Source organism: Methylobacterium sp. 22177, from assembly GCF_052045615.1.
Lineage (GTDB): Bacteria > Pseudomonadota > Alphaproteobacteria > Rhizobiales > Beijerinckiaceae > Methylobacterium > Methylobacterium radiotolerans.
Genome location: NZ_JBQEPK010000007.1, coordinates 1 through 110,082, shown reverse-complemented (window position 1 = coordinate 110,082; position 110,082 = coordinate 1). Strand labels below are relative to the sequence as shown.

114 protein-coding genes and 1 tRNA gene (1 of these 115 only partly in view) are annotated in these 110,082 nt (G+C 71.9%); 70 read left to right on the top strand and 45 right to left on the bottom strand.

Features of this window, described 5'->3' with window-relative positions; all coding sequences use genetic code 11:
* Together ACTJK8_RS09870 and ACTJK8_RS09865 are read left to right on the top strand one after the other, a co-directional pair.
* Positions 1-1,864 carry the 3' portion of an efflux RND transporter permease subunit gene (locus ACTJK8_RS09870; protein ID WP_012319733.1) on the top strand. It extends 1,202 nt beyond the left edge of the window, so the window shows 1,864 of its 3,066 coding nt (coding positions 1,203-3,066); the start codon falls outside the window, past its left edge; it ends in the stop codon at positions 1,862-1,864.
* 178 nt (positions 1,865-2,042) lie between these two features.
* On the top strand, positions 2,043-2,264 hold the full coding sequence (locus tag ACTJK8_RS09865; RefSeq protein ID WP_012319732.1) for a hypothetical protein: 222 nt from the start codon (positions 2,043-2,045) through the stop codon (positions 2,262-2,264).
* Positions 2,265-2,277: 13 nt separating this feature from the next.
* Here the strand turns inward: ACTJK8_RS09865 and ACTJK8_RS09860 are convergent, their stop codons facing one another.
* The gene (locus tag ACTJK8_RS09860; RefSeq protein WP_012319731.1) at positions 2,278-2,655 is read right to left on the bottom strand and encodes a 4a-hydroxytetrahydrobiopterin dehydratase; all 378 of its coding nucleotides are present in this window, start codon (positions 2,653-2,655) and stop codon (positions 2,278-2,280) included.
* Between the two features lie 185 nt (positions 2,656-2,840).
* Between ACTJK8_RS09860 and ACTJK8_RS09855 the strand changes: the two genes are divergently transcribed.
* The 5 genes from ACTJK8_RS09855 (at position 2,841) to ACTJK8_RS09835 (ending at position 7,818) form a co-directional block, all read left to right on the top strand.
* Entirely contained in the window at positions 2,841-3,821 is a 981-nt protein-coding gene (locus ACTJK8_RS09855) for an ABC transporter substrate-binding protein (protein ID WP_024829714.1), read from the top strand.
* Between the two features lie 51 nt (positions 3,822-3,872).
* A complete protein-coding gene (locus ACTJK8_RS09850; protein ID WP_024829715.1) occupies positions 3,873-4,610 on the top strand; it encodes an ABC transporter permease in 738 nt (245 codons plus the stop codon).
* The gene (locus ACTJK8_RS09845) at positions 4,591-5,325 is read left to right on the top strand and encodes an ABC transporter ATP-binding protein (RefSeq protein WP_053622146.1); all 735 of its coding nucleotides are present in this window, start codon (positions 4,591-4,593) and stop codon (positions 5,323-5,325) included. The genes ACTJK8_RS09850 and ACTJK8_RS09845 overlap by 20 nt, the downstream gene beginning before the upstream one ends.
* A gap of 177 nt (positions 5,326-5,502) precedes the next feature.
* Positions 5,503-6,333, top strand: coding sequence for an isocitrate lyase/PEP mutase family protein (locus ACTJK8_RS09840; protein ID WP_440761849.1), 831 nt, complete (start codon positions 5,503-5,505; stop codon positions 6,331-6,333).
* Between the two features lie 255 nt (positions 6,334-6,588).
* Complete coding sequence (locus ACTJK8_RS09835; RefSeq protein ID WP_440761848.1) at positions 6,589-7,818, top strand: MFS transporter; 1,230 nt, start codon at positions 6,589-6,591, stop codon at positions 7,816-7,818.
* 88 nt (positions 7,819-7,906) lie between these two features.
* On the opposite strand, the gene ACTJK8_RS09830 is transcribed toward ACTJK8_RS09835, so the two are convergent.
* The 3 genes from ACTJK8_RS09830 to ACTJK8_RS09820 form a co-directional block, all read right to left on the bottom strand.
* Positions 7,907-8,422: a DUF2165 family protein gene (locus ACTJK8_RS09830; protein ID WP_440761847.1), complete on the bottom strand. Its 516-nt coding sequence runs from the start codon at positions 8,420-8,422 to the stop codon at positions 7,907-7,909.
* A 70-nt stretch (positions 8,423-8,492) separates the two neighbouring features.
* Positions 8,493-10,409 carry a hypothetical protein gene (locus ACTJK8_RS09825; RefSeq protein ID WP_058606799.1) on the bottom strand — a complete coding sequence of 639 codons (1,917 nt, stop codon included), beginning with the start codon at positions 10,407-10,409 and terminating at the stop codon, positions 8,493-8,495.
* A gap of 145 nt (positions 10,410-10,554) precedes the next feature.
* On the bottom strand, positions 10,555-10,881 hold the full coding sequence (locus ACTJK8_RS09820; protein WP_012319723.1) for a HesB/IscA family protein: 327 nt from the start codon (positions 10,879-10,881) through the stop codon (positions 10,555-10,557).
* A 153-nt stretch (positions 10,882-11,034) separates the two neighbouring features.
* Here ACTJK8_RS09820 and ACTJK8_RS09815 point away from each other — a divergent pair, with 153 nt between their 5' ends.
* The gene (locus ACTJK8_RS09815; RefSeq protein WP_440761846.1) at positions 11,035-12,282 is read left to right on the top strand and encodes a deoxyguanosinetriphosphate triphosphohydrolase; all 1,248 of its coding nucleotides are present in this window, start codon (positions 11,035-11,037) and stop codon (positions 12,280-12,282) included.
* 24 nt (positions 12,283-12,306) lie between these two features.
* On the opposite strand, the gene ACTJK8_RS09810 is transcribed toward ACTJK8_RS09815, so the two are convergent.
* Entirely contained in the window at positions 12,307-12,735 is a 429-nt protein-coding gene (locus ACTJK8_RS09810; RefSeq protein WP_440761845.1) for a hypothetical protein, read from the bottom strand.
* A gap of 279 nt (positions 12,736-13,014) precedes the next feature.
* On the opposite strand from ACTJK8_RS09810, the gene argS reads away from it, so the two are divergent.
* The 6 genes from argS (at position 13,015) to tatC (ending at position 19,375) form a co-directional block, all read left to right on the top strand.
* On the top strand, positions 13,015-14,766 hold the full coding sequence (gene argS, locus ACTJK8_RS09805) for an arginine--tRNA ligase (RefSeq protein ID WP_440761844.1): 1,752 nt from the start codon (positions 13,015-13,017) through the stop codon (positions 14,764-14,766).
* Positions 14,767-14,814: 48 nt separating this feature from the next.
* Complete coding sequence (locus tag ACTJK8_RS09800; protein ID WP_059408883.1) at positions 14,815-16,194, top strand: SPOR domain-containing protein; 1,380 nt, start codon at positions 14,815-14,817, stop codon at positions 16,192-16,194.
* 249 nt (positions 16,195-16,443) lie between these two features.
* Positions 16,444-17,448, top strand: coding sequence for a beta-N-acetylhexosaminidase (gene nagZ, locus ACTJK8_RS09795; protein WP_440761843.1), 1,005 nt, complete (start codon positions 16,444-16,446; stop codon positions 17,446-17,448).
* 157 nt (positions 17,449-17,605) lie between these two features.
* Positions 17,606-17,878, top strand: coding sequence for a twin-arginine translocase TatA/TatE family subunit (locus ACTJK8_RS09790; protein WP_012319717.1), 273 nt, complete (start codon positions 17,606-17,608; stop codon positions 17,876-17,878).
* Between the two features lie 103 nt (positions 17,879-17,981).
* Entirely contained in the window at positions 17,982-18,578 is a 597-nt protein-coding gene (gene tatB / locus ACTJK8_RS09785; RefSeq protein ID WP_012319716.1) for a Sec-independent protein translocase protein TatB, read from the top strand.
* Positions 18,575-19,375 carry a twin-arginine translocase subunit TatC gene (tatC, locus tag ACTJK8_RS09780; RefSeq protein ID WP_012319715.1) on the top strand — a complete coding sequence of 267 codons (801 nt, stop codon included), beginning with the start codon at positions 18,575-18,577 and terminating at the stop codon, positions 19,373-19,375. Before tatB ends, tatC begins: the two co-directional genes overlap by 4 nt.
* Before the next feature lie 19 nt (positions 19,376-19,394).
* Here tatC and ACTJK8_RS09775 read toward each other — a convergent pair whose 3' ends face one another.
* A complete protein-coding gene (locus ACTJK8_RS09775) occupies positions 19,395-20,078 on the bottom strand; it encodes a response regulator (protein WP_440761842.1) in 684 nt (227 codons plus the stop codon).
* A gap of 40 nt (positions 20,079-20,118) precedes the next feature.
* Positions 20,119-21,390: a tyrosine--tRNA ligase gene (gene tyrS / locus ACTJK8_RS09770; RefSeq protein ID WP_012319713.1), complete on the bottom strand. Its 1,272-nt coding sequence runs from the start codon at positions 21,388-21,390 to the stop codon at positions 20,119-20,121.
* A gap of 123 nt (positions 21,391-21,513) precedes the next feature.
* On the opposite strand from tyrS, the gene ACTJK8_RS09765 reads away from it, so the two are divergent.
* From ACTJK8_RS09765 to ribB, 4 genes are all read left to right on the top strand, one after another.
* Positions 21,514-22,647: an anhydro-N-acetylmuramic acid kinase gene (locus tag ACTJK8_RS09765; RefSeq protein ID WP_024829728.1), complete on the top strand. Its 1,134-nt coding sequence runs from the start codon at positions 21,514-21,516 to the stop codon at positions 22,645-22,647.
* Positions 22,644-23,261 carry a DUF3578 domain-containing protein gene (locus ACTJK8_RS09760; protein WP_440761841.1) on the top strand — a complete coding sequence of 206 codons (618 nt, stop codon included), beginning with the start codon at positions 22,644-22,646 and terminating at the stop codon, positions 23,259-23,261. Before ACTJK8_RS09765 ends, ACTJK8_RS09760 begins: the two co-directional genes overlap by 4 nt.
* Before the next feature lie 115 nt (positions 23,262-23,376).
* A complete protein-coding gene (gene aroC, locus ACTJK8_RS09755) occupies positions 23,377-24,477 on the top strand; it encodes a chorismate synthase (protein WP_029357410.1) in 1,101 nt (366 codons plus the stop codon).
* Positions 24,478-24,509: 32 nt separating this feature from the next.
* Positions 24,510-25,586 (top strand): 3,4-dihydroxy-2-butanone-4-phosphate synthase, encoded by a 1,077-nt coding sequence (gene ribB, locus ACTJK8_RS09750; protein ID WP_012319708.1) that lies wholly within the window; start codon positions 24,510-24,512, stop codon positions 25,584-25,586.
* 20 nt (positions 25,587-25,606) lie between these two features.
* Here the strand turns inward: ribB and ACTJK8_RS09745 are convergent, their stop codons facing one another.
* Together ACTJK8_RS09745 and ACTJK8_RS09740 are read right to left on the bottom strand one after the other, a co-directional pair.
* Complete coding sequence (locus ACTJK8_RS09745; protein WP_024829731.1) at positions 25,607-26,224, bottom strand: LysE family translocator; 618 nt, start codon at positions 26,222-26,224, stop codon at positions 25,607-25,609.
* A gap of 132 nt (positions 26,225-26,356) precedes the next feature.
* The gene (locus ACTJK8_RS09740; RefSeq protein WP_012319706.1) at positions 26,357-27,286 is read right to left on the bottom strand and encodes a histone deacetylase family protein; all 930 of its coding nucleotides are present in this window, start codon (positions 27,284-27,286) and stop codon (positions 26,357-26,359) included.
* A 183-nt stretch (positions 27,287-27,469) separates the two neighbouring features.
* Here ACTJK8_RS09740 and ACTJK8_RS09735 point away from each other — a divergent pair, with 183 nt between their 5' ends.
* From ACTJK8_RS09735 to ACTJK8_RS09725, 3 genes are all read left to right on the top strand, one after another.
* Positions 27,470-28,048, top strand: a complete 579-nt coding sequence (locus ACTJK8_RS09735; protein ID WP_024829733.1) for a L,D-transpeptidase — start codon at positions 27,470-27,472, stop codon at positions 28,046-28,048.
* A 162-nt stretch (positions 28,049-28,210) separates the two neighbouring features.
* Entirely contained in the window at positions 28,211-28,651 is a 441-nt protein-coding gene (locus tag ACTJK8_RS09730; RefSeq protein ID WP_012319704.1) for a hypothetical protein, read from the top strand.
* A 100-nt stretch (positions 28,652-28,751) separates the two neighbouring features.
* Entirely contained in the window at positions 28,752-30,755 is a 2,004-nt protein-coding gene (locus ACTJK8_RS09725; protein WP_012319703.1) for an acetyl-CoA carboxylase biotin carboxylase subunit, read from the top strand.
* Positions 30,756-30,783: 28 nt separating this feature from the next.
* Here ACTJK8_RS09725 and ACTJK8_RS09720 read toward each other — a convergent pair whose 3' ends face one another.
* The gene (locus ACTJK8_RS09720; RefSeq protein WP_440761840.1) at positions 30,784-31,164 is read right to left on the bottom strand and encodes a hypothetical protein; all 381 of its coding nucleotides are present in this window, start codon (positions 31,162-31,164) and stop codon (positions 30,784-30,786) included.
* Here ACTJK8_RS09720 and ACTJK8_RS09715 point away from each other — a divergent pair.
* The 5 genes from ACTJK8_RS09715 to ACTJK8_RS09695 all read left to right on the top strand — a co-directional run bounded on the left by ACTJK8_RS09715 (position 31,163) and on the right by ACTJK8_RS09695 (position 34,106).
* A complete protein-coding gene (locus ACTJK8_RS09715) occupies positions 31,163-31,594 on the top strand; it encodes a gamma-glutamylcyclotransferase family protein (protein ID WP_012319701.1) in 432 nt (143 codons plus the stop codon). The genes ACTJK8_RS09720 and ACTJK8_RS09715 overlap by 2 nt on opposite strands.
* Before the next feature lie 146 nt (positions 31,595-31,740).
* A complete protein-coding gene (locus ACTJK8_RS09710) occupies positions 31,741-32,589 on the top strand; it encodes a formate/nitrite transporter family protein (RefSeq protein WP_058606795.1) in 849 nt (282 codons plus the stop codon).
* A 56-nt stretch (positions 32,590-32,645) separates the two neighbouring features.
* Positions 32,646-32,930, top strand: coding sequence for an acylphosphatase (locus tag ACTJK8_RS09705; RefSeq protein WP_012319699.1), 285 nt, complete (start codon positions 32,646-32,648; stop codon positions 32,928-32,930).
* A gap of 79 nt (positions 32,931-33,009) precedes the next feature.
* Positions 33,010-33,783 carry a DUF599 domain-containing protein gene (locus ACTJK8_RS09700; protein WP_012319698.1) on the top strand — a complete coding sequence of 258 codons (774 nt, stop codon included), beginning with the start codon at positions 33,010-33,012 and terminating at the stop codon, positions 33,781-33,783.
* The gene (locus tag ACTJK8_RS09695; protein ID WP_440761839.1) at positions 33,780-34,106 is read left to right on the top strand and encodes a DUF3253 domain-containing protein; all 327 of its coding nucleotides are present in this window, start codon (positions 33,780-33,782) and stop codon (positions 34,104-34,106) included. The genes ACTJK8_RS09700 and ACTJK8_RS09695 overlap by 4 nt, the downstream gene beginning before the upstream one ends.
* Here the strand turns inward: ACTJK8_RS09695 and ACTJK8_RS09690 are convergent.
* The 5 genes from ACTJK8_RS09690 to epmA all read right to left on the bottom strand — a co-directional run bounded on the left by ACTJK8_RS09690 (position 34,025) and on the right by epmA (position 38,349).
* On the bottom strand, positions 34,025-34,870 hold the full coding sequence (locus ACTJK8_RS09690) for a YdcF family protein (RefSeq protein WP_116655637.1): 846 nt from the start codon (positions 34,868-34,870) through the stop codon (positions 34,025-34,027). The two genes, ACTJK8_RS09695 and ACTJK8_RS09690, sit on opposite strands and share 82 nt — an antisense overlap.
* Positions 34,871-34,875: 5 nt before the next feature.
* Entirely contained in the window at positions 34,876-35,526 is a 651-nt protein-coding gene (locus ACTJK8_RS09685) for a dimethylmenaquinone methyltransferase (RefSeq protein ID WP_063111530.1), read from the bottom strand.
* A gap of 99 nt (positions 35,527-35,625) precedes the next feature.
* Positions 35,626-36,237, bottom strand: a complete 612-nt coding sequence (locus tag ACTJK8_RS09680) for a glutathione S-transferase family protein (protein ID WP_440761838.1) — start codon at positions 36,235-36,237, stop codon at positions 35,626-35,628.
* Between the two features lie 16 nt (positions 36,238-36,253).
* Complete coding sequence (locus tag ACTJK8_RS09675) at positions 36,254-37,297, bottom strand: lysine-2,3-aminomutase-like protein (protein WP_063111531.1); 1,044 nt, start codon at positions 37,295-37,297, stop codon at positions 36,254-36,256.
* Positions 37,294-38,349, bottom strand: coding sequence for an EF-P lysine aminoacylase EpmA (gene epmA, locus ACTJK8_RS09670; RefSeq protein ID WP_440761837.1), 1,056 nt, complete (start codon positions 38,347-38,349; stop codon positions 37,294-37,296). The genes ACTJK8_RS09675 and epmA overlap by 4 nt, the downstream gene beginning before the upstream one ends.
* Before the next feature lie 191 nt (positions 38,350-38,540).
* Between epmA and efp the strand changes: the two genes are divergently transcribed.
* Positions 38,541-39,164 (top strand): elongation factor P, encoded by a 624-nt coding sequence (gene efp / locus ACTJK8_RS09665; protein WP_197739341.1) that lies wholly within the window; start codon positions 38,541-38,543, stop codon positions 39,162-39,164.
* A gap of 46 nt (positions 39,165-39,210) precedes the next feature.
* Here the strand turns inward: efp and ACTJK8_RS09660 are convergent, their stop codons facing one another.
* Positions 39,211-40,230, bottom strand: a complete 1,020-nt coding sequence (locus ACTJK8_RS09660) for a heparan-alpha-glucosaminide N-acetyltransferase (RefSeq protein WP_440761836.1) — start codon at positions 40,228-40,230, stop codon at positions 39,211-39,213.
* A gap of 398 nt (positions 40,231-40,628) precedes the next feature.
* Between ACTJK8_RS09660 and ACTJK8_RS09655 the strand changes: the two genes are divergently transcribed.
* The 8 genes from ACTJK8_RS09655 (at position 40,629) to ACTJK8_RS09620 (ending at position 45,803) form a co-directional block, all read left to right on the top strand.
* Positions 40,629-41,189, top strand: coding sequence for a cold-shock protein (locus ACTJK8_RS09655; protein WP_085985313.1), 561 nt, complete (start codon positions 40,629-40,631; stop codon positions 41,187-41,189).
* Between the two features lie 149 nt (positions 41,190-41,338).
* A complete protein-coding gene (locus tag ACTJK8_RS09650) occupies positions 41,339-41,833 on the top strand; it encodes a DUF192 domain-containing protein (protein ID WP_024829741.1) in 495 nt (164 codons plus the stop codon).
* 122 nt (positions 41,834-41,955) lie between these two features.
* A complete protein-coding gene (locus ACTJK8_RS09645; RefSeq protein ID WP_012319687.1) occupies positions 41,956-42,360 on the top strand; it encodes a hypothetical protein in 405 nt (134 codons plus the stop codon).
* 80 nt (positions 42,361-42,440) lie between these two features.
* A complete protein-coding gene (locus tag ACTJK8_RS09640) occupies positions 42,441-43,313 on the top strand; it encodes a dienelactone hydrolase family protein (RefSeq protein ID WP_012319686.1) in 873 nt (290 codons plus the stop codon).
* A gap of 190 nt (positions 43,314-43,503) precedes the next feature.
* Positions 43,504-43,959, top strand: coding sequence for a response regulator (locus ACTJK8_RS09635; RefSeq protein ID WP_012319685.1), 456 nt, complete (start codon positions 43,504-43,506; stop codon positions 43,957-43,959).
* Between the two features lie 78 nt (positions 43,960-44,037).
* Entirely contained in the window at positions 44,038-44,238 is a 201-nt protein-coding gene (locus ACTJK8_RS09630) for a hypothetical protein (protein ID WP_012319684.1), read from the top strand.
* Positions 44,239-44,352: 114 nt separating this feature from the next.
* Positions 44,353-45,528, top strand: coding sequence for a poly(ethylene terephthalate) hydrolase family protein (locus tag ACTJK8_RS09625; RefSeq protein WP_012319683.1), 1,176 nt, complete (start codon positions 44,353-44,355; stop codon positions 45,526-45,528).
* Positions 45,529-45,602: 74 nt separating this feature from the next.
* Positions 45,603-45,803 carry a hypothetical protein gene (locus tag ACTJK8_RS09620; protein ID WP_024829742.1) on the top strand — a complete coding sequence of 67 codons (201 nt, stop codon included), beginning with the start codon at positions 45,603-45,605 and terminating at the stop codon, positions 45,801-45,803.
* Positions 45,804-45,806: 3 nt separating this feature from the next.
* Here the strand turns inward: ACTJK8_RS09620 and ACTJK8_RS09615 are convergent, their stop codons facing one another.
* From ACTJK8_RS09615 to ACTJK8_RS09585, 7 genes are read right to left on the bottom strand one after another with little or no spacing between them, the layout of a single operon-like run.
* Complete coding sequence (locus ACTJK8_RS09615) at positions 45,807-46,763, bottom strand: YncE family protein (protein ID WP_012319681.1); 957 nt, start codon at positions 46,761-46,763, stop codon at positions 45,807-45,809.
* Entirely contained in the window at positions 46,760-47,293 is a 534-nt protein-coding gene (locus tag ACTJK8_RS09610) for an SRPBCC family protein (protein ID WP_012319680.1), read from the bottom strand. Before ACTJK8_RS09610 ends, ACTJK8_RS09615 begins: the two co-directional genes overlap by 4 nt.
* A gap of 21 nt (positions 47,294-47,314) precedes the next feature.
* Complete coding sequence (locus ACTJK8_RS09605) at positions 47,315-47,905, bottom strand: DUF447 domain-containing protein (RefSeq protein ID WP_012319679.1); 591 nt, start codon at positions 47,903-47,905, stop codon at positions 47,315-47,317.
* 4 nt (positions 47,906-47,909) lie between these two features.
* Positions 47,910-49,472: a DUF6513 domain-containing protein gene (locus tag ACTJK8_RS09600; protein WP_012319678.1), complete on the bottom strand. Its 1,563-nt coding sequence runs from the start codon at positions 49,470-49,472 to the stop codon at positions 47,910-47,912.
* Positions 49,469-50,044 (bottom strand): amino acid kinase family protein, encoded by a 576-nt coding sequence (locus tag ACTJK8_RS09595; protein ID WP_012319677.1) that lies wholly within the window; start codon positions 50,042-50,044, stop codon positions 49,469-49,471. The genes ACTJK8_RS09600 and ACTJK8_RS09595 overlap by 4 nt, the downstream gene beginning before the upstream one ends.
* Positions 50,041-50,742 (bottom strand): (5-formylfuran-3-yl)methyl phosphate synthase, encoded by a 702-nt coding sequence (locus ACTJK8_RS09590; RefSeq protein WP_012319676.1) that lies wholly within the window; start codon positions 50,740-50,742, stop codon positions 50,041-50,043. The genes ACTJK8_RS09595 and ACTJK8_RS09590 overlap by 4 nt, the downstream gene beginning before the upstream one ends.
* A gap of 27 nt (positions 50,743-50,769) precedes the next feature.
* Complete coding sequence (locus ACTJK8_RS09585) at positions 50,770-51,297, bottom strand: DUF3280 domain-containing protein (RefSeq protein WP_029361187.1); 528 nt, start codon at positions 51,295-51,297, stop codon at positions 50,770-50,772.
* A gap of 186 nt (positions 51,298-51,483) precedes the next feature.
* Between ACTJK8_RS09585 and ACTJK8_RS09580 the strand changes: the two genes are divergently transcribed.
* The 9 genes from ACTJK8_RS09580 to ACTJK8_RS09540 all read left to right on the top strand — a co-directional run bounded on the left by ACTJK8_RS09580 (position 51,484) and on the right by ACTJK8_RS09540 (position 60,275).
* Positions 51,484-52,755 carry an ABC transporter substrate-binding protein gene (locus tag ACTJK8_RS09580; protein ID WP_024829745.1) on the top strand — a complete coding sequence of 424 codons (1,272 nt, stop codon included), beginning with the start codon at positions 51,484-51,486 and terminating at the stop codon, positions 52,753-52,755.
* A gap of 121 nt (positions 52,756-52,876) precedes the next feature.
* Positions 52,877-53,860, top strand: a complete 984-nt coding sequence (locus tag ACTJK8_RS09575; RefSeq protein WP_012319673.1) for a YVTN family beta-propeller repeat protein — start codon at positions 52,877-52,879, stop codon at positions 53,858-53,860.
* Between the two features lie 67 nt (positions 53,861-53,927).
* On the top strand, positions 53,928-54,362 hold the full coding sequence (locus ACTJK8_RS09570; protein WP_012319672.1) for a hypothetical protein: 435 nt from the start codon (positions 53,928-53,930) through the stop codon (positions 54,360-54,362).
* Positions 54,362-54,604, top strand: coding sequence for a hypothetical protein (locus ACTJK8_RS09565; RefSeq protein WP_012319671.1), 243 nt, complete (start codon positions 54,362-54,364; stop codon positions 54,602-54,604). Before ACTJK8_RS09570 ends, ACTJK8_RS09565 begins: the two co-directional genes overlap by 1 nt.
* Positions 54,601-55,350, top strand: a complete 750-nt coding sequence (locus ACTJK8_RS09560) for an ABC transporter ATP-binding protein (RefSeq protein ID WP_012319670.1) — start codon at positions 54,601-54,603, stop codon at positions 55,348-55,350. The genes ACTJK8_RS09565 and ACTJK8_RS09560 overlap by 4 nt, the downstream gene beginning before the upstream one ends.
* On the top strand, positions 55,347-56,240 hold the full coding sequence (locus ACTJK8_RS09555; protein WP_012319669.1) for an ABC transporter permease: 894 nt from the start codon (positions 55,347-55,349) through the stop codon (positions 56,238-56,240). The genes ACTJK8_RS09560 and ACTJK8_RS09555 overlap by 4 nt, the downstream gene beginning before the upstream one ends.
* Positions 56,241-56,253: 13 nt before the next feature.
* Positions 56,254-56,892, top strand: a complete 639-nt coding sequence (locus ACTJK8_RS09550) for a hypothetical protein (protein WP_029361184.1) — start codon at positions 56,254-56,256, stop codon at positions 56,890-56,892.
* A 246-nt stretch (positions 56,893-57,138) separates the two neighbouring features.
* The gene (locus ACTJK8_RS09545; RefSeq protein WP_440761835.1) at positions 57,139-59,709 is read left to right on the top strand and encodes a TonB-dependent receptor; all 2,571 of its coding nucleotides are present in this window, start codon (positions 57,139-57,141) and stop codon (positions 59,707-59,709) included.
* 212 nt (positions 59,710-59,921) lie between these two features.
* Positions 59,922-60,275 carry a hypothetical protein gene (locus tag ACTJK8_RS09540; protein ID WP_012319666.1) on the top strand — a complete coding sequence of 118 codons (354 nt, stop codon included), beginning with the start codon at positions 59,922-59,924 and terminating at the stop codon, positions 60,273-60,275.
* Positions 60,276-60,317: 42 nt separating this feature from the next.
* Here ACTJK8_RS09540 and ACTJK8_RS09535 read toward each other — a convergent pair whose 3' ends face one another.
* The 4 genes from ACTJK8_RS09535 to ACTJK8_RS09520 form a co-directional block, all read right to left on the bottom strand.
* Positions 60,318-61,835 (bottom strand): undecaprenyl-phosphate glucose phosphotransferase, encoded by a 1,518-nt coding sequence (locus ACTJK8_RS09535; RefSeq protein ID WP_043073894.1) that lies wholly within the window; start codon positions 61,833-61,835, stop codon positions 60,318-60,320.
* A gap of 143 nt (positions 61,836-61,978) precedes the next feature.
* Positions 61,979-63,178 (bottom strand): glycosyltransferase family 4 protein, encoded by a 1,200-nt coding sequence (locus tag ACTJK8_RS09530; RefSeq protein ID WP_058606789.1) that lies wholly within the window; start codon positions 63,176-63,178, stop codon positions 61,979-61,981.
* A gap of 141 nt (positions 63,179-63,319) precedes the next feature.
* The gene (gene trhA, locus ACTJK8_RS09525) at positions 63,320-64,003 is read right to left on the bottom strand and encodes a PAQR family membrane homeostasis protein TrhA (RefSeq protein WP_012319663.1); all 684 of its coding nucleotides are present in this window, start codon (positions 64,001-64,003) and stop codon (positions 63,320-63,322) included.
* Between the two features lie 150 nt (positions 64,004-64,153).
* Positions 64,154-65,281 carry a COX15/CtaA family protein gene (locus ACTJK8_RS09520; RefSeq protein WP_373866304.1) on the bottom strand — a complete coding sequence of 376 codons (1,128 nt, stop codon included), beginning with the start codon at positions 65,279-65,281 and terminating at the stop codon, positions 64,154-64,156.
* A 185-nt stretch (positions 65,282-65,466) separates the two neighbouring features.
* Here ACTJK8_RS09520 and ACTJK8_RS09515 point away from each other — a divergent pair, with 185 nt between their 5' ends.
* Both ACTJK8_RS09515 and ACTJK8_RS09510 read left to right on the top strand, forming a co-directional pair.
* Positions 65,467-65,673 (top strand): DUF2842 domain-containing protein, encoded by a 207-nt coding sequence (locus tag ACTJK8_RS09515; protein ID WP_012319661.1) that lies wholly within the window; start codon positions 65,467-65,469, stop codon positions 65,671-65,673.
* Positions 65,674-65,738: 65 nt separating this feature from the next.
* Entirely contained in the window at positions 65,739-66,104 is a 366-nt protein-coding gene (locus tag ACTJK8_RS09510; protein WP_012319660.1) for a hypothetical protein, read from the top strand.
* A gap of 24 nt (positions 66,105-66,128) precedes the next feature.
* On the opposite strand, the gene aat is transcribed toward ACTJK8_RS09510, so the two are convergent.
* The 4 genes from aat to ACTJK8_RS09490 all read right to left on the bottom strand — a co-directional run bounded on the left by aat (position 66,129) and on the right by ACTJK8_RS09490 (position 69,762).
* Positions 66,129-66,812: a leucyl/phenylalanyl-tRNA--protein transferase gene (gene aat, locus ACTJK8_RS09505; protein WP_012319659.1), complete on the bottom strand. Its 684-nt coding sequence runs from the start codon at positions 66,810-66,812 to the stop codon at positions 66,129-66,131.
* 79 nt (positions 66,813-66,891) lie between these two features.
* Complete coding sequence (gene accC / locus ACTJK8_RS09500) at positions 66,892-68,244, bottom strand: acetyl-CoA carboxylase biotin carboxylase subunit (protein WP_012319658.1); 1,353 nt, start codon at positions 68,242-68,244, stop codon at positions 66,892-66,894.
* A 104-nt stretch (positions 68,245-68,348) separates the two neighbouring features.
* A complete protein-coding gene (gene accB, locus ACTJK8_RS09495) occupies positions 68,349-68,822 on the bottom strand; it encodes an acetyl-CoA carboxylase biotin carboxyl carrier protein (RefSeq protein ID WP_012319657.1) in 474 nt (157 codons plus the stop codon).
* A gap of 157 nt (positions 68,823-68,979) precedes the next feature.
* Complete coding sequence (locus tag ACTJK8_RS09490; RefSeq protein WP_043073873.1) at positions 68,980-69,762, bottom strand: DsbA family protein; 783 nt, start codon at positions 69,760-69,762, stop codon at positions 68,980-68,982.
* Between the two features lie 286 nt (positions 69,763-70,048).
* On the opposite strand from ACTJK8_RS09490, the gene ACTJK8_RS09485 reads away from it, so the two are divergent.
* The gene (locus tag ACTJK8_RS09485) at positions 70,049-71,203 is read left to right on the top strand and encodes a pyridoxal phosphate-dependent aminotransferase (protein ID WP_012319655.1); all 1,155 of its coding nucleotides are present in this window, start codon (positions 70,049-70,051) and stop codon (positions 71,201-71,203) included.
* A 4-nt stretch (positions 71,204-71,207) separates the two neighbouring features.
* On the opposite strand, the gene ACTJK8_RS09480 is transcribed toward ACTJK8_RS09485, so the two are convergent.
* Positions 71,208-71,900 carry an HAD family hydrolase gene (locus tag ACTJK8_RS09480; RefSeq protein ID WP_440761834.1) on the bottom strand — a complete coding sequence of 231 codons (693 nt, stop codon included), beginning with the start codon at positions 71,898-71,900 and terminating at the stop codon, positions 71,208-71,210.
* Positions 71,901-72,071: 171 nt separating this feature from the next.
* Here ACTJK8_RS09480 and ACTJK8_RS09475 point away from each other — a divergent pair, with 171 nt between their 5' ends.
* The 7 genes from ACTJK8_RS09475 to ACTJK8_RS09445 all read left to right on the top strand — a co-directional run bounded on the left by ACTJK8_RS09475 (position 72,072) and on the right by ACTJK8_RS09445 (position 78,552).
* Positions 72,072-72,548 carry a hypothetical protein gene (locus tag ACTJK8_RS09475; RefSeq protein ID WP_012319653.1) on the top strand — a complete coding sequence of 159 codons (477 nt, stop codon included), beginning with the start codon at positions 72,072-72,074 and terminating at the stop codon, positions 72,546-72,548.
* Positions 72,549-72,678: 130 nt separating this feature from the next.
* A complete protein-coding gene (gene rpiA / locus ACTJK8_RS09470) occupies positions 72,679-73,392 on the top strand; it encodes a ribose-5-phosphate isomerase RpiA (RefSeq protein ID WP_059409980.1) in 714 nt (237 codons plus the stop codon).
* A gap of 44 nt (positions 73,393-73,436) precedes the next feature.
* Positions 73,437-74,027: a DUF2059 domain-containing protein gene (locus ACTJK8_RS09465; RefSeq protein WP_012319651.1), complete on the top strand. Its 591-nt coding sequence runs from the start codon at positions 73,437-73,439 to the stop codon at positions 74,025-74,027.
* A 60-nt stretch (positions 74,028-74,087) separates the two neighbouring features.
* Complete coding sequence (locus ACTJK8_RS09460; RefSeq protein WP_440761867.1) at positions 74,088-75,290, top strand: O-antigen ligase family protein; 1,203 nt, start codon at positions 74,088-74,090, stop codon at positions 75,288-75,290.
* Positions 75,287-76,669 (top strand): glutathione-disulfide reductase, encoded by a 1,383-nt coding sequence (gene gor, locus ACTJK8_RS09455; RefSeq protein WP_024829755.1) that lies wholly within the window; start codon positions 75,287-75,289, stop codon positions 76,667-76,669. Before ACTJK8_RS09460 ends, gor begins: the two co-directional genes overlap by 4 nt.
* 55 nt (positions 76,670-76,724) lie before the next feature.
* Positions 76,725-77,042: an RNA polymerase sigma factor region1.1 domain-containing protein gene (locus ACTJK8_RS09450; RefSeq protein WP_012319648.1), complete on the top strand. Its 318-nt coding sequence runs from the start codon at positions 76,725-76,727 to the stop codon at positions 77,040-77,042.
* Between the two features lie 127 nt (positions 77,043-77,169).
* Positions 77,170-78,552: a class II 3-deoxy-7-phosphoheptulonate synthase gene (locus ACTJK8_RS09445; RefSeq protein ID WP_012319647.1), complete on the top strand. Its 1,383-nt coding sequence runs from the start codon at positions 77,170-77,172 to the stop codon at positions 78,550-78,552.
* Between the two features lie 62 nt (positions 78,553-78,614).
* Here ACTJK8_RS09445 and ACTJK8_RS09440 read toward each other — a convergent pair whose 3' ends face one another.
* The 3 genes from ACTJK8_RS09440 to ACTJK8_RS09430 form a co-directional block, all read right to left on the bottom strand.
* Positions 78,615-81,497 (bottom strand): EAL domain-containing protein, encoded by a 2,883-nt coding sequence (locus ACTJK8_RS09440; RefSeq protein ID WP_440761833.1) that lies wholly within the window; start codon positions 81,495-81,497, stop codon positions 78,615-78,617.
* A 357-nt stretch (positions 81,498-81,854) separates the two neighbouring features.
* Positions 81,855-83,129, bottom strand: a complete 1,275-nt coding sequence (locus ACTJK8_RS09435; RefSeq protein ID WP_440761832.1) for an efflux RND transporter periplasmic adaptor subunit — start codon at positions 83,127-83,129, stop codon at positions 81,855-81,857.
* Positions 83,130-83,230: 101 nt separating this feature from the next.
* The gene (locus ACTJK8_RS09430; RefSeq protein ID WP_043073871.1) at positions 83,231-83,932 is read right to left on the bottom strand and encodes a sulfate transporter family protein; all 702 of its coding nucleotides are present in this window, start codon (positions 83,930-83,932) and stop codon (positions 83,231-83,233) included.
* A gap of 230 nt (positions 83,933-84,162) precedes the next feature.
* On the opposite strand from ACTJK8_RS09430, the gene ACTJK8_RS09425 reads away from it, so the two are divergent.
* Entirely contained in the window at positions 84,163-85,422 is a 1,260-nt protein-coding gene (locus ACTJK8_RS09425; protein WP_245295974.1) for a flavin monoamine oxidase family protein, read from the top strand.
* A gap of 87 nt (positions 85,423-85,509) precedes the next feature.
* Positions 85,510-86,136 (top strand): Crp/Fnr family transcriptional regulator, encoded by a 627-nt coding sequence (locus ACTJK8_RS09420; RefSeq protein WP_012319642.1) that lies wholly within the window; start codon positions 85,510-85,512, stop codon positions 86,134-86,136.
* 18 nt (positions 86,137-86,154) lie between these two features.
* Here ACTJK8_RS09420 and ACTJK8_RS09415 read toward each other — a convergent pair whose 3' ends face one another.
* Positions 86,155-87,153, bottom strand: a complete 999-nt coding sequence (locus ACTJK8_RS09415) for a 2-hydroxyacid dehydrogenase (protein ID WP_012319641.1) — start codon at positions 87,151-87,153, stop codon at positions 86,155-86,157.
* 270 nt (positions 87,154-87,423) lie between these two features.
* On the opposite strand from ACTJK8_RS09415, the gene ACTJK8_RS09410 reads away from it, so the two are divergent.
* On the top strand, positions 87,424-87,987 hold the full coding sequence (locus ACTJK8_RS09410; RefSeq protein ID WP_012319640.1) for an SH3 domain-containing protein: 564 nt from the start codon (positions 87,424-87,426) through the stop codon (positions 87,985-87,987).
* A 106-nt stretch (positions 87,988-88,093) separates the two neighbouring features.
* Here ACTJK8_RS09410 and irr read toward each other — a convergent pair whose 3' ends face one another.
* Positions 88,094-88,609 carry a Fur family transcriptional regulator Irr gene (irr, locus tag ACTJK8_RS09405; protein WP_012319639.1) on the bottom strand — a complete coding sequence of 172 codons (516 nt, stop codon included), beginning with the start codon at positions 88,607-88,609 and terminating at the stop codon, positions 88,094-88,096.
* Between the two features lie 215 nt (positions 88,610-88,824).
* Between irr and fabA the strand changes: the two genes are divergently transcribed.
* The 4 genes from fabA to fabI all read left to right on the top strand — a co-directional run bounded on the left by fabA (position 88,825) and on the right by fabI (position 91,925).
* Complete coding sequence (gene fabA / locus ACTJK8_RS09400; RefSeq protein WP_012319638.1) at positions 88,825-89,361, top strand: 3-hydroxyacyl-[acyl-carrier-protein] dehydratase FabA; 537 nt, start codon at positions 88,825-88,827, stop codon at positions 89,359-89,361.
* Between the two features lie 139 nt (positions 89,362-89,500).
* Entirely contained in the window at positions 89,501-90,727 is a 1,227-nt protein-coding gene (fabB, locus tag ACTJK8_RS09395; RefSeq protein ID WP_012319637.1) for a beta-ketoacyl-ACP synthase I, read from the top strand.
* Positions 90,728-90,786: 59 nt separating this feature from the next.
* Entirely contained in the window at positions 90,787-90,909 is a 123-nt protein-coding gene (locus tag ACTJK8_RS09390) for a hypothetical protein (protein ID WP_268821226.1), read from the top strand.
* Positions 90,910-91,094: 185 nt separating this feature from the next.
* Positions 91,095-91,925 carry an enoyl-ACP reductase FabI gene (gene fabI, locus ACTJK8_RS09385; protein ID WP_012319635.1) on the top strand — a complete coding sequence of 277 codons (831 nt, stop codon included), beginning with the start codon at positions 91,095-91,097 and terminating at the stop codon, positions 91,923-91,925.
* A gap of 6 nt (positions 91,926-91,931) precedes the next feature.
* Here fabI and ACTJK8_RS09380 read toward each other — a convergent pair whose 3' ends face one another.
* Positions 91,932-92,183 carry a hypothetical protein gene (locus ACTJK8_RS09380; protein ID WP_053622117.1) on the bottom strand — a complete coding sequence of 84 codons (252 nt, stop codon included), beginning with the start codon at positions 92,181-92,183 and terminating at the stop codon, positions 91,932-91,934.
* 138 nt (positions 92,184-92,321) lie between these two features.
* Between ACTJK8_RS09380 and ACTJK8_RS09375 the strand changes: the two genes are divergently transcribed.
* Together ACTJK8_RS09375 and ACTJK8_RS09370 are read left to right on the top strand one after the other, a co-directional pair.
* The gene (locus ACTJK8_RS09375) at positions 92,322-92,561 is read left to right on the top strand and encodes a hypothetical protein (RefSeq protein WP_012319633.1); all 240 of its coding nucleotides are present in this window, start codon (positions 92,322-92,324) and stop codon (positions 92,559-92,561) included.
* Positions 92,562-92,613: 52 nt separating this feature from the next.
* Positions 92,614-94,125 (top strand): DUF6880 family protein, encoded by a 1,512-nt coding sequence (locus ACTJK8_RS09370; RefSeq protein WP_440761831.1) that lies wholly within the window; start codon positions 92,614-92,616, stop codon positions 94,123-94,125.
* Between the two features lie 14 nt (positions 94,126-94,139).
* Here ACTJK8_RS09370 and ACTJK8_RS09365 read toward each other — a convergent pair whose 3' ends face one another.
* Positions 94,140-94,502 carry a DUF427 domain-containing protein gene (locus ACTJK8_RS09365; RefSeq protein ID WP_070999660.1) on the bottom strand — a complete coding sequence of 121 codons (363 nt, stop codon included), beginning with the start codon at positions 94,500-94,502 and terminating at the stop codon, positions 94,140-94,142.
* Positions 94,499-95,389 (bottom strand): methyltransferase domain-containing protein, encoded by an 891-nt coding sequence (locus tag ACTJK8_RS09360; protein WP_029360596.1) that lies wholly within the window; start codon positions 95,387-95,389, stop codon positions 94,499-94,501. The genes ACTJK8_RS09365 and ACTJK8_RS09360 overlap by 4 nt, the downstream gene beginning before the upstream one ends.
* A gap of 149 nt (positions 95,390-95,538) precedes the next feature.
* Between ACTJK8_RS09360 and ACTJK8_RS09355 the strand changes: the two genes are divergently transcribed.
* Both ACTJK8_RS09355 and ACTJK8_RS09350 read left to right on the top strand, forming a co-directional pair.
* Positions 95,539-95,784, top strand: a complete 246-nt coding sequence (locus ACTJK8_RS09355) for a hypothetical protein (protein WP_012319629.1) — start codon at positions 95,539-95,541, stop codon at positions 95,782-95,784.
* 28 nt (positions 95,785-95,812) lie between these two features.
* Positions 95,813-96,574, top strand: coding sequence for a ComF family protein (locus tag ACTJK8_RS09350; protein ID WP_053622116.1), 762 nt, complete (start codon positions 95,813-95,815; stop codon positions 96,572-96,574).
* Between the two features lie 64 nt (positions 96,575-96,638).
* Here the strand turns inward: ACTJK8_RS09350 and ACTJK8_RS09345 are convergent, their stop codons facing one another.
* Complete coding sequence (locus ACTJK8_RS09345; RefSeq protein ID WP_012319627.1) at positions 96,639-97,232, bottom strand: GNAT family N-acetyltransferase; 594 nt, start codon at positions 97,230-97,232, stop codon at positions 96,639-96,641.
* 321 nt (positions 97,233-97,553) lie between these two features.
* Between ACTJK8_RS09345 and zapE the strand changes: the two genes are divergently transcribed.
* Positions 97,554-98,786: a cell division protein ZapE gene (gene zapE / locus ACTJK8_RS09340; protein WP_024829764.1), complete on the top strand. Its 1,233-nt coding sequence runs from the start codon at positions 97,554-97,556 to the stop codon at positions 98,784-98,786.
* Positions 98,783-101,758: a response regulator gene (locus tag ACTJK8_RS09335; protein ID WP_024829765.1), complete on the top strand. Its 2,976-nt coding sequence runs from the start codon at positions 98,783-98,785 to the stop codon at positions 101,756-101,758. Before zapE ends, ACTJK8_RS09335 begins: the two co-directional genes overlap by 4 nt.
* Before the next feature lie 52 nt (positions 101,759-101,810).
* Here ACTJK8_RS09335 and ubiB read toward each other — a convergent pair whose 3' ends face one another.
* The 4 genes from ubiB to ACTJK8_RS09315 form a co-directional block, all read right to left on the bottom strand.
* The gene (gene ubiB / locus ACTJK8_RS09330) at positions 101,811-103,373 is read right to left on the bottom strand and encodes a 2-polyprenylphenol 6-hydroxylase (RefSeq protein ID WP_116655654.1); all 1,563 of its coding nucleotides are present in this window, start codon (positions 103,371-103,373) and stop codon (positions 101,811-101,813) included.
* Positions 103,374-103,404: 31 nt separating this feature from the next.
* Positions 103,405-104,190 carry a bifunctional demethylmenaquinone methyltransferase/2-methoxy-6-polyprenyl-1,4-benzoquinol methylase UbiE gene (gene ubiE, locus ACTJK8_RS09325; protein WP_012319623.1) on the bottom strand — a complete coding sequence of 262 codons (786 nt, stop codon included), beginning with the start codon at positions 104,188-104,190 and terminating at the stop codon, positions 103,405-103,407.
* 113 nt (positions 104,191-104,303) lie between these two features.
* The gene (gene leuB / locus ACTJK8_RS09320; protein WP_070999658.1) at positions 104,304-105,413 is read right to left on the bottom strand and encodes a 3-isopropylmalate dehydrogenase; all 1,110 of its coding nucleotides are present in this window, start codon (positions 105,411-105,413) and stop codon (positions 104,304-104,306) included.
* A gap of 142 nt (positions 105,414-105,555) precedes the next feature.
* Positions 105,556-106,293, bottom strand: coding sequence for a carbonic anhydrase (locus tag ACTJK8_RS09315; protein WP_440761830.1), 738 nt, complete (start codon positions 106,291-106,293; stop codon positions 105,556-105,558).
* Between the two features lie 173 nt (positions 106,294-106,466).
* On the opposite strand from ACTJK8_RS09315, the gene ACTJK8_RS09310 reads away from it, so the two are divergent.
* The 3 genes from ACTJK8_RS09310 (at position 106,467) to ACTJK8_RS09300 (ending at position 109,417) form a co-directional block, all read left to right on the top strand.
* Positions 106,467-107,345: a hypothetical protein gene (locus ACTJK8_RS09310; RefSeq protein WP_440761829.1), complete on the top strand. Its 879-nt coding sequence runs from the start codon at positions 106,467-106,469 to the stop codon at positions 107,343-107,345.
* A 330-nt stretch (positions 107,346-107,675) separates the two neighbouring features.
* On the top strand, positions 107,676-109,241 hold the full coding sequence (locus ACTJK8_RS09305; protein ID WP_127991010.1) for a 2-isopropylmalate synthase: 1,566 nt from the start codon (positions 107,676-107,678) through the stop codon (positions 109,239-109,241).
* Between the two features lie 100 nt (positions 109,242-109,341).
* Positions 109,342-109,417 (top strand) — tRNA-Lys (locus ACTJK8_RS09300).
* The last annotated feature ends 665 nt before the right edge of the window (positions 109,418-110,082 follow it).

The window sequence follows — 110,082 nt, the reverse complement described above, 5'->3', positions numbered from 1 at the left end:
GGTCGACGACGCCATGATCACCGTCGAGATGATGGTGGCCCGCCTGGAGCGCGGCGACACGCTCCGGAAGGCCGCCACCTTCGCCTACACGTCGACGGCATTCCCCATGCTCACCGGGACCCTCGTCACCGTGGCGGGCTTCCTGCCGATCGGCTTCAACGGCTCCGGCGCCGGCGAGTACACCTACTCGCTGTTCGTGGTGATCGCGGCCGCGCTGCTCGTCTCCTGGGTCGTGGCGGTCCTGTTCGCGCCGCTCGTCGGCGTGACGCTCCTGCCGAAGACCATGAAGCACCACACGGAGAAGCAGGGCATCTTCACCCGCCTGTTCGTCCGGGCGCTCCGGATCGCCATGCGCTGGCACTGGACGACGGTGGTGGTCTGCCTCGGGCTGATGGCGGCGGCCATCGTCGGGATGGGCCACGTGCAACAGCAGTTCTTCCCGTCCTCGGACCGGTCCGAGGTGCTGGTCGACCTGACCCTGCCGCAGAACGCCACCATCGCCGAGACCCGGGCGCAGATGGACCGGTTCGAGGCGAACCTGAAGGGCGACCCGGACGTGACGAGCTGGTCGTCCTACGTCGGTGAGGGCGCGGTGCGCTTCTACCTTCCCCTCGACCAGCAGCTCGCCAACGCGTTCTTCGGGCAGATCGTCATCGTCACGAAGTCGCTGGAGGTGCGGGACCGCGTGATGGCGCGCCTCCAGACCATCGGCCTGCGCGACTTCGTCGGCACCGACGTGCTGGTGCAGCCCCTCAGCCTCGGACCGCCCGTCGGCCGGCCGGTGCAGTACCGTCTCAGCGGCCCGAACATGGAGACGGTGCGTCGCCTCTCGCTCGACCTCGCCAACGTGGTCGCGGCCGACAAGCGCCTCGACGTGCCGACCTTCGACTGGAACGAGCCCGGCAAGGTCCTGCGGGTCGAGATCCTCCAGGACAAGGCGCGCCAGCTCGGCGTCACCAGCCAGGACGTCGCCGGCATCCTGAACGGGATCGAGGGCGGGCAGGCGATCACGCAGGTCCGCGACTCGATCTACCTGGTCAACGTCGTCGGCCGCGCCCGCGCGGCCGAGCGGTCCTCCCTGGACACGCTGCAATCGCTGCAGGTCGGTCTCGCGAACGGCACGGTGGTGCCCGTGCTCGCCTTCGCGCGGATCGGCTACGATCTCGAGCAGCCGATCGTCTGGCGCCGCGACCGCCTGCCGACCGTGACGGTGCGCGCCACGATCCACGACGCGACCCAGCCGGCCACCATCGTGGCCGCCCTGCAGCCCGGCATCGACGCCTTCATCAAGGCGCTCCCGGAGGGATACACGGTCCAGACCGGCGGCGCCGTCGAGGAATCCGCCAAGGGCCAGGGGCCGATCGCCGCCGTAGTCCCGGTCATGCTGCTCGCCATGGCGTTCCTGCTGATGATGCAGCTCCAGAGCTTCGGAAGGATGCTCCTCGTCTTCACGGTCGCGCCGCTCGGCCTGATCGGCGTCGTGCCGGCGCTGCTCCTGTTCGACAAGCCGATGGGCTTCGTCGCCATCCTGGGCATCCTGGCGCTCATCGGGATCATCATCCGCAACGCGGTGATCCTGGTGAGCCAGATCGAGGAGTTCCGGGACGAGGGGATGGCGCCCTGGGAGGCGGTGTTCGAGGCGACGCACCACCGCATGCGGCCGATCCTCCTGACCGCCGCGGCGGCGAGCCTGGGCCTGATCCCGATCGCCCGCGAGGTGTTCTGGGGGCCGATGGCCTTCGCGATGATCGGCGGGATCCTGGCGGCGACCTTCCTGACGCTGCTGTTCCTGCCGGCCCTCTACATCGGCTGCTACCGCATCCGCCCGGAGGCGAGCGGCACGCCCACGGCTCACGCCGGCTGATCCGCCGGTTCACGCGATCGCAGCGCCTGCGGGCGCTGCGAGAAACGGTCGGCCCGCCCCTCCGCCCCCTCAGGGCGGGCCGACCGTGACGATCTTTCGCGCGGGCGGGGCCGCGTCGCCGGAAACCCGACGGTGCTCCGGCGCGTAGGGTGCGACGGAAACGAGGACCGTCCCGCCCATGAACGCCTTCATCGCCGTCGTCCTGGTCTGCGCCAACGGGATCGCCCAGGATTCCTGCACGGACGCCCAGGCGCTCGAAGTGCGCAAGGTCCGGGTCGCCAACGAGCTCGGCTGCGCCACCGGCTGGCAGGAGATCATCGCCCGCACCGAGCTGCGCGAGGAGATCGGCAAGACCGCCTACCTGAAGACGGAGTGCCGCCGGGTGAAGGAGCCCCGGTGACGCCGGCGGGCCGCTACTTCTCGTACTTGATGTAGGCGAAGCGCGGATCCGTCGGGGTGCCCTCGAGCCCCTGTCCCTCCAGGCCCGGCTGCCAGGACACGACCTCCTCGATCTTCCGGGCGAGGGCGAAGTCCTTGTCGGTGATGCCCTTGGCCGCGTGGTTCATCAGCCGGACCTCGACCCAGGCGTACGATGCCGTGATGTCGGGATGGTGCCACGCCGCCTCGGCGAGGTGCCCGACCGTGTTGATCACCATCAGGGTGCTCTTCCAGCCGGACGTCTTGTAGGTGCGCCGGATCCACCCGTCCTCCAGGCGCCACGCGGGCAGCTCGGCCTTCAGCCGCGCCTCCACGGTCGCTTGGTCCAGTGCGCCTTCGCGTCGCTCGCTCATGATCCCGTCTCCGATGAAGCCGTCGCGGCCGAGGGTGCCGCCGCGGCCAGTTGCGCGCAAGCGTGTTTGCCACGGTGGACGGAAACCGGTGTGAGCCCTATGACCTTTTGCCAATGGCGTCCGGCTCGGTCGGCACTCCAGTCTGCCGCCGCTGAAGACTGCGCAATACGATGGGAGAAGGCGTGATGCTGTCACGGCGCGCGATGCTCGCCGGGGGCCTGCTCGGCGGCCTCGGCCTGCGGGCGGCGCGCGCCGACGTGCCCACGATCCGACTCGGGAGCCTGCCCTTCGGCACGTCCACCTGGGAGGCGGCGGTGATCAAGGCCCGCGGCCTCGACACGGCCAACGGCTTCGCGCTCGACGCGGTCAAGCTCGCGGGCAACGACGCGGCCCGGATCAGCTTCATCGGCGGGCAGGTCGACACGATCATCGGCGACCTGCTCTGGGCCGCGCGCCTCGGCAACGACGGCCAGGCGGTGCGCTTCATCCCGTACTCGACCTCCGAGGGCGGCGTCATGGTTCCGGGCGACAGCCCGGTGAAGAGCCTCAAGGATCTCGCGGGCAAGCGCCTCGGGGTGGCCGGCGGCCCCCTGGACAAGAACTGGCTGCTCCTCCGAGCACAGGCCAAGGACGCGGCCGGCATCGACCTCGAGCAGGCCGCCGAGATCGCCTACGGCGCGCCGCCGCTGATCACGCTGAAGCTGGAGCAGGGCGCCCTCGACGCGGCGCTGACTTACTGGACCTACTGCGCCCGGCTGAAGGCCAAGGGGTACCGGCAGCTCGTCGGCGCGGAAGACATCATGCACGCCCTCGGGGTCCCCGGAGACGTGGCGCTGATCGGCTACCTGTTCCAGGACGCCACCGTGAAGGAGAAGCCCGCGGCCGTGGCGGCCTTCGCCCGGGCCTCGCGCGCCGCCAAGGACATGCTCGCGTCCGATCCGAGCACGTGGCAGATCGTGCGCCCGCTGATGGCGGCGGAGGACGAGGCGACCTTCGAGGCCCTGAAGCACGATTTCCTGGCCGGCATCCCGCGCCGCTCCACCGCGGAGGAGCGCGCCGACGCCGAGAAGCTCTACGCGGTGATGGCGCGGCTCGGCGGCGCCCGCCTCGTCGGCAAGGGCGACGCGCTCCCGCCGGACCTCTACTACACCGGCCGCAATGGTTGAGGCCCCCGTCCGGCGGGCGCGCGCGGCGGCCGTCCCGAGCACCGGGACCGCATGGGCGCGCTGACCCGCATCGCGTCCCTGGCCGTGCTCCTCGCCGCCTGGCAGATCGCCGCGCTCGAGGCGGGCTCGCGCCTGCTGCCGGCGCCCCTGGCGGTGCTGCGCTTCATCGTTCAGGAGGCGGAGCGCGGCGATCTCGCCCACAACGTGGGCATGACGCTGCTCCGCGTGGCGATCTCCTTCACCGTGGCGATGATCCTCGGCGTCGTCCTCGGCGTGGCGCTCGGACGGTCCAAGGCCGCCGACCTCACCCTCGACACGCCGCTGCTCGTCCTCCTCAACACGCCGGCCCTGGTGATCACGGTCCTGGCCTACGTCTGGGTAGGGCTCACCGAGACCGCCGCGATCCTGGCGGTGGTGCTCAACAAGCTCCCGAACGTCGCGGTGATCGTGCGCGAGGGGGCGCGGAACCTCGATCCCGGGCTCGACGAGATGGCCCGCGCCTACCGGCTCGACCGGCGCAGCTGGGCCCTCGACATCCTGATCCCGCAGCTCCAGCCCTACATGGTGACGGCGGCGCGGTCGGGCCTGTCGCTCGCCTGGAAGATCGTGCTCGTGGTGGAGCTGCTCGGGCGCCCGGACGGGGTCGGCTTCGCGATCAACTACTACTTCGTCCAGAGCACCGACGTGGCGGCGATCATCGGCTACAGCCTCGTCTTCATGGCCGTGATGATCGGCATCGACGTCCTCCTGCTGCAGCGGCTCGAAGCCTATGTCCGTCGCTGGCGCTGAGCCCGTCCTCCAGGTCGCGATCGCGTCGAAATGGTACCGGCCCGCCCGGGCCGAGCCGGTCGAGGCCGTTCGGAACCTCACCTTCGGCGTCGCCGCCGGGGAGATCGTCTGCCTGATCGGGCCGTCGGGCGCCGGGAAGACCACCACCCTGCGGATCCTGCTCGGCCTCGACACCGCGTTCGAGGGCCGCGTCTCCGGCGCGGACCGGGCGGGCATCGTGTTCCAGGAGCCGCGGCTGCTGCCCTGGCGCAGCGTCGAGCACAATGTCCGCCTCGGCCTGCCCCGGGCGCGGCGGAACCGCGATCTCGACGAGCTGTTCGCGCGGCTCGGCCTGACGGCGTGGCGGACGCGCTACCCGAAGGCCCTGTCGCTGGGGATGCAGCGGCGCGTGGCTCTGGCGCGCGCGCTGGCCGACGGGCCGCGGGTCCTCGTGCTCGACGAGCCGTTCGTGTCCCTCGACGACGCCGCCGCCGCCGAGCTGCGCGGTCTCGTGGTGGACACGGTGGACCGGGCCGGCATGAGCGTCCTGATGGTCACGCACAACGTCGCCGAGGCGATCGGGATCGCAGACCGCCTGCTGCTGGTCTCGCGGCGCCCGGCGAGCCTCATCGCCGACGTGCGCCTCGACCGGCCGCGCCGCGACCGCGACCGCGCCTGGGCCGAGACGACCCGGGCGAACCTCGCCGCGCGGCATCCCGAGATCATCGCGCAGTGAGGCGTGCTGCGCCGGTCGTTCGGACGAACCCGCGCGTCCGGATCGCGCGCTGAGGTCCGGGCGCCACCGGAACCGAAGGACCATCCGACTTCGGCCCCGACGTCGGTCGATCCGGTGCCACACCCGCCGTTTCCCCGGGCCGCCCGAGCAGCGTAGGATCGATCCACGGGGGTGCGCATGGCCGACCTAGAGGCGAAACATCGGGTCTTCGTGGCGCTGCACGAGCGGCCGGGCGCGTTCGTCGTGGCCAACCCATGGGACGCGGGTTCGTCGCGGATCCTGACCGCCCTCGGTTACGAGGCGCTGGCGACGACGAGCGCCGGGTTCGCGTTCGCCGTCGGACGGCGGGACTCCACCGCCTCGCTGTCGCGGGACGCGATCCTGGAGAACGCCCGCGCCATCGTGGACGCGACCCACCTGCCCGTGACGGCCGATCTGGAGGACGGGTTCGGGACGGACCCGGAGGCGTGCGCGCTGACGATCGCCCGGGCCTCAGAGATCGGGCTGGTCGGCGGCTCGATCGAGGACGCCACGGGCGACGCCGCCAGTCCGATCTTCGATTTCGGTCACGCCGTCGAGCGAGTCGCCGCCGCGGCCGAGGCCGCGCGCCGGCTCCCGTTCGTGCTGACCGCGCGCGCCGAGAACCACCTGTGCGGGCGGCCCGACCTCGACGACACGATCCGCCGCCTCCAGGCCTTCGAGCAGGCGGGAGCGCACGTCCTCTACGCGCCGAACCTGCCGGACCTCGAGGCCATTCGGGCGGTCTGTGCCGCGATCAGCCGCCCGGTGAACGTCGTCGCCGGCCTGTCGCCCCGGCAGTACACGGTGGCCGAGCTGGAGGCGGCGGGCGTCAAGCGGATCAGCGTCGGCGGGTCTTTCGCGCGGGCGGCCCTCGGCGGTCTCGCGCGCGCGGCGCGGGAGGTGCTGGACCGGGGCACGTTCACCTACGCGGCGGAGGCGATGTCGGGAAGCGAGGCGAGATCGTACATGGCGGAGGCGACTCGGTAGGGGCGACCGCTCGGCATCGCGGTCCTTCATCCCGCCAACCGGCGGCGAACGAGCGCCGCCGGGCCGATCGGCCCGAACGCTCGAGCCGAAGCCGACGACCGAGAGGCACGGTTTGTCACCGCGTCGAGCTACGCACGGGCGGGCGACCGCTATACCGATGCGCCCGTCGGACCCGATCCGTCCGCGGTCGACCCCGGGCATCGCGGGTCGCCGCTCCGCCCGACCGTGGCGACCCACCGAGACCCGAGCCTCCCGATGTCCCGCACCTCCCCTTCGGCCATCGCCCTCGAACCCGTCGCCGCCGAACGGTCGGGGACCGGCAACGTGGTCCGACTGGCCGTCGCGCAGGCCCTCGCCGGGGCGAACTCGACGGTCGTGTTCGCGACGGGCGCGGTCGTCGGCAACATGCTCGCGCCCAGCAAGGTCCTCGCCACGCTGCCGATCTCGATCTTCGTCGTCGGGATGGCCGCCTGCGCCCTGCCGACCGGCAGCATCGCCAGGCGCTACGGGCGCCGCACCGTCTTCATGGTCGGCACCGGCTGCGGTGTGCTCGTCGGCCTGCTCTCGGCCTGGGCGATCGTCGCGGCCGACTTCTGGCTGTTCTGCGCGGCGATGTTCCTCGGCGGCGCCTACGCCGCCGTGGTCTTCTCGTTCCGCTTCGCCGCGGCGGACTGCGTTCCGGCCGAACGGCGGCCGCGGGCGCTGTCGGCGGTCATGGCGGGCGGCGTCTTCGGCGGCGTGATCGGGCCGCAGCTCGTCACCCACACCATGAACCTGTCGCCCCCCCACCTGTTCGCGGCCACCTTCCTGGCCCAGGCGGCCGTCGCCGGTGCGGCCGCCCTCGTCCTGGCGGGCGTTCGCCTGCCGCGACCGGCCGCAGAGACCGTCTCAGGCGGGCGACCGCTGGCCGTCATCCTGGCGCAGCCGCGCTTCGTGATCGCGGTGATCTGCGGGGCCGTGTCCTACCTGCTGATGAATTTCGTGATGACGGCCGCCCCGCTGGCCATGCGCCTGTGCGGTCACGCGCAGGAGGATGCCAATCTCAGCCTGCAATGGCACGTCATCGCCATGTACGGCCCGAGCTTCTTCACCGGGCGGCTGATCACGCGCTTCGGCGCGTCCCGCGTGGTGGCGACCGGCCTCGCCTTGACGGGCGCGGCCGCGCTCGTCGGGCTCGCCGGCGCGGATGTCGGCCATTTCTGGCTGTCCCTCGTCCTCCTCGGCGTCGGCTGGAACTTCGGCTTCGTCGGCGCCTCCGCGATGGTGCTGGACTGCCATCGCCCGGAGGAGCGGACGCGGGTGCAGTCGATCAACGACTTCATCGTGTTCGGGATGGTGGCCCTGGGCTCATTCTCGTCCGGCGGCCTTCTGACGAGCTACGGCTGGGACACGGTTCTCTGGGTCTCGTTCGCGCCCCTGGCGCTGGCCGCGACGGCGCTCGCACGCACGACGGCGCGCGGCGCGCCGCGGCCCGGCGGAGCATGAGCGCGGCGCGGCGGCCGGGCCCCGAACGGACCCCGCGGACGCGTGCCCCGACGGTCGCGGAGTCGGTCGCGGAGTCGGTCGCGCGGTCTCAGCCCCCGCGGATTCCGTCCGGATCCCCGGCCTCGGGCAGGGCGACGTAGATCAGCACGCCGAGCACCGTCATGGCGAAGCGGAAGGCGGATTCCTGGCCGTTCCAGACCTTCGACATCCACATGCCGAACCACTCGCCGCCGATGCCCAGAAATCCGCCCTGCCAGACCAGGAAGCCGAGGCTGAGGCCCGCGACCGCCCAGGTCTTGGCCCGGGCGAACGCGCCGCGCGGGGCCCGTAGCCGCGCGAGCATCAGCGCCACGCCGATCCAGAGCAGGAGCGCCGTCAGCGCCTCCGCGACGACGATCAGCGTGAAGGCGCCGCGCTGCAGCACGGGATCCGTGATGGAGCGGTCGGCGATCCCCGAATCCGGCAGGATCGTATCCATCGACAGCACGTGCTGCACGAAGGCGAGGTTCACCGCGGGCTCCACGACGTTGCCGTACACGACCAGGGTGCAGGTCAGCGCCAGGGCGCCGACGAGGGCGGCCTTCGAGAGGCGGATGGCGAGCATGAACTGGCCCTCCTGACACGCGGGCGTCGGGACCGGCCAGGGATTAGGGGCCGTCCGGTCCCGGCGTCTCTCAGTTCGCCTTCGCCTCGACCTCGAGCCGGTCGAGGACGGCGGCCGGCGAGCGCGCCGCGCCGAGGTCGATGAAGCCGATCCCCGCAGGCTCCTTCGACTTGGCGTGCACCACGAGCTTGCCGGGCTTCATCACGAACTGGCCCATGGCGGCGCCGATCCCCTTGGCCGCCGCGCTGTTGCCGAGGATGATCGGCACGCCGAGCAGGCTGGCAGTGACGTATTCCTTGCGCAGTTCGTCCGGCTTGAGGCTGAGATCCTTCGACTGCGCGGCGAGGAAGCGCTCGAACAGGCCGGCATTCTCCACCGTCAGGTCGAGGGTCTTGGCGCTCCCCGAGAACATCACCATCGTCGCCGCCGGCAGGGTGCCGGAGAACAGCTCGGGCCCGATGCCTCCCAGCGTGCCGGAGAGGCGAACCGTGCCGATGTCGCGCCCGGAGATCGTGACCTCGCGCAGGGCGAGGTCGCGGGCCTTCTCGTCGAGGCTCGCGTCGGCCACGAGGTTGAGGTCGAGGTCCCGGTAGCCGTAGGCCGGCAACAGGCCGACGAGCGGCGCACCCGCGAGCAGGTCCGCGGGCAGGCTCAGGCCGGAGAGGCTGATGCGGGTCGCGCTGGGCACGCCCTCGGTCAGGGGGCCGAAGGCCAAGGCCGCCTCGCGCAGGGCGATGCGGGGAGCCGGCCGCGGCGACACCGTGACCGCGAGGGGATCCCCGGTCTTATCGGCCGGCCTCGGCTCGGGCGTCCGCGCCGACCGGCCCGGCTCGGGCAGGGCGCCGCGGGCCGGGGGCCGGACGTCGCGGGGCGGCGCCCGCTCGGGCTCAGCCTCGGGCGGCAGATCGATCGACAGGTCGGTGAGGGTGAGCGTGCCGAGCTTCGGCGTCAGCCGGCGCATCTCGACGTCGGAGAACCCGGCCCCGCCCGTCGGCTCGGCGGCGATGCCCTGGAGGGTCGCGACGGTCGGCGCCAGGGACGTCCCCAGGGCGGCGACGCGGCCGACATGGATCCGCAGCGCGCCGCGTGTCATCGACAGGTTGTCCAAGATGGTGCCGCCCTCCGGGCCCGCCGACGTGTAGGCGGCCCGGCCGATCTCGAACAGCACCGGCCCCTTCGGGTCGGTGTCGCTGACGCTCAGGCCCTGCATCTCGAGGGTGCCGACCGAGGTGGCGTCGATGAGATCGGCGGCGGCGGCGGCCAGCGGGCGCCGGTCGCTGGATCCGTCGAAGCCGTTGGCCACGATGGCGAAGGCGCCGCCCCAGCCGTCCGGCACCTGCCGGCCGCCGAGGTCCCGGCCGTCGAGGCGGGCGATCTTCACGGTGGTGCCGCGCGCGTCGGAGTAGGTGACGTCCGAGACTTGGACGGCGCCGTAGACGCGCTGGACCGGTCCCTTGCCGTCGCCGGGCACCGTGTAGAGCCGGCTGAGCGCCGCGAGATCCAGGTCCGTGGCGCGCACCTGACCGTAGGTTCCGGACCCGCGGTTCGGGCCCGCGACGGAACTGACGGTCGCGCCGGCCGCCGTCAGCTCGCCGACGCGGCCGGCCCGGATGTCGCGGGCGACCACGTCGCGGTAGGTGACGGTCTGCCGGTTGTCGCCGGGACCCGCGTTCTCGGAGGTCAGGACCGGGACTGTCAGGCTGCCGGCGTCGAGACGGGCGAGCCGCTGCTCCCAGGGCACGTTGGAATCGGGCCGCAGGATCGCCGCGAGATCCTCCTTGGAGAGGCGCGTGCCGCTCGCCGTCAGCTTCGGCGCCTTCAGCAGCGTGCCGCCGAGCGGGATCACCACGTCGTTGACGGTCACGTCCTGGACGGCGGCGGCGCCCTCCTGCGCGGCGAGCGGCGCCGGCGCGAGGCCGAGGAGGGCCAGCATGGCGGCCGTCGCCCGGGCCGACCGGAGGCGGAGACGGGCCTTCGGGTGGTTCATGGCAGCGTCCGGACCAGGGCTCTCGCGGGAATGCCCTAGCCGTGCCGCGTTTTGCCGGGCGAGGCAATCGCGCGCGCCGGCCCGGGCGATCGAGCCGGGACCGGTGTCGTACGGACGCAACGGCGCGGCGGCGCCGCGCCGCGTGCTACAACGAGAAGGAGGTGCCGCAGCCGCAGGAAGCGGTGGCGAGCGGGTTCTCGATCTTGAAGGACTGCCCGATGAGGTCGTTCACGAAGTCGATGGTCGAGCCGCTCATGTACTCGAGCGAGACCGGATCGACGATCACGGTGGCGCCGTCGCGCTCGATCGCGACGTCCTGCGCCTCGCGGGCACGGGTGATGTCGAAGGCGTAGGAGAAGCCCGAGCAGCCGCCGCCGTTGACACTGATCCGCAGCGACGAACCGGCCGGCTCCGACACCATGATCTCGTTGATGCGCTTGGCCGCGCGGGCGGTCAGGGTGATCTCAGCCATCGGTCTCTGGCCACGCATTCGTTCGGTGGACGGCGCGCCCGGCCCGTTGCCGAGTGCGCCCTGACCCACAAGATATGAGCCGCAAGCCCGCGCCGCAACGCGCCGGGCGGGGAGCCGTCATGAGCAGGGTGCGTGAGTTCGAGAGCGGATGCCGTGCGACCGAACGGTGAGCGCTGGCGCGCGCCCTACGCCACCGACCCGGCCCGGACCCGGGGACGCCTGATCCCGGAAGCCGGATCGCCGACCCGCAGCGATTTCCAGCGCGACCGCGACCGGATCATCCACTCGACGGCGTTCCGGCGGCTGAAGCACAAGACGCAGGTCTTCGTCCATCACGAGGGCGACCATTACCGCACCCGTCTGACCCACACCCTGGAGGTGAGCCAGATCGGCCGGGCGCTCGCGCGCGCGCTCGGCCTCGACGAGGATCTCGCGGAGGCGCTGGCCCTCAGTCACGACCTCGGCCACACCTGCTTCGGTCACACCGGCGAGGACGCCCTCGACGCCTGCATGGCGCGCCACGGCGGCTTCGATCACAACGCCCAGGCGCTGCGGATCGTGACGCGGCTGGAGCGGCGCTACGCCGGGTTCGACGGGCTGAACCTCGCCTGGGAGACGCTGGAGGGCCTCGTCAAGCACAACGGCCCGCTGCTCACCGCGGACGGCCGGCCGACGCGCCGCTACGCCGCCCGCGGCATCCCGGCGGCGATCCTCGAGTACGACGCGCTGAACCCCCTCGACCTGTGGAGCCAGGCCGGCCCCGAGGCCCAGGCCGCCTCCCTGGCCGACGACATCGCCTACGCCGCCCACGACCTCGACGACGGGCTGCGCGCCGGGCTGTTCGAGATCCCGGAGCTGCGGGCGGTCCCCTTCCTGGCCGGACTGCTCGACGAGATCGACCGGCTGCATCCGGGCCTGGAGCCGTCGCGGATGATCCACGAGCTCGCCCGGCGGGTGATCACCCGCTTCGTCGAGGACGTCATCCGCGAGGGCGGCCGCCGCATCGCCGCCCTGGACCCGGGCCGCGTCGAGGACATCCGGAACGCGGACCAGCCGGTCATCGTGTTCTCGCCGGAGATCGCGGCGGCCGACGCCGACATCATGCGCTTCCTGTGGGAGCGGATGTACCGGCATCCGGGCGTGGTGGCCGTGCGGAAGAAGGCCGATGCCATCGTCAACGATCTGTTCGCCGCGTTCACCGCGACGCCCTCCCGGATGCCGGAGGAGTGGAGCGCCGGCCTCGAAGGCACCACCGAGGCGCGGGTCGCCCGCCGGGTCGCCGACTACATCGCCGGCATGACTGACACCTACGCGGTCCTGGCGCATCGCAAGCTCTACGCGACGACGCCGGACCTGCACTGGGAGCTGCCCAGCCGGGGGCTGCCCCTCGCCGAGCCCTGAGGGCCCGGCGCGGGGCGGTTCGGATCAGCAGCCGCAGCCGCAGGTGAAGCTGCCGTAGCACCCGCCGTAGCCGTAGCCACCGTAGGCGGCGGGGTAGCCGTACCCGTAGCCGTACCCGCCGTAGGCGGCCGGGTAGCCGTACCCGTAACCACCGTAGCCGTAGCCGCTCCCGGCGGCGAGTCCGAGCCCGAGGCCGATCCCCGCGCCGGCCAGCCCGTAGCCGAGGGCCCCGCCGTAGCCGCGACGGTAGCCGTACCCGTAGCCGCGCCCGTAGAAGCCGCGGGCCGCGTAGCCGCCGCGGTAGCCGTAGCCGCCCCGGAAACCGCCGCGGTAAGCGCCGCCGTGGAAGCCGCCACCGTGGAATCCGCCGCCGCGGAAGCCGCCCGCCTCGGCACTCGGCGCGGCCAGGATGAGGGCGCAGAGCGCCGTCCCCGCAATCGTCAAGGTCTTCATCAGTAACTCCGCGATCGGCACACTCACGATCGGCGGCGATGACACCGCTTCGTCTCGGTCAAGACAAGACGGACACTGCGCGATCCGTATTCGTCGCGCGGGATAACGCCGCGTCGGCGCCCACGTGGTTACCGGGGCGATGCCGCGAACGCGGACTCCGCGGGGCCGGCGCGCGGCCCGGCGCCGTGACACCCTCCCGCCCCCTTGCTAGACCGCCGGGGCGGGCGCCGGCCGGACGGGCCGGGCGACGAGACCCCCGCGCGAGCGAGATCGAGACCCATGAACATCTTCGCCCTGTTCGAGGCGCGCGTGCGCGAGGCCGTGGAGGCGCTGACCCGCGCCGGCCACCTGCCCGAGGGCCTCGACCTGGGCCGCGTGGTGGTCGAGCCGCCCCGCGACGCCTCGCACGGCGACCTCGCCACGAACGCCGCCCTGGTCCTTGCCAAGGAGGCGCGGGCCAACCCGAAGGCGCTGGGCGAGTCCCTAGCGGCCGAGCTCCGCGCGGATCCGCGGATCGTCGAGGCGAGCGTCGCCGGGCCGGGCTTCATCAATCTCCGGCTCGACCCCGCGATCTTCCACGCGGTCATACGCGACGCCCTGGAGGCCCCGGAGGCGTTCGGCCGCGCGCGGCTGCCCGGCGGCCCGATCAACGTCGAGTACGTGTCGGCGAACCCGACGGGGCCGATGCATGTCGGCCACGGCCGGGGCGCGGTGTTCGGCGACGCCCTGTGCAACCTGCTCGTCGCGGCCGGCCGGCAGGTGACGCGCGAATACTACATCAACGATGCCGGCGTTCAGGTCGATGTGCTGGCCCGCTCGGCCTTCCAGCGCTACCGCGAGGCCCTCGGCGAGCCCTTCGCCATCGCGGAGGGCCTCTATCCGGGCGACTACCTGAAGCCCGTGGGCGCCCAGCTGGCCCAGACGCACGGCCGCGCGCTCCTCGACAAGCCCGAGGCGGAGTGGCTGCCCACGGTGCGCGAGACCGCGCTCGGCATGATGATGGACATGATCCGGGCCGACCTGGCGGCGATCGGCATCCGCCACGACGTCTTCTTCTCCGAGCGCACGCTTCAGGAGAGCGGGGCCGTGAAGGCCCTGCTCGCGGAGCTGCGCGCCAAGGGCCTCGTCTACGAGGGTCGCCTTCCGCCGCCCAAGGGGCAGCTGCCGGAGGACTGGGAGGACCGCGAGCAGACGCTGTTTCGCACCAAGGAATTCGGCGACGACAGCGACCGGCCGCTGCTGAAGTCGGACGGCTCGTACACGTATTTCGCCTCCGACATCGCCTACCACCGCGCCAAGTATCTCGCCGGCGCGACCGAGCTGATCGACGTCCTCGGCGCCGATCACGGCGGCTACGTGAAGCGCATGCAGGCCGCCGTGAAGGCGGTCAGCGACGGCAAGGCCACGCTCGACGTCAAGCTCTGCCAGCTGGTGCGGCTGTTGCGCGCAGGCGAGCCGGTCAAGATGTCGAAGCGGGCCGGCGAGTTCGTGACCCTGCGCGACGTGATCGACGAGGTCGGCCGCGACGCGATCCGGTTCATGATGCTCTACCGGAAGAACGACGCGACCCTGGATTTCGACCTCGCCAAGGTGGTGGAGCAGTCGAAGGACAACCCGGTCTTCTACGTCCAGTACGCCCATGCCCGCGTCCGCTCGGTGCAGCGGCAGGCCCGCGAGGCGTTCCCGGACGCCGACCTCTCGGCCGCCGCGCTGGCCCGCGAGGCGGACCTCGCCGTGCTGAGCGACCCGGGCGAGATCGAGATGATGCGCCTCATCGCGCAGTACCCGCGGGTCCTCGAATCCGCGGCGCTGGCGCACGAGCCGCACAGGATCGCCTTCCACCTCTATGAACTGGCCTCCGCGCTGCATAGTTTCTGGAACAAGGGCAAAGACTTGCCGCAATTACGGTTTGTTAATGCAACCGACCGAAAGTCGACGTGGGCCCGGCTGGCGCTCGTCGAAGCTCTGCGGAGCACGCTGGCGGCCGGCCTTGCGATTCTCGGTGTGACCGCGCCGGACGAGATGCGATAGGCCCGAGTGCATCGGGCCGGTCTTCGGCGTTGATGTGAGGATGCTGCCATGACGAACGCTTCGCGCGCTCAGGTCGATTTGGACGCCCTCGCGCGCGATCTGCGTCAGGATAAGGGCCAGACGCCGCAGGCGTCCGGCAAGGCCGACCCGCTGGCGGAACTCGCCCGCATCGTCGGCCAGGACGATCCGTTCCGCGCGCTGCTCGCCGCCCGCGACGAGATGCGCGCCGTGGCGCCCGCCGCGCCGCAGCAGGCGGGCTGGAATGCCCGGGTCGAGCCGAGCTTCGCCCCGGAGGCCGCCAAGGCGACGCCGGCCGACGCGTTCGACCAGTATCTCGCCTCCGTGGAACAGGACACGCACCGCGAGGGCTCCGGCTACGCCGCGGAGAGCGGCCCGACCGCCACAGGCGACGACGAGACCTACGCGGACAGCCGCGCGCTCCGTCGCGCCAATCCGCGGCGGCGCCTCGTCTCCGTGGGCGCCGGCGTGGCCGTGGTGGCGATCGCCGTCACCGGGGCGCTCACCTACAAGGGCCTGAGCAACTCGGGCCACGGCGGCGTGCCGGTGGTCCAGGCCGATTCCACACCCCTCAAGGTCGCCCCGAAGGTGGCCGACGGCGTCGAGATCCCGGATCAGAACCGGCAGATCTACGACCCGAAGGGCAAGAAGGACGGCCAGATCAAGATCGTGAACCGCGAGGAGCAGCCCCTCGACGTGGCCGAGGCCGCGCGGGCGGCCCAGGGCCCGTCGCAGCCGACCGGCGCCCAGGGCGGCACGACGCCGGGCAACGGCCCGTTCGAGGCGTTCGGTGAACCGCGCCGCGTGCGCACCGTCGCGGTCAAGCCCGAGGCGCCGCCCGCGCCGCCGCCGCGGGAGCAGCAGGCCGCCGATGCCGGGCCGGCCCCGATCCCCACCATGGTCCTGCCGAGCGACGAGCCGGCGGCCCCGCCGCCCGCGAAGTCCAAGCCCGTCCGCCAGACCGCCGCCGCCATGCCGGCGGCCACCGCGACGCCCGTCGACGCGCAGCCGGAAGCCGCGGTCGAGCAGCCGGCGCCCAAGCCGGTGGCCGTGAAGCCGCCGCCGAAGGCCGCCCAGCGCATCGCCGCCGTCGCCCCGCCCGGCGCGGCCGCGCCCGACACCACCGCCAGCACCACGACCGACGACGACGCCGTGAAGTCCGGCCCGGTGAGTGGCTTCTCGGTGCAGCTCGGGGTACGCAGCTCCGCCGCCGAGGCGAAGGCCGCGTTCCGACAGATGCAGGCCAAGTACTCGCAGCTCGCCGGCAAGCCCGAGCTGATTCGGCAGGCTGAGGTCAACGGCAAGACGATCTACCGCGTCCGCGTCGGACCGCTGGAGAAGGCCCAGGCCGCGAGCCTGTGCAGCGCCCTGCAGGGCGAGGGCGGCCAGTGCTTCGTGGCCAAGAACTGAACCCCTGACGTCGCGCCGCGGACGGGACATTGCGCCCGTCCGCGGTGATCCGCGCCGCACGATCGACCGAGTCCGCACGGCAACACGGGCGGTGCGATCGCCCCGGCCGGCGCCCCCGGGCCGCGGTTTGGTCTTGCCCACTCCCCGTTCCCGCCCGACTCTGTCGCCATCGATACGAACCGCCCGGCGGTCTCCGCCGTCCACGCGCCGTCGTCGCGCCGCCACCGAGCAGTGTCCGAGCCGTTCCTGATGACCTCCCGCGCCCTGATCCTCGGCTGCTCCGGTAAGTCGCTCTTGGCGGAGGAGAGGGCCTTCTTCCGAGACGTGAAGCCCTGGGGCTTCATCCTGTTCAAGCGCAACATCGGGACGCCCGACGAGGTCCGCGCCCTCACCGGTGCGCTCCGGGACTGCGTCGGCTCCGAGCAGGCGCCGGTTTTGATCGACCAGGAAGGCGGCCGGGTCCAGCGCATGGGGCCGCCCCACTGGCCGGCCTACCCGGCCGGCGGCCGCTACGGCCGCCTGAACGGCAGCGCCGCCACGGTCGCCCGCCTCGGGGCGCGCCTCATGGCGCACGACCTCGCCGAAGTCGGGATCAACGTCGACTGCGCCCCCGTCCTCGACGTGCCGGCGCCGGGCTCGCACGACATCATCGGTGACCGCGCCTACGGGACGAGCCCGGAGCGGGTGGCCGAGATCGGGCGCGCCGTGGCCGAGGGCCTGATGGCCGGCGGCGTCCTGCCGGTGATGAAGCACATTCCCGGGCACGGGCGCGCCACCTGCGACAGCCACCACGGCCTCCCGGTGGTCGACGCGCCCAACGCGGATCTCGCGGATCAGGATTTCCGGACCTTCCGGGCGCTCGCCGACCTGCCGATGGCGATGAGCGCGCACGTCGTCTTCACCGCCATCGACCCCGACCGGCCGGCCACCCAGTCGGCGACCGTCATCCGTGACATCATCCGCGGCGCCATCGGCTTCGACGGCCTGCTGATGACCGACGACCTGTCCATGCACGCGCTGACCGGCACGTTCCGCGAGCGGACGGAGCGCGCCTTCGCGGCGGGGATCGATGTCGGGCTCCACTGCAACGGCGCGATGGACGAGATGCGGGCCGTGGCCGAGGCGGCGCCCGAACTCACCGGCGCGGCCGCCCGCCGCGCCGCCGCCGCGCTGGCGCGGCTCGACCCCGCTGGCGACGGGCTGGACGTCGCGGAGGCCCGGGACCGCTTCGCCGCGGCCCTCGCGGCCGCCTGACCTGAGACACCTTGCGGCCTTCCACCGCGGCCTTCCACCGGCCGTGGCATCGCCTCTGCTTGTGTTCGGGCGGCGCGATCCCTAGGTTCGCCCCGAAATCCTCAACCGGACGTGGCGTCACGCTCCCGCTTCTTCGGGGCGCCCGCAGGAGGTTGCCATGGGCAGCATGAGTATCTGGCACTGGGTCATCGTCGCGGTCATCGTGATGCTGCTGTTCGGACGCGGCAAGGTGTCCGACCTGATGGGCGACGTCGCGAAGGGCATCAAAGCCTTCAAGAAGGGCATGGCCGAGGACGAGACGCCGCCGGCGGTCCAGGCCGCGCCGCCCCCGGCCGAGCCGGTCCGCACCATCCCGCACGCTACCGAGACGAGCCCCGGAACCGCGATCCCGGCGAGCCATCTCCCCGGCGGCGAGCGCAAGCCGGTCTGACGGCGAGCTGGACTGTAGGACCGTCAGAGCGCGCGCGCTCGTGTAGAGCCTGACGGGGTCCGGCCGCCGTGCCGGATCTCGGGGCAGCAGGACCGTCGACGACATGCTGGACATGAGCTGGGGCGAGGTGATGCTGATCGGCGGCGTCGCCCTCATCGTCATCGGGCCGAAGGATCTGCCGAAGGCGCTGCGCACCGTCGGGCAGATCACGTCGAAGCTGCGCCGCATGGCCGGCGAGTTTCAGATGCAGTTCAACGAGGCGATCCGCGAGGCGGAACTCGACGACGTCCGCCGCGAGGTCGACGGGATCCGCAACACCGTCCGCACGGCGGGCTCGACCTTCAATCCGGTGCAGACGATCCGCGACGAGCTGAAGGGCGCCGTCGAGGGCCGGGCCAAGATGGGTCCGGAGAAGATGGGTCCGGAGAAGCCCGGCCCCGAGACCCCTTCCGTCGAGACCCGGTCCCTGGCCGATGCCACGGCGCAGCTGAAGGCCGAGCAGGAAGCCGCGGCGCCTCACGCCGCCGGGACGCATCCGGACACGTCCGCCGCTGGGGCGACCCGGCAACCGGCGACCGAAGCCGCGGAGGCGCCCCTGCCCGTACCCGGATCGGTGGACGATCCGTTCGGGCCTCCGCCCGAACCGCCCGCCGCGCACCCCGCCTCCGAAGAGTCCAAGAACGGCACGACGGCCCGATGATCAGCGAGGCGGACGAGGCCGAGATCGAGGCGTCGCGGGCGCCCCTGCTCGAGCACCTGATCGAATTGCGCGCGCGGCTGATCAAGTCACTGATCGCGTTCGTGCTGATGTTCTTCGCGTGCTTCTTCTTCTCGCGCGATATCTACAACGTGCTGGTCTACCCCTACGTGTCGATCGTGGGCGCGCAGAACGCCGAGCTGATCGCCACGCACTTCCTCGAGCAGGTGTTCACCAACATCAAGCTCAGCGTCTTCGGCGCGGCCTTCCTGGCTTTTCCCGTGATCGCCACGCAGATCTACGCCTTCGTGGCGCCGGGCCTCTACCGCAACGAGCGCAAGGCGTTCCTCCCCTACCTGGTCGCCACGCCGATCTTCTTCGTCCTCGGCGCGCTGGTGGTGTTCTTCCTGGCGATGCCGCTGCTGATCAAGTTCTCGGTGTCGCTCCAGCAGGTTGGCGTGGCCGGCGAGCCGACGATCAAGCTGCTCCCGAAGGTCGACGAGTACCTGTCGCTGATCATGACGCTGATCTTCGCGTTCGGCATCGCGTTCCAGCTGCCGGTCATCCTGACGCTGCTCGGACAGATCGGGATCATCGACGCTGCCTTCCTGCGCGAGAAGCGCCGCTACGCGATCGTGCTGGTCTTCGTCGCCGCCGCGATCCTGACGCCGCCGGACGTGATCTCGCAGCTCTCCCTCGCGATCCCGATGCTGCTCCTCTACGAGGCCTCGGTGTTCTCGGTGGCGCGGGTCGAGAAGCTGCGGGCGGCGCGGCGCGCGGCGGAAGGCCTCGAGCCGTGAGGCGGCCGGCGCGCCGGACTCAGTCCGGCGCGCGCAGGCGGTAGCCCACGCCAGTCTCGGTGAGCAGGTAGCGCGGGCGCTCCGGGTCCGGCTCGAGCTTCTGGCGCAGCTGCCGGATGTAGACGCGCAGGTACTGCGGATCCGACGAGGCCGGCGCGTGGCGCATGAGCTGCGCGTGGGTGAGCACCTTGCCGGCATGCTGCACCAGCACGCGCAGGAACTCGTACTCTCGCGGCGACAGCTTGACGTCCCGCTCGCCCACCCGGACGACGCGTCGGACGAGATCGACCGAGAGGTCGTCGACCCGGAAGACAGGCCGCTCGCCCTGCATGGCGAGGCGGTGGCGCAGGGCCGTGCGGATGCGCGCCAGCAGCTCGTTCATGCCGAACGGCTTGGTGACGTAGTCGTCGGCACCGAGATCGAGGGCCTCGACCTTGCCGCGCTCGTCGTCGCGGCTCGACAGGATCACGACCGGCAGGTCGGGCCAGCGCTCGCGGATCGCCGCCAGGAGGGCGTGGCCGGCCATGTCGGGCAGGCCGAGGTCGAGGATCGCGAGATCCACCCCGCCGGCCTCCAGGGCGGCGACCGCCGCGGCCCCGTCCGCGGCCTCGACGACCGCGTAATCCTGCGTCCCGAGGCCGGTTCGGAGCAGCCGGCGGATCGGCGGCTCGTCGTCGATCACCAGGATGCGGGCGGCACTCACTTGGGCCGCCCCTCGTGGCGGATCCGGGCGGCCGGACGGGTCATTCCGGCCGAAGCAGCACGTGCCGCTTCTTGCCGAAGGAGAGCTTGATCACGCCGTCCGCGGTCACGTCGCCGCGGCCGAGGACTGCCTTCTCGTCCGTGACCGGCACGTCGTTGACCCGCAGCCCGCCGCCCTTGATCTGCCGCCGCGCCTCGCTGGTGGAGGGCACGAGCTTGGCGACCTCCGGCCCGAAGGCCGTCAGCACCCCGAGCCCAGCCTCCAGGGTCGCGGACGGCACGGTCACGCTCGGGAGGTCGGCGGCGAGCGTGCCCTCGACGAAGGTCTTGCGGGCGGTCTCGGCTGCGGCCTCCGCGGCCTCGCGGCCGTGCATCAGCGCGGTGGCCTCGGTGGCGAGCACCGTCTTGGCCGCGTTGATCTCGGAGCCGGCGAGGGCGGCGAGACGCGCGATCTCCGCCATGGGCAGCAGGGTGAAGAGCTTGAGGAAGCGGGCCACGTCCGCGTCCTCGGTGTTCCGCCAGAACTGCCAGTAATCGTAGGGCTTCAGCATCTCCGGGTTGAGCCAGACGGCGCCGGCCGCGGTCTTGCCCATCTTGGCACCCGACGACGTGGTCAGGAGCGGGCAGGTCAGGGCGTAGAGCTGCGGCGTGCCCATGCGGCGGCCGAGATCGATGCCGTTGACGATGTTGCCCCACTGGTCCGACCCGCCCATCTGCATGACGCAGCCGTAGCGGCGGTTCAGCTCCACGAAGTCGTAGGACTGGAGGATCATGTAGTTGAACTCGAGGAACGACAGTTCCTGGTCGCGCTCCAGGCGGAGGCGCACGCTGTCCATCGACAGCATGCGGTTCACCGAGAAATGGCGGCCGACGTCGCGCAGCATCTCGATGTAGTTGAGCTTCGTCAGCCACTCGGCGTTGTCGACCATCACGGCGTCGTTCGCGCCTTCTCCGAAGCGCAGGAACCGGTCGAAGGTCTTGCGGATCTCGGCCTTGTTGGCGTCGATCTGCTCGACGGTCAGGATCTTCCGTGTCTCGTCGCGGCCGGACGGGTCGCCGACCCGGGTGGTGCCGCCGCCCATCAGGGCGATCGGCTTGCCTCCGGTGGCCTGCAGCCAGTGCAGCATCATGATCGACAGAAGGTGCCCGACATGGAGCGAGGGCGCCGTGCAGTCGTAGCCGACATAGGTCGTGAGCCGGCCCTCGAGGGCCGCCGCGTCGATGCCGGCGAGGTCCGAGGTCTGGTGAATATAGCCGCGCTCGGTCAGGATCCGCAGGAAGTCGGATTTCGGCGCGAAGCTCTCGGCGGTCATGGATGCGATCTCGGGTCGCGCGCTGGCGCGACAGGCCGAGGCCCCGCATGCTAGCTCGCGCTGGGTTCAGGATACGGCGCGCTCTTAGCAGGGCGTTGGCCGAAAGGCACGGGGCAGGACGGCATGGCGATGATGCGCGCGATCGGACTGATGAGCGGCACCTCGCTGGACGGCGTGGACATCGCGCTGATCGAGACCGACGGCGAGCGGGTCCACGTGGTCAAGGGCCACAACAACTTCCTCGAGCCGCTGGGGCCCACCGGCTACCGCGGCTACGCCGACGACGAGAAGACGCTGCTGCGCGCCGCCACCAAGGACGCCGAGTCCGTGCTCCATCCCGGCGACCGGCCCGGGCGACTGCCGGAAGCCGAGGCCTTCGTCACCCTCGCCCACGCCGAGGCCGTGGAGCGCTTCCTGGAGGAGCACGGCCTGACCGCCTCCGAGATCGACGTGATCGGCTTCCACGGGCAGACCGTGATCCACCGTCCGGACCAGCGGATCTCGATCCAGATCGGCGACGGCCAGGCACTGGCGACCCGGCTCGGCATCCCGGTCGTAGCGGACCTGCGCCGGGCCGATATCGAGGCGGGCGGGCAGGGGGCGCCGCTGGTCCCGGTGTTCCACAAGGCGCTGGCCGAGGCGTCGGGCTTCGACGGGCCCTTCGGCATCCTCAACATCGGCGGCGTGGCCAACGCGACGCTGATCGACTCGAAGGGCGGCGTCATCGCCTTCGACACCGGACCGGGCAACGCGCTGATCGACGAGTGGATGCAGGAGCGCGAGGGCAAGAACCTCGACGACGGCGGCCGCACCGCTGCCCGCGGACGGCCCGACGAGCAGCTGCTGGCCTGGCTCCTCACCCACCCGTTCTTCTTCCGCAAGCCGCCGAAGTCGCTGGACCGGAACTGGTTCTCCCACAAGCTCGCCGGCCAGCTCTCCACCGAGGACGGCGCCGCGACGCTGACGGCCTTCACGGCACGGGCCGTGGCCCGCGCCCTCGACCATGCCCCCGAGGTCCCGACCCGCTGGATCGTGGCCGGCGGCGGCGCCCGCAACGGCGAGCTGGTGCGCCTCCTGAACTACCACCTGCGCGCCGAGATCACGACCGCGGACGCGATCGGCTGGTCCTCCGCCTACCTCGAGGCGCAGGCCTTCGCGTACCTGGCGGTGCGCTCGCTCCGCGGCCTGCCGATCACCTTCCCGTCGACCACCGGGGTGCGCGAGGCCATCACCGGCGGGGTGCTGGCGCGGCCGTGAGCCTCGGCTACGCGCTGCGGCGGATCGTCGAGGAGTACCCGCTCGCCCGGCTCGATCCGCCGGCCGGCCACCCGTTGGCCACCGTCATCCGCAAGGGCGCGCCGGACGAGCTGCGCGCGGCGCTGGCGCCGATCGACGGGCCGTTCCTCGTGAAGGGCAGCCCGGGGCGCGGGAGCAAGTGGGCGGCGGTCCCCTGGATCGCCGTGTTCGATCCCGCCGTCACCACCAGCGCGACGCGGGGCTACTACCTCGTCTACCTGTTCCCCGCGCATCGCGAGGCGGTGCACCTCTCGCTGGCGCAGGGAACGGTGGCGGCGATCCGGAGCCACGGCCCGGCGGCGGCCGGCACCCATCTCCGCACCAGCGGCGCGGCGCTGCGGGCGCGGCTTTCGGACTTCGCCGGCGCGCTGCCGCACGCGACGATCACACTCGGCAGCGCGGGCGAATTGCCGGAGGGCTACGAGGCCGCCCACATCCTCGGCCTGACCTACGACCTGGCCGATCTCGGCGACGAGCGCCGGCTGCGCCGGGATCTCGCCGCGGCGGTCGCGGCGTACCGGGCGCTGAAGGCGCGGGGCGGGCTCGATCTGCCCGGTCCGCCGAGGGCACCATGAGGCCTCAGGCCGCTCCGGCCCGTCGCCGAGCGCGGCAGCCTCAGCGCGTCTGCCCGGCCGCCCTGCACGGACCAAGTTTGTGCCCCCGGCGCTCCCGCGCTAAGGCAGCCGCGCCATGTCGCACAACACCTTCGGCCACCTGTTCCGCGTCACGACCTTCGGCGAGAGCCACGGAGTCGCGCTCGGCTGCGTCGTCGACGGCTGCCCCCCGGGCCTGCCCCTGGAGGCCGAGGAGATCCAGGCCGAGCTGGATCGCCGGAAGCCCGGCCAGTCGCGCTTCACGACCCAGCGCCGCGAACCCGATCAGGTGAAGATCCTGTCCGGCGTGTTCGCGGACGACCGCACCGGCGGCCGCCAGCTCACCACCGGCACGCCGATCGCGCTGATGATCGAGAACACGGATCAGCGCTCGAAGGACTACTCGGAGATCCGCGACAGCTACCGTCCCGGCCACGCCGACTACACCTACGACGTGAAGTACGGCATCCGTGACTATCGCGGCGGCGGCCGGTCCTCGGCGCGGGAGACCGCCGCGCGGGTCGCGGCCGGCGCCGTGGCGCGCAAGGTCATTCCGGGCGTGACCATCCGGGCGGCCCTGGTGCAGATGGGCCCGCACGCCATCGACCGATCCCGCTGGGACTGGGACGCGGTCGGCAACAACCCGTTCTTCTGCCCCGATGCCGAGACGGCTTCCTTCTACGAGACCTATCTCGACGGGCTCCGGAAGGACGGCTCGTCGGTCGGCGCCGTCATCGAGGTCGTGGCCGAGGGCGTGCCGCCCGGCCTCGGCGCGCCGGTCTACGGCAAGCTGGACGCGGACCTCGCCGCCGCGATGATGTCGATCAACGCCGTGAAGGGCGTGGAGATCGGCGACGGCTTCGCCGCGGCAACCCTGCGCGGCGAGGACAACGCGGACGAGATGCGCGCCGGGAACGGCGGCCGGCCGCGCTTCCTGGCGAACCACGCGGGCGGCATCCTGGGCGGCATCTCCAACGGCGAGCCGGTCGTGGTGCGCTTCGCCGTCAAGCCGACCTCCTCGATCCTGACGCCGCGCCGCTCGGTCACGCGCGACGGCGCCGAGGTGGATCTCGTCACCAAGGGCCGGCACGATCCCTGTGTCGGCATCCGCGCCGTGCCGGTCGCGGAGGCCATGATGGCCTGCGTGCTGGCCGATCACTATCTGCGCCATCGCGGACAGGTCGGATCCCAGCCCTGATCCGGGTCCGTCCCAACGATTCGAGAATGCCCGTGCCCCACTGCTCCGTCACAGAGGCCATCGCGGCCTTCGCCCGCGGCGAGATCGTGGTCGTCACCGACGACGACGACCGCGAGAACGAGGGCGACCTCGTCGTCGCAGCCTCGCTCTGCACGCCGGAGAAGATGGCGTTCATCATCCGCAACACCTGCGGCATCGTCTGCGCGCCGCTCACGCAGAGCGAGGCGCGGCGGCTCCACCTCGCGCCCATGGTGGCGTCGAACGACGCCCCCCTGGGCACGGCCTTCACCGTCACGGTCGACGTCAAGCACGGCCTGACGACGGGGATCTCGGCGGAGCAGCGCTGCAACACGGTGCGGGCGCTCGCCAACGGCAACATGGGCGCGGGCGACTTCGTGCGGCCAGGCCACGTCTTCCCGCTCATCGCCCGCGACGGCGGCGTGCTCATGCGCTCGGGCCACACGGAGGCGGCGGTCGACCTGTGCCGCCTCGCCGAGCTGCCGCCCGTCGGCGTGATCTGCGAACTCGCCAACGACGACGGTACGGTGATGAAGGGGCCGCAGATCGAGGCCTTCGCCGAGAAGCACGGCCTCAAGCAGGTCTCGGTGGCCGACCTCATCGCCTACCGACAGGCGCGCGACCGGCTGGTGGAGCGGGTCGGCCACTTCACGGTCCGCTCGAACCACGGCGACGTGAACGCCTACGTGTTCTCGACGCCCTTCGAGTCGATCCAGCAATTCGCCTTCGTGATGGGCGAGATCGGCGACGGTCGGGACGTGCTGGTGCGCCTGCACCGCTCCAACGTCGCCGCCGACGTGATCGGCGGCGGCAAGCAGATCGACGCCGTGCTGAAGCGCTTCGCGGCCGCCGGCCGCGGCGTGCTGGTCTATCTCCGGGACGGAACCGCGGGCGTGCCGGTCAAGAACGTCACCGAGGAGGGGACGGAGGCGCTGCGGGCGCGGCAATGGCGCGAGATCGGGCTCGGCGCCCAGATTCTGCGCGATCTGGGTGTTGTCTCCATCCGCAACCTCGCGACCTCGTCGCGCTCCTATGTCGGCCTCTCGGGCTTCGGCATCGAGCTCCTGGGCGACGAGCCTCTCGAAGGCTGAGGCAGGACCGGGACGCCCGGTCAAGCGCGGCGCAGGACGGTCCAGACCGCGGCGCCGGCCATGATGGCGGCGGCACCGCGGTTCAGCCGCGCGCGGAAAGCCGGCCGTCGCAGCGACTCGCGCGCCCGCGCCGCGAGCGCCGCGTAGGGCGTCGTCACGGCGAGCAGGATCGCGGCCGTGACGATGACGAGGGTGGCGAAATCCGCCGCCGTCACGCCGCGCAGGTCGACGAGCGTGGGCAGGATCGCGAGGTAGAAGACGATCGTCTTCGGGTTGCCCAGGGTGACGGTCAGCCCGGCGACGAAGCTGGCCAGCGGCCGGTCGCGGGCCGCTGCCTCGACCCGGGCCCCCGCTCCGGCCGCGCGCCAGAGGCGGCACGCTAAGTAGGCCAGGTAGAGCGCCGCACCGTAGCGAACGACGACGAAGACCGCGCCGAACGCCTCGGCGACGAGCGACAGGCCGAAGATGGCGGCGGCCAGGTACGTCAGGTCGCCCAGGATCAGGCCGGCAGCGAAAGCCATTGCGGCGCCGAAGCCCGCGCCCAGGGCCCGGGCGACCAGGGCGACGATTCCGGGCCCGGGGATCGCGGCCGCGACGCCGAGGGCGAGCGCGTAGGTCAGGAATCCCGCCGGCGTCATCGCCCCGAACCGGCGCCAGCGCCGGGGGCGCGCCGATGCACCGGCGGCATCGTTCGGTTCCGTGGCGGCATGGCTGCGATCTCCCCCGAGCCGCCGATTATGGCTTGCCGGCGGACGGCCGCAACGGCCGCGTCAGCGCCCCATCAGGGCGTCGACATGGGCCGCCACCGACTTGCCGAGCCCTTCGAGGCTGTAGCCGCCCTCGAGGATCGAGACGATCCGGCCGCCCGCGCAGCGCTCCGCGAGGTCCATCAGGCGGCGGGTCGCCCAGCCGAAATCCTCGGCCTCGAGGCGCAGGTTGGCCAGAGGATCCAGCTTGTGCGCGTCGAAGCCGGCGGAGATCACGATGACGTCGGGCCGGAAGGCTTCCAGACGCGACAGGATTCCGGTCTCGAAGGCCTCCCGGAAGACCTCGCCGTCGTCGTTCGGCCGCAGCGGCACGTTGACGATCGTGTCCTTCTCGCCGCGCTCGGAGGGCGACCCGGTCCCGGGATAGAGCGGCATCTGGTGAGTCGAGCAGTAGAGCACCGAGGCGTCGTTCCAGAAGATGTCCTGACTGCCGTTGCCGTGGTGGACGTCCCAATCCACCAGGGCCACCCGCTCGGCGCCGTGCTTCTGCCGGGCGTGGCGGGCCGCGATGGCGGCGTGGTTGAACAGGCAGAAGCCCATCGCGCGGGTCCGCTCGGCGTGGTGGCCGGGCGGGCGCATGGCCACGAAGGCGTTGCGGCACTCGCCGCCGACGACCGCGTCGACCGCGTGCATCCCTCCGCCCACCGCGCGGAGCGTCGCCTCCAGGCTGCCCGCCGACAGGATCGTGTCGGAATCGATGCCGACCATGCCGTGCTCGGGCACCGCCGCCACCAGGGCGTCCACGTAAGCGCGCGGATGCGCGAGGGTGACGGCCTCGATCTCGCCGCGGGGCGCCGTGGCCCGCACGAGTCCGGCGAAGCGCTCGTCCTCCAGGGCCCGCTCCACGGCGCGCATCCGGGCCGGCCGCTCCGGATGCCCCTCGGGAACCTCGTGATCGAAGCTGGCGGGATGGCTCACGTAGAGGGTGGTCACGAGGGTCGCTCCCGGATGCTCGCCTGTCGCGCACCGGCAACAGGAGCCGGCAATGTGCCACGGGCCCAACGCGCGGACTACGGCGGGGTGCCGTTGCCCCCTTATGGTTGCGCGATTCGTCAACGGGACGGATCCGGATCGCCGATCCTCCGTCCGCGGCCGCGACGATCCTCGAGGCGGGACATGCGCATCATCTCGGTACTCGGCTGCGCCCTGCTCCTGGCGGGCTGCACCTTCAAGGGCGTGCCCGATCCCGCCCTCTCGGCCCGCGACGCCGAGTACATGGCCCTCGTCCCGGAGGCCGAGTTCGATCCGCACTTCGCGCGCTACGAGATCGCCGACCCGACCCGGGAGGCGCCCGGCACGATCGTGGTCGAGACCAAGGAGCGCCAGCTCTACCTCGTCCTGCCGAACGGCCGGGCGATGCGCTACGGCGTCTCGGTGGGCGACGAGGCCTATGGCTGGACCGGCACCGCCCGGATCGACCGCAAGGCGGAATGGCCGGCCTGGAATCCGCCGGCCGAGATGATCAAGCGCTGGCCGCACGTCCACGCCATGCAGGGCGGCCCGATGAATCCGCTCGGCGCCCGGGCCCTGTACCTGTCGGATCGCGGCCGCGACACGCTCTATCGGATCCACGGCACCAACGAGCCGGAGAAGATCGGTCAGGCGGTCTCCTCCGGCTGCATCCGGATGCGCAACATCGACGTGGTCGACCTCTACAACCGGGTCCCCGTCGGGGCCACGGTCATCGTCCGGTAACGCAACCGGTCAACGTCCCAATAAGCCTGCTTGCTCGGGGGGTGTTTACCTGAACTTCCGTTCAGATCTCGCCATTAACCTCTGGAAGGGGGGCGGTCCCGTAAGTTGAAGACACACAGGGACTAGAGCCGACCGCAACAAAGGTCGGGGAGGCAGGCGATCATGACCACCATTTCCGTTCAACAGTTCTGCAACCATGCTGTCTCGGCCGGCACGATCAGCGACGAGGACCTGCTCGTCCTGAAGCGCGAAGTTCTCCCGGACGGCCTGATGAGCCGCGAGGACGCCGACCTGCTGATCGCCCTCGAGCGGGCGGTGATCGGCTCCGACGCCTTCGCCGACTTCCTGGTCGCCTCGGTCGTCGACTTCGCGGTGTGGGGCTCGCGCCCGACCGGCTACATCGACCGCGACGTCGCCGCGTGGCTCGCCGCCTCCCTCAGCGGCCGCGACGGCCCGAGCGCCGTGGGTGCCCGGATCGCCATGGAAGTGGTCCGCGAGGCCGAGAGCAGCGCCGAATCGCTGGTCGCCTTCGCCCTGGAGGCCAACCGTCGCGTCCGCGACACGGCCCAGGCCCCCCGCATGACCTTCGCCCTGGCCGCCTGAGCCTCAGACCAAGGCGCAGCTTCCGTCCGCGGCGCAACTGATCTATCGGGACAGTCAAGCCGGTGCGCAATCCGGCGATCTCGAAAGCAGTGCGCCAGCGATGTTCGACAAGATCCTGATTGCCAACCGGGGCGAGATCGCCTGCCGGGTGATCAAGACGGCCCGGAGGATGGGCATCAAGACCGTAGCGGTCTACTCGGATGCCGATCGCGACGCCGTGCACGTCGCCATGGCCGACGAGGCCGTGCATATCGGGCCCGCTGCCGCGTCCGAATCGTACCTCGTGATCGAGAAGATCGTCGAGGCCTGCAAGAAGACCGGCGCCCAGGCCGTGCATCCCGGCTACGGCTTCCTCTCCGAGCGCGAAGCCTTCCCGAAGGCGCTCGAGGCCGCCGGCATCGTGTTCATCGGCCCGAACCCGGGGGCCATCGCCGCCATGGGCGACAAGATCGAGTCGAAGAAGGCGGCAGCCGCCGCCGAGGTCTCGACCGTTCCGGGATTCCTCGGCGTGATCGAATCACCCGAGCACGCCAGGAAGATCGCCGACGAGATCGGCTACCCGGTGATGATCAAGGCGTCCGCTGGCGGCGGCGGCAAGGGCATGCGCATCGCCTACTCGGGCGAGGAAGTGGCGGAGGGCTTCGCCCGCGCGAAGTCGGAGGCGGCCTCCTCCTTCGGCGACGACCGGGTCTTCATCGAGAAGTTCATCACCGACCCGCGCCACATCGAGATCCAGCTGATCGGCGACAAGCACGGCAACGTCGTCTACCTCGGCGAGCGCGAGTGCTCGATCCAGCGCCGTAACCAGAAGGTGATCGAGGAGGCGCCGTCGCCGCTCCTCGACAAGAAGACCCGCCGCAAGATGGGCGAGCAGGCGGTCGCGCTCGCCAAGGCGGTGAACTACGATTCGGCCGGGACGGTCGAGTTCGTCGCCGGGCAGGACAAGTCGTTCTACTTCCTGGAGATGAACACCCGTCTGCAGGTCGAGCACCCGGTCACCGAGATGATCACCGGCCTCGACCTCGTCGAGCTGATGATCCGGGTCGCGGCCGGCGAGAAGCTTCCGATCACCCAGGACGACGTGAAGCTGAACGGCTGGGCGGTGGAGAGCCGCGTCTACGCCGAGGACCCGACCCGCAACTTCCTGCCCTCGATCGGCCGGCTGACCACCTACCGTCCGCCGGAGGAGGGCCAGCAGGGCACGGCGATCGTGCGCAACGATACCGGCGTGGAGGAGGGCGGCGAGATCGCCATCCACTACGACCCGATGATCGCCAAGCTGGTCACCTGGGCGCCGACCCGGGCGGAGGCGGTGGCTGCCCAGGCCGAGGCCCTCGACGCCTTCGCAATCGACGGCATCCGCCACAACATCCCGTTCCTCTCGGCGCTGATGGCCCATCCGCGCTGGCAGGAGGGCCGGCTGTCCACAGGCTTCATCGCCGAGGAATTCCCCGAGGGCTTCACGGCGCCGGAGCCTGCCGGCCCGGTGGCGGTCCGCATGATGGCCGCCGCGGCGGCCATCGACCACAAGCTCAACCAGCGCAAGCGCGGCATCTCCGGGCAGATGCGCGCGCCCGGCCTCTTCGCCTTCGAGCGTGAGCGCGTCGTGATCCTGGCGGGCCAGGCCTTCCCGGTGACGGTCGAGCCGGAGGGCGAGGACATCCTCGTCACGCGCGACGACGGCGCGGCGCTCACGGTGGCGAGCGCGTGGCGCCCGGGCGAGCCGGTCTGGATCGGCACGATCGGCTCGGAGCGGGTGGCGATCCAGGTGCGCAGCCTCCTCAACGGCGTGTTCCTGCAGCATGCCGGCGCGGCCGCCGAGGCCCGGGTCTACACCCGGCGCGAAGCGGAACTCGCCGCCCTGATGCCGGTGAAGGAGCAGGCGGGCTCGGGCAAGCAGGTGCTCTGCCCGATGCCCGGTCTCGTGAAGCAGATCCTCGTCACCGAGGGCCAGGAGGTGAAGAACGGCGAGCCGATCGCGGTCGTCGAGGCGATGAAGATGGAGAACGTGCTCCGCGCCGAGCGCGACGCCACGGTGGGGAAGATCCACGCCAAGGAGGGCGACAGCCTCGCCGTCGACGCGGTGATCCTGGAATTCGCCTGATCGCCGGCGCGCGTCGCGCTCCCGGCCCTCACTGCGTTCGCGACGCGCAGACGAGAGCGTCGGCGCCGGCGCCGCGCACCATCGCCGTCGCGTCCGCGGTGATCGGCTTCGTCACGCCGATCACCGCCCTGAGCTTCGGGATCGCGGATGCGCCTGCCCTGCGGCCGGCGACCGCCTTCTTCGCGGCGATCTGGCCTTGCGCGGCGATGCCCCGGCCTCGGGCCGGGAGGCGCGTGCTTCGAAGCATCAGACCCTGTATTCGGGCGAGATCGTCGTGACATGCGTGAGTCGCGCCGTCACGCTGGTGCTCGCCGCTGCGGCCGTGCGCGCCATCGGGTGGTCCGCGCAGCGCGACGCGCGCGGGTCTGTGCAATAAGCCGGAAGCTCGGCCAACGAATCGCGGCTGCATGCCCCTCTATTTCGCCTACGGCGCCAACATGGATGCCGCCGCGATGGCGCTGCGCTGCCCGGTTTCGCGGCTGATCGGCGGCGGACATCTGCCGCGCCACCGCTTCATCATCATGCGCGAGGGCTACGCGTCCGTGGTGCCCGATCCCCGACGCACCGTCTGGGGCGTCTTGTGGGAGCTGGCTGTTGACGACGTCCCGGCGCTCGACCGCTACGAGGGCGTCGCCGGCGGCCTCTACACCAAGGCGGCGCTCCCGGTCCGCACGGGGGAGGGCGTCAAGCGCGCCCTGATCTATCGCGGGTGCTCGACCGCGCCCGGCCGCCCGCGGCCCGGATACCTGGAGGCGGTCGTCGCGGCGGGGCGCGCGGCGCAGCTGCCCCCGGCCTATCTGCGGGAGCTCGGCACCTGGGCCCGCGGCCTGCCGGCCTGAGCGCCGCGCAGTTGGTACGCGACATGCTTGCCCACGATCGAGCTGGGGGGCGAACGGCAGCACCGCGCCCGGCCAGCCATCCGTGATTGCGCGGCGCGCCCGTCGGTCAACGACGATCGGCGTGCGCCCGCGAGGGAGAGTTGTGCATGTCGTATCTGGCGCCCGCCGATTTCGTGAAGAAGGCCGTCGATGCCGGTGAGGCAAAGGTCTTCATGGCCACCAAGGACACGTTCATCCGGGCCTACATGGCCGGCGCGATCCTGGCGCTCGCCGCTGCCTTCGCGGTGACCATCAATCAGACGACCGGCCAGCCGCTGGTGGCGGCCCTGCTGTTCCCGGTCGGCTTCTCGATGCTGTACCTGCTCGGCTACGACCTGTTCACCGGCGTCTGCGTGCTCACCCCGCTCGCCCTCATCGACAAGCGCCCCGGCGTCACCGTGGCCGGCGTCGCCCGCAACTGGGTGCTGGTCTTCTTCGGCAACTTCGCGGGCGCCCTGACCACGGCGGTGATGATGTCGATCGTCTTCACCTTCGGCTTCGCCACCGAGCCGAACGCCGTCGGCAAGCTCATCGCCGGCATTGGCGAGGCCCGGACCCTCGGCTACGAGAAGTACGGCGCCTCCGGCATGCTGACGCTCTTCGTCCGCGCCATGCTGTGCAACTGGATGGTCTCGACCGGCGTCATCGGCGCCATGCTGTCGACCTCGGTGCCCGGCAAAGTCATCGCCATGTGGATGCCGATCACGGTGTTCTTCTTCATGACCTTCGAGCACTCGGTGGTGAACATGTTCCTGTTCCCGTCGGCGATCCTCATGGGCGGCCACCTGACGGTCATGGACTACCTGCTCTGGAACGAGATCCCGACGCTGATCGGTAACATCGTGGGCGGCATCGCCTTCACCGGCCTGATGCTCTACTCCACCCATGTCCGCACCGGCGCGACGCGGAGCCAGACCCTGGGTGCCGGCGTCCGTCGCCCGATCGCGGCCGAGTAAGGCCCCACCGGCCCGCGCCGCCCGGCGCGGGCCCCGTCAGACGAGACCGCGCCCGCATGAGTGAGACCCGGACGATCTCCGTCATCGTCACCGGTCGCGTCCAGGGCGTGTCCTACCGGGCCTGGACGCAGTCCGAGGCCCGCGCCCGCGGCCTCGCCGGCACGGTGCGCAACCGCGACGACGGCTCGGTCGAGGCGGTCTTCAGCGGCGCGCCGGAGGCCGTGGCGGAGATGGAGGCCCTGTGCCGGTCGGGTCCGCCGGGCGCGCGCGTGGCCGACGTGACCGCGCGGGACGGCGGCGACGTGCCGACCGGCGGCGCGTTCCGGATCCTGCGCGACTGACAACGGCGCCGCGGGTTCAGCGCGCGCCCGCGGACTGGTATGGCGGACCGCCCCTTCACGCATCCGCCATCCGGAGACCATGACCGACCTGTCCGCCGGCAGCGCCGCCTTCTCGCACCTCGATCTCGCGGCGCTGCTCTACTTCATCCTCGCCTGGATCGCCTACGGCCTGTCCGTCGGACGGTTGCGCGGCAGGATGGTCTCCCTCAGCCAGATCATGAACGGCCACCGGGCCAACTGGGCGCGCCAGGTCATCGGCCGCGACAACCGGGTGGTCGACACGCAGATCAACGCCTCGCTGCAGAACGGCACGGCGTTCTTCGCCTCGACCTCGCTCATCGCCCTGGGCTCGGTCCTGACCCTGTCGCGCTCCGGGGACGATGTCCTGAACCTGTTCGCCACGCTGCCGTTCGGGACGGCGGCCAACCGCCTGACCTGGGAGCTGAAGGTCGCCGGCCTCGCACTGATCTTCGTCTACGCTTTCTTCAAATTCGCCTGGGCCTACAGGCTGTTCAATTACACGGCGATCCTGCTCGGCGCCGTGCCGCACAAGGGATCCGGCACGAGCGAGATCGAGATGCTGCGGGCGGTGCGGCGGCTCGCGGCCATGAACGTCAGCGCCGGGCGTCACTTCGCCCGCGGGCAGCGGGCGTTCTTCTTCGCGCTCGCCTATCTCGGCTGGTTCATCAGCCCCTACGTGCTGTTCGTCTCGACGACCGCCGTCGTGATCATCATGTGGCGCCGCCAATTCGCCTCGGAGATCCGCAAGGCGCTCCTGGAAGCCGGGGAGGGACCTCACGAGGGGCCGCTCGAGGCTCCGCTCCTGTCGCCCGCCGAGGAGGCCCGCACATGACCGACCCACGACCCGACGACGCCGCGATCGAGACGACGATGCTGCGCCTCGTGGCCGAGCGCGGCGCCGACAAGACCGTCTGTCCCTCGGAAGTCGCCCGCGCCCTCGGCGGCCCGCACCCGGACGGCTGGGGTCCGCTGACGCAGCCCGTGCGACGGGTCGCGGTGCGACTGGCCCACGCGGGACAGATCGCGATCCTGCGGAAGGGGAGACCCGTCGACCCGGACGATTTCCGCGGGATCTACCGATTGTCGCTGCCGGTCTCCGGCGCGGCCTCGGAAGCCCCCTCGGCATCCGGGCCCGGCAGCCAGTCCGGCGTGTAGCCGGACAGGCGATAGGCGACGAGGCCGATCCACTCCTTGACGGCCAAATCGAACTGGAGCAGCCCGTCCGACGCGAAGCCGTGGAAGTGCGCGACGTCGCTCCAGCCGCGGGTCCGGTAATCCACCGGGAAGGCGTCCACCGTGAAGCCGGCTTGGCGGAAGCAGCCGACCGCCCGAGGCATGTGCCAGGCCGAGGTCACGAGCAGCCAGCGCTCGCCGGGCTTCGGCTTCACCAGGGCCGCCGAGAAGGCGGCGTTCTCGTGGGTGTTGCGCGAGCGGTTCTCCAGGATCAGGCGCGTCCGCGGCACGCCGATCACGTCCGCCTGCCGGCTCACGATGTCGGCTTCGGCCATGCCGCCCGCGATGAAGCCGCTGCCACCGGAGAAGATCAGCCGTGCCGCCGGGTAGCGCCGGGCGAGGTCGCCGAGGTAGATCGGCCGCTCGCCGGCATCGTTGACGACGATCTGGCGACGCGCCTCTGACAGACCCGCTTCGATGCCGCCACCCAGCACGATGATCCCGGTCGGGGCCGGGCCGTCGTCCGGATAGGCCGGGAAGCGCTGCTCGAGCGGGATCAGGGCCACGTCCGAGAGGGGCGCCAGTCCGGCGGCGCCGAGCAGGAAACTGCCCAGCAGCGCGAGGCCGAGACCGCTCCTCCGCCAGCGCGTCACCGCCGCGACGGCGATCCCGAGCAGGATCGCGAAGATGCAGAAATTCGACGGGGTGATCAGGAAGAAGATCACCTTCGAGGCGGGGAAGAACACGGGGCTCAGGCCGGCCTCGTCTCGGCCTCGAACCGGGCGAGGGCCGCGGCGTCCGGCGGGAGGAGGCTCGCGAGGTCCGCGCCGCGCTCGACCTCGCGCTGGATCCAGAGGTCGAGGCGCTGCTGCTCCACGGCCTCCAGGGCGACGCGCTCGGCGAGCGCCGCCGGCACCGCGACGAGGCCGGTCGTATCGCCGACCAGGATATCGCCGGGATGGATGGCGGCACCGCCGCAGGCGACGCGCTCCTGCGTGCCGACCAGGGCCAGGGCCCCGGTGGCCGCGGCCGTCCGGCACCAGGCGGGGAGGCCGACCTCCTCCGGCAGGGCCGCGTCGGTGATCAGACCGGCGGCGCCGCGCTGGGCAAGGCGCGCCGCCAGGATCGCCGCGAAGGGAAGGACGAGGCCGGAGGATCCCGCATCGATGACCACGACGGCCCCCTCGGGCACGGCGTCGACGGCGGCGGCGAGATCACCCGCGGCGTCGTCGCGGGCCGGGATCATCCGCATCGTGTAGGCGGCTCCGACCACGGTCGCGCTCCCCCGCGCCGAGAGACCGTGCGGGGTGCAGGCCTTCACCCCGGCCCGCGCCAGGGCGCGGGCGAGGCTCGCCGGGGTCACGGCGGAGAGCGCGTCGCGCAGGGTCGGGTCGATCGCCATCAAGGGCTCCGTGAAAGGCCGGTCCGGATCCGGGCGGCGCGGTCGGGGAAGGTGGATCGCGCGGGCGCGCCGGCAAGGCTCGGGGCGCCGCGGCGACCGTCAGGCGATGGGCTCGCCGAGCGCCCGGGCGGCACCGGGGCGGGCCGCGACCCGCTCGTACCAGCGACGCAGCGCCGGGCGCTCGATCCGCTCGGTCGGAAGGTTCAGCCAGCGATGCGCCGCGCAGCCGAGGGCGATGTCGGCGATGCTGAAGCTGTCGCCGACCACGTAGGTGCGGCCCTCGAGATGATGGTCGAGGATCTCGGCCATGGCCTCGCTCTTCTCGACCGAGGCGGCGATCAGGCCGCGGTCCGGATCGGCCGCGCGGTAGAGCTGCCAGAACGCGTCGCGCATGGCCGGCGTGAAGCTCGTGGCCTGCCAGTCGAGCCACTGCTCGACGTGGGCGCGCACCCGCGGATCCGCCGGCAGGGCCAGGGCCGGGCCGGTCGCCGCAAGGTAGCGGAGGATCGCGTTGGACTCCCAGAGGACGAAACCGTCCTCTTCCAGGGTCGGAACGAGGCCGTTCGGGTTCATCGTACGGTAGCCGGGGTCGTTGACGACCCCGTGGGCGCCGCCGGCCTCGACCCGGTCGTACGGCAAGCCCGTCTCGTCGAGTCCCCACACCGCCTTCTGCACGTTCACCGAGGTGAGGCGGCCCCAAAGCCTGCGCATAATCGAAGAGTCTCCGTCACGCCTTCGGCGGGTAGGCGTGGTCCTGCCCGCCCGGATCGGTCACGCGCACCCCGTCGGGGGTGTCGCGCAGGTAGCCCGGTCCGATCGGCACCTTGCCGTGGCCGCCGGGAATGTCGAGCACGTAGGTCGGCTGGGCGAGGCCGGAGAGGCGGCCGCGCAGCGCGCGCATCAGCGCCTGCCCCTCGGCCACGTCCGTGCGCAGGTGGGCCGTCCCGGGCGCGAGGTCGCCGTGGTGGAGGTAGTACGGCTTGATCCGGTTCTCGATGAGGGTTCGCATCAGCGCCTCGAGGGTTGCGGCCTCGTCGTTGACGCCGCGCAGGAGCACCGACTGGCCGACCAGGGGAATGCCGGCATCGACCAGCCGGGCGCAGGCGGCGCTGGCGGCGGCGGTGAATTCCCGCGGATGGTTGGCGTGGACGGCGACGAAGACCGCGCGCCCGAACCGCTTGAGCGCCCGGACGAGGGCGTCGGAGACGAGGTCGGGCTTCACCACGGGCACGCGCGTGTGGACCCGCATGACCCGGACGTGGGCGATGGCGGCGAGGCGCTCGGCGATGACGCCGAGCCGGCGCGGTGAGAGCGCGAACGGGTCGCCGCCGGTGAGCACCACCTCCCAGATCCGCGGGTCCTGCGCGATGTAGGCGAGGGCGGCGTCGAGTTCGGCGTCGGTGAGCGTCCCGAGCCCGTCGGGCCCGACCATCTCCCGGCGGAAGCAGAAGCGGCAGTAGACCGGGCAGACGTGGAGCGGCTTCAGCAGCACGCGGTCCGGGTAGCGGTGCACGATTCCGGTCACCGGGGCGTGGGCGGCATCGCCGATCGGGTCGGCGCGCTCCTCCGGCGTCGCGACGGCCTCCGCGACCCGGGGCACGAACTGGCGGCCGATCGGATCGTCGGGATCCTGCGGGTCGATCAGCTCGGCCATGTCGGGCGTCACCGAGACGGCGTAGCGCGCGAGGACGGCGCCGAGGGCGTCGGCCTCCGCCCCGGAGATCAGGCCGGCGGAGAGGAGGTCGTCCGCGCTGCGCAGCGCCCGGTTCATGGCCGCGTCTCCGCCACCGGTGTCCAGATCACATCCTCGACCCGGCTTGCCCCGCAGGCGAGCATCGCCAAGCGGTCGAAGCCCAGGGCGATCCCGGACGCGTCCGGCATGACGGCGAGCGCCGCGAGGAACTCGTCGTCGATCGGGTAGCGCTCGCCGTAGACGCGCTGCTTCTCGGCCATCTCGGCCTCGAACCGGCGGCGCTGCTCCGCCGGGTCGGTCAGCTCGCCGAAGGCGTTGGCCAGCTCGACGCCGCAGGCGTAGAGCTCGAAGCGCTCGGCCACGCGCGGGTCGTGCGGCGCCGGCCGGGCGAGGGCGGCCTCGCTGATCGGGTACTCGCACAGGATGGTCGGGCGGCCGAGGCCGAGATGCGGCTCGACCCGCGCGACGAGGACGCGGGAGAACAGGTCGGCCCAGGTATCGTCCGGCGCGACCCGGAGCCCGGCCCCCGCGACGGCGGCGGCCAGGGCCTCGCGGTCCGTCCCGCCGCCCGGCGCGACGCTCGCCAGGAGATCGATCCCGGCGAAGCGGTCGAAGGCCTCGGCCAGGGTCAGGCGCTCCGGCTCGGCGAAGGGGTCCGTCTCCCGGCCGCGGAAGGCGAAGCGGCGGGCGCCGGCGGTCTCGGCCGCGCCGGCGAGCAGGTCGGCGCAGTCCGCCATCAGCGCCGTGTAGGGGGCGCCGGCCCGGTACCACTCGAGCATCGTGAACTCGGGATGGTGCAGCGGCCCGCGCTCGCGGTTGCGGAACACCCGGGCGACGCTGAACAGCCGCGTCTCGCCCGCGGCCAGGAGCTTCTTGCAGGCGAATTCCGGCGAGGTGTGCAGGTAGAGCGGCGTGCGGGCGCCGCTCGCCCCGATGGCTTCCGTGGCGAAGGCCGACAGATGCGCCTCGTTGCCGGGCGAGACCTGCAGGCAGGCGGCCTCGGCCTCGACGAAGTCGCGGTCCGCGAACCACCCGCGGAACGCCGCGAGGACGCGGTTGCGCAGGAGCAGCGCCGGGCGCCGGTCGGCGTGGCGACCGGCCGTCCACCAGGGGGAGGCGGATCCGGTCAAGACCGGCCTCCGCGCCGGGGCGGGACCGGCCGGCTCCGACCGGGCGGCGTGGCGTTCTGGAGCACTCTCATCCTCGGCCCTGACTGGCTCCGGACCGCGGAGACGCGCCGCGGCCGAGGCGCGTTGCCATCGACGGTTCATGCCCGCCCGCTGGCAACCGCGGCGCAGATGCGATAGTGGCGGGGTCCGAGATGCAGCGCCCGCGCTTGGCGCGTGCCGGCCCCCATGTCAATGCAGGACGCAATTCCGTGAAGGTGATCGCCTCAACGCTCCGTAAGGGCAACGTCGTCGAGAAGGACGGCAAGCTCTACGTGATCCTGTTCGCCGAGAACATCCACCCCGGCAAGGGCACTCCGGTGACCCAGCTCGACATGCGCCGGATCACGGACGGCGTGAAGGTGTCCGAGCGCTACCGGACCACCGAGCAGGTCGAGCGCGCCTTCGTGGAGGATCGCGAGCACACCTTCCTCTACAGCGACGGCGAGGGGTTCCACTTCATGAACCCCGAGAACTACGAGCAGATCGCGGTGCCGGAGGACGTGGTCGGCGACGCCGCCCCGTATCTCCAGGAGGGCATGGCGGTGATGCTCTCCGTCCATAACGGCGTCCCGCTGACCATCGAGCTGCCCCAGCGCGTGACCCTGGAGGTCGCCGAGACCGAGCCGGTCCTGAAGGGCCAGACCGCCTCGTCGTCCTACAAGCCCGCGACCCTGTCGAACGGCGTGCGCACGACCGTGCCGCCCCACATCGCCGCCGGCACCCGCGTCGTCGTCATGACGGCCGACGGCTCCTACGTCGAGCGCGCCAAGGACTGATCCGGTCCCCTCCGGCGGCCGGCCCCGGGAGGTCGGACGCCGGCCATCACCGCGCGGATCGCGCGGCGGCCTCCAGGGTGGCGTAGCAGCCCTGCGAGATCGCCTGCGCGCGCAGGCGCTCCGTCCCGCTGAAGGGCCGGCCATCCTCCCGGAACAGATCCTCGCGCAGCAGCGCCTCCGATGTGCAGCGGGCCGCGATGCGGCAGAGCGGCGGCTCGCCGCCGGTGCGCGCGCAGATCGTCACGTAGTCGGCGCGGAACGCCCGCAGCCCGGCGCGCGGATTGGCACCCACCACCGTCACCAGCCCGGTCAGCAGCGCCAGCAGCAGCGGCTGGTGGACGAGGTAGATCGCGAGGCTGTGGCGGCCCGCGACGGTGGCGGCGCGGCCGAGCCGCGTGCGCGGCGCCCAGGCTCCCAGACGTGAACGGGCGAGCCGCGGCAGCGCCAGCCGACCCAGGACGATCCCGGCAAGCACCAGCCCGAACCACGGGAAGAGCGGCACGTAATCGTTCGTCCGCGGCACGACCGAGCCCAGGCCGAGGAAGAACAGGGCCGGCGCGTCGAGGATCGGCGCGTGCACGACGTGCGGCGCGGCAAGCGCGGCCACGGACGCGAGGGCGGTGACCGGAATCGGCAGGAAGAGGAACGGCAGCCCGAGCAGGCTCGAGACCGCGATGCAGTGGAGCACGCCGAAGAACACGAAGGCGTCCGGGAACATGACCCAGGTGCCGAGGGTCACGAGGAGCGCCGCCCCGCCGATCCGCGCGAACCGCAGGAGCGTCGGCCGGGGCCGGATCCCGCGACCGTTCATCAGCACGAGGCCGACGCCGACCAGGACCAGGAAGCTGCCGGCGATCATCTCGGCGGCGTGCCGTCCCGTCGGGGTCAGCGCGTAGTTCTCCGCGGTCAGCCGCAGATGACCGAGATCCCAGAGCGTGTGATAGCTCGCCATCGCCAGCAGGGCGGTCGCCCGGGCCGCGTCGATGACCGGCAGGCGACGCGGCGGAGAGGGGATCGCGGCCGGCGGCGCGGAGACGGGGCGATCGAGGGTGACGTCGACGGACATGATGGTTCACCCAAACCATGTCGGGGCCGCCCTTTCCATCGCGGCCTGCACCGGAGAGCTCGCCCGGGCCCGAATCGGGTGCCGCGGCTCTCAGAAACGTGAACGCCACCGGGGCCGGCACGCGCCGCCGAGGCGGGCCTCGCGGGATCCGGAAAACCCCTCGACGGTCCCGGCGCTTAAACACCGCTCACGCCGTAGCCTGCGACCGATCGACTGTTGCGATCCGGCCTCCTTGCGCCGAGATTGCAACTTGGCGGCCCTGTTCTGCCGGTCAAATGGGCTTCCCGGACATCAGGACTTCGTTAATCTTCCCGGGAGAGCGCGCGGCGTGATTCGGTGTAGGTTGCTCGGCCATGTCTGACGAACGCGGATCCGGGCCCGAGAACCCCGAGCGGGGGATGATCGCCCGTACCGGCGAGACGGGACAGCACGAGGATGAGGCGCTCGACCTCGTCGAGGTGGCCGGCCGCATCAAGTGGTTCGACGTTTCGAAGGGCTTCGGGTTCATCGTGCCCGACGACGGCGCGCCCGACATCCTGCTCCACGTCACCTGCCTGCGGCGCGACGGCTACCAGGCCGCCAGCGAGGGCGCCCGCATCGTCGTGGAGGCCGTGGAGCGGCCCCGCGGCTGGCAGGCCTTCCGGGTGATCTCCCTCGATCAGGCGACGGCGGTGCATCCCTCCGAGCTGCCGATGCCGCGCACGCACGTCACCGTGACGCCGACCAGCGGGCTCGAGACCGCCGTCGTGAAGTGGTTCAACCGCCTCCGCGGGTTCGGATTCCTGACGCGCGGCGACGGGACGCCGGACATCTTCGTGCACATGGAGACGCTGCGGCGCTACGGTATCGCCGAGCTGAAGCCCGGCGAGTCCGTACTGGTCCGCTACGGCGACGGCTCGAAAGGCGTGATGGCGGCCGAGGTGCGGCTGATCGACGGAGCCATGCCCTCGTCCCACTGAGGACGCGTTTTCCCGCCAAGCACAGTGCGTCCTATCTCCTTGGTGGGGCTCGGAAAACCCGGGATCGGATTCCCCTCGCGCGCATCCTGGTCTATCACCGGGCGACGGACCCCGCGGTCCGCGCGCCATCCCACGAGAGGCATGAGCCTGTGAGATCCCTCTTCCGCACGGCCCGGGCGGCCGCCATCGCCTGCCTCGCCCTGACCGCGATCGCGCCGGCCCCCGCCGCCGTCGCGCAGGCGGCCGCCCGGGCCGCCACGGCCAGATCGGAGCCGCTGACGATCGTCACGAAGGCCGGGCCGAAGCGCTTCGACGTCGAGGTGATGCGCGACGACGCCGCCCGCGCCCGCGGCCTGATGTTCCGCCGCCACATGGCGGCCGACCACGGCATGCTGTTCGACTTCGAGCAGGACCAGCCCGTGACCATGTGGATGAAGAACACCTACCTGCCGCTCGACATGGTGTTCATCCGCCCCGACGGGACCATCAGCCGGATCGCGGCCGATACCGAGCCCCTGTCCACGGCGATCATCTCCTCGGGCGGCCCGGTCCTGGCGGTGCTGGAGCTGAACGCCGGCACCGCGGCGAAGCTCGGGATCGCGCCCGGAGACCGGATCGAGCACGCCATGTTCAAGGCCCGCTGAGGCCAGCCTCCGGGCTTTCGCGAACGCACCGGGAACAAGCGCCTTGACCCCCGCCGAATTCCGCGCCAGTGTTCCGGCAATGTTCCGGTGCGCCGGAAGGCTGGTGCAGGGCGGAGGACCCGATGGGCAACGCGGCTGAGGTCGAACTGTTCGGCAACGACGACTGGTCGGTGCAGGCGGACGGGATCGAGCACCGCGAGACCGGCTATTTCATCGCCCGCACGGCGCTGGCGATGCGCCGATCCGAGGGCCTGTGGGACTGGCCGCTTCAGATGGCCGAGAAGCGCTGGTGCCGGCCGAGCCTGTTCCGCGAGGCGTTCCTCGCGGCCCTCGACCGGTTCGGCATCCAGCGGGACGCCGAGCTGATCCGGTCCTTCGCGCTGGGCTACGGCATCCGCGCCGTGGTCGCCCCGGCCGCCGAGACCTTCGTCAGCCTGGGCGACATGCTGAAGCCGCGCGAGATCGCCGCGCCCGTGCGCGCTCCGGCCCCGCGGCCGGTCCGGGCCCTGGCGGCTGCCGGGGCCTGACGGCCCGGTAACGGCGGGCGATTTGACCCGGGCCGCCGCGCGCGGGTAGCCCTCATCCTCGAACCGAGGGAGAGAGCACCATGGCGGATCACGACCGGGCCGGACTCGACGGGCTGATCACGCCGCCCCTGTCGCGGCGAGGCTTCGTGATGACGAGCCTGATGAGCGGCCTGACGCTCGCGACCACCCGCGTCGAGGCCCAGGTGATCCACACGGACAGTGCGGGCATCGAGGCCGGCGAGGTGAAGATCCCGGCTGCGGACGGCCCGATGCCGGCCTACCGGGCGGTTCCGGAGGGCGCGGGCCCGTTCCCGATCGTCCTGGTGATCGAGGAGATCTTCGGCGTCCACGACTACATCAAGGACATCTGTCGCCGGCTCGCGAAGGCCGGTTACTGCGCCGTGGCCCCCGAGCTCTACGCCCGCCAGGGCGACCTCTCGACCATGTCGGATCCCAAGCAGATCATCCGGGACGTCATCGCGAAGACGCCGGACGCGCAGTGGATCGGCGATCTCGACGCGACGGTGGCCTGGGCGGCCTCCGCGGCGAAGGGCGACCCGAACCGTCTGGGCGTCATGGGCTGGTGCCGCGGCGGGCGCGACGCGTGGCTCTACGCGGCCCATCGTCGCGACCTGAAGGCGGCCGTGGCCTGGTACGGACCGATCGGCGGCGAGCGGACCGACATCCAGCCGCGCACCGCCGGAGACGTGGCGGCCGAGATCCACGCCCCGCTCCTCGCCCTCTACGGCGGGGCCGATGCCGGGATCCCCGTGGCGGCGGTCGAGGAGGCGCGCGACCGCGCCAAGGCGGCGGGCAAGAGTGTCGAGCTCGTGATCTACCCGGAGGCGCCGCACGGCTTCCACGCGGATTACCGTCCGAGCTACCGGCGCGAGGCCGCGGAGGATGGCTGGGCGCGCGCGCTGGCCTTCCTGAAATCGCACGGCGTCGGCTGAATAGACGCCTCAGGACGCCCGATCGAGCGCGTTCCGGGACGGCTGTGTTACCCAAGACACGGCCACAACTTCACAATCGTGCAAGGATCCAAGGAGGATCTGTGCCCGCGCGGGTCTGGCCCTTCGCGGCGCTCGGGCGTTGAACCGATCGAAGCGACCGCCGTTCAGCCCCTGTAGAGTGTCCTGGTCCATGAGCGATTCGGTACAGCCTGGCCAGAAGCCCGTGATCCTCGTCGTGGAGGACCAGCCCGACGAGCGCTTCCTCGCGGCCACGCTGCTGGAGGATACCGGCTTCACGGTGATCGAGGCCGAGACCGCCGACCGCGCCCTGGCCATCCTCAACGATCGCGCCGACGAAGTCAGCGTCGTCTTTTCGGACGTTCGCACCCCCGGGCCGATCGGCGGCTTCGAGCTCGCGCGGATCATCGGCGTCACCTGGCCGCGCGTGCGGGTCCTGCTGACTTCGGGCGATGCGGGCGACCAGCCGAGCGACCTTCGCGTCTCCGCCACCTTCATCCCGAAGCCCTGGCGCGCCGAGGACATTCTCGCCTGGGTGGAGCAGGCCGCGGGGCGGCCCTCCACCGGGTCCGGACCGTCCGTTATCGGACCGGGGGGCAAAATAATCCCGTCCGGTCTGGAAACCTGACGCGGCCCCACAGTTGTACGCCACTCCGGTGCGCGCCGCGCCCGGACTTGCGCAGTACAACTGATCCACGACGCCGCCATGAAGATCGTCTCAGCCAACCATGCCGATTCTCTCCGCCGGCCCGGCGCGCGGGATACGGTGGAATCCGCCGTTCTCGACACGGTTCGCGAAGGTCTGCTCACGGTCTACGGCGCCGCGGATGGCGACATCCCGGCCGAGTTGGCGGCCCTCGCGCAGCGGCTCGACCGCGCGGGTCCGTCGGCCTGCGGCCACGCCTAGGTCCCACCGCCGAGCTTGACGGGAGACTGGGACAGCGGGTCGCCAAGACGAGAGAATCTGCTATTCAGCGCTTTCTGACCTGCCGACGCAGTGCGTCTCTCAGTCGAGTCCTGGATGCGTCTCTCAGTCCTTCGCGGATCGTTCACAGCCGCCGCGATCATGACCCTGGCCGGTCTGGTGTCCGTTCAGGCGGCGACCCCGCCGGCCCAGCCCGCCGACGGTGCGGGCGGTGTCGGTGACCGCAAGGCGACGGTGACCAAGCGGCTTCTCGGCCGCGGCACGGCCTCCACCTACGCGTTCTACGCCGCGGGCGCGGCCCCCGAGGCGGGGCGGCCGGTCGCGATCTTTCTGCACGGGTGGGGTGCGGTCAATCCGCAGAGCTACGGCGGCTGGATCGACCATCTCGCGCGCCAGGGCTGGCTCGTCCTCTACCCGCGGTTCCAAGAGGTGAACCGGACCCGTCCGGCCGACGCGCCCGCCATCGCCGAGTCCCTGGTCAAGGCGGCCCTCGCCGAGATCTCGACGGACGGCGAGGCGAAGCCCGACCTCGGCCGCGTCGCGATGATCGGCCACCTGGCCGGGGCGCCGCTCGCCATGGATCTTGCGGCCGCCGCCAAGGCGCAGGGGCTGCCGGTTCCGAAGCTGATCTTCGCGGTCACGCCCGGCGGCATCGCCAGCGGGCCGAAATCCCGCGGTATCGCCCTCACCGACCTGTCGGCGATCGATCCCGCCACGCTGCTCGTGACCATGGTCGGCGACAAGGACACCCGGGCCGCCGATCTCGCGGCGAAGCGCCTCCTGCGCGAGGCGAGCGCCGTGCCGCTGGAGCGCAAGCTCTTCGTGCGGGCCCTCTCGGACGACCACGGCTTCCCGGCCCTGACGGCGACCCTGGCAGCCCCCGCGGGGGTCGACACCGCCTACGACGGCGGTGCCATCAAGCCGGGCCCGGAGCCGAAGGACGCGCCCAAGGACGCCGCGAAGCCGCCGCCGTTCCGCTGGTCCGCCGACATGGCGCTGTCCGGCGAGCAGCAGACCCTGGTCTCGCAGATCAACCTCGCCCGGGTCGACGCGCTCGATTACCTCGGGTTCTGGAAGACCTTCGATCTCGCCGCCGCCGCCGCCTTCGCCGGGTCGGACGCGACGGCGCTGAAGAACAATCCGCGCCTCGCCGACATGGAGCGCTGGAGCGACGGTTGGCCGGTGAAGCGGCTCGCCGTCGAGACGCCGCGGCCCACGCCGGCCGCGCAGGCCGGGACGCCGGCACCCGCACCCGCCGGCCGCAAGCGCTGAGATCGGCGACCGCGACAGCTTGGCCTTGGCGCGCGGCTTGCTAATCTCCCCCCGTCCGACACGGGAGGGAGATCATGCCCGAGTTCGTCGCCAGCCTGCTCGCCGCGGCCGCCTTCTGCCTGACGCTGCTCACCCTGAACGCGCTGACACGGCTGCTGATCCAGGCGCATGTCGCCCCCTCGGATCTCGGCGAGAGCGGCTTGCTGCAGGTCGGCGGCGCGCTCCTGGTGGCCCGCGCGGCCTACCGTCGGGCACCCCGGCGCCACCCGGGCTGACGCTCAGCGCAGGAACGCGCCGAACGAGCGGGGGCCGTTGCCGGTCGGGATGGTCGCCAGCACCTTGAGCGTCTTCGAGTCGAGGATGCTCAGCGTGTTGTCGCCCCAGTTGGCGACGTAGAGGCGGCCGTCGGAATCCGCCGCGATCCCTTCCGGATGGTCGCCGACATCGACGTCCGCGATGGGCTTGAGCGTGGCGAGATCGAAGGCCGTGACGCTGCCGGCATACTGGTCCGTGACGAAGCCGCGCCCTCCCGCGAGGGCGATGACGTAGGGGCGGCGGCCGGTCGGGACGCGGCCGATCTCCCGCCCCGTCCGGAGATCCAGGACGGAGACGTCGTCGCCGGTGACGTTGGCCGTGTAGGCGCGCGCCGCCGCGGCATCGAGCGTGATGCCGAACGGATGCTGCCCCACCGGGATGACCTTGGTCTCCCGACGGGTCGCCGCGTCGACGACCGAGACCGTGTCGGCCTCGCGGTTGGCGACGTAGAGCGTCGCCCCGTCGGGGCTGACGGCGATTCCCGAGGGCGAGGCGCCCACCGCGATCTCGCCGTCCGGGACCAGCGCCCCGTCGCGCTCGGTCAGCACGAACAGGCGGTGCCCGTACCAGTCGGCGACGTAGACCGTGCCGCCGCGCGGGTCGGCCGCGACGCCGAGCGGGCCGCCGGGCAGCGGCACCTCGGCCAGGACCTTGCCGACATCGAGGTCGAGGATGGCGAGACCGTGCCCTTCCGGGCGCGTGACGTAGGCGCGCCGGCGATCGGGCGACAGCGCGATCCCGGCCGGGGCGCCGTCGACGGGGATGCGGCGCACCACCGTCCCGGCGGCCAGATCGACGATCTCGACCGCGCCGCCGAGCTGGGCGGTGACGATGGCCTCCCGGGCCGGTTCGGCCCGGGAGGCGGTCGCGACGAGGACGAGGCCGGCGGCGAGGGCCGCGCGGCCCCGAGCCGGGCTCACGAGCCCTTCTCGACCTTGGCCTTCAGGTTGGCGAGGCTCGCCTTGATCCAGTCGCCCACGCCCTTCTCGGAGGCCTCGTCGTTCAGATCCGGCGGCGGATCGTTGTTCATGTAGCCGCGATAGAAGGCGGCCTTCCACTCGACCTTCGACTTGGCGTTGCCCTCGGGCTCGACCGTGATCGTCGCCGAATAGTCGTTCGCCGGAAGATCCTTCACGTCAACTTTGTCGATGTAGTAGGAGAACATCTTGTCCTCCGGCTTGTACTTGTTGCTGGTCTCGGAGATCTGGTTTCCGTTCTTGAGCGTCAGCACGCGCTTGAACTTGCCGGCCGGGTCGCCGGTCAGCTCGGTCTTGGTCACGTTCTGCATCCAGTCGGCATTCTTCAGGTCGCCGACCACGGCCCAGACCTTGTCGGCGGGGGCGTTGATCTCGATCGACTCGGTGATCTTGCGCCGGGTCGGCCCGTGGGCCTGCGCGGTCGCCGCCACCAGGGCCGCCGTGGCCGCCAGGGCCAGGGTGATTTTCTTCATCTTGTCCTTCTCCTCCCGCCCTCAGCGGTCGTCGCGATCAAGGACGCGCGCCTCGGGGCCGAGCGCCGCCGCGACCTTGTCCTCGATCCAACCCCAGGCCTCGCGCTCGCGCGGTCCCGCGGTCTTGCCGATGGCGATGGCGAGGTAGGCCATCTCCGTCAACACCTTCTCGGGCTCCAGCATGTGGAGCCGGGTCGAAAGAATGGCGGCCTCCAGGACGGCCGCCTGCGCGCGGTTATAGCCGATGAACGGCGCGTGCGCGGCGCTGTGGACCATCCGGCCGCGGAAGCGCGGCCGGGTCTCGTGGGCCTCGACGGAGGCGACCGCGAACTCCGCGTGGCCGAAACTGTCGGCGAGGCGGCGGCCCTCGATCGCCGCGCACGGCAGCGTCGGCCATTCGCGCCGGCCCGTCACCGCGCCGGCGATCACCCGGATGTCGCGCGGGCTCGAGGCCGCGAAGCAGGGATTGGCCTCCAGGTTGGCGATGGTCGGCGACGGCCGGAACGGCGCGAGGACGTAGCCCTCCGCCTCGCCGATCAGCCCGAACGGGACGAGGTGCAGCTCCCCCGACGGGGACAGGGTCGTGACGACGGTCTCGAGGATCAGCGGCATGGCCTCACGCCTTGTCGGCGGGGACGAGACGCCCGCAGACCAGCTTGGCCGGCGGGTCCTGCGGGCCCTCGGGCGCGACCGCGGCGCGCGCCTCGCCGTCCGGGATCGTCTCGGGCGCGGTCGCGCCGGCCTCGGGCCCGACCAGGCGGGCGTCGCGCGTGCCGGGCGCCGGCGCGTCGGGTCCGGAATGGCGGGTATGGCCGGCCTTCTTGAAGGCGGTGGCATCCTCGACATCGGCGTCGGCCGCGCAGCCCCAGTCGAGCGCCTCGTCCTGGACGTAGCGCTTGCCGAGGCGCCACGCCGTCTCGGCCTTGGCGAGTTCGGCGCCGAGGTAGAAGGCGTGGGCGCCGTCGCTCGCGACGTCGAGTTCGGGGAAGAAGGCCATCGCGTCGGTGCCGACCCTGTGGATGTCGCGGTTGTAGAGGTGGATCCCGTCCTCGGCGATCACGATCCGGTAATTCGGGTCGCGCACCTCGGCGGCCGCCTGGGCGATCTCGTCGGCGGTCTGCACGAACGGGCGCTTGTCGTGGAGGGCGAGCAGCGCCCGGCCGTAGCCCTTCGGCAGCGCCGAATCGGCTTTTGCCGCGTACATGACCCGCCGGGCGGCGTCGTGCTCCTCGACGGTGCGGCGGGTGTGGTTGGAGACCTGCACGATCAGCGCGTTGCGGATCGACAGTTCCGAGCACATGCCGACGAGCAGCGCGGTGACGCCGAGGGAGTCGGCCTCGGTCAGCTCGGTCAGGTTGCCGGTGCCCATCATCATGTCGATATCGGGCCAGCGGGCGCGGGTGTCGCGGTAGCGCGCGATCGAGTCGACGAAGCCGTGGTGGATCGGCTCGAGGATCGGGTCCGCCATGAACGGACGCCCCGCCTTGAGCATGCGCTCGATCGCCCGATCGAGGGAGGGCAGGTCGTCGGGCCGCATCGGCACGAGGATCGGCACCGCGTCGGTCTCGAAGGCGAGATCAAGGGTCTCCTCGTTCAGGCTCAGCAGGAAATCGGCGCCGGCGCCGGCGCCCCGGACCAGTTCCTCGCTCGAGAAGGAATCGACGCTGACCTTCAGGCCGGCGCCCTTCAGCGCGCGCACGGAATCCTCGAGGTGCGGGAACGGGGTATCGGGCAGCCCGCCGAGATCGATGACGTCCGCGCCGCGCCCGGCGAGATCGAGCCCCTTGGCGAGGATCTGGTCGACGCTCATCTTCGACGCGTCCACGATCTCCGAGAAGATCCGGAGGTCGTGCCGGGACAGGTCGACCTTGCGGGCGGTCAGGCCGAGCCAGGCCGGCAGGTCGACCACCTCGTCGGGTCCGCGCTCGACCGGGACGCCGAAATGCGCCGCGAGATGCTCGGGATTCGCCCGGCACCGGCCCGGCAGGACGATCCGCGTGGCGCCCTCGGGCAGGACGACCCGCCTGCGGATGATCTCCTCGGTCATCAGCGCCGCGACCTTCACCCCCGCATCCGCGATGCTCCAGCGCAGCGTCTGAGGGAGCCCCGCCGCGACCTTCTCGAGCCGCGCCCGGGCGAGACGGCCGGTCACGAAGACGATGTGCTCGGGGGTGCTCACGCGGCGGCCCTCGTTTCGACCGCGACGCGGCGGTGCGGTCCCCAGATCTCGATCGTCCCCCCGTATCCCGCCGCGAAGCCGGGGAAGGCAGCGTCCACGATCCCGTCCCGCGCCAGCGCGGCCGGGTCGAGGCCCGGCGGCGCGTCGACGGATTTCACCAGGGCGCAGCGCTCCGCCCGGACCCGCGCGGCGAGCCAGAGGGCGAGGCTGTCCGAGGTGACGTCCCACGTCTCAGGAATGTCCGGGTGGCCGGCCCGGAGCGCGCGCGGGTTCCAGATCCGGATCCGCGCGGGCGCGGCCTCCGCCCAGGGCTCCAGGCTCTGCACCAGCCGCGGCTCGATCCCGCGGAAGATGCCGGCCGCGTCGCTCATGGCGTCGAGCGCCCGGCGATGGGCCTCGGCGTCGCCGAAGCGCTCCCGCGCCTGCGCGGCCCGGACGGCGTCCGCGAAGGCGCCGCCGCCCGGCACCACGATGCAGCGACCGTGCGCGCCGTCGCCGATCGCCTCCAGCAGGGCGCGGCGGCGATGCGGATCCGCCTCGAGGCTGCCGCCGATCTTGACGACGGTGGTCACGCCGCGTCCTGCCGGCTCGGACGCAGGGCGCGCAGCGCCTCGGCCACGCGCAGGGGATCGATGCCGTTGCGGCGGTCGAAATCCCGGCACAGGCCGCCGCGGAAGCCGAGGTAATCCGGCCGGTGCGCGCAGAGGCCCGGAATGTCGATCACCCGGAGCGACCCGGCGAGGCCGCTCATCAGGCCGTGCGCCCGGCAGGCGGCGGTGAAGGCCGAGAGATCGGAGGGCGCGGCGAGATCCGGCAGGCGGGCGCCGGTCTTGCCGGCGGTGTCGATCATGGCGCCGGCGAAGCCGGCCGCCGCGAGGGCGGGCACGTGCCGGGCCGCCGGCCCGTCCTCGGCGAACAGCACGGCGATCAGCCGGCCCGGCGCGGCCGCGACCCGATCCGCCAGGGCCGACGCGTCCCGGAGCTCGGCCGGCGCGAGGCCGACCTTCACCCAGTCGACGCCGGTCCGCGCCAGGGCGGCGACGGACTCGGCCGCCGGATCGGCCACCGCGCTCGTCGCGGCACCGCCGGACACCCGGGCGACGATCTCACGCACGATGTCCTCATCCAGGGCGCCGAGCGCCCCGCGCTCCGGATCCTTGGCGTCGATCAGGTCGGCGCCGGCGAGGCGGGCGGCCTCGGCCTCGGCCGGGTCGCGGACGCTGACGAGGAGCCGGGGCAGTGGGTGTTGCGGGATGGAGGACGCGGACACGAAACACTCGGACTTGAACGGGCGGTCTCATGACTTCCCGGGCAGCGGCTCGGCGAGCAGGCGGTTCTTCACCACCCAACGCATCGCGTGCGCCCAGGTATCGTCGGTGTCGGCCCGGATCGTCACCTGCCCGCCGCGCACCACCTTGCCGGTATCGGCCTCGGCGATCGAGACGCTCAGGTTGAAGATCTGACCGGACCCCTTCTCCACATAACCGGTCACGACGAAGTCCGCACCCAGGCTCTTGGCGATGTCCGCCGCGCACCCGTTGCATTTGAACAGCGGGCCCTCCTTCGCCACGACGTCGGCCTTGGGCGCGGTGTCGACGATCTCCAGCCCGGCCTTGTCGCGCAGGGCGTTGCGGAGCTCGTCGGTGACGAGGGTCAGTTTCCGGGCATCCACCGGCCGCGTCCGGGTGCCGTAGGAGGCGCCGGGATCGAACAGCTCGACCGGGAACACGGCGGCCTTCTCGCCGGCGCTGGCCGCACCGGGCAGGGCGGCCCACAGGGCGACGACGCTGCAGGCGAGCGCGGCGCGGAGAGACGTGTGGCGCATCGGCGGGAGCTTCCTCTCGAGGCGTTCGACCGCCCGAGGCGGCGGCATCGTTCCCGCCATAGGTCGGGCGAAGGGACAATTTGGCAATGTACTTCCGCGCCCGCCTATCCCACGACGGTAACGTGAACGTCGGGACGACACGCCGCGGTTGAGCGGCCTGAGCGGAAGCTGATAGAGGCCGCCCACATGCACCATCCTGCACCCGACACGGCCCTCCGGCCCACGACGCGCCCGTCCTGGCTGCGCGCCGCCGCCGTCGCGCTGGCCCTCGCTCCGGCGGCGGCGCGGGCCGAGGATCCGGCCCCGGCCGCGGCGGCGCAACCGGCCCAGCCCGCCGCTCCGCAGGCGCTCGAGACCCGTATCGGCCTGATCTACCGGCCGCAGCCCGCGCCCTCCTCGTACGATGCCGAGGCGGCGCCGGAGGACGAGGGCCTGGCCGGCGCCAAGATGGGCATCACCGACAACAACACCACCGGCCGCTTCACCAAGCAGACCTACGTCCTCGACGAGGTCGCCCTGACCGACGACAGGCCGGACGCCGTGGCGGCCGCCAAGGATCTGATCGGCAAGGGCGTGCGCTACCTGGTCCTGGCACTGCCCGCCGACGCCGTCCTGGCCGTGGCCGACGCCGTCAAGGATTCCGGCGCGGTCGTCCTCAACGCTGGGGCGCCCGACGACCGCCTGCGCGGCGCCGAGTGCCGCGCCAACGTGTTCCACATCCTGCCGTCGCGGGCCATGCTGACGGACGCCCTGGCGCAGTACCTCACGGTGATGCGCTGGCGGAAGCTCTTCCTGATCGTCGGCCCGACGGACGCCGACAAGGCCTACGCCGACGCGATGCGCAACTCGGCGCGGAAGTTCGCGCTGAAGATCACCGCCGAGAAGCCCTGGACCTTCGGTCCCCTCGCCAAGGCGCGCGGCGACACGCCGACCCGGGCGGAGGCCATGGTCTTCACCCGGGGCCTCGACTACGACATGGCCATCGTGGCCGACGAGGAGGGCGACTGGGGCGACTACGTTCCCTACCGCACCGTCGACCCGCGGCCCGTCGGCGGCACCCAGGCGCTGACGCCGACGACCTGGTCGCCCGTGCTGGAGACCTGGGGCGCCGCGCAGGCCCAGAACCGGTTCCGGCGGCTCGCCTCGCGGCTGATGCGCCCGCTCGACTACCAGGTCTGGGCGGCGGTGCGGACGGTGGGCGAGGCCGTGACGGCCAAGAAGACCAACGACCCCGCCGTGATCGCCCCGTACCTCGTCGAGCCCGCCTTCACGCTGCCGGCCTACAAGGGCGTGCCCCTGAGCTTCCGGCCCTGGGACCACCAACTCCGCCAGGCAATCATCGTGGTGCAGCCCAAGGCGCTGGTCTCCGTCGCGCCCGAGCAGGGGTTCCTGCACCAGCGCACGCCCCTCGACACGCTGGGCGTCGACCTCCCGGAGACCACCTGCAAGTTCAAGTGAGCCCGGGGCCTGCGGCGATGGCGAGCGGCCAGGGCCCTCGCAACGCGCGGGAATCGCACTACAAACGTCCCCCGAGAATGTCCGTCCAGGACGCCGGGCCGTCGCAAGGGAAGGAAGTCGTATGAGCCGCCGCGTCGAGGCATGTCTGACTGGGGTCGCCCTCGGTGCGTGGTTCGCCCTGTGCGGGCCGGCCGCGGCCTTCACCGCCTATGTCACCAACGAGAAGGGCAACTCGGTCAGCGTCATCGACACCGCCACGATGGCCGTGACGGCGACGTGGAAGGTCGGGCGGCGCCCGCGCGGCGTGACCGTCTCCAAGGACGGCAAGGAGCTGTTCGTCTGCGCGAGCGACGACGACCGGATCGACGTGCTCGACACGAGCACCGGCAAGGTGGTGCGCTCGCTGCGCTCCGGGCCGGATCCGGAGCAGTTCATCCTCGACGCCTCCGGAAACCCGCTCTACGTGGCCAACGAGGACGACAGCCAGGTCACGATCATCGACATCGAGAAGAACAAGGTGCTCGCCGAGGTGCCGGTGGGCGTCGAGCCGGAGGGGATGGGCCTGTCGCCGGACGGGAAGATCCTCGTCAACACCTCCGAGACGACCAACATGGCCCACTTCATCGACACCAAGACCTTCCAGGTCATCGACAACGTGCTGGTCGACGCCCGGCCGCGCTTCGCCGAGTTCACCGCCGACGGCAAGTACCTGTGGGTCTCGGCGGAGGTCGGCGGCACGGTGAGCGTGATCGACGTCGCCCAGCGCCGCGTGATCAAGAAGATCACCTTCAAGATCCCGAGCGTGAACGACGAGGCGATCCAGCCGGTGGGGATCCGGATCACCAAGGACGGTACCAAGGCCTTCGTGGCGCTCGGGCCGGCGAACCGCGTCGCCGTGATCGACGCCAAGACCTACGCGGTCGAGAAGTACCTGCCGGTCGGCCAGCGCGTCTGGCAGCTGGCCTTCACGCCGGACCAGAAGCAGCTGTTCACCACGAACGGCACCTCCAACGACGTCTCGGTGATCGACGTGGCCGCCGAGAAGGTGGTGAAGAGCATCCCGGTCGGGCTCCTGCCCTGGGGCGTGGCGATCTCGCCGAACTGATCCGCGCGACCTCCGGGCGCCAAGCGAGGACGGCCGCGCGCGAAGCGGCCCTAGGGTGGAACACGACATGACGCGCATGTTTCGAACGGCGGCCCTCGGCCTGGCAGGGCTGCTCGCCGCGGCACCGGCCAGTGCCCTCGACCTGACCAAGAAGCGGGAGAACCTGCCCGACCTCGTCCTGGGCGACGATCAGGGCAACGACTTCGTGGTCGAGAACAAGGACATCACGCTGGAATCCGGCAAGGCCTATCGCCTGCGGATCGTCGCCAAGGGGCGCCAGGAATACAAGTTCTACGCGCCGGAGTTCTTCCGCTACATCTGGTTCAACCAGATCGTGATCGAGCACAAGGAGATCCACGGCGGCGGGCCGCCCGATCACCTGGAGTTCGACGATCCCGGCGAGATCGCCATCGAGTTCGTCGCGATCAAGCCCGGCACCTACACCTGGTCGGTGCACGGCCTGGAGGCCAAAGGCATGACCGGCACGCTGACGGTGAAGTGATGCGCGCCCTCCTGCTCTCCGCCAGCCTGCTCGCCGCCGGTCCGGCCCTCGCGGCCGACGATGCCTCCTCCTGCGCCGAGGGCATCACGATGATCCGCGACGCGCTCGCCCTGAACCCGCCCGAGACGGCGGTGCCGAAGCTCAAGAAGGCCCTGCGGGTCGCGGAGCGGGAGCAGAAGGAGGGCGAGTTCGACGAGTGCCTCGACGCCGTGACCGACGCCCGGAAGGTCCTGGGCCGATGAGCGCGTCCGAGTCGGCGGCCCTCCTGATCGAGCATGTCGGCCACCGGTTCGGCGCCCGCGCCGCGCTGGACGACGTCTCGATCACGGTGGAGCGCGGGCACTTCGCCGCGCTGCTGGGGCCGAACGGCGCCGGCAAGACGACGCTGTTCTCGGTCATCACCCGGCTCTACAACAACCAGACCGGACGGGTCTCGATCTTCGGCCACGCCCTCGATCGCGAGCCGTCCCGGGCGTTGGCGCGGCTCGGCGTCGTGTTCCAGGCCCGGACGCTCGACACCGACCTCACCGTGGAGCAGAATCTCCTCTACCACGCGAGCCTGCACGGCATCGCCCGCGGCGCCGCCAAGGGGCGCGTCGGCGCGCTGCTCGACCGCGTCGGTCTGGCGGACAGGCGCCACGACAAGGTGCGCACGCTCTCGGGCGGCCAGTCGCGCCGGATCGAGATCGCCCGCTCGCTGATCCACCGCCCCGACCTGCTGCTCCTCGACGAGCCCACCGTCGGCCTCGACCTCGAGTCGCGGGCCGACATCGTGGCGATCGTCCGCGCCCTGGTGCGCGAGGAGGGATTGTCGGTGCTCTGGGCGACCCACATCTTCGAGGAGATCGCGGACGACGACGACGCCGTGGTGCTGCACCGGGGCCGGATCGTCGCCCGGGGCCGGGCCGGCGGGATCGGCCGGCCGGGCGAGGCGCTCGCCGACGCGTTCCGGCGCCTGGTCGCCGAGCCGGGGAGGGCGGCGGCATGACCAATCCGACATCCTACGCCACCCGGATCGGCGCGGCCCCGCCACGCGGTCAGGCGGAGCGGATCGGGCGCCTCGACGCGGTCGGCTACCTGATCTGCCTCGGCGGCATCGTCCGCCGCGAGCTGCTGCGCTTCTTCCATCAGAAGGAGCGGTTCTTCTCGGCGCTGGTCCGGCCGCTGGTCTGGCTGTTCATCTTCGCGGCGGGCTTCCGCAACACGCTCGGCGTGTCCATCGAGCCGCCCTACCAGACCTACGTGCTCTACGAGGTCTACGTGGTGCCGGGCCTCGCCGTGATGATCCAGCTGTTCAACGGCATGCAGTCGTCGCTGTCCATGGTCTACGACCGCGAGGTCGGCTCGATGAAGGTGCTGCTCACCTCGCCCTATCCGCGGTGGCTTCTCCTGCTCGCCAAGCTGATCGCCGGCGTCGCCGTCTCGATCGTGCAGGCCTACGCGTTCCTGGCCGTGGCGTTCTTCTGGGAGAGCGACATCCCCTGGCTCGGCTACCTGACGGCCCTGCCGGCCTTCCTGGCCACCGGCCTCATGCTCGGAGCGATCGGGCTGTTCCTCTCCTCGCTGGTCCGCCAGCTCGAGAACTTCGCCAGCGTGATGAACTTCGTGATCTTCCCGATGTTCTTCGCCTCGTCGGCCCTCTACCCGCTGTGGCGGATCCGGGAATCCTCCGAGACGCTGTACTGGATCTGCCAGCTGAACCCGTTCAGCCACGCGGTCCAGCTCGTCCGCTACGCGCTCTACGTCCAGTTCGAGCCGGTCGCCTGCGCCGTGGTGGTGGGCGTGGGGCTCGCCTTCTTCGGCATGGCGGTGGTCGCCTACGACCCCGGCCGCGGCATCATGGCCCGGCGCGGCGGCCCGGCCGGCGACAACACCTGATGGAGTCCGCCCAATGAACGTCCTCCTGACCCGCATCCTCGGCCCGGCGCTGGGGCTGGCGCTCCTCGCCGGTCCCGCCCTGGCCCAGCCGAAGCCGGATCCGGACTGGCCCTGCGTCCAGCGCAAGGTCGCGACCCTGAGCCCCGGCCAGTTCTGGACCGGCCCCGACGTGGAGGCGGCCGGCGACTGGGGCAGCGACAACGACGCCGCCGCCCTGGCGCAGAAGATCGCGTCCCGCCGCACGGACCTCTCGCAGGTCGGACCGCTCCTCGACACGTTCGCGGAGAAGTTCGGCTCCGACAAGGACGCGAAGGACAAGGCCCTGACGCGCGTCTACGCGGGCGTGTTCGAGGTGCTGAACGGCGAGCGCAACAAGGTGGTCGGCGGCATCGCCCGCTACGCGCAGGGCCAGCGCCGGATGGCCGAGCGGATCCGCGACGAGGCCGACAAGATCAGCCAGGTCAAGGACGCGCCGAGCGCCTCTGACGCGACCGAGCTCCCGAAGGACCAGTCCGAGCTGGAGACGAAGTTCGCCTGGGATCGCCGGATCTTCCAGGAGCGGAGCCAGTCGCTGACCTATGTCTGCGAGGTTCCGCAGCTGCTCGAACAGCGGCTCGGTGAGATCGCGCGCCTGATTCAGGCTCGCCTGTGACCCGCGCCGGCCGTCATTGCCAAATTATCCCGGTCGGGTTGCCAAAACATCCCTAAGTGGCTGAAATCTTTACCGAAACTGTTGCTGTTTAACCACGTGACGCCGCGTTCGGTCGACGCGGGCCGGAAATGAGGCCGAAACGCGTCTCACGTGTTCTTGAACCAATTGTGCGTGATCCCGGCACCCGCCAAGAGAGACCCAAGCTCGGCAGTCACGAGCACGTGTTTGGGTTTGAGGGGGTAGGGGATGTCACTTCGGGCGCTTCGGAGCAGCCTGGTCGCGTCGGCATCGGTTCTCGCCGGGACGGTCCTTCCCGCGGCGGTGCAGGCTCAGCAATCGGTGACGCTCGGCGAGATCAGCGTCGTCTCGACGTCGCCGGTCGGGGCCGGCGGCGGCAGTTCGAGCCAGGCGCAGATCTTCAACGGGCCCGGCCCGGTGCCGCCGGCCGGCTCGGTGGGACCGAGCGCCGGCGTGCGGCTGCGCGGCTCCGAGCAGCCCCTCTACAAGATCCCCAGCACCGTCGAGTCGGTCACGGCGAGCGATCTCACGATCGATCGCGCCAGCGACAACCTGACCACGACGCTGGCCCGGCGCACGCCCGGCATCAACGTCTCCGACTCGCAGGGCAACAACAACCGCGTCGACATCACCTACCGCGGCTTCACGGCCTCGCCCGTGCAGGGCGTGCCGCAGGGTCTCGCCGTCTACCAGAACGGCGTGCGCATCAACGAGGCCTTCGGCGACATCGTCAATTTCGACCTCATCCCCCCGCAGGCGATCCAGCGCATCGACGTCGTCACCGGAAACCCGGTCTTCGGCCTCAACGCCCTCGGCGGCGCGGTCAACATCCAGATGAAGAACGGCTTCACTTGGCAGGGCACCGAGATCTCGGCCTGGGGCGGCTCGGACGCGCGCACCGCCGGCTACCTCGAGTACGGCAAGGTCTCCGGCCCCTGGAGCGTCTACTTCACCGGCGACGGTCTGAACGACCGCGGCTGGCGCTACGAGAGCCCGAGCACGATCGGCCGGCTCTACGGCGACATCGGCTACCGCTCGCAGGATTCGGAGTTCCACCTGATCGGGCTCGCCGCCCGCAGCTTCTTCGGTGCGGCCGCCGCCACGCCGGTGGACTTCACCCACCGCGACCCGCGGGCGATCTTCACCTACCCGCAGACCACCACCACCGAGGTAGGCACGCTCCAGCTCACCGGCCGGGTCGACATCTCGCCGACCTGGGACCTCGCCGGCAACGCCTATTTCCGCCGCTTCAGCCAGACCTACGTCGACGGCAACGACGGCAACTTCGAGAACTGCAGCACGCGCTCCAGCTTCCGCGGCAACCTCTGCTTCGAGGATGACGGCTTCAGCCCGGCGGCCGGCCAGTCGCAGACCGCGTTCCGCAACCAGTTCCTGATCCTGGGCCAGCAGAACCAGCGCATCCCGTTCCGGTCCGGCATCCCGTACGGCACGCTGGACACGACCCGGACGGAAGCCACCGGCTTCGGCGGCTCGCTCCAGGCCGCCAACCGCGACCGGATCTTCGGCCTGTCCAACAGCTTCGTGGTCGGTGGCAGCATCGATGCGGCCAACTACGGGTTCAAGTCGTCCAGCACCCTGGGCGTCATCAACCCGAACCTGTCGATCACCACCGATCCGAGCAACCCGTTCTACGGCAACATCCCGGGCCTCGGCACGCCGCAGCTGCGGACCGCGGGCGCGCTCGGCATCGCGCCGAGCTCGGTCAACGGCTCCAATCTCTACATGGGCCTCTACACCCTCGACACGCTCGACGTGACCGACCGGCTGTCGCTGACCGCCGGCGCCCGGCTCAACTTCGCGCGCATCCAGAGCGAGGATCTGACCGGCTTCTCGCCGGACGTGACCGGCACGCACTACTTCAACAAGATCAACCCGGTCGCCGGCCTGACCTACCGGTTCTTCGACGCGCTCAACCTCTACGGCAGCTACTCGGAATCGAACCGCGCCCCGACCCCGCTGGAGCTGGCCTGCGCCAACCCGGACCGGCCGTGCCTGCTGCCGAACTCGCTGGTGGCCGACCCGCCGCTCAAGCAGGTCACCGGGCGGACCTACGAGGTCGGATTCCGCGGCCAGCTGCCGAACACCTATGACGGCGGCATCATCACCTACAAGATCGGCGCCTTCCGCACCGACCTCGCCAACGACATCCTGTCGCTGGCCACCCCCGGCAACACCGCCCGCGCCTACTTCGTCAACGTGCCGTCGACGCAGCGGCAGGGCATCGAGGTCGGCGGCGAGTACACGGCCGATTACCTGCGGGTCTACGCCAACTACGCCCTGGTCGACGCGACCTTCCAGTTCAACGGCACCCTGTCGTCGCCCAACAACCCGCTCGCGGATGACGGCGCGATCCAGGTCCGCAAGGGCAACGTCGTGCCGCTGGTGCCGACCCACCAGATCAAGGCCGGCTTCGACTACTTCGTCACGCCCGACTGGCAGTTCGGCCTCTACCTCCAGGCCTTCTCGTCGTCCTACTTCCGCGGCGACGAGTCGAACCTGAACCGCAAGCTGCCGCCCTACTACGTGCTGAACTTCCAGACCAAGTACCAGGTCACGAAGAACCTCGAGGTGTTCGGCCTCATCACCAACCTGACCAACAACCGCTACGCCACGTTCGGCACCTTCGCCGAGCCGGGCGCGGTGGCCGGCAACCTGCGGATCAGCGATCCGCGGACCACGACCCTGGCGCAGCCCTTCTCGGTCTACGCCGGCATCCGCTACGCCTTCGGCGCCGATCCGGTGCCGATGTCGCCGGAGCCGATCATCCGGAAGTACTGACCCGTCCGCGATGGCGAGGGGCGGGCGCCTCCCGCGGCCTGAGGGCCGCGCGGGGCGCCCGTCGCGTTCCGGGGCTGGCGCATGCGGCCTCCTGTCTCGGGAACGGGCCCGTTCGTCCGGCGTCTCCCCGGTAGCCGCACCGGCGCATCACCGCCCCTCGCGCACGAAGGGCCGGCGCCGGCCGCACCCCGACACCGTGGAGCCTCGTCCCGATGATCATCCGTTTCGCCGTTGCAGCCCTCGCCCTGGCGGCCGCGACGCCTGCCCTGGCGACCCCGTGCTCTGACGAGGTCGATACGCTGCAGCGGCGGCTCGACAGCGCCGGCGCCGCCGCGGTGACCGGGACGACCCCGCCCGGCGGCACGACGTCGTCCAACTCGCCCAAGGCCCTCGACACGCCGCCGGCGCTCACCAAGTCCGACGCCGCCGTGAAGCCCACAGCCTCGGGCGTCGAGGAGGCCAAGAAGCTGGTCGCCCAGGCACGCCAGCAGGACAAGTCCGGGGACGCCCAGGGCTGCCGCGACACGATCATGAAGGCCAAGGAGAAGGCCGGCGCCCTGCCGTAGCGGCGCGCACGGCCGGCACCGCTCCGGTGCCGGCCCCACCGCTCAGTAGGCGTTCTCGGTCCTGAACAGCGCGAACGGCGTGGTCAGCAGGATCTGCAGGTCGAGCAGTACCGACCAGTTCTCTATGTAATAGAGGTCGTGCTCGACGCGCCGCTGCAGCTTCTCCGAGGTGTCGGTCTCGCCGCGCCAGCCGTTGACCTGAGCCCAGCCGGTGATGCCGGGCTTAACCTTGTGGCGGGCGAAGTAGCCGTCGACCACCTGATCGTACAGGGTGTTGGCGGCTTTCGCCTGGAGCGCGTGCGGTCGCGGGCCGACCAGCGACAGGTCGCCCTTGAGCACGTTGAACAGCTGCGGCAGCTCGTCGAGCGAGGTCTTCCGGATGAACCGGCCGACCGGTGTCACGCGCGGGTCGCCCCGGGTCACCATCCGGGCCGCGCCGGCGTCGCACTGATCCACGTACATCGAGCGGAACTTGTAGACCTCGATCAGCTCGTTGTTGAAGCCGTGGCGCTTCTGCCGGAACAGCACGGGCCCGCGCGACGTGAGCTTCACCGCGAGGGCGATCGCCAGCATGAGCGGCGACAGCGCCAACAGCATCATCAGGCCGACGCAGCGGTCGAACAGCGCCTTCACCACGACGTCCCAATCGGCGATCGGACGGTCGAACACGTCCAGCACCGGGACCGAGCCGAGATACGAGTAGCTGCGCGGGCGCAGGCGCAGCTTGGCGGCGTGCGCCGAGAGCCGGATGTCGATCGGCAGGACCCAGAGCTTGGCGAGCATCTGGAGGATCCGCGCCTCCGCGGTGATCGGGATCGTGAACACGATCAGGTCGAGCCGGGCGTGCCGCGCGTAGGCGACGAGGTCGTCGACGTTGCCGAGCTTCGGGTGCCCCGCCACCACGTCGGAGGACCGATCGGCGTTGCGGTCGTCGAACACGCCGACGATGCGGATGCCGCTCTCGCTCTGCGTCTCCAGGGCGGCGATCAGGTCCTCGGCGGGCTGGCCGCCGCCCACGATCGCGGTGCGCCGGTCGAACCGTCCGGCCCGGGTCTGGGCGTCGATGATGCGGAAGAGCACGAAGCGCCCGAGCAGCAGCGCCCCGAGGCCGGTGCCGAAGAAGGTCGCGAGCCAGAGGCGCGAGTAATGGTCGGCCACCTTGGCCAGCACGAGTCCGGCGGCGACCATCAGGAAGGTCATCGACCACGCCGCGATCAGCCGGATGGCGGTCTTGAAGAAGCTCCGGAAGGCGGCGACCCGGTAGCCGCCCGACGCCTGGATCAGCGTCACGGTGATCACCGCGATCATGCCGATCGCGCCCGCGTAGGTCAGTCCGAACGGGACGCGCCCGCGGAGCATCAGCAGGTGCAGCAACGCGCCCAGGCCGAAGATCAGCGTGCATTCCAGGGCGCGCACCAGCCCGGCCACCACGACGGGCGAGATCGCCGTCGGTCCCGGCGCGGCGGTCTCGGCGAGCGGCACGCCGCCGGCGGCCGGGACCGAGGACGCCTCCATCGGGACGGCGGCCTCCAGGAGATCGCGGATGTCGAACGCGCTCATCGATCGGCTCCCCCCGAGCCTTGCGGTCGCTGCCTCGAAGGAAGCTTGGCACGGGGCGTTGTGGGAACATTTAAGAGCGAGGGTGCCGCCGCCTTTTCCACCGCGGCGCACAGGCCCCGATCCTCTTCCGGCAGGTCTCGCCGTCAGGCGGTCCGGGCTCCGGCGATCGCCCGCGGCGCGGGATCGCGGCGCTCCGCGCGGGCCTCGAAGGCCGCGGCGTAGCCGGAGACAACCTCGCTGCCCATGCGGTCCAGGGAGAAGCGCTGCCGGATCGAGGCGCTCAGGCCCTGGGTCCGCGCGGCCAGGGCCTCCGGCGCGGCGTCGAGAACGCGACGGATCCCCTCGGCGAGCGCCGCCGGGTCCCGCGACGGGACGAGGTCGCGGGCGGCCGCGCCGAAGATCTCCGGAATGCCGCCGACCCGGGTGGCGACCAGCGGCTGCGCCGCCGCGGCGGCCTCCAGCACGACGTAGGGCAGCGACTCCGCGAGCGACGGGACGACGAGGATCCGGCCGCGGGCCAGCACGGAGCGGATCGCCTGCGGCGGCTCGAACGCCACCGCGTCGGCGAGGCCGAGGCGGGCCACGGACTCCCGCAGGATCTCGGCGTCCGGCCCGGATCCGACCAGGAGCAGGCGCAGCGCCCGACCCTCGGCCCGCAGCCGGACCAGCGCCTCGAGCAGGTAGGGCAGCCCCTTGGCCTCCCGCAGCTCACCGACATAGAGCAGGTCGAAGGGCTCGGCGACGCGGTCGAGCGGCGCGAACTCGGCCTCGGCGATGCCGTTGTGCACGATCCGCGTCACCCGCTCGGGACCGCCGACGAAGCTCCGGTGGCGGCCCGCGACGTACTCGCTCTCGAACAGGAACGCGTCCGTGCGGCGGGCGAGCACCGCCTCGGCCCCCATGTAGAGGCGGTGCAGTGGGCTGCCCGGCCGGTAATTGTAGCTGCCCCCGTGCGGCGTGTAGGCCCGGATCGCCGGACCCGCCGCGGCGAGCCGGGCATAGGCGCCGCCCTTGGCCCCGTGTCCGTGCAGCACGTCCGCGCCGACCTCCGCGGCCCGCTGGGCGACGGCGCGCAGACAGGACCAGTCCGACGGGTGCGGATTCCGGCGCATCGGCAGCCGGACGAGGCCGAGATCCAGGCAGGGCATCAGGTCCGCCAGGGCGCCCGCGGCGCGGTCACCGCCGGTGCTGGAGTCGCAGACGAGGCCGACATGGTGTCCCGCGGCCGCCTGGAGGCGGGCGAGATCCATCACGTGCCGGAACAATCCGCCCACGGGCGCCCGGAACACGTGCAGGATCCGGTAACGGTGAGCGAGGCCAGAGTCGTTCGTCTTCGGGACCACGGTCCAGCTCCCGGGAATATCAGTCCCCGAGTTGTGGTGCACCCGCGGTCGCGGGAAACTTAAAGCAGGTCGCCCGCGCTCGACCTTTTCAGCAGAACGGTAACCGGAGTTTTACGCGCGACGTCGCAATCGATTGCGACGCTAGGTCATCGGCGAGCCGTTCAGGCTGGCCCAGATCGTCCCGTAATGGCAGGCCGTGGCGGCGAGGACGAAGCCGTGCCAGATCGCGTTCTGGAAGGGCAGGGTCCGCCAGACGTGGAACACGACGCCGATCGAGTAGAGCGCCCCGCCGATGCCGAGCAGCCACAGGGCCGTGGGCTGAAGCGCCGCGATCACCGATTCGTAGGCGAACAGCCCGCTCCAGCCGAGCATGAGGTAGAGCCCGATCGACAGGCGGTCGAATCGGCCCGGCAGGAAGAGCTTCACCGCGATCCCGATCAGCGCCACCAGCCAGATCATCGCCAAGAGGGCGTAGGCCCGCGGCCCCGATCCCACGAGGGCGACCAGCGGCGTGTAGGTCCCGGCGATCATCAGGTAGATCAGGGCGTGGTCGGCGCGGCGCAGGAGCCATTTGCGCGGGCTGACCGGATAGAGATTGTAGAGGGCTGAGACGCCGAGCATCAAGACGAGGGCCGTGGCGTAGACGACCACCGCCGCCCGCTCGCCGAGCCCGAGATGCGCCGTGACCGCGGTCGCCACCAGGGCCACAGCACCGGCGAAGCCGAGCAGCACGCCGAGACCGTGGATCACGCCATCCGCCATGATCTCCCGCGGCGTGTAGTGCCAGGTCAGGGAGAGCGGTCGACCATCCTCCGCGAGAGACATCTTGAAGCCTCCTGCAACGCGTGCAGCTTAAAGCTTGAGAAGTCTTGGTCGTTCCATGTGCAGATTGCTGATGGGGAGTTATCCCAAGGTTCCACTGAAAGCGGTAAAAGTCTCGTGCGGCGCAGCGAGACCGCTGCACCGCACGAAAGCCTAGATCCGGCCTCCGGCCAGACCCTCGAACCCCAGCGGCGGCTCGGCGGCGGCGGGCTCGACCAGGCCGAACCCGCGGCTGAGCCGGGCATGGACGGTGGCCATCGTCAGCACCGCCATGGCGAGCACCTGATGCGCGAGCGCCGCCCAGAGGGGGACGGCGAGGAGAAGCGTCGCGATCCCCAGCGCCATCTGGGCGAGGACGAGGATCACGACGCCCGCGGCCCGCCCGGCCGCGCTCTTCGGGCCGGTGAGCCGGGCATCGACGGCGTGCAGAACCGCCACGACGAACACGAGGTAGGCCGTCACCCGATGATCGAACTGAACGAGGGCGTGGTTGTCCACGAAGTTCTCGATCCACGGCCGGATCGCGAAGAGGCTGTCCAGCGGCGGGACGAGCTGGCCGTCCATGGTCGGCCAGGTGTTGTAGACGAGGCCGGCATGCGAGCCGGCGACGAGGCCGCCGAGGAAGATCTGCACCAGGACCAGGATCGGCAGCAGCAGGGCGGTAGCCCGCAGCCGTGCCGGGGCCGGCGCAAGGACGCCGCGGCGCTCGCCCGCGGCCAGCCAGACCAGGCCGGCCAGGATGAGGCTCGCGGTGGTGAGGTGCAGGGCGAGCTTGAGCGGCGCCACGGCCGTCATGCCGGGCTGAAGGCCCGAGGCGACCATGATCCAGCCGATGGCGCCCTGGAGGCCGCCGAGCAGGCCGAGGCCGAGCAGGCCGAGACCGAGCCGCCGGCTGATGCGGCCCTGCCACCAGAACAGGATCAGCGGCAGGAAGAACACGAGGCCGATCACGCGGCCGAGCAGGCGATGGCCCCATTCCCAGCCGTACAGCACCTTGAACGCCGACAATCCCATCCCCTGGTTGAGGATGTTGTATTGCGGCGTGTCCCTGTACTTGGCGAACTCGGCCGCCCAGTCGGCCTCGGTGAGCGGCGGGATCGCGCCCGTGACGGGGCGCCACTCGGTGATCGACAGGCCGGACCCGGTCAGCCGCGTCGCGCCGCCGACCGCCACCATGGCGACCACCAGGGCCGCGACCACGTAGAGCCAGGTCCGCACCGCCCCCGACCGCCGGTCGCCCGCGCCACTCATGTCCATGCACGTCCCTTCCGCGGATGCCAGGATGCGCCCGCCTGACCCGGGTTAGGGGATGTCCGAACGACCAGCAACGGCGCCGGCGCCGCAGCCCGCGTCAGCGGGCGCGTTGCCAACCGGATCCCGGAGCGGTAGCCGTCGCCTGTCCGCGCCCGCAGCGCCGGCCGCCAGGCCAGCGGCCCAGTCCGAAGGCGCGGCCCAGGAAGTCAACCATGCGCCGCCGCACCCGGACCCTGATCGGCACCCTCGCCATCCTGGTCTTCGTCTGCCTGTACGGCCCCCTGGCGATGACCCTGGCCGATAGCCGCATCTCCGAGACGCCGGCGGCGGTGCAGGCGGTGATCTACTCGATTCTCGGCATCGCGTGGATCTTCCCGCTGATGCCGCTGATCCGGTGGATGGAGCGGCCCGATCGCTGAGTCCAACCCTCGATTTTGCCGCACTCGGGGATCACAAGCCTGCCGTCCCCGCTCGAGACCCCTCCGTGCACCGCCCGACTCTCTGCCTCAAGCCGCTGGCTGCCCTCGTCGTGCTGCTCGCGCCCGTTCCGGCCCTGGCGCAGGGGACACCGCGCTCCATCGGCGAATGCGAGCGCCTCAAGAACGACCTCGCCTACAACCAGTGTCTCGCCATGTTCGGCCCGGCGGCCAAGAACGTCGCCGGCGGCTACGCCTCGGCCGACACGACGGTCGCCGCGGCGGCCACGCCCGCGGCCGCCATGGCCGAGCCGATCCCGCAGGTGGACGAGGCGGTCGAGGCCAGCACCGGCCGCCGGCGGCGCTACCGGTCCGTGCGCGGCCGGCAATACGCCTCGTTCTCGACCGGCTACCGCCACCGGCGTCGGCGCTAGGGCCGGCTCGCGCCGGTCGCGGCCCTAGCGGGCATCCGGCGCTTCGAGCGCCGCGAGGACCTGCGCGCCCGGCACCGAGCCGTCTCCGGGCCAGACGCCCCAATCGGCGACCTGATCCAGGGCGTCGGCGAGGCGACGCTTGTAGACGTGCCGCGGCACCTCCTCGGCGCCGAACTGCGTCAGGTGTTCGGTGACGAACTGAGTATCGGCGAGCCGGTAGCCCCCGGCGCGCAGGCGGGCCATCAGGTGGACGAGGGCGACCTTCGAGGCGTCGCGGACCTCGTGGAACATGCTCTCGCCGAAGAAGGCGGCCCCCAGCGAGACGCCGTAGAGGCCGCCGACGAGCCGGCCGTCGGCGCCCGCGTAGACCTCGACCGTGTGGACGTGGCCGATGTCGAACAGGGCACCGTAGAGTTCGCGGATCCGCCCGTTGATCCAGGTGCGCTCGCTGTCCCGGCGGGGCGCGGCGCAGCCGTCGATCACGCCGTCGAAATCGGTGTCGCAGCGGACCACGAACTGGTCGGACCGCACCGTCCGGGCGAGGCGCCGGGGAACGCGGAACGCGTCGAGGGGGAGAACGCCGCGCGCCTTGGGCTCGACCCAGTAGAGCGTGGGGTCGTCGGCATCCTCCGCCATCGGGAAGATGCCCGCCGCGTAGGCCTTCAGCAGGATCTCGGGGGTGATGTCCACGCGGGCGGTGTCGTGCATGCCGTGAATGTCGCGCGCGGCCGGCGCGAAGACCAGATCCCGCGCGCGCCGCTCTCGCCGCAGCCCCGCCCGGTTCCGGTCAGGCTTTCATGCCGCCGTCTTCCAGGAAATGCTCCAGCCAGTGGATGTCGTAAAGGCCGTTCTGCACGTCCGGGTTACGGACCAGGGTCCGGAACAGCGGCAGCGTCGTGTCGATCCCGTCAATGACGAACTCGTCCAGGGCCCGGCGCAGACGCATGAGGCACTCGTTGCGGGTCCGGCCGTGGACGATCAGCTTGCCGATGAGCGAATCGTAGTTCGGCGGGATGCGGTAGCCCTGGAACGCCGCCGAATCGACCCGGACGCCGAGGCCGCCGGGCGTGTGGTAGTGGGTGATCTCGCCGGGCGAGGGCCGGAAGGTCTCCGGGTGCTCGGCGTTGATCCGGCACTCGATGGCGTGGCCCTCGACCTTGATGTCCGCCTGGCTCACCGAGAGCGGGCCGCCCGAGGCGACCTGGATCTGCTCGATGACGAGGTCGATCCCGGTGATCATCTCGGTGACCGGATGCTCGACCTGGATACGGGTATTCATCTCGATGAAGTAGAACCGCCCGTCCTCGTAGAGGAACTCGATCGTGCCGGCGCCCAGATAGCCGAGCTCCTTCATCGCGTTGGCGCAGATGCCGCCGATCTCGGCGCGCATCGACTCGTTGAGCGCCGGCGAGCCGCCTTCCTCCCAGACCTTCTGGTGGCGGCGCTGGAGGGAGCAGTCGCGCTCGGCGAGGTGCACGGCACCGCCGCGGCCGTCGCCGAGCACCTGGACCTCGATGTGGCGCGGCTTCTCCAGGTACTTCTCGAGATAGACCGCGTCGTCCCCGAAGGCGGCCTTCGCCTCGGACTTGGCCATGCCGATCGCCTGCTCCAGCTCGGCCTCGGAACGCGCCACCTTCATGCCGCGGCCGCCGCCGCCCGCCGCCGCCTTGACGAGGACGGGGTAGCCGATCTCGGCGGCCACGCGCTTGGCGGTGTCGGCGTCCTCGACCCCGCCCTCGGAGCCCGGCACGCAGGGGATGCCGAGCTTCAGCGCCGTGCGCTTCGCCTCGATCTTGTCGCCCATGGTGCGGATGTGCTGCGCCTTGGGGCCGATGAAGCCGATCTGGTGGTGGGCCAGCACCTCGGCGAAGCGGGCATTCTCCGACAGGAAGCCGTAGCCGGGATGCACGGCATCGGCCCCGGTGATCTCGCAGGCCGCGATGATCGACGGGATGTTGAGGTAGCTGTCGCGGGCGGCCGGCGGCCCGATGCAGACGCTCTCGTCGGCGAGGCGCACGTGCATGGCGTCGGCGTCGGCTGTGGAGTGGACCGCCACGGTGGCGATCCCGAGCTCCTTCGCCGCCCGCAGGATGCGCAGGGCGATCTCGCCGCGGTTCGCGATCAGGATCTTGTCGAACATCGGACCCGTTAGGGCGTCCTGGCGATCCCGGACCGCGCAGGATGCTCTATCCTCTCGTGTTGCGGCGTCGTCCGGGACTGGGCGGCGAGCGCCCGGCGGACGTCCTAGGTGATGACGAGCAAGGCCTCGCCGAACTCGACCGGCTGACCGTCCTCGACGAAGATGGCGCTGATCGTGCCGGCGCGGGGGGCTACGATCTCGTTGAAGGTCTTCATCGCCTCGATCAGCAGCAGCTTGTCGCCGACCTCGACCTTCGAGCCGACGTCCACGAACGCCTTGGCGTCGGGCGAGGGCCGGAGATAGGCGGTCCCGACCATCGGCGAGGGCACGGTGCCGGGCTGCGCGCGGGCCGGCTCGGCCGGGGCGAGGGGGGACGAGGCGGCGGGCGCCGCCGGCGGCGGGGCGACGGCCGCGAGCGGGGCCGGCGCCGCGACCTGCACGCTCACGGGTTCGAGCCGCCGCGCGACGCGGATGCGCAGGTCGCCCTTCTCGACCTCGATCTCGGAGAGGCCGGTCTCGGTGACGAGGTTGGCGAGCTCGCGCACGAGCTCGGGATCGATGGCGTCGTTCTTTGGCATCCGGCCTACTTCGTCTCGCGGCACATCGGTGCGTCCATCCGGGCTCGGCCCTGGACCCCCACCGCGGCCCTGCGGCTGGCGGCTCTTAGACGAAGGCGCCCCGGCGCGACAAGGCTGCGCGGAACGCCTTCGGGGTCCCTCGGTCCGTTCCGTCAGCTCAGCAGGAGGCGTGGCCGCACTGGCGCACGTCGGCGATGGTCTTGCGCATCGGCTCGACGCCGACGGCACCCGGGATCACCTCGTCGCCGATGATGAAGGCCGGCGTGCCCGAGAGGCCCAGGCGGTCGCCCAGGCCGCGGTTCTCGCTGAGCGCGGCCTTCACCTCGGGGGAGGCCATGTCCTTCTGCAGCTTGGCGGTGTCCACGCCCATGTCCTTGGCGACCTGGATCGCCCGGGCGCCGTTCACGCGGCCCTTGGTCTCCAGCAGCTTCTGGTGGAACTCGAACAGCTTGTCGCCCTTGAGCTGCTGGCGCACCGCGACGGCGACCTGGCTGGCCTCCAGCGATTCCGGGCCGAGCACCGGGAAGTCCTTGATGACGACCCGCAGCTTCGGGTCGGACTTGATCAGCGCCTGGACGTCGCCCAGCGCCTTGCGGCAGTAGCCGCAATTGTAGTCGAAGAACTCGACCAGCGTGACGTCGCCCGTCGGGTTGCCGGCGACGACGTCGTGGGACCCGTTAATGAGGGCCTCGCGCGATTCCTTGAGGGCGGCGGCCTGGGCGAGGCGCTGCGTCTCGGCCTGCTGCTTCTCGGCCTCGGCGAGGGCCTCCTGAAGCACCTCGGGATGCTTGATCAGGTAGTCCTTGACGATCGCCTCGATGCCGGCGCGCTGCGCGTCCGTGAACGGCGCGGCGGGGGGCGTCGCGGTCTGAGCGAGAGCGGGGACGGCGACGAGGCCGAGCGCCAGGACCAGCGCGGGCAGGGGGCGGATGAAGGGCATAGATCCTCGCTTGCGCGGCGGGGCGGCCCGCGCGTGGCGCGAGCGGTAGGGGCTGGGTTAGGCGTTTTCGCGGCGACCGGTCAAATCCCGCGGTGGCCGCGGCGCGCGGTGCGGCAGCGCTCGCCGATCGCGCACCGCCCCGCCTGCCGAGCCGAGGGGCCGCCTCCGCGGATCGACGGCCCCGCCGTCGCGGGGACGCGCGGCCGAACCCGGCTCCGGCTTGAGGCAGGGGCCGCGAGCGTCTAACCCCCGCGGCGCCAGCTTCGTCCGGCGCAGAGCAGACCCCATGATCCCGATCTCCCGGCGCGCCGCCGCCGTCCAGCCGTTCCTCGCGATGGATGTCATGGCGGCCGCCGCCGCCAAGGCGCGGGCGGGCAGCGACGTGGTGCGGATGGAGGTCGGCCAGCCGTCGGCGCCGGCGCCCCGAGCCGTGATCGCGGCCGCACAGGCTGCGCTCGCCAGCGGCCGCGTCCCCTACACCGAGGCCCTGGGCCTGCCGTCCCTGCGGGCCCGCATCGCCCGGGACTACGCGGAGCGGCACGGCGTCGCGGTGAGCCCGGAGCGGGTGGTGATCACCACCGGATCCTCGGCGGGCTTCGTGCTCGCCTTCATGAGCCTGTTCGATTCCGGCGCCCGGGTCGCCGTCCCTCAGCCGGGCTATCCGGCCTATCGCAGCATCCTGGCCGCCCTCGACCTCGTGCCGGCGCCGATGGTGCTGCGCGCCGAGGACCGCTTCGCGCCGACCGCGGCTTTGCTGCGCGAGACCCACGCCCGCGCGCCGGTCGCCGGGGCGCTGGTGATGAGCCCGGCCAACCCGTCCGGCACGGTGATCACGGAGGGCGCCCTGCAGGATCTCTGCGCGGCGGCGCGCGGCCTCGGCCTGCCGCTGATCTCCGACGAGATCTATCACGGCCTCAGCTACGGCGAGCCCACCGTCACGGCGCTGCGCTTCGACCCCGACGCCGTCGTGATCAACTCGTTCTCGAAGTACCACTGCATGACCGGCTGGCGCGTCGGCTGGATGGTCGTGCCGGAGGCGCTGGTCCGCCCGATCGAGCGTCTGGCGCAGAACCTCTACATCTCGGCGCCCTACCTGTCGCAGGTCGGCGCGCTGGCGGCCTTCGACGCGACGGACGAGCTGGACGCCGTTCGCGACGGCTACGCGCGCAACCGCACGATCCTGCTGGACGCCCTGCCGGGCCTCGGCCTCGGCCGCGTGCACCCGGCAGACGGCGCCTTCTACCTCTACGCAGACGTCTCGAACCTCACCAACGACGCCGCGGATTTCTGCCGGCGCATGCTCGACGAGGCGCACGTCGCGTCGACGCCCGGCCTCGACTTCGACCCGGACGTGGGCAACCACCACGTCCGCTTCTCCTTCGCGGGCTCGGAGGCCGAGTGCCGCGAGGCGGTGGCGCGGCTGAAGGCGTGGCTGCGCTGACCGGTCAGGCCGCCGGCACGAGCGCGCCGACCGCCTCGACCAGCTCCGAGAAGTGCTCGATCACCCGGTCGGGGCCGAGTTCGGCGACCGGCCGGTCGGTGTAACCGAAGGTGACCGCCACCACCGGGATGCCGGCGGCCTTGGCGGTGTCGATGTCGGTCCGGGAATCGCCCACCATGACGGCGCGGGCCGGGTCACCGGCGGCGCGGGCGATGGTGCCCGTCAGGTGGCGGGGATCGGGCTTGGCTTGCGGGAAGGTGTCCCGGCCGCAGATCGCCGCGAAGCGGTGGCCGATCCCGAGGAGGCGCAGCAGCTCGACCGACTGTCCCTCGTACTTGTTGGTGCAGACCGCGAGCCGGAAGCCGGCCGCCTCGAGGGCGTCGAGCGCCTCGACGACGCCCGGGAAGAGGTGGGACGTGTCGGCGAGATGCGCGCCGTAATGGGCGATGAAGGCGTCGAAGAGCCGGTCGTGGTCCTCCGGCGACAGCGGCCGCCCCTCGGCCTCGAAGCCGCGCCGGATCAGCGCTCGGGCACCGGCGCCGATCAGCCCGCGCGCCTGCGAGAGGGGCAGTTCGGCCAGCCGCTCGCGCTTCATCAGCACGTTCAGGGTGCCGATCAGGTCGCCCGCGGTCTCCGCGAGGGTCCCGTCCAGGTCGAACACGGCGATCGGGGGTTTGCGCGTCGGTTCGGTGGACATGCGGGACAGGCTCCGGGCTCGGCTGGATCTCGAACGGCGTCGCTATCGGGGTGGGGGAACCGGGGCAAGCCAGCCTTCGGTGTACGGCGGGGCGCGGATCGTCTCACCGAGCGCCCCAGACTCGCCCGAAAGCGCGGACAAACGCAGCGCGTACCAGCCCCGGGACCCGCGATGAAACTCTCCTTGCCCTTCCTGCTGCCGCTCCTGGCCGCCTGCGCCGCGCTGCAAGCCCTGCCGGCGGCCGCGACCTCCTTCGAGTTCGTTCCCGCCCCGCAGACCGACCTGAACCGGATGTACCGGGTCGACAAGGTGACCGGCGAGGTGACCTCCTGCCAGTACGGGCTCCAGGAATCGGCTGGCGGCATCGGCCAGACGGTGTGCTTCGGGCCGGGGGAGGGCGCCGGGCCGCAGACCCCGTCGGAATACGGGCTGGTCGCGAGCCGGCACACCCGCGAGGCCGGCGTCTTCCGCGTGAACTACCGGACCGGCGAGATGAGCATCTGCTTCGTGCTGGTGAAGAAGGAGCAGGTCGTCTGCACCCAGCAGGGCAAGCCCGGCGCCGAGGGCGCGTCCGACACCCCGCTCACCGGTCCGGCCCCCGGTCGCGCCGGCGCCAGCGCCACCCCGACACAGGGCGGCCGCCCGTGACGCGGACGTGCGGGCGCGGGCGTTCCGGTCGGCCCGGTCCCGTGCTACGGGCCGCCCGACGCTCACGGAAAGACCGGCTGCCCATGACCCGCGCTCCCTCGCTCACCCTCGCCGACCGGGCGGTGTCCCGGTGAGCGGGCCGGACCTGCGGCGGGCCGCGGCCGCCCGCGCCCTCGACCTCGTCGAGCCGGGCATGCGGCTCGGCCTCGGCACGGGCTCCACGGCGGCGGCCTTCGTGGCGCTCCTCGGCGAGCGCGTCCGTGCCGGCCTCGACATCGTCGGCGTACCGACCTCCGAGGCCACGCGCACGCAGGCCGAGAGCCTGGGCATCCGCCTCGCGACCCTGGACGAGCAGCCCGAGCTCGACCTGACCATCGACGGCGCCGACGAGGTCGACGACCGGCTCCGCCTGATCAAGGGCGGCGGCGCGGCGCTCCTGCGCGAGAAGATCGTCGCCTGCGCGAGCCGCCGCATGGTGGTGATCGCCGACGCGGCCAAGCACGTGGCGCGGCTCGGCGCCTTCCCGCTCCCGGTCGAGGTCAATCCCTTCGGCCTCAAGGCCACGCACCGCGCCGTCGAGGCGGCGGTCGCGGGGGCCGGCTGCTCCGGTGACGTCCGGCTGCGCGCCCAGGCCGATGGCAAGCCCCTGGTCACGGACGGGGGCCATTACATCCTCGACGCGCGCCTCGGTGCGATTCCCGATCCGGAGGCCCTCGGCGCCGCCCTCTGGGCCGTGCCGGGCGTCGTCGAGCACGGCCTGTTCCTCGGCATCGCCGACGCCGCGATCCTGGCGGCGGCGCGGGACGGGCAGGCCGAGGTCACCGTTCTCGGCAGCCTCACCTGAGGCGCCGCCCTCCATCGCCGGCCATCCTCGCAAGAAAGTCCAGCATGTCCCGTCGTCCCACCGCCGTGCCAGGCCTCCTCAGCCTCGCGCTCGGCCTCGCGCTCCTGGCGCTCCCCCACGCGGCGGCCGCGCAGCCGCAGAAGGCCGCGCAGGCCAAGCCGGCGGCGCAGCCGGCCGCCGGCACCCCCGCGGCCAACAGCCCGGCCGCGGCCACCTACACGCCGGCCCACCTCGCGCTCGCCCGCGAGGTGATGCTCAGCTCCGGCATCGCCCGGTCGTTCGACTCGGTGCTGCCCGCCTTCGCCGACCAGATCCGGAAGCAGACGGTCACCCGCCCCGAGCTCTCCAAGGACCTCGAGGAGGTCCTGGCCTCGCTGCAGCCGGAGATGGAGCTGCAGAAGCAGCGCATGATCGACATCGCGGCGCGCACCTACGCGTCGAAGTTCTCCGAAGCCGAGCTGAAGGAGATCGCGACCTTCTTCCGCTCGCCCGCCGGCAAGCACTACGTGGAGGCGCAGCCGCAGCTCCTCGACGAGATGGTGCAGGAGATGCAGGACTGGACGCAGGACGTCTCGGAATACGTCATGGTTCGCGTCCGCGCCGAGATGGGCAAGCGCGGGCACCAGATGCAGTGAGGGCGGCCGCTCCTGCGGGCGGATCGCCGTGAGAGACCGTCCGTGAACGCGGCCGGCCGCATGTACGCGGCGGGCGGCGCGCTGCTCGCGGCCACGCCGCTCGCCATGGTGCTCGCCAACCGGTCGAGCCCGCTGGTCGTCGGCCTGGCGGCGCTCGCCTTCCTGGCCGGACGCTGGGCGGAGGACGCGTCCGCCCTGCGCGGCGCGCTGCTGTCCCCGCTGCGGACGCCGCTCGCCGGCGCGGCGCTCGCCTTCATGGCCTGGGCGCTGGTCTCCCTGGCCTGGAGCCCGTTCCCGGTCGTCTCCCTGCGGGTGCTGGGCGAGTTCCTCCCGACGCTGCTCGCCGCCTACCTGCTGGCCTGCCTGGCGCCCGGGCGGATCCCGGCCTTCGCGCCGCGGCTCGGCGCGATCGCGATCGGGTTGTCGGGACTCCTGATCGCGGCGGATCTCGCCGCCGATCTCGTCCTGGAGCGGGCGCTCGGGCGCCGGGTCGCCGCCTTCGTGCACAACCGGCCGGCCCTGACCCTCGACCTCGTGGCCGGCCCACTGGCACTCGTGCTCTGGAAGGGCCGCGCCCGCGGGCTCGCCGCCGCGACGCTCGCCTTCGCGGGCCTCGGCGTGCTCCGCTCGATCAGCGGCGCCGCCCAGCTCGGCCTCCTGGCGGGTGCCGCGACGGCCACCCTGGCGCGGCTCCTGCCCCCACGGGTCGGCCTGGGACTCGCCGGCCTCGGTCTCGGTCTCGCCGTGGCGCTCGCTCCGGTCGAGGGCGACCTCCTCGCCCGCGCCATGCCGGAAGCCGCCCACGAGCGCCTCGTCCAGTCCTCGTCCCGGGCCCGGGTCGCGATCGCGCGCAGCTTCGGGGCCGCGGTGGCGGCCGATCCCTGGCGCGGCGCGGGCGTCGGCACGAGCGCGCGCTTCGCCGAGACGCCGGTCGCCCGAACGGTGCCGCCGGAGATGCGCGTCCTCCTCGGGGTCGGGCACCCGCACAACAGCTTCCTGCAGGTCTGGGCCGAGCTCGGCCTGCCCGGCGCGATCCTCGCGGCCCTGACGCTGCTGCTGCTGCTCGCGCGGATCGCGCCGCTGCCGCGGCCGGACCGCGCCGCGGCCCTCGGCCTCCTGGCCTGCGCGGCGGCGATCGCCTTCGTCGAGCACAACGGCTGGGCGGCGTGGTGGACGGCGGGGCTCGGCGCTGCCATCACCTGGATGCGCGCGGCCTCTCCGGCCGGCGCGCGCGAGAGATCCGAGCGGGAAGGTCCGGCATGAGCGCGTTCGACGTCGACCTCTTCGTCATCGGCGGCGGGTCCGGTGGTGTCCGCGCGGCGCGGATCGCGGCCGGGTACGGCGCGCGGGTGATGCTGGCCGAGGAGTACCGGGTGGGCGGCACCTGCGTGATCCGCGGCTGCGTGCCGAAGAAGCTGATGGTCTATGCCGGCCGCTTCGCCGACGAGTTCGAGGACGCCGCGGGATTCGGCTGGACCGTGGAGAAGCCCCGCTTCGACTGGGGCACCCTCAAGACGCGGCGCGACGCGGAGGTGACCCGGCTCGAGGGCATCTACGACGCCAACCTGATCCGCGCCGGCGTCGAGATCGTGCCCGAGCGGGCGGTGATCGAGGATCCCCACACGGTCCGCCTCGTGGCGTCCGGCCGCACGGTCCGCGCCGAGCGGATCCTGGTGGCGGTCGGCGCGCATCCCGTGAAGGAGCCGGCGGTGCCGGGGATCGACCTGGCGATCACCTCGAACGAGGTGTTCGAGCTGGAGAGCCTGCCGGAGCGGATCCTGGTGATCGGCGGCGGCTACATCGCGGTGGAATTCGCCGGCGTCTTCGCGGCGCTCGGCAGCCGCACGACGCTGCTGCACCGGGGCGACAGACTGCTGCGCGGGTTCGACGACGAGATCCGCGACGCCCTGGCCGAGGCCTACGGCCAGCGGATGGACCTGCGGCTCGGTCGCACGCTGCGGCGCGTCGAGCGCCGGGACGGCGGGCTGTGCGCGCAGCTCGACGACGGCAGCGACATCCTGGTGGATCAGGTGCTCGTCGCGACGGGCCGGCGGCCGAACGTCGAGGGCCTCGGCCTCGACCGCGTCGGCATCGCGACCGACGCCGCCGGCGCGATCCCGGTCGACGCCTACTCGCAGACCCGAGTTCCCTCGATCTACGCGGTGGGCGACGTGACCAACCGCGCCAACCTCACGCCGGTGGCGATCCGCGAGGGCCACGCCTTCGCCGACACGGTCTACGGCGGCAAGCCCGCCTGCGTCGATCATCGCCTGATCCCGACCGCGGTGTTCTCGACCCCCGAGATCGGCGTCGTCGGCCACAACGAGGCGGCCGCCCGCGAGATCTACGGCAAGATCGACGTCTACAAGGCGCGCTTCCGCCCGATGAAGGCGACCCTGTCCGGCCGCGAGGAGCGGATCCTCATGAAGGTGCTGGTCGACTGCGCCAGCGACCGGGTGGTGGGCGTCCACATCTTCGGCCACGACGCCGGAGAAGTCATCCAGGCGGTGGGAATCGCCGTGACCATGGGCGCCACGAAGGCGGATTTCGACCGGACCATCGCGGTCCATCCGACCGCCGCCGAGGAGCTCGTGACCATGCGGGTCCCGGAAGTCACCAAGCACCCGGTCGGCGTCGGCTGAGACCTCCGCGCGGCCGGGGCCTCGACGCGGTGCGCGACCGAGCCATATCAGGGGCATGGGCAAGCAGGGCACCGGCAAGGGACGACGCGAGGACGACGCGCACGCGCGGCGGCAGGCGGTCATCGACGGCCTGCTGGAGGACGCCCTGCGGCCGGCCTTCCACCGGCCGCCGAGCCACGAGGCGCTCTCGCCGGACATCCGGCAGGCGATCGACCGCCTCCTCGCCAAGGCGGAGGCGCAGCGCAGCCGCAACCTGACCTACGACGACCTGGAGGAGGCCTTGCCGCCCCGGGACGTCTCGGCCGAGGACCTGGAGGCGATCTTCTGGATCCTGGCCGAGCACGGGATCGAAGTCGAGGACGGCGAGGCCTGACGCGAGACCCGACTCCGGGACGCGCCTGCCCCCCTCTCGCGGCACTCGCATGTCCGCGGGAACCTCTCTATAAGCCGCGCTTCGCGCGTAGGGCGCGATCGCACGAAGGGGTGCGCGGAGAGAGGTCATGGGCGAGCGTTGGACACCGAAGAGCTGGAGGCATCTGCCGATCGAGCAGGTCCCGGCCTATCCGGACGCCGCCGCCCTGGGTGCCGTCGAGTCGCAGATCGCGAGCTTTCCGCCGCTCGTTTTCGCCGGTGAGGCCCGCAAGCTGAAGGCCGCGCTCGCGCGCGTCGCCGCGGGCCAGGCCTTCCTGCTCCAGGGCGGCGACTGCGCGGAGAGCTTCGACGAGCACTCCGCCGACAACATCCGCGACTTCTTCCGGGTGTTCCTGCAGATGGCGATGGTGCTGACCTTCGCGGGCGGCTCGCCGGTGGTGAAGGTCGGGCGCATCGCCGGGCAGTTCGCCAAGCCGCGCTCGTCGCCCACCGAGACTCTCGACGGCGTGAGCCTGCCGAGCTACCGCGGCGACATCGTCAACGGCATCGGCTTCTCGGAGGAGGCGCGGGTCCCGGATCCCCGCCGGCAGCTCGAGGCCTACCGCCAGTCGGCCGCGACGCTGAACCTGCTGCGCGCCTTCGCCACCGGCGGTTACGCGAACCTCGAGAACGCGCATCGCTGGATGCTGGGGTTCGTGAAGGATTCGCCGCAATCCTCGCGCTACCAGGACGTGGCCGGCCGCATGACCGACGCCCTCGACTTCATGCGGGCGATCGGCATCAACCCGGAGACCCATCCGGAGGTGCGGACCACCGACTTCTACACCAGCCACGAGGCCCTGCTGCTCGGCTACGAGGAGGCGCTGACCCGCGTCGATTCGACGACCGGCGACTGGTACGCCACCTCCGGCCACATGCTGTGGATCGGCGACCGGACCCGGCAGCCGGACCACGCCCACGTCGAGTACGCCCGCGGCATCAAGAACCCGATCGGCCTGAAGTGCGGCCCGTCCATGAAGGCGGAGGGCCTGATCCGGCTCATCGACCTGCTCAACCCGGAGAACGAGCCGGGGCGCCTCAGCCTGATCTGCCGCTTCGGCGCCGACAAGGTCGGCGACCACCTGCCGGCGCTGATCCGGGCGGTCGAGCGGGAAGGCCGCTCGGTCGTGTGGATCTGCGATCCGATGCACGGCAACACGATCCCGGCCGGCCGCTACAAGACCCGGCCGTTCGAGCGGGTCATGCAGGAGATCGAGGGCTTCTTCGGCGTCCACCGGGCCGAGGGTACCTTCGCGGGCGGCATCCACCTGGAGATGACCGGCAAGGACGTGACCGAGTGCACGGGCGGCGCCCGGGCCCTGACCGCCGACGACCTGCAGGACCGCTACCACACCTACTGCGACCCGCGCCTCAACGCGGAGCAGGCGCTGGAGGTGGCGTTCCGCACGGCCGAGCTGGTGAAGGCCGAGCGCAGCCACGTGGAGCGCCCGCGCCTCGACGCCGCCGAGTAGGGCGGACCACCGGACCGCGCGTCCGGCCGGCCGGCGGCGCGCGCCGCCGGACGCCGCGGCGTTCAGGCGATCGCCCGGAGCGCGCCGTTCCAGCGGCGGATGACCGAGGCGACCTCCGACACGGGGACGGGGCGGCTGAACAGGTAGCCCTGGACCTCGTCGCAGCCCTCGGCGCGCAGGTGCGCGAGCTGCGCCTCCGTCTCGACGCCCTCGGCGGTCGTCGTCATGCCGAGGCTGGCGCCGAGGCCGATCACCGCCCGCACGATGAAGTCGGTCCCGTCCTTCACGCACAGGTCGCGCACGAAGGACTGGTCGATCTTGATCTTGTCGAAGGGGAACGAGCGCAGGTAGCTGAGCGACGAGTAGCCGGTCCCGAAATCGTCCATCGCCACGCGCACGCCCAGCGCGCGGAGGCTGTGGAGGATCGCCGTCGTGGCGCCGGGATTGGCCACCAGCACCGTCTCGGTGATCTCCAGCTCCAGGCGCCGGCCCGGCAGGCCGGTGCGCCGCAGCGCCTCGCGCACGGCGGTGACGAGGCTCGCCGAGGTGAACTGCACCGCCGAGACGTTGACCGCGACCTTGAGCTCGTCCGGCCAGCGGGCGGCCTCCTCGCAGGCGCGGCGCAGCACCCACTCGCCGAGCGGCACGATCAGCCCGAGCTCCTCGGCGATCGGGATGAACTCGGCCGGCGAGACGAAGCCGCGGACCGGGTGGTTCCAGCGCAGCAGCGCCTCGAAGCCGCAGATCCGGTCCGTCTCGAGGCTGTAGATCGGCTGGTAGTAGACCTCGAACGCCTCCCGGGCGAGGGCGTCGCGCAGGTCGCGCTCCATGATTCGCCGCGCCATGAGGCGGGCATCCATCGCCGGCTCGAAGAAGCGGAAGGCGCCGCGCGCCTCGGTCTTGCCCCGATCGAGGGCGACCTCGGCGTTCTTCAGGAGCTTGTCCGCGTTCGACCCGTCGCTGGGGGCGAGGGTGATGCCGATGGTGAGCCCGACGCTGATCGTGTGGTGCGTGAGGCTGTAGGGCGCGCCGACGACCTCGATGATGCGCCGGGCGAGGATGGCGGCGTCCTCGGGCCGGTCGACGCCGCGCTGGACCACGATGAACTCGTCGGCCCCCAGGCGGGCGACGCAGTCGATCTCGCGCACACAGGCGGTGAGCCGGTTGGCGACCGCGACGAGCAGCTCGTCGCCGATGCCGTGGCCGAGGGTCTCGTTGACCGGCCGGAAGTCGTCGAGGTCGATGGCGAAGACCGCGAAGCCCTGGTCGCGCCCGGCCTGGGCCACGGCCACGTCGATCTGCTGACCCACCGCCACCCGGTTGGGCAGCCCGGTCAGCATGTCGTGATGCGCCATGAAGGCGATGCGGGCCTCGGCCCGGCGGCGCTCGGTGACGTCCTCGTAGGTGGCCACGAAACCGCCATCGGCGGCCTCGCGACGGTCGATGGCGACGATGCGACCGTTGCTCAGTTCCTGGAAATGCGTCTGCCACGCGCCGTTGCTGAAGGCGTCCCGCTGCTGCCGCAGCAGGGCCTCGAGATCGCAGCCGGGGTGGTTGCCGGCCGCTAGGCTGGCGCTCAGGACCTCGAGCGCGGTCATGCCGGGCACGACCGCGCCGGGCGGCAGGCCGTAGATCTCGCTGTAGCGCCGGTTGACCACCATCAGCCGGCTCTGCCCGTCGTAGAGGCAGAGCCCCTGGGACATGGTGTCGAGGGCCGCGTCGAGGCGCAGGTTGGTCTGGGTGAGGCGGCGCTCCTGCTCCTTGAGGACGCTGATGTCGCTGCACACCGCGATGAAGCCGCCCTGCCGGGTGGCGCTGCGGCTCACCCGCAGCCAGCGGCCGTCGGCCAATCGGATGTCTCCGTCCCGGGCCAGGGCCCTGAAGCAATCGTCCAGCACCTCCCGGTGCTTGTCCCGTGGCTCGTCCGCAATCCGCGTCAGGGACAGACCGGCCTCGATGGCGGCAGCGAGCCCAACGAAGAAGCGGAGGGCCTGCGCGTTCGCCAGGGCGATCCGGCCGTCGGCATCGACCACCACCACGCCTTCCCGCGACGTCTGCAGCGCGTCCGTCACGAGCGCCTCGGCGACCCGGCGCTGGCTGACCTCGCGCAGCGTCAGCGCCCGGATGGTCGACCGCATCGCCGCGACGGCATCCAGCAGCCTGCTCAGTCCGTCGCGACCGCCGGTGGGGATCCGATCGTCGAGCTGACCGCCCGCGATCCGTTCGGCCGCCTCGGCCGCCGCGCTCACCGATCCGCTGATGCGGCGGGTGAGCAGCCAGGCGATCAGCCCGCAGGCAAGGATCACGAGGGCGACCGCGACGGCGTGCCATCGGATCGCGCCCACCACCCGCTGCCGCGCCGCCTGCCTGAAGGTGAAGCCGTCGCCGGCCATGACGTTGATCAGGAGATCGATCTGGCCCTCGACGGCGTCGGCCTGCCGTTCGAGGGCCGCCGCCTGATCCGGCCGCACCGTCACGGGGTCGAGCTCGCGGCGCAGGCTCTCCCAGGAAGCCACGCCGGCCTGGACCGCCTGGGCCGTCCGCGCAGCCCGCTCGGACTGGGCACGCTCGGCCGCGATGACGAGATCCTCGGCCAGAACCGCCGAGAGATCGGTGATCTCCGAATCCCGCTTCGCCACCTCGGCACCGTCGCGGGCCTGCATCCGCCGGATGAGGGTCGTGCGCATCTTGGCGAAGTCGGCCGCCGCCGCGCGGGCGAAGCTGATCGACGTCAGGGACTCGTCGTAGGTCCGCGTGGCGAGCCCGCCCACCTGCAAGATCGCCAAGCCGGTCGAGAGCGCGAGCGCGCCCAGGAGGAGGGCGACACAGAGGAATGCGACGCCGACCGCGGCGCGGATCGTCGTGACGCGGCCCGTCAGCGTCGCGGCCGCGCGAGAACGCCCTGCTCGGTCTCCGCAATCCGTCGGCGTCTCGGGGTCTCGCATCGCACCGGTCGCTGGGTCACACGTCCGGCCAGCGATAAATGACACCTGTTAAGAGGCAATTAGCCGGCGGCCTCGCGATCTCAGATCAGTCGCGCACGCCTGGCGCACAGCAATCGGCAGATTCCGCCCAGTCGACCGCGCGATCGCGGAGATCTGCGGCACCGCGTTTCTGCCGCTGGGCGGATCCTGTCGGCCGAGCTCAAGTTTTCATCTTGATTGGCGCGCAGTTCAGCAGCGGATTCGGACGGGCCGCTTGCCGTGATGCCCATGTCGCCGCCTCGACACCGGCGTATCGAACGGTATCCGCCGCGCCGGAGGCCGTATCCGCGGACGCGCACGCGCGGATCAGTCCGGCGGTCACCGCTGAGCCGAGCGGAGCGGCCCGGGCGCGGGCGACGGTTTCAGGGGTTCGACCGACTGGCCGTCGCGCAGGTCCGGGGCGGGGCTGTAGATGATCCGGGTCTCGGCGGGCAGCCCAGATTCCAGCTCCAGCGTGCGCCCGAGATCGCGCCGCACGCGGATCGTCCGCCACGTCACCCGGTCGTCGTCGGTTAGGGTAGCTACCCTGAGGTCGTTGCCGCTGAACACCGTCGCCTCGGCGGGGATCGTCACGCCGGACTCGGCCCGCGGGATCTTGAGGGTGACGTAGGCGTAGAGCCCGGCCCGCAGCGCCCGATCGGCGTTGGGGACATCCACCTGGGTGGTCAGCGTGCGCGACGCCGCGTTCAGCGCGACGGAGCTGCGCTCCACGAAGCCGTCGAAGCGCCGCCCCGGCATCTGCGGCACGGTGATCTCGGCCCGGACACCGGGCTCGACGCCGACGGCGTCCTTCTGCGGCACGTTGACGGTGATGCGCAGCAGGCTGTCCTGATCCATGCTCAGGAGCGGCGTGCCGCCGTTGTCGGCGCGCACGAGATCGCCGACATCGACGTTGCGCACCGTCACGACGCCGTCGAACGGCGCCACGACCCGCTCGAAGGCGGTGAGTGCCTTCAGGCGGTCGACCACGGCCTCCTGCGCCTTGATGTTTGCGGTCGCGACCTTCACGCCGGCCTCGGCGGCGGCGAGCGCCGCGGCCTGGCTGAGCACGCCCGCCTGGGTGTTGTCGGCATTCTGCCGCGAGGCCCAGCCCTGGACGGCCAGCGTGCTCGTGCGGTTGTTGGTGAGGTTGGCAAGGTTGACGTTGGCGCGGGCCTGCTCGACCTGCGCCTGCGCCTGGAGCAGCTGCGCCTTCAGCTGGCCGACCTGCGCCTCGGCCTGGGCGAGCTGCTGGTCGAGATCCGGGGCGGCGATGCGCAGGAGGAGATCGCCCGCCTTCACCCGCGACCCGATATCGACCCGGCGTTCGGCGACGTAGCCGGTCGCGCGCGCGGCGATCGCCGCCGTTGTGAAGGCCTGCATCTCGCCCGGAAGTACGAGATCGAGGGGGCCCTCGGCGCGCTCGACCGCCACGGTGCGCACCTGGGGCACGAGGGTCTTGATCCGCTCCAGAGTCGCGGTCGCCGCCGCGTCGCGCTGCCAGTGGCCGTAGGCACCCCAGGCGAGCAGGCCGAGTCCGGCGAGGCCGACCAGCAGGAACGGGGCCTTGCCGGGCGGCGGAGGGACGTCCGCGCCCGCGTCGTGCGCCTTCATCGATCGGCTCTCCGCCCCGGACATCCGGCCGGGTCACGGTGAAGGTAGCGGTCGGCGGCCCGGACGGCCAGCGTGCGGATTGGCCGCATCGGCGCGCCGACCTAGCGCCCCGGACCGGCCACCAGCAGGCGCCGGCTGAGGCGCTTGTGCAGGTGGACCATCAGGGCGATCCCGAAGAGGGGCGTCAGCAGGTTGAGGATCGGAACGATCATCAGGCCGGCCAGCAGGCACCCGGCGCCGAGCGTCCGGACCGAGAAGGCGCGGCGCATCTCGGCGGCCTCCGGGAGGGGGCGGAACCGGGCCGCCGCCATCTCGAAATACTCGCGGGACAGCAGGTAGGCGTTGGCCGCGAAGAAGGCGGCGATCCCGATCACCGGGACGAAGAAGATCACCAGGGCCGCGAGGTTCACCAGCAGCGTCACGCCGGCGAAGCGCAGGGCGTAGAGCATGGCCGTTCCGAACGGCATGGCGCGTCCGGGCGGCTCGTTCGGGAAATCGGTGCGCTCGACGATCTCGGCCGCGTCGTCCAGGAAGAAGCCCGCCACCAGGATCGAGACCGCCGGCATCAGGTAGGCGAGGGCCACGACGAGACCGAAACCCGCCAGGTAGTAGGCGAGGCTGTCGAGGATCGGGTACTGGGCGGAGATGTGGTGGCTCGCCTGGAACGCCTGGATCAGCCGGGTCAGGCCGAGCCAGATCAGGAGCAGGAGCCCGACCGTCAGGCCGAGGGATTTCCACAGGATCGCGCGCAGCGGCGGCGAGAAGGTCTGGCGCAAAGCCGCCGCGGCGGACTCGACGAGCATCGGGCGAGGATTCCGGCCTGCGCCGGAAGCGGCGCCGGCGCGTTGTGGAGCGGTGCGGCGACCGGTGCAAGATCGGGATCCGTCGCGGGGGCGTCAGGGTGCGGGGAGCGCGCGTGCAGGACACGACAGGACAGGTCTCGGCGCCCCGGGCGTCCGATCGCCGGTGGGTCGACCCGGTCGTCCAGCCGGCCTACAGGCCGCGCCTCGCGCCGCGGCCCGAGCACCCGGAGGTGCTGGTGATCGGCGCCGGCGCCGCCGGCATCGGGGCGGCCCGGACTCTCGCGGCCCGGGGTGTGTCCGTCGCGGTGCTGGAGGCGCGGGACCGCGTCGGCGGTCGCGCCCTGACGGTTTCCCTGCGCGGCCACGCCCTCGATCTCGGCGCCCACTGGCTCCATGCCGGACCGATCAATCCCCTCGTGGCGCTCGGCCGCGCGCGCGGCGAGAGGCTCCGGCGGGCCGCGCAGGAGAGCCACGTCTGGGTCGGCGGCCGGCCCGGCCGCGCCGACGATGTCCGGGCCAACGGGCGCGCCTTCGACCGCGCGGACCGCGCCATGACCCGCGGCGCCGCGCGACCCGGCCCGGACCGGCCGGCCTCCAGCGCCCTGCCGCCCGGCCTCGGCGCCTGGGGCGAGCGGGTCGCGCAGGTGCACGGTCTCGTCTCGGGCCGGCCGCTGGCGGAGGTCTCGCTCCACGACTTCCCCAGCCTGGAATACGGCGACAACTACTTCCTGGCCGACGGCTACGGCAGCTACATCGCCCGCTTGGCGGACGGCCTGCCGGTGGCGCTCGCGACCCCGGTGACGCGGATCGACTGGTCGGGTGGCCGCGTCCGCGCGACCGGCGCGGACGGGACCGTGTACGCCGCCCGCGCGGTCATCGTGACGGTGCCGATGATGGTGCTCCGGGACGGGCCGGCCTTCACGCCGCCGCTGCCGAACGCGGTCCGCGCCGCCATCGACGGCTTCACCACCGGCATCTACGAGCACGCGGTGCTGCACTGGCCGTCGAGCCCGTTCCGCGGCCGCGACCGGCTGGCGGCGATCCACGGCGGACGGCGCGCCCCGCCGGGGCTCCTCACCCGCATCGACGACACGCCGTTCCACTATTACGAGCTCGACCTGCACGAGGCCGCGGCGATCGATGCCGCCGGGTCCGGCGCGGACGGCGTGCGCCGCCACGTCCGCGCGGTCCTGACCGAGCATTTCGGCCGGGCGCGGCTGCGCGACCTGACGATCCCGGCGGTGAGCGCGTGGCGCCACGACCGGTGGTCGCGCGGCTCGTGGGCCGTGGTCCCGCCGGGCCACGCACCGGCGCGAAAGGCCCTCCGCGCCTCCGTCGCCGACACGGTCTGGTTCGCCGGCGAGGCCCTGTCCCGCGAGCAGTGGGGCACGGTCGGCGGCGCCTACGAGGAGGGCGTCCGGGCCGCCGAGGCCGTGTCCGCCATCGTACCGGACGGCGCCCGGGAGCGTATCCGGGCGGGCACAGGCTGAGATGGGCAGGCCCCGGAAGCGGCCGGGGCGCTTGCCGCAGCCGGACAAGACGGGCATCCCCCGGCCGAAACGCGACAGGGGGCGGCGATGGATTGGGTCGAGGGCATCGGCTATCTCGGGACGGCGCTGACCATCTCGGCGACGGCCATGAGCACGATGATTCCGCTGCGGATCATCTCGCTCTGCGCGAGCTGCGCCGTGATCACCTACGGCATCATGATCGGCAGCATGCCGGTGGTGCTCACCGAGCTGATCCAGATGCCGTTCAACGCCTACCGGCTCTGGCAGATGCTGCGCCTCGTCCGCGACGTGGAGACGGCCGCCGACAACGACCTGTCCCTCGAGTGGCTGCGGCCCTTCGGCTCGAGACGCCCGTTCGGCATCGGCGAGGTGGTGTTCCGCAAAGGGGATCTCGCCACCGAGATGTACTACATCGAGAGCGGCGTGTTCAGGATCCCGGAGGTCGATCTCGAGGTGCGCCAGGGCGGTATCGTGGGCGAGCTCGGGCTCCTGTCGCCGGGCAACGCCCGCACCGCCTCGCTGGTCTGCGTCGAGGCGGGCCACGCGCTGTGCGTGTCCTACTCCGACGTGAAGCAGCTCTACTACCAGAACCCGGAATTCGGGTTCTACTTCCTCAAGCTGACCAGCGAGCGCCTCTTCCAGGGGGTGCAGGGCATGTCCAAGCCCCAGGCGGTGGCCGGCGACGCGCTGTGAGGCGCCGCCGCCCAGGGCTCAGAGCATGCTCGGCAGGATGCGGTCCGGCGGCCGGTGGCCGTCCATGAAGGTCTTGATGTTGATGATGACCTTCTCGCCCATGTCGGTGCGGCTCTCGTAGGTCGCCGAGCCCATGTGGGGCAGGAGGACGACCTTGCCCTGGCGGGCGAGCTTGACGAGCCGGGGGCTAACGGCGGGCTCCTGCTCGAACACGTCGAGGCCGGCCGCCGAGATCTCGCCGCCCTCGATGAGGCGCGCCAGGGCGTTCTCGTCGATCACCTCGCCGCGGGCGGTGTTGACCACGACCGCCTCGGGCTTGAGCAGCTTGAGGCGCCGCGCCGAGAGCAGATGGTACGTCGCGGGCGTGTGCGGGCAGTTCACCGACACGATGTCGACGCGCGCCAGCATCTGGTCGAGGGATTCCCAGTAGGTCGCGTCCAGCGCACTCTCGATGGCGGCCGGCACCCGGCGGCGGTTGTGATAGTGCACCTGCAGGCCGAAGGCGCGGGCGCGCTTGGCCAGCGCCTGGCCGATGCGGCCCATGCCCACGATGCCGAGGCGCTTGCCGGTGATGCGCCGGCCGAGCATCCAGGTCGGCGACCAGCCGGTGGTCCACTCGTCGTCCGGGATGATCCGCGCGCCCTCGGTGACCCGGCGGGCCACCGCGAGGATCAGCGCCATCGTCATGTCGGCGGTGTCCTCGGTCAGCACGCCGGGCGTGTTGGTGACCGTGATGCCGCGCTCCAGCGCCGCCGCCACGTCGATGTGATCGACGCCGTTGCCGAAATTGGCGATGAGGCGGAGGTTCGGGCCGGCCTGGGCGATCAGCCCGGCATCGATCTCGTCGGTCACGGTGGGGACGAGCACGTCGGCCTCGCGCAGGGCCGACGCCATGGCGTCCGGCGCCATCGGCGCGTCCTCGGAATTGAGCCGGACGTCGAACAGCTCGCGCATCCGCGTCTCGACGGCATCCGGCAGGCGCCGCGTCACGACCACCAGCGGCTTGCGCTTCGACACGTCTCTCTCCCCGTCAGCCCCGCGGCCCTGATCGCGGCTCGCGCCCGGCGGCTCCCGCCCGGACCGCTTCCCGCAAGCGTCCGTTAACCGAACTCGGCCAGACAGGATCGGTCACGGGGCGCCGGTTCCGGAGCCTGTTCCGACCCATCGGCCTCTCTACCAGAGGTGGGCCGGAACACAATCGGATGCGGACCGGTCCGCGCGTCGAACCGGCCCCGCTTTCGACACGTCCGGCGCCCAGCAACGCCACGTCTGGATAGGGAGACGACCATGCGCGTGTCACGCCTCAGCCTCGCCGTCGCGGCGGTGCTGGTCGGCGGCCTCGCGACCGGTGCCCGCGCGGCGCCGCCCGCCGGCCCCGAGGCCGGGGTCGGGCCGGTGACCAAGCTGCCGCTGCCGCGCTACGCGAGCCTGAAGACCGATCGCGTCAACCTCCGCGAAGGCCCCTCGAAGGATCACCGGACCCTCTGGGTGTTCCAGCGGGCCGGTCTCCCGGTCGAGATCGTGGGCGAGTTCGAGACCTGGCGCCGGATCCGCGATTCGGAGGGCACCGAGGGCTGGGTGCTGCACTCGCTCCTGTCCGGACGCCGCACCGCCATCGTCAACGCCGGCCCCGACAAGGGAGCCGAGAAGGCGGCCGTGTCGCTGCGGGCCAAGGCCGATGACGGCGCCGACGACGAGGCCAAGCTCCAGACCGGCGTGATCGGCAGCGTCAAGAGCTGCACCGGCACGTGGTGCCGCATGATCGTCGCGCTCCCGAACAAGCGGGACGTCGACGGCTACATCCGCCAGAATCGCCTGTGGGGCGTCTACCCGAACGAGGTCGTGGAGTAGCCGGGCGCGGCCGCGCGGCGGTACGCGCTCTCCGGAGCCGCCCGAAAGCGAAGGCCCGGACAATGCCGGGCCTCGCGTCGTCTCCGAAGAGGGTTGGATCCGAGCCTCAGCCCTGGCGGCGGCCCGCCGGACGGCTGCGGCGCAGGCGCACGATCACCTCGACACCGGCGATCTCCATGCCCTCGGGCGCCTCGGGCAGCGAATCGACCGTGATGCCGCAATCCGGCATGTCGATCACCTGGCTCTCGTCCTCCAGGTAGAAATGGTGGTGCTCGGTCGGGTTCGTGTCGAAATAGGCCTTCGACCCGTCGAGCGCGAGCTGGCGCAGGAGCCCCGCCTCGGTGAACTGGTGCAGGGTGTTGTAGACCGTCGCCAGCGACACCGGCACCTTGGCGCGCATCGCCTCGTCGTAGAGCATCTCCGCCGTCAGGTGGCGGTCGCCGCGACCGAAGAGCAGCCAGCCCAGGGACAGGCGCTGCCGCGTCGGCCGCAGGCCGGCCCGACGCAGGCGGTCGCGCAGGTCGGACAGCGGGCAGCCGCGGCGCGGAGTCCCGTTGGCCTCCAACTGGGGAGCGGGGACCCGGCCGTTGAAGACGGCCTGGAATGGCACCGGTTCGGACATCGCTGGACTGAACGCTCGACGAGGGGCCTGAAGGAACGGATGTCTCCTCAGTATATTGAAGTGGTCGGACAGTCGCAACCCGAGCGTCGCCGCAGGCCCGCGGCTGCAGGCTTTGAAGGCGCGGCGCCCCGTGCTAACCCGCGCGCCAGCCGACGGGCCGAGTATAGTCGCCCGCGACGCGAAGATCGCGCCCATCCGAGGAAACAGCCAACGCAATGCCGCCAGACGCCGAGACACAAGCGCAGGGTGCGAACCGCCGGTCGCACTATTCCTACGAGGATCTTCTGGCCTGCGGGCGCGGCGAACTCTTCGGACCCGGCAACGCGCAATTGCCGCTGCCGCCGATGCTGATGTTCGACCGGATCACGTCCATCGGGACCGAGGGCGGCGCCCACGGCAAGGGGCACGTGACGGCCGAGCTCGATATCCGGCCGGACCTCTGGTTCTTCCCCTGCCATTTCCAGGGCGATCCGGTCATGCCGGGTTGCCTGGGGCTCGACGCCCTGTGGCAGATGCTGGGCTTCCATCTCGGCTGGCTCGGCTCGCCGGGCCGCGGCCGCGCCCTCGGCGTGGGCGAGGTGAAGCTCGCCGGCCAGGTGCTGCCGACGATCAAGAAGGTCGTCTACAACGTCGACGTGAAGCGGGTCCGTCAGGGCAAGCTCGTGCTCGGCATCGGCGACGGCTGGCTCGAGGCGGACGGCGAGCGCGTCTATCAGGTCCAGGACATGCGGGTCGGCCTGTTCCAGAGTTGAGCCGCGTCGCCGCGCGCCCGGCTCGCGGCTCGGCCGCAACGCCGGACGTTCTCGGCGGTTGAGATTGTGTCCGCGTCACCTTAGCTGACCGTGACGCGGCCCGGGCGACCGGGACCGCGACGGAGGTAGTGTCACCATCATGCGCCGTGTCGTCATCACCGGGATGGGCATCGTCTCGTCCATCGGCAACAACACGCAGGAGGTGCTCGCCTCCCTGCGCGAGGCCCGCTCGGGCATCGCGCGCGACGCCAGCTACGCCGAGCACGGCTTCCGCAGCCAGGTCTCCGGCGCGCCCACTCTCGATCCGGAGGGCGTGGTGGACCGGCGCGCGATGCGCTTCCACGGCGGCGGCACCGCCTGGAATCACGTCGCCATGGATCAGGCGATCCAGGATGCCGGCCTGGAGCAGGGCGACGTCTCGAACGAGCGCACCGGCATCATCATGGGCTCGGGCGGCCCCTCGACCCGCGTGATCGTCGAGGCCGCCGCCATCGCGCGGGACAAGGGTCCCAAGCGGATCGGGCCGTTCGCCGTGCCGAAGGCGATGTCGTCGACCGCGTCGGCGACGCTGGCGACGTGGTTCAAGATCCGCGGCGTGAACTACTCGATCTCCTCCGCCTGCGCGACCTCGAACCACTGCATCGGCAACGCCGCCGAGATCATCCAGGGCGGCCGGCAGGACATCATCTTCGCGGGCGGCTGCGAGGATCTCGACTGGACCCTCTCGGTGCTGTTCGACGCCATGGGCGCCATGTCGTCGAAGTACAACGACACACCGTCCCGGGCCTCCCGCGCCTACGACGCCAACCGCGACGGCTTCGTCATCGCGGGCGGCGCGGGCGTGCTGGTCCTCGAGGAGCTGGAGCACGCCAAGGCGCGCGGCGCCCGGATCTACGGCGAGGTCGCGGGCTACGGCGCCACCTCGGACGGGCACGACATGGTCGCGCCGTCGGGCGAGGGCGCCGTGCGCTGCATGCGCCAGGCGCTGGACGGTCTGAAGGGCGCGCGGATCGACTACATCAACCCGCACGCCACCTCGACCCCGGTCGGCGACGACAAGGAGATCGAGGCGATCCGCGAGGTGTTCGGCCGCGGCGAGGATTGCCCGCCGATCTCGGCCACGAAGTCGCTGACCGGCCATTCGCTGGGCGCCACCGGCGTGCAGGAGGCGATCTACAGCCTGCTGATGATGAACAACGGCTTCATCTGCGAGAGCGCGCACATCGACACCCTCGATCCGGCCTTCGCCGACATGCCGATCCTGCAGCAGCGCCGCGACAACGCGCAGCTCGGCCACGTGCTGACCAATTCCTTCGGATTCGGCGGCACCAACGCCACCCTCGTCCTGAAGCACGTCGACGCCTGATCGCCCCACGCGGAACCGCCGGCCTCGGGCCGGCGTTTACCCGCTGTTGAGATCTGGTGGTGGCGATGGGGACTTTCATCTTCGGAACGCTGGGCGGCCTCATGATTGCCGGCGTCGCCGCGATCTACGCCAAGCAGGTCGTGCTGGAAGAAGCGGATACCCACACGGACGGGCATTTCTGAGCCCGGCCGCAGCGCCATCGACGCCCCGCCCGCCGGCGGGGCTTTTTTTTGCCCGCCGCCAACCGCCGCCGCGTTTGGATCGCGGCGCGAGCCGCGTTAAGGCAGCCTGCCGCGGTTCGCTCGTCGCGACCGCGGTCCGGGCCCGCTCCGCGGGTCCGGCGTGCTCGGTCAGGATGTGAGTCGGCATGACGGGTTTGATGGCAGGCAAGCGCGGCCTGATCATGGGCGTCGCGAACGATCACTCGATCGCCTGGGGGATCGCCAAGGCGCTGCACGCCCAGGGCGCGCGACTGGCTTTCACCTATCAGGGCGAGGCGCTGGGCCGACGGGTGACGCCGCTCGCCGCCAAGCTCGATTCGGACATCGTGGTGCCCTGCGACGTCGAGGATCTCGCCTCCGTCGACGCGACCTTCGAGGCCCTCGACGCGCGGTTCGACGGCGGTCTCGACTTCGTGGTCCACGCCATCGGTTTCTCCGACAAGGCGCAGCTCAAGGGGCGCTACGTCGACGTGACGACGCGCGAGAACTTCGTGCGCACGATGACGATCTCGTGCTTCTCGTTCACCGAGATCGCGCAGCGCGCGGCCAAGCGGATGAACCAGGGCGGGTCGCTGCTGACCCTGACCTACGGCGGCGCCACCCGGGTCATGCCGAACTACAACGTCATGGGCGTCGCCAAGGCGGCGCTCGAGGCCTCGGTGCGCTACCTGGCGAGCGACCTGGGCCCGGACGGGATCCGGGTCAACGCGCTCTCCGCCGGCCCGATGCGGACCCTGGCGGGCGCCGGGATCGCCGACGCGCGGCTGATGTTCAATCACCAGCGGGCGCACGCGCCGCTGCGGCGCACGGTGAGCCTGGAGGACGTCGGCGGGTCGGCCCTCTACCTGCTGTCGCCGCTCTCGGGCGGCGTCACCGGCGAGGTCCACTTCGTGGATGCCGGCTACAACATCATCTCGATGCCGCGCCCGGACGTGCTGCAGGCGCAGGACGCGGCCGGCGTCGTCGGCGACGCCTGAGGCGCCTCACTCCTCCGGAATGCGCGCCGGGGGCAGGGGACCGGCCGGGACGCCGCGCTCGCCGCGGACTGCCCGCCGCTCCCGCGCGGCGCGCGCCTCCTCGGGCGTCGGCGGCGCGGACGGGTAGTTCGACGCGAAGGGGTTGGGCGGAGCCCCGCGCCCGGAGCCACCGAACAGCTTGTCGAGGAAGCCTTCCTCGGCGCTCGCGGGACGGGCGACGAGGAGAAGGGCGAGGGCGAGGATCGGGCGAAGCTGCATCGTCAACGTCTGCGTGCCGGGACCGCGCCGGGTTAGGTCCACTTTCCGGCAGATCGGAGGCCGAGACCCCGTCGCCTGGAACCGCGGCGCGTCCGGCGGGTTCGCGCACAACGATGACCGGCGCGTACAGGAGGCGTGATGTCCGAGGTTACCTATCGCATCGTCGAGCACGACGGCGGCTTCGCCTACAAGGTCGGCGACGTGTTCTCCGAGACCTTCCCGAGCCGCGAGGAGGCGCTGCAGGCGGCGCAGGCCGCGGCGGCGGAGCAGCAGGTCCCCGGCTCGACCGAGGGGATCCGCTACCAGGATCAGGCCGGCGGCTGGCACGACGAGACCGCGCAGGGCAGCGATCGGCCCACCGCGCGGGTCGTGGAGTAGTCGCGGCGGGCGGGACGGAGATGCGGGATCCGGGGCAACGACGGGTATCGGCGTGGCGCGCGCGCGGCGCGTGACCCCGGCCGAGGCGCAGGCCGGCCGCAGGGCGCCCGCTCTGCCGAAGGGCGCGCGCCGCACGACCCCGTCGCCGGAGACGCTGGCGGCCCTCGGGCCAGACCGGCTGATCGCGCTGATCCTCGGCGAGACCGGGCGTAACCCGGCCTTCAAGAAGCTGGTGAGCGCCGCGCTCGCCTCGCTCCAGGGCCCCGAGGCCGTCGCGGCGATCGTCGATCGGCGCCTGACGGCCCTCGAGGGCGCCCAGGGCTACATCGACTGGCAGAAGCGCCGGACCTTCGCGGCCGACCTCAACACGACCGTGACGGTGATCCTCAACGAGCTGCGTCCCCTCGATCCGGCGGCCGCGCTCGACCGGCTCCGGCGCTTCCTCGACGGCGCCGACGCGGTCCTGAACCGCGTGGACGACAGCACCGGGGCCGTGCAGGGGGTGTTCGACCGCGCCTCCGCGGCCTTCGTGGAGATCGCCGGTTCCCTGCCGCCGGAGGACGCCGCCGGGGTGGCCGCACGCCTCGTCGAGCCGTTCTCGGCGGATCCGTTCGGTCCCCTCGGGACCGTCCTCGGCGACATGATCCCGCGGCTGCCCGAGCCGGCCCTCGCCGAGATCGACGACCGGCTCGCCGCCGCCGCGGCGGCGCTCCCGCCGGGCGGGGATCCTAGGCGCGAGGCGACGCACCACCGGCAGGCGGCCCGGATCCAGATCCTGCGCCTGCGGCAGACCATCGCCGACCGGCGCGGCGACCCGGACGCCTTCATCGCTCTGGAAGGCACGATGCTGCCGGGGCGGGAGAACCGCGTCGCGATCGCCCGGCGGCTCCTCGACGCCGGGCGCCCCGCCGAGGCGCTGGACTGGATCCGGCGCATGCAGGACCCGGGCCTGCGCATCGCGACCCGGGCCGACCTGATCGCCGGCTTCGACCTGCGCGGACCGGAACGGGAGCGGCAGGCTCTGGAGATCGAGATCCTCGACGCGCTCGGCCGGGGCGACGAGGCGCAGGCCCTGCGCTGGGGGCGATTCGAGCGCGAGCTCGACGCGCCGATGCTGCGCACATTCCTCGCCAAGCTTCCGGATTTCGAGGACGAGGAGGCGCTCCAACGCGCCCTCGACCACGCCGAGGCCTTCCCGCAGCCGCACCGGGCTCTCGCCTTCCTGGCGGGTTGGCCGGACCTGCGCCGTGCGGCCGCGCTGGTCGTCGCGCGGGCCGCGATCTGGCAGGGCGACCAGTACGCGGTGCTGGCGTCGGTCGCCGAGGCGCTGGCGCAGCAGCATCCCCGGGCCGCGACGATCCTGTACCGCCGGCTCCTCGATTCCATCCTCGAGACCGGCCGCAGCGCCGCCTACCCGCACGGGGCGCGCTACCTCGCGGAACTCGACGCCCTGGCGGAGCGCCTCGCGGCCGGCGACGTCGAGCCGGATCCGCAGGCCTACCGCGCGGCACTGCGGCAGGCGCACGGCCGCAAGCACGGGTTCTGGAGCCTGGTCCGGGACTGATCCGGGCGGGCGGCTCAGTCCTCCAGCACGATGGCGTCGATCCGGTCCGGATAGAACGCCACGTGGTCGCGGATCGCCGCGACGGCCGGGTACGGGTTCCCGTAGCTCCAGACCGCGTCGGAACGACGGGTCCCGTCGACGACGAGGTCGTAATAGTGGGCATCGCCCTTGTACGGGCAGTGGCTCGTGCGCGTCGAGGCGACGAAGTGCTCGGCCCGGATGTCGCTCCGCGGGACGTAGAAGACCGGCGGATACCGCGCCTCCTGCAGCCGCAGGGCGTTCCGGGTCTCGGCGACCGCGACGCCCGCCACGACGACGCGGACGCGGCGGGGCTCGGGCTCGACGGTGATCGGGTGGTCCGGTCCGGGACGCTTCACGGCGTGGTCCCTCCTTCGGGCTTCAGCTCGACGGTCCCGAGGGCGTCGGCGAGGCGCGTCTTCGCGGTCCCGGGCCGCAGGGGCTTCTGCTGGGTCTCGTGCGGCACCCAGCCCGAGAGCCACAGCACCTCGAAGGTCGCCCGCACGCGGCCGTCCGGGTCCGCGAACCGTTCGGCGTAGATCTCGGCCGTGCGCAGGAGCGTCGCCCGCCGCAGGGGCGTCCGCCGCCGCTCGGTGAGCACGTTGGTCATGCCCATGGCCCGCAGGTCGCGCATCAGGCCGAACGGGTCGGCGTAGCGGACGGTCAGCGTGTCGGTATCGGCCACCGGGAGCGCGAAGCCCGCGCGCTGCAGCAGTCCGCCGGCCTCGCGCACCGCCGCGAAGGGGGCCACGCGCGGACTGACCCCGCCCTCGACCTCGCTCTCGGCCTGGGCGAAGCTCTGGCGCAGCTCGGTCAGCGTGGCGCCGCCGAGCAGGCACCCGACGAACAGCCCGTCCGGCCGCAGGGCGCGGCGCAGCTGGATCAGCGTGCCCGGCAGGTCGTTCACGGCGTGGAGGGCCAGCAGCGACACGGCGAGGTCCAGGCTCCCGGGCGCCAGCGGCAGCGCCTCGGGATCTCCGACGACCAGGTCGCCGCCCGGCTCGGGCAGGGCCGCGAGGCGGACATGCCGCGCCGCCGGATAGCGCGCGGCGAGCAGCCGGGTCGCCGCGGGACGCGGCGTGGCGAGGTCGAGAACCGAGCCGAAGCTGCGCAGGACTGCGCCGAGCCGGTCGTCGAGATCCTCGGCGAGGCGGTCGAGGAGGAAGCCCGGGTAGCCGAGGCGCCCGGCACGGGCGAGGCGGCGGCGGGCGAGGGGCGTGTCGAACAGGGCGGCGGGAGCATCCATCAGCGGGCAGATGGCATCTGCGGTCGCGTCGCGCCACCGTCCCCGCGCACGGTCTCGTGAGCTGCGCTAGGCTGCTGGAACGACTCGGGAGCGTCGCTGTTCCTGCTGCAACCGGCCCAGCGGCCGAGATTCCTCAGGGAGCACACATCATGAAGCGCATGCTCGTCGGGGCCGCCGTGGCCCTCACCACCCTGGCGGCCGCGGGCGGCGCCGAGGCGAAGGGCTGCATCAAGGGCGCCATCGTCGGCGGCATCGCGGGTCACTACGCCGGCCATCACGGCCTCGTCGGCGCCGCGGCCGGCTGCGCCATCGGCCGCCACCGCGCCAACGCGCGCGACCGTCAGGTCGAGCAGCAGCAGATGGCGCCGCAGGCGCGGCCCGTCTCGGCCCAGTAGGCGGGAACTCCGGTCGCGCGTTGCGCGCATGACGGCCCTCCAGGCCGTCGCCACGGCCCTGCGCGGTCTGCCGCGCGGGGTCGTCTCTCTGGTCTACCCGCCCACCTGCGCGGGCTGCGGCGGCGCCACCGCCGATCCGGGCGCCTTCTGCCCGTCGTGCTGGTCGAGCCTGCGCCTGATCGAGGAACCGGTCTGCCAGCGCTACGGCACGCCCTTCGCGCTCGATCTCGGGGTCGGCCCGCTGGTGTCGCCCCGGGCGATCGCGGAACCGCCGGTCTTCGGCCGCGCCCGGGCGGTCGCCCTCTACGATGCCGTGGCGCGACGGATCGTCCATCGCCTGAAATACGAGGACCGGCTCGATCTCGCCGGCGTCATGGCGCGGATGATGGCCGCGAGCGGCCGGACCCTGATCGCCGAGGCCGAGTGCCTCGTTCCGGTGCCGCTCCATCGCGGTCGCCTGTGGCGGCGGCGCTTCAACCAGTCGGCCCTGCTCGCGCGGGCGATCGCCGCTTCGGCGGGACGGCCGTGCGTCGCCACCGCCCTGGTGCGCGTGCGCGCCACGCGATCCCAGGTCGGCCTGAGCCGCGCGGCGCGGGCCGAGAACCTGAGCGGTGCCTTCCGGGTGACGGCCGCCGAACAGCACCGCATCCGCGGACGCCGGGTTCTCCTCGTCGACGACGTCATGACCACCGGCGCCACCGGCAACGCGGCCGCACGGGCGCTCCTGCGCGGCGGGGCGACGTCCGTGGACCTCCTGACCTTCGCCCTCGTCGGCGACCCCGCCGGCTGAGGGGCCGGCCGCCGCGGGCCCGGCACCGGCGACCGGCCTCCTCGCCCGGCCGCGACGCCCGGCCTCAGCGCCCGGCCTGCATCCGCTCCGGAAAGCTCGCCGCCAGGGTGAAGTCGAACGCCTCCGCGATCCCCTCGTACCAGAGCGAGAACGGCGTCGGACGCGCGAGGTGCAGGGCGCCCTCGATCTCGCGACCCTCGTGCTGGAGGGCCGCCCCGTGCTTGGCCGCGAGTCGCAGCATCGGCCCGTTGCCCGACAGGCAGCGGACGTGGAGGTCCTGGACGCCGCGATGCCGCGCCGAGCGGGCGATCCGGGCGAAGAGGGCGGCGCCGATCCCCTGCCGGCGGAAGGTCTGCTCGACCGCGAAGGCCGCCTCCGCGTGCGGCCCCAGGGCGTAGCGGGACGCGCCCGGGCCCATGGGCCGGAGTTCACCGAGACCGCGCAGCACGCCGCCCACGAAGGCGCCGTACATCACGCCCTCCGCGGTCAATGCCTGCGCGGCATAGGCCCGGACTCCGGCCTCGCTGACATTGCCCATGAAGCGGCTCGCCCGGGTCTCCGGATCAAGCCGCAGGAAGTAGTCGAGGACCGCCGCGCGATCCGCCGGCCAGAGACGCCGGATGGTGTGGGCCGGCCCATCGAGGGCTTGTACCGCCATGATGAAGCTCCGGTTCGTGCGCGCTGTCGCGCGAAGTGGTCCGGACGCTCCTCCCAGAAGACCGCCGGGGTGTCGCATCCCCGTATCCATTGTGCAATGCAGCAGAGTGCGGGGCCGACCGTCCGCGTGCCTGCCATGCGCGGGCCGACGGGACACTTCGAAGGGACGTTCGATGGGACGCTTCCCTGCGGCTGTTCGGCCGCGGGCTTGATTCAGGCCGAGCTTGCGCGGCACTGGAACGGGCCCCGGGTCGTTGACCGCCGACGCGGGCGCAAAGGGGTGCCGAACCGGTGCCGCGATCAGCAGCGAGGAACCGGCGGCGTGAACGACAGATCCGGCAAGTCCATCGCACCGTCGCCGGCGGCGCTCGCCGGCGCCGTCTCGCCCGGCCCGGTCCACGAGCGCTACGAGGCGCTGGTCGGCACCGGCGCCATCGAGCGCGATCCGGCCCAGGCGCACTTGGTGCGCGCCCTCGACCGGCTGGTCCTCGACCTTCAGCGCCGCAAGCGGGCCAGCAAGACGAGCGCCCTGGGATGGCTGTTCCGGCGCAAGGACGAGGCCGAGGCGATCAGGGGCCTCTACATCTGGGGCTCGGTCGGGCGCGGGAAGACCATGCTGATGGACCTGTTCCACGAGGCGGCGCCGGAGCCGAAAAGACGGGTCCATTTCCACGGCTTCCTCGCCGACGCGCACGAGCGCATCCACGCCTACCGGCAGGCGCTGAAGGCCGGCACCGTCAAGGGCGACGATCCGATCGGCCCGGTGGCCGACCAGCTCGCCGACGAGGCGACCCTGCTGTGCTTCGACGAGTTCACCGTCACCGACATCGCCGACGCGATGATCCTGGGGCGCCTGTTCAACCACCTGTTCCGGCGCGGCGTCACCGTCGTCGCGACCTCGAACGTCGAGCCGGACCGGCTCTACGAGGGCGGCCTCAACCGGGCGCTGTTCCTGCCCTTCGTGGCGACCCTCAAGGAGCGCGTCGACGTCGTCCGGCTCGATTCCCGGACCGATTTCCGGCTCGAGAAGCTCGGCGGCGCGGCCGTCTACCATGTGCCGGCCGACGCGGCGGCGCGCGCGGCCCTCGATGCCGCCTTCAAGGCCCTGACCGGAAAGGCCCGCGGCCTCCCGACGACGGTCACGGTCCACGGCCGGGCCGTGGCGGTTCCGGAGCAGGCGACCGGGGTAGCCCGGTTCGGCTTCGACGATCTGTGCCGCCAGCCCCTCGGCGCCTCCGACTACATGGCGCTCGCCCGCGCCTACCACACGGTGATCCTGGACGGGATCCCGGTGATGGGGGAGGCGGAGCGGAACGAGGCCAAGCGCTTCATCACGCTGGTCGACACGCTCTACGACCGGCACGTGAAGCTCGTCGCCTCCGCGGCGGCGGAAGCGCAGGACCTCTACACCGCCCAGACCGGCCGCGAGGCCTTCGAGTTCGACCGGACCGTCTCGCGCCTGATCGAGATGCGCTCGCGGGAGTATCTCGGCCAGCCGCACGGCCGGCCGGACTCCGAGGCGTCGGGCGCCAGCACCGGGCTGGTGGAGACGTGAGCGCCCCGTCGCGTGCCGGATCGATCTTCGGGCTGCGTCGGCGCAACTGGCGCGGCGCCGGCCCGCTGGGCTGGCTCCTGGGCTCCCCGGCGGCCTTCCTCCTGCTGATCGTCGCCCTGGGCAGCGGCACGGCCAACTACGTGACCGGCGAGACCGATCGGGCCGCGACCGCCCGGGCGAACGCGACGATCGCCGGGATCGAGCGCCTGATCTCCGAGGTCAAGGACCTGGAGACGGGCGAGCGCGGCTTCGTGCTAGTCGGCAGCGAGGATTACCTCCGCCCGTACACGACTGCCCTCACCAAGATCGACACGGAGCTGACCGGCCTCGGCGCGGCCGCGCAGGACCCGGTGCGGGCCGGCGGTCCGTCGCTGGCCGGGCTGATCGCGCAGAAGCGCGATTTCGCCGCCCGGGTGGTCGAGGCGCGGCGGAACCAGGGCTTCGACGCCGCCATCGACCTCGTCCGGACCGGCGAGGGCAAGCGCCTGATGGACGCGATCCGCGCCGAGGCGGCGGCCCGCCAAGCCGCGACCCTCGAGCAGCTCGCCACCCTGCAGGCGCGCGAGGGCTGGCGCGGGCTCCTGCTCTTCCTGACCTCCGCCGCGGCGGCCCTCGGGGCGATCGTGCTGCTCGCGCGCCTCGCCCTGGTGCGACGGCAGGAATCCCTGCGCATGTCGCGCCTCCTCGACGGCGTGCTCGCCAACGCGCCGGTGGGGCTCGGTTTCCTCGACCGCGACCTGAAGATCCGGCACATGAACCGGGCCCTCGCCACGATGAGCGAGCGCGGCTTCGGGGCCGATCTCGGCGCGCCGATCTGGGCCATGCTCCCGACGCTGCGGGAGGAGCTGGCGCCGAAGCTGGCCGCGGCCCTGACGGAAGGCCTGGTCTCGCCGAACGTGCCGGTCGCGGTGCCGACCCCCTCGGCGCCGGGCGGCGTGCGGCACTTCTCGATGAGCTTCTACCCGCTTCGGGGCGAGGAGAGCGCGGCGGCCGATCAGAGTGTCGAGGGCGTCGGCCTCGTGGTGGTCGACGAGACCATCCGCCACCTCGCGGAGGCCCGGCTCCGGCGGAGCGAGGAGCGCTTCCGCTCGCTGATCGAGGCGAGCGCCGCCATCGTCTGGACCGCCAACCCGGAAGGGAGCCTCCACCGCCGCCAGACCGCCTGGACGCGCTTCACCGGCCAGGACGAGGCCGCCTACGCGGGGCTCGGCTTCCTCGACGCGATTCACCCGGACGACCGTGCGCATACCCGCGCCGCGTGGACCCGCGCGGTCGCCAGCCTGGAACCCTACGCCACCGAGCACCGGATGCGCGCCGCCTCCGGCGCCTACCGGCACATGAGTGTGCGGGCCGTCCCGATCCTCGAACCCGACGGCACCCTGCGGGAGTGGGTCGGGACCCACACGGACATCACCGAGCGCAAGGAGGCCGAGGCCGCGATCGAGGCGGCGCGCGCGGCCGCCGAGGCCGCCAACGCGGCCAAGAGCCAGTTCCTGGCCAATATGAGCCACGAGTTGCGCACCCCGCTCTCGGCGGTGATCGGCTATTCCGAGATGGTGCAGGAGGAGCTCGAGGATATCGGCGAGGCCGATCTCGTCACCGACATGAAGAAGATCGAGACCAACGCCCGCCACCTGCTCGGCCTGATCAACGACGTGCTCGACATCTCGAAGATCGAGGCCGACCGGGTCGAGATCTACGCCGAGGACTTCGAGGTCGCCGCCGTGGTGCAGGAGGTGGCGGTGACGGTCGAGGGGCTCGTCGCCAAGAAGGGCAACACGCTGGCGCTCGAGCTGGAGCCGGGTCTGGGCAGCGCCCACACCGACGTCACCAAGCTGCGCCAGTGCCTGATCAACCTCCTGAGCAACGCGGCGAAGTTCACCGAGGACGGTCGCATCACCCTGGCGGTCACCCGCGCCGACGGCGCGCTGCGCTTCGCCGTGACCGACACCGGCATCGGCATGACGCAGGAGCAGCTCGGCAAGCTGTTCGAGCGGTTCACGCAGGCCGACGCCTCCACGACGCGCCGGTTCGGCGGCACCGGGCTCGGGCTCGCGATCACCCGGGCGTTCGCCGAGATGCTGGGCGGCGCGATCGCGGTCGAGAGCCGGGACGGGGCCGGCACGACCTTCACGCTGACGCTGCCGGCACGCTTCGAGACCGGCGCGGGCGAGGACGCGGGCCCGGCCGCCTCGGATCCCGGAGAGCGGGGGACGATCCTGGTGGTCGACGACGACGCCGCGACCCGCGATCTGCTGGCGCGCTTCCTGGAGCGCGAGGGCTTCGCGGTGACGGTCGCCGAGGACGGGCGGCGCGGGCTCGATCTCGCCCGCAGCCTGCATCCCCGGGCCGTGCTCCTCGACGTCACCATGCCGCAGATGGACGGATGGGCGGTGCTGCGGGCGATCCGGGCCGATCCCGAGATCGGCGCGACGCCGATCGTGATGGTGACGGTTCTGGACGAGCAGAATCTCGCCTTCTCCCTCGGCGCCACCGACTACCTGCAGAAGCCGCTCGACTGGGGCAGCCTGCGCCAGATCGTCGACCGCTTCCGGCCCGCCTCCGGCGACGGCGCGATCCTCGTGGTCGAGGACGAGGCCGACGTGCGCGACCACGTCTGCGCCTATCTCGCGCGCGAGGGCTTCCCGGTCCGCGAGGCGGAGAACGGTCTGCGCGCCCTCGAATCCCTGGAGGCCGAACGGCCGTCCCTCATCCTCCTCGACCTGATGATGCCGGAGATGGACGGCTTCGCGTTTCTCCGGGCGCTCCGGGCCCGCCCGGACAGCCGCGACGTGCCGGTGGTGGTGCTCACCGCCAAGGACATCACGGCCGAGGATCGCCGCCGTCTGGCCGGTCAGGCCGACCGCGTGCTCGCCAAGGGCTCGACCGGCCTCAACGAGCTCGCCCGCGAGCTGCGCGCCCTGATCCCGGCGACCGAGGACACGGCCGGACCGCGACCCTTGCCCGTCTGAGCGCCCGCGGAGGACGGGCGGTATCGGCCCCGGGTCAGGGACGGGTGCCGCGTCAGAGGCCCCGGAACGCCAGCATCAGCGCGCCGACGGCGATCCCCCACAGGGCCAGCGTCGACCAGATCGCGCGGTAGCGTTCGTTGCGGGCGAAGCGCTCCAGCCGGCGGGCGTCGCCCGTGCCGGCCTCGTCGAGGCGGACCAGCACGCGCTTCAACCGCATGGCGAGGTCCGGAATGTCACTGACGACGTCGGAGACGACCTTGAGCGCTTCCAGGCCGCTCTGCGCCCGGCCGACCGGCCCCATGTTCCGGGCGATCCAGGCGCGCACGACCGGCTCGGCCGTGGTCCACATGTCGAGACGCGGGTCGAGGGAGCGGGCGACGCCCTCCACCACCACCATGGTCTTCTGGAGCATCACCAGCTCGGTGCGGGTGCTCATGTCGAACAGGGCCGTGACGTCGAACAGCAGGGTCAGGACCTTGGCCATCGAGATCTCGTCGGCCCGGCGCTGGTGGATCGGCTCGCCGATCGCGCGGATCGCCTGCGCGAAATCCTCCACGGAGTGGTGCGCCGGCACGTAGCCCGCCTCGAAGTGGACCTTCGCCACCCGGCGATAGTCGCGCAGGATGAAGCCCAGGAGGATCTCGGCGAGGAAGCGGCGCTCGTTCGGGCCGAGGCGGCCCATGATGCCGAAATCGACCGCCACGAGACGGCCCTCGGCGTCGACCAGCAGGTTCCCCTGGTGCATGTCGGCGTGGAAGAAGCCGTCGCGGATCGCGTGCCGCAGGAAGCTCTGGATGACGGTCCGCCCGATGGTCTGCGGATCGTGCCCTTGGGCGGCGAGCTCCGCGGCGCTGTGCAGGCGGGTCCCCTCGATCCACTCGGCCGACAGCACCTCGCGGGCGGTCAGCTCCCATTCCGGCTTCGGCACGCGGAAGTCGGGATCGTCCTTGGTGTTCTCGGCGAGTTCGGAGGCGGCCGCCGCCTCCAGGCGGAAATCCATCTCCATCAGCACCGAGCGCGCGAGGATCTCCACCACCTCGCGCGGCCGCAGCCGCTCCGCCTGCGGGGACAGGGCGTGCACCACCCGGGCCATGAAGCGCATGACCTCGAGGTCGCGCATGAAGCGCTCGCGGACGCCGGGCCGCATCACCTTCACGGCGAGGGCGCGCTGCGTGCCGTCGGGATCCTGCACGATCGCCTTGTGGACCTGCGCGATCGAGGCGGCCGCGATCGGCTCGCTGAACGAGACGAACAGCGCGCTCACGGGCTTGCCGAGGGCGGCCTCGACCGTGCGGAGCGCGACCGCCTGCGGGAAGGGCGGCACCCGGTCCTGCAGCTTCTCCAGGTCGAAGGCCGCGCGCATCCCGACGATGTCGGGCCGCGTCGCCAGGAACTGGCCGAACTTGACGTAGGACGGGCCGAGGCGCGTCATGGCCGCCGACAGCCGGGCGGCCCCGTCGTCGAGGCCGGGCCGCTCGAGGGAGCGGCCGATCCGCAGGGCGAGCCGCAGGTGCGGCGGCAGCTCGGAGGGATCGGCGAAGGCGAGGGCGCCCTCGCGGGCCAGCACGAAGCCGACCCGGGCGCCGCGGAACAGGTTGACGGCGGCGCTGATCACCGGTGCTGGCTCCCGTCGCGCGCGGGGGCGCTCAAGAGACCTTCCAGCCCGAATGGATCGCCACGATCCCGCCCGTGAGCGCCCGGTCGGTGACGTGCCGGAAGCCCGCGCGCTCGATCATGCCCGCGAAGGCGCCGCGGGTCGGGAACTTCCGGATCGACTCCACGAGGTAGCGGTAGGACTCGGCGTCCCCGGCCACCCGGGCGCCGATGCGCGGGATCACGTTGAACGAGTAGGCGTCGTAGATGCGGTCGAGCAGCGGAATGTCGACGGCGGAGAATTCCAGGCAGAGGAAGCGCCCGCCGGGCTTCAGCACGCGCCGCGCCTCGGCGAGGGCCGTCTCGATCCGCGGCACGTTCCGGATGCCGAAGGCGATCGTGTAGGCGTCGAAGGACGCGTCGGGCAGCGGCAGGGCCTCGGCGTTGCCGGTCACGAAGGCGATCCGGTCGCCGGCCTCGTCGACCCTGCGCTCCCGCGCCCGCTCGGCGCCGACCCGCAGCATCGACTCGTTGATGTCGAGGACGGTGACGCGGGTGCGCGGACCGCCGGCGGCCAGCACGCGGAACGCCACGTCGCCGGTCCCGCCGGCGACGTCGAGATGCGCGAAGGCGCGGTTCTGCGGCGGTCGCAGCATCGAGACGAGCTGCGCCTTCCAGGCCCGGTGCAGGCCCGCCGACATCAGGTCGTTCATGATGTCGTAGCGGCGGGCGACCGAGTGGAAGACGCTGTCGACGCGCCCCTGCTTCTCGTCGAGCGCCACGCGCTCGAAGCCGAAATCCGCGCTCGCGCGCTCAGACGCCCCGTCTCCGGCCTTCATGACGCTCCCAATCCTCGATGGGCGCGTCATAGCGAAGGTCGCGCCCGACCGCCATGCGTCGAAACAGGCGGCTGGGGATCGGACCCGGTGCTGCGACGCGCCGAAGACGTGTCTCAGCCGACCCTGGCGCGGAGCGCGTCCGCCACGGCACCGGCCATGGCGCGCGTGCCCATCGGGTTGACACCGGCGCCGGCGATGTCGGCGGTGCGCGCGCCGCCCGCGAGGGCGTCGGTGATGGCGCCGTCGAGGGCGTCGGCGGCGTCGCCGAGGCCGAAGGAGTAGCGCAGGCACATGGCGAGCGAGCCGATCATGGCGATCGGGTTGGCCTTGTCCTGGCCGGCGATGTCGGGGGCCGAGCCGTGGACCGGCTCGTAGAGCGCCCGCCGCAGGCCGCTCGCGTCGACCGCCCCGAGGGAGGCCGAGGGCAGCATGCCGAGGGAGCCGGTGAGCATGGCGGCGATGTCGGAGAGCACGTCGCCGAACAGGTTGTCGGTCACCAGCACGTCGAACTGCTTCGGCCGGCGCACCAGCTGCATGGCGCAGTTATCGGCCAGGATGTGCTCCAGCTGCAGGTCGGCGTAGTGCTCGGCGTGCACCCTGGTGACGACCTCCTTCCAGAGGACGCCCGACTTCATCACGTTGTGCTTCTCGGCCGAGGCGACCCGGCCCGAGCGCTTGCCCGCGAGGTCGAAGGCCACGTGGGCGATCCGCTCGATCTCGGCCGTCGTGTAGACCTGGGTGTCGACCGCCCGCTTGGAGCCGTCCTCCAGCGTGGTGATCTCCTTCGGCTCGCCGAAATAGACGCCGCCGGTGAGCTCCCGGACGATCATGATGTCGAGCCCCTCGACCAGCTCGCGCTTCAGCGCCGAGGCCTCGGCCAGGGCCGGGTAGCAGATCGCCGGGCGCAGGTTGGCGAAGAGGTCCAGCTCCTTGCGCAGGCGCAGCAGGCCGGCCTCGGGGCGGTTCTCGTAGGCGACGCCGGCCCATTTCGGTCCGCCGACCGCGCCGAGCAGGATCGCGTCCGCGTCCTTGGCGCGCTGCAGGGTCGCGTCCGCCAGCGGGACGCCGTGCGCGTCGATGGCGCAGCCGCCGACGAGGTCGGTCTCGGTCTCGAAGGTCGCGAGACCGGTCTCCTTGAGGGTGTCGAGCACCACCTGCATGCCGCCGGCGACCTCCGGGCCGATCCCGTCGCCGGGGAGGAGGAGGAGCTTGTAGCTGGCCATGACGGTCTCGCGGGTTCGGTCTCGACGTGCCGGCGGGCTTTATCGAGGCTGCACCGTCATTGGCAAGCATCGGCGTCCAGCATCGGCGTCCCGCATCGGCCGGGCGCCCGCCCGCGCACCGGGGCGGATCGCGCCCCCGCGATCAGAGCATCGCGACCCGGCCGGTGCCGATGTCGTAGAAGCCGCCCATGACCTTCACGCGCCCGGCGGCGACGGTTTCCGCGAGGATGGGCCCGGCCTGTTGCAGGCGCCGGACACTGTGCCGAACGTTCTGGGCGACGGCCTCGGCCAGGGGATCCTGCGCCCGCGCCTTCTCGGCCAGGTCCACCGCCGGGCGAATCGCGTCGATCAGTACGGGGAGATGACCGGGAAGGGTCGCGTCGGTCTTCATGACGTCGATCGTCGCCTTCACGGCCCCGCAATCGGAGTGGCCGAGCACGAGGATCAGCGGCGCCCCGAGTACCGACACGCCGTATTCCAGGCTGGCGAGGCCGTCGGTGGTGACGAAGTTGCCGGCGACGCGGACGACGAACAGATCGCCCGGTCCCTGGTCGAAGATGAAGTCCGGGGCGACCCGGGCGTCGGCGCAGCCGACGATGCAGGCGATCGGGTACTGCGCCGCGGCGCGCGCGGCGCGACCGGCCGCGAAGTCCCGATTCGCCGGCGTGTTGGCCACGTAGCGGCCGTTGCCGTCGCGCAGCCGCGTCAGGGCCGCCTCGGGCGTGATGGCGTTCGATCGCGCCCCGTCGAGGGCCGCCTCGGCGCGCCGGATCCCGGCGGAAGCCCCCATCGCGGTACCGGCCGCCGCGGCCGCCAGCAGGCCGCGCCGGGAGAGAGAGGGTCGATGCAGATCGCACACGGTGGACGGTCCCCTTCGCATCTGACGCCGGCCAGGCCCGGCGGACCGCTCGCTTCGGCAGCGCTGAGACAAGCACTGCGAGTCGTATATCGGCCCGTCCTTCACCACAGAGTCCAAACTTTGCAGGAAATCCTGGATCTGAGGCCGGGCGCGGGGCATCCCTCCGGTCCGGAGCCGGCTGAACCGGGGCACGGATGTTGGACGATCATTTCCGGGATCGGATCGCTCTGCTTCGATCCGAGCGCGATTTCCGCTCGGCGGTCGCCGGTTACTGCCGGGGCATGATCGAGCCGGCGCAGATAGTTTGGCCCAGCCACAAGCTGCTCAACCAGATCGGGCGCTACGTGGTCTCGTTCATGCTGATCCACAACGACTACGCGTGGCGTCACCACGGCGGCCCCCGCCCCACCCTGACGGCCCTGCAGGCCATGGTGGGATCGAGCCCGCGGCAGACGGCCGGCTTCGTGTCGGCGCTGAAGGCCGGACGCTTCGTCACCGCGGTGGCGGACCGCGACGACGGGCGGGTGAAATGCCTGCAGGCCGCGCCGGCCCTCGTCACCGAGATCGCGCGCAGCGGGCGCCTGTTCGTCGCCGCCATGGACGCCGTCGAGCGCCGCGACCCCGGCCGCGCCGGGACGCTCGACGGCCCGGACCGGCTCGGGGAACTGGTCCGCCGGTCGGCCGCCCACGTGCTGCGGCACGGCACGCTCATCGCCCCGTTCCCGCGGGTGCTCAAGTTCGCCGGTCGGGACTGCGGCTACCCGCTGCTCACCGCCCTCGTCGGGGCCCACTACGCCGTCACGGTGCCCGGAGCGCCGGCGGCGGTCTCGCTCAGCCTGCGCGGCCTCGCCGAGCGGCTGGACGTGTCGCGGGCCCATATCGGCAATCTGCTCGGCGAGGCTGAGGCGGCGGGATGGATCCGGATCACCGACGGCCGCCTGACAGCCCTCGATCCGACGCTGCTGGCGGAATTCGAGGCCTGGGCCGCCGGGCAGATGCTGTTCTACGACGATCTCGCGGCGGCGATCCTCGCGGCGCCGCCGGCCGCGACCGTCCCGGCCCGCGCGTCCTGACGCCGGTCTCGCTTGTGTTCCGGCCGCTGCGGGGATACCTACGGGCGGCACCGCGCCGTGAGACCGTCCCGCGCGGGCCGCCGACAGGAGAGACGAGCCTTGGCCAGAGCCGGCTCAGCGACCGAGACCGCCCGCGCCGCCTCTACGGCGCTTCGGTCCCGTGCGCGCCGCTCCGGGCTCCTTCTTCCGCTCCTGCTTACCCGCCCCTGAGGGCCGTCCGGGCGCGCGCCTGGGCCTTCAGGGGAGTTCTTTCATTCGCGAATCCGCCCGCGAGGGCACCACGCCGCGCCGCGCCATCCCGTGCCGGGCGGCCCGCGACAGGGTAATGCCATGACCACGACCAGCACCGCCTCCGCCCGCGACCGGATCCTGATCTTCGACACCACGCTGCGCGACGGCGAGCAGTGCCCCGGCGCCACCATGACCTTCGACGAGAAGCTCGCGGTGGCCGAGTTGCTCGACACGATGGGCGTCGACATCATCGAGGCCGGGTTCCCCATCGCGTCGAACGGCGATTTCGAGGCGGTCTCCGAGATCGCCCGCCGGACCAAGCGCGCGACCATCGCGGGCCTCGCCCGCGCCATCCCCGCCGACATCGCCCGGGCCGGCGAGGCCGTGCGCCACGCCAAGCGCGCGCGGATCCACACCTTCGTGTCGACCTCGCCGATCCATCTCGCGCACCAGATGCGCAAGAGCCAGGACGAGGTCGTCGAGATCATCCTGAAGACCGTGGCCCAGGCCCGCGACCTCGTCGAGGACGTGGAGTGGTCGGCGATGGACGCGACCCGCACGCCGCTCGACTACCTGTGCCGCTGCGTCGAGGCGGCGATCAAGGCCGGCGCCACGACGATCAACCTCCCCGATACGGTCGGCTACACCACGCCGTCGGAGTACCGCGACATGTTCGCGAACGTCCGCGCGCGCGTGCCGAACGCCGACAAGGCCGTGTTCTCGGTCCATTGCCACAACGACCTGGGCCTCGCGATCGCCAATTCCCTGGCGGGCATCGAGGGCGGCGCCCGGCAGGTCGAGTGCACGATCAACGGCATCGGCGAGCGGGCCGGCAACGCCGCGCTCGAGGAGATCGTGATGGCGCTGCGCACCCGCGCGGACGTGCTGCCCTACGAGACCGGCGTCGAATCGACCATGCTGACCCGCGCCTCGAAGCTCGTGAGCCACGCCACGAACTTCCCGGTGCAGTTCAACAAGGCGATCGTCGGCCGCAACGCCTTCGCGCACGAGAGCGGCATCCACCAGGACGGCATGCTCAAGAACGCCGAGACCTACGAGATCATGACGCCCGCTTCGGTCGGGCTGACCAAGACCTCCCTGGTGATGGGCAAGCATTCCGGCCGGGCGGCCTTCCGCTCCAAGCTGGAGGATCTCGGCCTGCACCTGTCCGACAACCAGTTCCAGGACGCCTTCGACCGCTTCAAGGCCTTGGCCGACCGGAAGAAGCACGTCTACGACGAGGACATCGAGGCGCTGGTCGACGAGAACCTCGCCACGGCCCACGACCGGATCCGGCTGGTCTCCCTGTCGGTGATCGCCGGCACCCGCGGCCCGCAGCGCGCGACTTTGCGGATCGCCGACGAGACCGGCACGCGGATCGAGGAGGCGGACGGCAACGGGCCGGTGGACGCGGTGTTCAACGCGATCTCGGCGCTGGTCCCGCACCAGGCGCAGCTGGAGCTCTACCAGGTCCATGCCGTGACCGGCGGCACGGACGCGCAGGCGGAGGTCTCGGTGCGCCTGCGCGACGGCGAGCGCAGCGTCACCGCGCGCGGCGCCGATCCGGACACGCTGGTGGCGTCCGCGAAGGCGTATCTCTCGGCGCTGAACAAGCTGTCGGCCCATTCCGTGCGCGTGCATGCACAGCATGCGGCGGCGGAATGAGAAAAAGCTGCGGCCGGGGCTGGACAGGCCCCGGCCGCGTTGGTATCAGCCCGCCACCCCGGACGGACTTGGTGGCCACCGGGCGGTCGCAGACGCGATCGGGCGCATAGCTCAGTTGGTAGAGCAGCTGACTCTTAATCAGCGGGTCCTAGGTTCGAACCCTAGTGCGCCCACCAAGACTTAGCCTACTTCCTGCTTACCGGATCACGATCCCGGTGAGCGCATGGTAAGCAGGGCGAACCGGTAAGCCCCCCTCTCTGCCTCCCGAACCGCTCTGCGGTCAGCCAGCCTCGACGCGCTTCCTCGGCTCGCGGTAGCGTCGCTTCATGAGCGATGGCCACGATCCGATCAGCGAAGCTGTTGCGGCGCTTCGAGCCCGCGGCACACCGTGGGGCCATGGACAGGCGGGCTGCCCTGTTGGCCGGTCGACGGCGAGACGCTGACGGACGGCGACCTGCTCGCCCTCGCTGTGCAGGTCGGCCTCATGGACTCGACGACGACCACGCTGCAATTGGCCGGCCCATGGCCAGAGCCCCCCCGACCGTCACCGAACTGCGCAAGGCCGCCGAGGTGACCGACCAGGATATCGACGCCGCGGTCGACGCCGTGCTCGCGGATCTGGCAACCGAGGCCTAGCCGCTCGCGAAGGGCTGGACCCTCGACCTCGTCGAGACGCTCCGCACCGACGCGCGCGCCGCCGAGGCTCTGACCACCGACAAGCCGGCCTGGAAGCGCAACATGGTCCGGACCACGATCCTGTTGGCCCATCCGGTGAAAGAATGAGCGAGACCGATCCGAGCGCCGACCGCGCGGCGACCATCGAACGTCTCTCCGAGCGGCT

Coding starts and splice junctions, on each gene's coding strand:
- ACTJK8_RS09865 (WP_012319732.1), top strand. CDS start 2,043: ATGAACGCCTTCATCGCCGTCGTCCTGGTCTGCGCCAACGGGATCGCC.
- ACTJK8_RS09860 (WP_012319731.1), bottom strand. CDS start 2,655: ATGAGCGAGCGACGCGAAGGCGCACTGGACCAAGCGACCGTGGAGGCG.
- ACTJK8_RS09855 (WP_024829714.1), top strand. CDS start 2,841: ATGCTGTCACGGCGCGCGATGCTCGCCGGGGGCCTGCTCGGCGGCCTC.
- ACTJK8_RS09850 (WP_024829715.1), top strand. CDS start 3,873: ATGGGCGCGCTGACCCGCATCGCGTCCCTGGCCGTGCTCCTCGCCGCC.
- ACTJK8_RS09845 (WP_053622146.1), top strand. CDS start 4,591: ATGTCCGTCGCTGGCGCTGAGCCCGTCCTCCAGGTCGCGATCGCGTCG.
- ACTJK8_RS09840 (WP_440761849.1), top strand. CDS start 5,503: ATGGCCGACCTAGAGGCGAAACATCGGGTCTTCGTGGCGCTGCACGAG.
- ACTJK8_RS09835 (WP_440761848.1), top strand. CDS start 6,589: ATGTCCCGCACCTCCCCTTCGGCCATCGCCCTCGAACCCGTCGCCGCC.
- ACTJK8_RS09830 (WP_440761847.1), bottom strand. CDS start 8,422: ATGCTCGCCATCCGCCTCTCGAAGGCCGCCCTCGTCGGCGCCCTGGCG.
- ACTJK8_RS09825 (WP_058606799.1), bottom strand. CDS start 10,409: ATGAACCACCCGAAGGCCCGTCTCCGCCTCCGGTCGGCCCGGGCGACG.
- ACTJK8_RS09820 (WP_012319723.1), bottom strand. CDS start 10,881: ATGGCTGAGATCACCCTGACCGCCCGCGCGGCCAAGCGCATCAACGAG.
- ACTJK8_RS09810 (WP_440761845.1), bottom strand. CDS start 12,735: ATGAAGACCTTGACGATTGCGGGGACGGCGCTCTGCGCCCTCATCCTG.
- argS (WP_440761844.1), top strand. CDS start 13,015: ATGAACATCTTCGCCCTGTTCGAGGCGCGCGTGCGCGAGGCCGTGGAG.
- ACTJK8_RS09800 (WP_059408883.1), top strand. CDS start 14,815: ATGACGAACGCTTCGCGCGCTCAGGTCGATTTGGACGCCCTCGCGCGC.
- nagZ (WP_440761843.1), top strand. CDS start 16,444: ATGACCTCCCGCGCCCTGATCCTCGGCTGCTCCGGTAAGTCGCTCTTG.
- ACTJK8_RS09790 (WP_012319717.1), top strand. CDS start 17,606: ATGGGCAGCATGAGTATCTGGCACTGGGTCATCGTCGCGGTCATCGTG.
- tatB (WP_012319716.1), top strand. CDS start 17,982: ATGCTGGACATGAGCTGGGGCGAGGTGATGCTGATCGGCGGCGTCGCC.
- tatC (WP_012319715.1), top strand. CDS start 18,575: ATGATCAGCGAGGCGGACGAGGCCGAGATCGAGGCGTCGCGGGCGCCC.
- tyrS (WP_012319713.1), bottom strand. CDS start 21,390: ATGACCGCCGAGAGCTTCGCGCCGAAATCCGACTTCCTGCGGATCCTG.
- ACTJK8_RS09765 (WP_024829728.1), top strand. CDS start 21,514: ATGGCGATGATGCGCGCGATCGGACTGATGAGCGGCACCTCGCTGGAC.
- aroC (WP_029357410.1), top strand. CDS start 23,377: ATGTCGCACAACACCTTCGGCCACCTGTTCCGCGTCACGACCTTCGGC.
- ACTJK8_RS09745 (WP_024829731.1), bottom strand. CDS start 26,224: ATGACGCCGGCGGGATTCCTGACCTACGCGCTCGCCCTCGGCGTCGCG.
- ACTJK8_RS09735 (WP_024829733.1), top strand. CDS start 27,470: ATGCGCATCATCTCGGTACTCGGCTGCGCCCTGCTCCTGGCGGGCTGC.
- ACTJK8_RS09730 (WP_012319704.1), top strand. CDS start 28,211: ATGACCACCATTTCCGTTCAACAGTTCTGCAACCATGCTGTCTCGGCC.
- ACTJK8_RS09725 (WP_012319703.1), top strand. CDS start 28,752: ATGTTCGACAAGATCCTGATTGCCAACCGGGGCGAGATCGCCTGCCGG.
- ACTJK8_RS09715 (WP_012319701.1), top strand. CDS start 31,163: ATGCCCCTCTATTTCGCCTACGGCGCCAACATGGATGCCGCCGCGATG.
- ACTJK8_RS09720 (WP_440761840.1), bottom strand. CDS start 31,164: ATGCAGCCGCGATTCGTTGGCCGAGCTTCCGGCTTATTGCACAGACCC.
- ACTJK8_RS09710 (WP_058606795.1), top strand. CDS start 31,741: ATGTCGTATCTGGCGCCCGCCGATTTCGTGAAGAAGGCCGTCGATGCC.
- ACTJK8_RS09705 (WP_012319699.1), top strand. CDS start 32,646: ATGAGTGAGACCCGGACGATCTCCGTCATCGTCACCGGTCGCGTCCAG.
- ACTJK8_RS09700 (WP_012319698.1), top strand. CDS start 33,010: ATGACCGACCTGTCCGCCGGCAGCGCCGCCTTCTCGCACCTCGATCTC.
- ACTJK8_RS09695 (WP_440761839.1), top strand. CDS start 33,780: ATGACCGACCCACGACCCGACGACGCCGCGATCGAGACGACGATGCTG.
- ACTJK8_RS09685 (WP_063111530.1), bottom strand. CDS start 35,526: ATGGCGATCGACCCGACCCTGCGCGACGCGCTCTCCGCCGTGACCCCG.
- ACTJK8_RS09680 (WP_440761838.1), bottom strand. CDS start 36,237: ATGCGCAGGCTTTGGGGCCGCCTCACCTCGGTGAACGTGCAGAAGGCG.
- ACTJK8_RS09675 (WP_063111531.1), bottom strand. CDS start 37,297: ATGAACCGGGCGCTGCGCAGCGCGGACGACCTCCTCTCCGCCGGCCTG.
- efp (WP_197739341.1), top strand. CDS start 38,541: ATGCAGCGCCCGCGCTTGGCGCGTGCCGGCCCCCATGTCAATGCAGGA.
- ACTJK8_RS09660 (WP_440761836.1), bottom strand. CDS start 40,230: ATGTCCGTCGACGTCACCCTCGATCGCCCCGTCTCCGCGCCGCCGGCC.
- ACTJK8_RS09655 (WP_085985313.1), top strand. CDS start 40,629: ATGATCGCCCGTACCGGCGAGACGGGACAGCACGAGGATGAGGCGCTC.
- ACTJK8_RS09645 (WP_012319687.1), top strand. CDS start 41,956: ATGGGCAACGCGGCTGAGGTCGAACTGTTCGGCAACGACGACTGGTCG.
- ACTJK8_RS09640 (WP_012319686.1), top strand. CDS start 42,441: ATGGCGGATCACGACCGGGCCGGACTCGACGGGCTGATCACGCCGCCC.
- ACTJK8_RS09635 (WP_012319685.1), top strand. CDS start 43,504: ATGAGCGATTCGGTACAGCCTGGCCAGAAGCCCGTGATCCTCGTCGTG.
- ACTJK8_RS09630 (WP_012319684.1), top strand. CDS start 44,038: ATGAAGATCGTCTCAGCCAACCATGCCGATTCTCTCCGCCGGCCCGGC.
- ACTJK8_RS09625 (WP_012319683.1), top strand. CDS start 44,353: ATGCGTCTCTCAGTCCTTCGCGGATCGTTCACAGCCGCCGCGATCATG.
- ACTJK8_RS09620 (WP_024829742.1), top strand. CDS start 45,603: ATGCCCGAGTTCGTCGCCAGCCTGCTCGCCGCGGCCGCCTTCTGCCTG.
- ACTJK8_RS09610 (WP_012319680.1), bottom strand. CDS start 47,293: ATGAAGAAAATCACCCTGGCCCTGGCGGCCACGGCGGCCCTGGTGGCG.
- ACTJK8_RS09605 (WP_012319679.1), bottom strand. CDS start 47,905: ATGCCGCTGATCCTCGAGACCGTCGTCACGACCCTGTCCCCGTCGGGG.
- ACTJK8_RS09585 (WP_029361187.1), bottom strand. CDS start 51,297: ATGCGCCACACGTCTCTCCGCGCCGCGCTCGCCTGCAGCGTCGTCGCC.
- ACTJK8_RS09580 (WP_024829745.1), top strand. CDS start 51,484: ATGCACCATCCTGCACCCGACACGGCCCTCCGGCCCACGACGCGCCCG.
- ACTJK8_RS09575 (WP_012319673.1), top strand. CDS start 52,877: ATGAGCCGCCGCGTCGAGGCATGTCTGACTGGGGTCGCCCTCGGTGCG.
- ACTJK8_RS09570 (WP_012319672.1), top strand. CDS start 53,928: ATGACGCGCATGTTTCGAACGGCGGCCCTCGGCCTGGCAGGGCTGCTC.
- ACTJK8_RS09565 (WP_012319671.1), top strand. CDS start 54,362: ATGCGCGCCCTCCTGCTCTCCGCCAGCCTGCTCGCCGCCGGTCCGGCC.
- ACTJK8_RS09560 (WP_012319670.1), top strand. CDS start 54,601: ATGAGCGCGTCCGAGTCGGCGGCCCTCCTGATCGAGCATGTCGGCCAC.
- ACTJK8_RS09555 (WP_012319669.1), top strand. CDS start 55,347: ATGACCAATCCGACATCCTACGCCACCCGGATCGGCGCGGCCCCGCCA.
- ACTJK8_RS09550 (WP_029361184.1), top strand. CDS start 56,254: ATGAACGTCCTCCTGACCCGCATCCTCGGCCCGGCGCTGGGGCTGGCG.
- ACTJK8_RS09545 (WP_440761835.1), top strand. CDS start 57,139: ATGTCACTTCGGGCGCTTCGGAGCAGCCTGGTCGCGTCGGCATCGGTT.
- ACTJK8_RS09540 (WP_012319666.1), top strand. CDS start 59,922: ATGATCATCCGTTTCGCCGTTGCAGCCCTCGCCCTGGCGGCCGCGACG.
- ACTJK8_RS09535 (WP_043073894.1), bottom strand. CDS start 61,835: ATGAGCGCGTTCGACATCCGCGATCTCCTGGAGGCCGCCGTCCCGATG.
- trhA (WP_012319663.1), bottom strand. CDS start 64,003: ATGTCTCTCGCGGAGGATGGTCGACCGCTCTCCCTGACCTGGCACTAC.
- ACTJK8_RS09515 (WP_012319661.1), top strand. CDS start 65,467: ATGCGCCGCCGCACCCGGACCCTGATCGGCACCCTCGCCATCCTGGTC.
- aat (WP_012319659.1), bottom strand. CDS start 66,812: ATGCACGACACCGCCCGCGTGGACATCACCCCCGAGATCCTGCTGAAG.
- accC (WP_012319658.1), bottom strand. CDS start 68,244: ATGTTCGACAAGATCCTGATCGCGAACCGCGGCGAGATCGCCCTGCGC.
- accB (WP_012319657.1), bottom strand. CDS start 68,822: ATGCCAAAGAACGACGCCATCGATCCCGAGCTCGTGCGCGAGCTCGCC.
- ACTJK8_RS09490 (WP_043073873.1), bottom strand. CDS start 69,762: ATGCCCTTCATCCGCCCCCTGCCCGCGCTGGTCCTGGCGCTCGGCCTC.
- ACTJK8_RS09485 (WP_012319655.1), top strand. CDS start 70,049: ATGATCCCGATCTCCCGGCGCGCCGCCGCCGTCCAGCCGTTCCTCGCG.
- ACTJK8_RS09480 (WP_440761834.1), bottom strand. CDS start 71,900: ATGTCCACCGAACCGACGCGCAAACCCCCGATCGCCGTGTTCGACCTG.
- ACTJK8_RS09475 (WP_012319653.1), top strand. CDS start 72,072: ATGAAACTCTCCTTGCCCTTCCTGCTGCCGCTCCTGGCCGCCTGCGCC.
- ACTJK8_RS09465 (WP_012319651.1), top strand. CDS start 73,437: ATGTCCCGTCGTCCCACCGCCGTGCCAGGCCTCCTCAGCCTCGCGCTC.
- ACTJK8_RS09460 (WP_440761867.1), top strand. CDS start 74,088: ATGTACGCGGCGGGCGGCGCGCTGCTCGCGGCCACGCCGCTCGCCATG.
- gor (WP_024829755.1), top strand. CDS start 75,287: ATGAGCGCGTTCGACGTCGACCTCTTCGTCATCGGCGGCGGGTCCGGT.
- ACTJK8_RS09450 (WP_012319648.1), top strand. CDS start 76,725: ATGGGCAAGCAGGGCACCGGCAAGGGACGACGCGAGGACGACGCGCAC.
- ACTJK8_RS09445 (WP_012319647.1), top strand. CDS start 77,170: ATGGGCGAGCGTTGGACACCGAAGAGCTGGAGGCATCTGCCGATCGAG.
- ACTJK8_RS09440 (WP_440761833.1), bottom strand. CDS start 81,497: ATGCGAGACCCCGAGACGCCGACGGATTGCGGAGACCGAGCAGGGCGT.
- ACTJK8_RS09435 (WP_440761832.1), bottom strand. CDS start 83,129: ATGAAGGCGCACGACGCGGGCGCGGACGTCCCTCCGCCGCCCGGCAAG.
- ACTJK8_RS09430 (WP_043073871.1), bottom strand. CDS start 83,932: ATGCTCGTCGAGTCCGCCGCGGCGGCTTTGCGCCAGACCTTCTCGCCG.
- ACTJK8_RS09420 (WP_012319642.1), top strand. CDS start 85,510: ATGGATTGGGTCGAGGGCATCGGCTATCTCGGGACGGCGCTGACCATC.
- ACTJK8_RS09410 (WP_012319640.1), top strand. CDS start 87,424: ATGCGCGTGTCACGCCTCAGCCTCGCCGTCGCGGCGGTGCTGGTCGGC.
- irr (WP_012319639.1), bottom strand. CDS start 88,609: ATGTCCGAACCGGTGCCATTCCAGGCCGTCTTCAACGGCCGGGTCCCC.
- fabA (WP_012319638.1), top strand. CDS start 88,825: ATGCCGCCAGACGCCGAGACACAAGCGCAGGGTGCGAACCGCCGGTCG.
- fabB (WP_012319637.1), top strand. CDS start 89,501: ATGCGCCGTGTCGTCATCACCGGGATGGGCATCGTCTCGTCCATCGGC.
- fabI (WP_012319635.1), top strand. CDS start 91,095: ATGACGGGTTTGATGGCAGGCAAGCGCGGCCTGATCATGGGCGTCGCG.
- ACTJK8_RS09380 (WP_053622117.1), bottom strand. CDS start 92,183: ATGCAGCTTCGCCCGATCCTCGCCCTCGCCCTTCTCCTCGTCGCCCGT.
- ACTJK8_RS09375 (WP_012319633.1), top strand. CDS start 92,322: ATGTCCGAGGTTACCTATCGCATCGTCGAGCACGACGGCGGCTTCGCC.
- ACTJK8_RS09360 (WP_029360596.1), bottom strand. CDS start 95,389: ATGGATGCTCCCGCCGCCCTGTTCGACACGCCCCTCGCCCGCCGCCGC.
- ACTJK8_RS09355 (WP_012319629.1), top strand. CDS start 95,539: ATGAAGCGCATGCTCGTCGGGGCCGCCGTGGCCCTCACCACCCTGGCG.
- ACTJK8_RS09350 (WP_053622116.1), top strand. CDS start 95,813: ATGACGGCCCTCCAGGCCGTCGCCACGGCCCTGCGCGGTCTGCCGCGC.
- ACTJK8_RS09345 (WP_012319627.1), bottom strand. CDS start 97,232: ATGGCGGTACAAGCCCTCGATGGGCCGGCCCACACCATCCGGCGTCTC.
- ubiE (WP_012319623.1), bottom strand. CDS start 104,190: ATGAAGGCCGGAGACGGGGCGTCTGAGCGCGCGAGCGCGGATTTCGGC.
- leuB (WP_070999658.1), bottom strand. CDS start 105,413: ATGGCCAGCTACAAGCTCCTCCTCCTCCCCGGCGACGGGATCGGCCCG.
- ACTJK8_RS09315 (WP_440761830.1), bottom strand. CDS start 106,293: ATGCGAAGGGGACCGTCCACCGTGTGCGATCTGCATCGACCCTCTCTC.
- ACTJK8_RS09310 (WP_440761829.1), top strand. CDS start 106,467: ATGTTGGACGATCATTTCCGGGATCGGATCGCTCTGCTTCGATCCGAG.
- ACTJK8_RS09305 (WP_127991010.1), top strand. CDS start 107,676: ATGACCACGACCAGCACCGCCTCCGCCCGCGACCGGATCCTGATCTTC.